This is a genomic window from Microbacterium sp. NPDC055599, assembly GCF_053618975.1.
Genome location: NZ_JBSHIM010000012.1, coordinates 55,635 through 158,072 on the forward strand (window position 1 = coordinate 55,635; position 102,438 = coordinate 158,072).

General features: G+C 70.0%; 100 protein-coding genes and 2 tRNA genes (1 of these 102 cut by a window edge). 76 read left to right on the forward strand and 26 right to left on the reverse strand.

Going from position 1 to position 102,438, the window contains the following annotated elements; translation table 11 throughout:
• From murD to ACWGQ1_RS12980, 20 genes are all read left to right on the forward strand, one after another.
• A protein-coding gene (gene murD, locus ACWGQ1_RS12885; protein ID WP_452313085.1) for a UDP-N-acetylmuramoyl-L-alanine--D-glutamate ligase crosses the window boundary here: on the forward strand, positions 1-665 show its final stretch. The gene continues 871 nt to the left of window position 1, outside the view; the window shows 665 of its 1,536 coding nt (coding positions 872-1,536); its start codon lies off the left edge, out of view; its stop codon occupies positions 663-665.
• Positions 634-1,839, forward strand: coding sequence for a putative lipid II flippase FtsW (gene ftsW, locus ACWGQ1_RS12890; RefSeq protein WP_136031320.1), 1,206 nt, complete (start codon positions 634-636; stop codon positions 1,837-1,839). The genes murD and ftsW overlap by 32 nt, the downstream gene beginning before the upstream one ends.
• A complete protein-coding gene (locus ACWGQ1_RS12895; protein ID WP_136037290.1) occupies positions 1,836-2,912 on the forward strand; it encodes a UDP-N-acetylglucosamine--N-acetylmuramyl-(pentapeptide) pyrophosphoryl-undecaprenol N-acetylglucosamine transferase in 1,077 nt (358 codons plus the stop codon). The genes ftsW and ACWGQ1_RS12895 overlap by 4 nt, the downstream gene beginning before the upstream one ends.
• Positions 2,913-2,954: 42 nt before the next feature.
• The gene (gene murC / locus ACWGQ1_RS12900; RefSeq protein WP_452313086.1) at positions 2,955-4,355 is read left to right on the forward strand and encodes a UDP-N-acetylmuramate--L-alanine ligase; all 1,401 of its coding nucleotides are present in this window, start codon (positions 2,955-2,957) and stop codon (positions 4,353-4,355) included.
• A 3-nt stretch (positions 4,356-4,358) separates the two neighbouring features.
• Entirely contained in the window at positions 4,359-5,276 is a 918-nt protein-coding gene (locus tag ACWGQ1_RS12905) for an FtsQ-type POTRA domain-containing protein (RefSeq protein WP_136031326.1), read from the forward strand.
• Between the two features lie 161 nt (positions 5,277-5,437).
• On the forward strand, positions 5,438-6,586 hold the full coding sequence (gene ftsZ, locus ACWGQ1_RS12910) for a cell division protein FtsZ (protein WP_136031329.1): 1,149 nt from the start codon (positions 5,438-5,440) through the stop codon (positions 6,584-6,586).
• A gap of 8 nt (positions 6,587-6,594) precedes the next feature.
• Positions 6,595-7,290 carry a YggS family pyridoxal phosphate-dependent enzyme gene (locus ACWGQ1_RS12915; protein WP_136045642.1) on the forward strand — a complete coding sequence of 232 codons (696 nt, stop codon included), beginning with the start codon at positions 6,595-6,597 and terminating at the stop codon, positions 7,288-7,290.
• Between the two features lie 43 nt (positions 7,291-7,333).
• Positions 7,334-7,807: a cell division protein SepF gene (locus ACWGQ1_RS12920; RefSeq protein WP_136031331.1), complete on the forward strand. Its 474-nt coding sequence runs from the start codon at positions 7,334-7,336 to the stop codon at positions 7,805-7,807.
• Between the two features lie 3 nt (positions 7,808-7,810).
• On the forward strand, positions 7,811-8,110 hold the full coding sequence (locus tag ACWGQ1_RS12925; RefSeq protein WP_136031333.1) for a YggT family protein: 300 nt from the start codon (positions 7,811-7,813) through the stop codon (positions 8,108-8,110).
• Positions 8,111-8,291: 181 nt separating this feature from the next.
• Entirely contained in the window at positions 8,292-8,885 is a 594-nt protein-coding gene (locus tag ACWGQ1_RS12930; protein ID WP_136031335.1) for a DivIVA domain-containing protein, read from the forward strand.
• Between the two features lie 96 nt (positions 8,886-8,981).
• On the forward strand, positions 8,982-9,542 hold the full coding sequence (gene lspA, locus ACWGQ1_RS12935) for a signal peptidase II (RefSeq protein WP_240744563.1): 561 nt from the start codon (positions 8,982-8,984) through the stop codon (positions 9,540-9,542).
• Between the two features lie 2 nt (positions 9,543-9,544).
• Positions 9,545-10,465: an RluA family pseudouridine synthase gene (locus tag ACWGQ1_RS12940; protein WP_136031337.1), complete on the forward strand. Its 921-nt coding sequence runs from the start codon at positions 9,545-9,547 to the stop codon at positions 10,463-10,465.
• Positions 10,466-10,521: 56 nt separating this feature from the next.
• Positions 10,522-11,094, forward strand: coding sequence for a GNAT family N-acetyltransferase (locus tag ACWGQ1_RS12945; protein WP_136031339.1), 573 nt, complete (start codon positions 10,522-10,524; stop codon positions 11,092-11,094).
• A 121-nt stretch (positions 11,095-11,215) separates the two neighbouring features.
• On the forward strand, positions 11,216-11,821 hold the full coding sequence (locus tag ACWGQ1_RS12950; RefSeq protein WP_136037292.1) for an RNA polymerase sigma factor: 606 nt from the start codon (positions 11,216-11,218) through the stop codon (positions 11,819-11,821).
• Positions 11,796-12,899: a hypothetical protein gene (locus ACWGQ1_RS12955; RefSeq protein ID WP_452313087.1), complete on the forward strand. Its 1,104-nt coding sequence runs from the start codon at positions 11,796-11,798 to the stop codon at positions 12,897-12,899. The genes ACWGQ1_RS12950 and ACWGQ1_RS12955 overlap by 26 nt, the downstream gene beginning before the upstream one ends.
• Positions 12,900-12,969: 70 nt before the next feature.
• The gene (dnaE, locus tag ACWGQ1_RS12960) at positions 12,970-16,488 is read left to right on the forward strand and encodes a DNA polymerase III subunit alpha (protein ID WP_136031345.1); all 3,519 of its coding nucleotides are present in this window, start codon (positions 12,970-12,972) and stop codon (positions 16,486-16,488) included.
• Positions 16,489-16,556: 68 nt separating this feature from the next.
• Positions 16,557-17,798, forward strand: a complete 1,242-nt coding sequence (locus tag ACWGQ1_RS12965) for a hypothetical protein (RefSeq protein ID WP_452313088.1) — start codon at positions 16,557-16,559, stop codon at positions 17,796-17,798.
• Between the two features lies 1 nt (position 17,799).
• On the forward strand, positions 17,800-19,104 hold the full coding sequence (hisD, locus tag ACWGQ1_RS12970) for a histidinol dehydrogenase (RefSeq protein WP_136031349.1): 1,305 nt from the start codon (positions 17,800-17,802) through the stop codon (positions 19,102-19,104).
• A gap of 10 nt (positions 19,105-19,114) precedes the next feature.
• Positions 19,115-19,585 (forward strand): transcriptional regulator NrdR, encoded by a 471-nt coding sequence (gene nrdR / locus ACWGQ1_RS12975; protein WP_136037296.1) that lies wholly within the window; start codon positions 19,115-19,117, stop codon positions 19,583-19,585.
• Positions 19,586-19,595: 10 nt separating this feature from the next.
• Positions 19,596-20,633: a quinone-dependent dihydroorotate dehydrogenase gene (locus tag ACWGQ1_RS12980; RefSeq protein WP_247981854.1), complete on the forward strand. Its 1,038-nt coding sequence runs from the start codon at positions 19,596-19,598 to the stop codon at positions 20,631-20,633.
• Here the strand turns inward: ACWGQ1_RS12980 and ACWGQ1_RS12985 are convergent.
• Positions 20,608-21,180, reverse strand: coding sequence for a DUF3043 domain-containing protein (locus ACWGQ1_RS12985; RefSeq protein WP_136031354.1), 573 nt, complete (start codon positions 21,178-21,180; stop codon positions 20,608-20,610). The genes ACWGQ1_RS12980 and ACWGQ1_RS12985 overlap by 26 nt on opposite strands.
• A 45-nt stretch (positions 21,181-21,225) precedes the next feature.
• On the opposite strand from ACWGQ1_RS12985, the gene ACWGQ1_RS12990 reads away from it, so the two are divergent.
• The 5 genes from ACWGQ1_RS12990 to ACWGQ1_RS13010 all read left to right on the forward strand — a co-directional run bounded on the left by ACWGQ1_RS12990 (position 21,226) and on the right by ACWGQ1_RS13010 (position 26,275).
• Positions 21,226-22,629 (forward strand): M20/M25/M40 family metallo-hydrolase, encoded by a 1,404-nt coding sequence (locus ACWGQ1_RS12990; RefSeq protein ID WP_452313089.1) that lies wholly within the window; start codon positions 21,226-21,228, stop codon positions 22,627-22,629.
• Positions 22,630-22,698: 69 nt separating this feature from the next.
• Positions 22,699-23,061 (forward strand): iron-sulfur cluster insertion protein ErpA, encoded by a 363-nt coding sequence (erpA, locus tag ACWGQ1_RS12995; protein WP_136031358.1) that lies wholly within the window; start codon positions 22,699-22,701, stop codon positions 23,059-23,061.
• Positions 23,062-23,203: 142 nt separating this feature from the next.
• A complete protein-coding gene (gene ctaC / locus ACWGQ1_RS13000) occupies positions 23,204-24,100 on the forward strand; it encodes an aa3-type cytochrome oxidase subunit II (RefSeq protein ID WP_136031360.1) in 897 nt (298 codons plus the stop codon).
• Between the two features lie 3 nt (positions 24,101-24,103).
• The gene (gene ctaD, locus ACWGQ1_RS13005) at positions 24,104-25,837 is read left to right on the forward strand and encodes an aa3-type cytochrome oxidase subunit I (protein WP_205812734.1); all 1,734 of its coding nucleotides are present in this window, start codon (positions 24,104-24,106) and stop codon (positions 25,835-25,837) included.
• Positions 25,838-25,840: 3 nt separating this feature from the next.
• Complete coding sequence (locus ACWGQ1_RS13010) at positions 25,841-26,275, forward strand: cytochrome c oxidase subunit 4 (protein WP_025105064.1); 435 nt, start codon at positions 25,841-25,843, stop codon at positions 26,273-26,275.
• Positions 26,276-26,343: 68 nt separating this feature from the next.
• Here the strand turns inward: ACWGQ1_RS13010 and ACWGQ1_RS13015 are convergent, their stop codons facing one another.
• From ACWGQ1_RS13015 to ctaE, 6 genes are all read right to left on the reverse strand, one after another.
• Positions 26,344-26,763 carry a rhodanese-like domain-containing protein gene (locus tag ACWGQ1_RS13015; protein WP_136045373.1) on the reverse strand — a complete coding sequence of 140 codons (420 nt, stop codon included), beginning with the start codon at positions 26,761-26,763 and terminating at the stop codon, positions 26,344-26,346.
• A gap of 99 nt (positions 26,764-26,862) precedes the next feature.
• Positions 26,863-27,399 carry a GNAT family N-acetyltransferase gene (locus ACWGQ1_RS13020; protein WP_247981852.1) on the reverse strand — a complete coding sequence of 179 codons (537 nt, stop codon included), beginning with the start codon at positions 27,397-27,399 and terminating at the stop codon, positions 26,863-26,865.
• A gap of 601 nt (positions 27,400-28,000) precedes the next feature.
• On the reverse strand, positions 28,001-29,815 hold the full coding sequence (gene qcrB, locus ACWGQ1_RS13025) for a cytochrome bc1 complex cytochrome b subunit (RefSeq protein WP_136045370.1): 1,815 nt from the start codon (positions 29,813-29,815) through the stop codon (positions 28,001-28,003).
• Positions 29,812-30,888, reverse strand: a complete 1,077-nt coding sequence (gene qcrA / locus ACWGQ1_RS13030; protein WP_136028787.1) for a cytochrome bc1 complex Rieske iron-sulfur subunit — start codon at positions 30,886-30,888, stop codon at positions 29,812-29,814. Before qcrA ends, qcrB begins: the two co-directional genes overlap by 4 nt.
• A gap of 36 nt (positions 30,889-30,924) precedes the next feature.
• Positions 30,925-31,725 carry a cytochrome bc1 complex diheme cytochrome c subunit gene (qcrC, locus tag ACWGQ1_RS13035; protein ID WP_136028788.1) on the reverse strand — a complete coding sequence of 267 codons (801 nt, stop codon included), beginning with the start codon at positions 31,723-31,725 and terminating at the stop codon, positions 30,925-30,927.
• A 20-nt stretch (positions 31,726-31,745) separates the two neighbouring features.
• Entirely contained in the window at positions 31,746-32,399 is a 654-nt protein-coding gene (gene ctaE / locus ACWGQ1_RS13040; protein ID WP_136028789.1) for an aa3-type cytochrome oxidase subunit III, read from the reverse strand.
• 192 nt (positions 32,400-32,591) lie between these two features.
• Between ctaE and trpD the strand changes: the two genes are divergently transcribed.
• The gene (gene trpD / locus ACWGQ1_RS13045; RefSeq protein WP_136036543.1) at positions 32,592-33,662 is read left to right on the forward strand and encodes an anthranilate phosphoribosyltransferase; all 1,071 of its coding nucleotides are present in this window, start codon (positions 32,592-32,594) and stop codon (positions 33,660-33,662) included.
• Positions 33,663-33,664: 2 nt separating this feature from the next.
• Complete coding sequence (locus tag ACWGQ1_RS13050; protein WP_205814370.1) at positions 33,665-34,651, forward strand: PHP domain-containing protein; 987 nt, start codon at positions 33,665-33,667, stop codon at positions 34,649-34,651.
• A 3-nt stretch (positions 34,652-34,654) separates the two neighbouring features.
• Here ACWGQ1_RS13050 and ACWGQ1_RS13055 read toward each other — a convergent pair whose 3' ends face one another.
• The 3 genes from ACWGQ1_RS13055 to ACWGQ1_RS13065 all read right to left on the reverse strand — a co-directional run bounded on the left by ACWGQ1_RS13055 (position 34,655) and on the right by ACWGQ1_RS13065 (position 37,000).
• Positions 34,655-35,605, reverse strand: a complete 951-nt coding sequence (locus ACWGQ1_RS13055; protein WP_452313090.1) for a 5'-3' exonuclease H3TH domain-containing protein — start codon at positions 35,603-35,605, stop codon at positions 34,655-34,657.
• Positions 35,606-35,636: 31 nt separating this feature from the next.
• On the reverse strand, positions 35,637-36,314 hold the full coding sequence (locus ACWGQ1_RS13060; RefSeq protein ID WP_452313091.1) for a hypothetical protein: 678 nt from the start codon (positions 36,312-36,314) through the stop codon (positions 35,637-35,639).
• Between the two features lie 137 nt (positions 36,315-36,451).
• On the reverse strand, positions 36,452-37,000 hold the full coding sequence (locus ACWGQ1_RS13065; RefSeq protein ID WP_452313092.1) for a hypothetical protein: 549 nt from the start codon (positions 36,998-37,000) through the stop codon (positions 36,452-36,454).
• A 234-nt stretch (positions 37,001-37,234) separates the two neighbouring features.
• Here ACWGQ1_RS13065 and rpsA point away from each other — a divergent pair, with 234 nt between their 5' ends.
• The 11 genes from rpsA (at position 37,235) to ACWGQ1_RS13120 (ending at position 49,232) form a co-directional block, all read left to right on the forward strand.
• Positions 37,235-38,689 carry a 30S ribosomal protein S1 gene (rpsA, locus tag ACWGQ1_RS13070; protein ID WP_136028795.1) on the forward strand — a complete coding sequence of 485 codons (1,455 nt, stop codon included), beginning with the start codon at positions 37,235-37,237 and terminating at the stop codon, positions 38,687-38,689.
• Between the two features lie 144 nt (positions 38,690-38,833).
• Positions 38,834-39,682 (forward strand): ATP-binding cassette domain-containing protein, encoded by an 849-nt coding sequence (locus tag ACWGQ1_RS13075; protein ID WP_452313093.1) that lies wholly within the window; start codon positions 38,834-38,836, stop codon positions 39,680-39,682.
• Positions 39,679-40,725, forward strand: coding sequence for an aliphatic sulfonate ABC transporter substrate-binding protein (locus tag ACWGQ1_RS13080; protein ID WP_206253326.1), 1,047 nt, complete (start codon positions 39,679-39,681; stop codon positions 40,723-40,725). Before ACWGQ1_RS13075 ends, ACWGQ1_RS13080 begins: the two co-directional genes overlap by 4 nt.
• Complete coding sequence (locus ACWGQ1_RS13085) at positions 40,722-41,579, forward strand: ABC transporter permease (protein ID WP_447653039.1); 858 nt, start codon at positions 40,722-40,724, stop codon at positions 41,577-41,579. The genes ACWGQ1_RS13080 and ACWGQ1_RS13085 overlap by 4 nt, the downstream gene beginning before the upstream one ends.
• Positions 41,570-43,579, forward strand: coding sequence for an acetate--CoA ligase (acs, locus tag ACWGQ1_RS13090; RefSeq protein ID WP_452313094.1), 2,010 nt, complete (start codon positions 41,570-41,572; stop codon positions 43,577-43,579). Before ACWGQ1_RS13085 ends, acs begins: the two co-directional genes overlap by 10 nt.
• Positions 43,576-44,880: an O-acetylhomoserine aminocarboxypropyltransferase/cysteine synthase family protein gene (locus ACWGQ1_RS13095; protein ID WP_136028801.1), complete on the forward strand. Its 1,305-nt coding sequence runs from the start codon at positions 43,576-43,578 to the stop codon at positions 44,878-44,880. Before acs ends, ACWGQ1_RS13095 begins: the two co-directional genes overlap by 4 nt.
• Positions 44,877-45,458, forward strand: coding sequence for a CoA-binding protein (locus ACWGQ1_RS13100; RefSeq protein WP_452313095.1), 582 nt, complete (start codon positions 44,877-44,879; stop codon positions 45,456-45,458). Before ACWGQ1_RS13095 ends, ACWGQ1_RS13100 begins: the two co-directional genes overlap by 4 nt.
• 30 nt (positions 45,459-45,488) lie before the next feature.
• Positions 45,489-46,088, forward strand: coding sequence for a dephospho-CoA kinase (gene coaE, locus ACWGQ1_RS13105; RefSeq protein ID WP_452313096.1), 600 nt, complete (start codon positions 45,489-45,491; stop codon positions 46,086-46,088).
• A gap of 127 nt (positions 46,089-46,215) precedes the next feature.
• A complete protein-coding gene (locus ACWGQ1_RS13110; protein WP_168442771.1) occupies positions 46,216-46,755 on the forward strand; it encodes a hypothetical protein in 540 nt (179 codons plus the stop codon).
• 39 nt (positions 46,756-46,794) lie between these two features.
• On the forward strand, positions 46,795-48,867 hold the full coding sequence (gene uvrB, locus ACWGQ1_RS13115; protein WP_136028809.1) for an excinuclease ABC subunit UvrB: 2,073 nt from the start codon (positions 46,795-46,797) through the stop codon (positions 48,865-48,867).
• An 11-nt stretch (positions 48,868-48,878) separates the two neighbouring features.
• On the forward strand, positions 48,879-49,232 hold the full coding sequence (locus ACWGQ1_RS13120; RefSeq protein WP_206253332.1) for a TfoX/Sxy family protein: 354 nt from the start codon (positions 48,879-48,881) through the stop codon (positions 49,230-49,232).
• On the opposite strand, the gene ACWGQ1_RS13125 is transcribed toward ACWGQ1_RS13120, so the two are convergent.
• A complete protein-coding gene (locus ACWGQ1_RS13125) occupies positions 49,229-49,471 on the reverse strand; it encodes a hypothetical protein (RefSeq protein WP_205812731.1) in 243 nt (80 codons plus the stop codon). The two genes, ACWGQ1_RS13120 and ACWGQ1_RS13125, sit on opposite strands and share 4 nt — an antisense overlap.
• Before the next feature lie 44 nt (positions 49,472-49,515).
• Between ACWGQ1_RS13125 and ACWGQ1_RS13130 the strand changes: the two genes are divergently transcribed.
• From ACWGQ1_RS13130 to ACWGQ1_RS13205, 16 genes are all read left to right on the forward strand, one after another.
• The gene (locus ACWGQ1_RS13130; protein WP_136036534.1) at positions 49,516-49,980 is read left to right on the forward strand and encodes a MarR family winged helix-turn-helix transcriptional regulator; all 465 of its coding nucleotides are present in this window, start codon (positions 49,516-49,518) and stop codon (positions 49,978-49,980) included.
• A 36-nt stretch (positions 49,981-50,016) separates the two neighbouring features.
• Entirely contained in the window at positions 50,017-50,769 is a 753-nt protein-coding gene (locus ACWGQ1_RS13135; RefSeq protein ID WP_452313097.1) for a DUF4129 domain-containing protein, read from the forward strand.
• The gene (locus ACWGQ1_RS13140) at positions 50,766-51,242 is read left to right on the forward strand and encodes a hypothetical protein (protein WP_240745375.1); all 477 of its coding nucleotides are present in this window, start codon (positions 50,766-50,768) and stop codon (positions 51,240-51,242) included. The genes ACWGQ1_RS13135 and ACWGQ1_RS13140 overlap by 4 nt, the downstream gene beginning before the upstream one ends.
• Positions 51,239-52,210, forward strand: a complete 972-nt coding sequence (locus ACWGQ1_RS13145) for an AAA family ATPase (protein WP_136036531.1) — start codon at positions 51,239-51,241, stop codon at positions 52,208-52,210. Before ACWGQ1_RS13140 ends, ACWGQ1_RS13145 begins: the two co-directional genes overlap by 4 nt.
• A complete protein-coding gene (locus ACWGQ1_RS13150; protein WP_247638929.1) occupies positions 52,207-53,514 on the forward strand; it encodes a DUF58 domain-containing protein in 1,308 nt (435 codons plus the stop codon). The genes ACWGQ1_RS13145 and ACWGQ1_RS13150 overlap by 4 nt, the downstream gene beginning before the upstream one ends.
• Complete coding sequence (locus ACWGQ1_RS13155) at positions 53,511-54,077, forward strand: hypothetical protein (RefSeq protein WP_452313098.1); 567 nt, start codon at positions 53,511-53,513, stop codon at positions 54,075-54,077. The genes ACWGQ1_RS13150 and ACWGQ1_RS13155 overlap by 4 nt, the downstream gene beginning before the upstream one ends.
• 37 nt (positions 54,078-54,114) lie before the next feature.
• Positions 54,115-57,003: an excinuclease ABC subunit UvrA gene (gene uvrA / locus ACWGQ1_RS13160; RefSeq protein WP_136028825.1), complete on the forward strand. Its 2,889-nt coding sequence runs from the start codon at positions 54,115-54,117 to the stop codon at positions 57,001-57,003.
• Positions 57,003-58,910 (forward strand): excinuclease ABC subunit UvrC, encoded by a 1,908-nt coding sequence (gene uvrC, locus ACWGQ1_RS13165; RefSeq protein WP_136036528.1) that lies wholly within the window; start codon positions 57,003-57,005, stop codon positions 58,908-58,910. The genes uvrA and uvrC overlap by 1 nt, the downstream gene beginning before the upstream one ends.
• A 35-nt stretch (positions 58,911-58,945) precedes the next feature.
• Entirely contained in the window at positions 58,946-59,818 is an 873-nt protein-coding gene (gene rapZ / locus ACWGQ1_RS13170; protein WP_136028829.1) for an RNase adapter RapZ, read from the forward strand.
• Between the two features lie 63 nt (positions 59,819-59,881).
• Positions 59,882-60,859 carry a DNA-binding protein WhiA gene (gene whiA, locus ACWGQ1_RS13175; protein ID WP_136028831.1) on the forward strand — a complete coding sequence of 326 codons (978 nt, stop codon included), beginning with the start codon at positions 59,882-59,884 and terminating at the stop codon, positions 60,857-60,859.
• 190 nt (positions 60,860-61,049) lie between these two features.
• A complete protein-coding gene (locus ACWGQ1_RS13180) occupies positions 61,050-61,676 on the forward strand; it encodes a superoxide dismutase (RefSeq protein WP_017202787.1) in 627 nt (208 codons plus the stop codon).
• 116 nt (positions 61,677-61,792) lie between these two features.
• Positions 61,793-62,803 carry a type I glyceraldehyde-3-phosphate dehydrogenase gene (gene gap, locus ACWGQ1_RS13185; RefSeq protein WP_452313099.1) on the forward strand — a complete coding sequence of 337 codons (1,011 nt, stop codon included), beginning with the start codon at positions 61,793-61,795 and terminating at the stop codon, positions 62,801-62,803.
• Between the two features lie 10 nt (positions 62,804-62,813).
• Positions 62,814-64,028: a phosphoglycerate kinase gene (locus tag ACWGQ1_RS13190; protein ID WP_452313100.1), complete on the forward strand. Its 1,215-nt coding sequence runs from the start codon at positions 62,814-62,816 to the stop codon at positions 64,026-64,028.
• Positions 64,019-64,810 carry a triose-phosphate isomerase gene (tpiA, locus tag ACWGQ1_RS13195; RefSeq protein ID WP_452313101.1) on the forward strand — a complete coding sequence of 264 codons (792 nt, stop codon included), beginning with the start codon at positions 64,019-64,021 and terminating at the stop codon, positions 64,808-64,810. The genes ACWGQ1_RS13190 and tpiA overlap by 10 nt, the downstream gene beginning before the upstream one ends.
• Before the next feature lie 81 nt (positions 64,811-64,891).
• Entirely contained in the window at positions 64,892-65,140 is a 249-nt protein-coding gene (secG, locus tag ACWGQ1_RS13200; protein WP_101845144.1) for a preprotein translocase subunit SecG, read from the forward strand.
• Positions 65,140-65,493: an RNA polymerase-binding protein RbpA gene (locus tag ACWGQ1_RS13205; protein ID WP_136028839.1), complete on the forward strand. Its 354-nt coding sequence runs from the start codon at positions 65,140-65,142 to the stop codon at positions 65,491-65,493. Before secG ends, ACWGQ1_RS13205 begins: the two co-directional genes overlap by 1 nt.
• A gap of 76 nt (positions 65,494-65,569) precedes the next feature.
• Here ACWGQ1_RS13205 and ACWGQ1_RS13210 read toward each other — a convergent pair whose 3' ends face one another.
• Positions 65,570-66,814 carry a hypothetical protein gene (locus ACWGQ1_RS13210; protein ID WP_452313102.1) on the reverse strand — a complete coding sequence of 415 codons (1,245 nt, stop codon included), beginning with the start codon at positions 66,812-66,814 and terminating at the stop codon, positions 65,570-65,572.
• A gap of 104 nt (positions 66,815-66,918) precedes the next feature.
• Here ACWGQ1_RS13210 and ACWGQ1_RS13215 point away from each other — a divergent pair, with 104 nt between their 5' ends.
• A complete protein-coding gene (locus tag ACWGQ1_RS13215; protein ID WP_452313103.1) occupies positions 66,919-67,395 on the forward strand; it encodes a GNAT family N-acetyltransferase in 477 nt (158 codons plus the stop codon).
• 23 nt (positions 67,396-67,418) lie between these two features.
• On the opposite strand, the gene ACWGQ1_RS13220 is transcribed toward ACWGQ1_RS13215, so the two are convergent.
• Positions 67,419-67,489, reverse strand: a tRNA-Gly gene (locus ACWGQ1_RS13220).
• A 94-nt stretch (positions 67,490-67,583) separates the two neighbouring features.
• Between ACWGQ1_RS13220 and ACWGQ1_RS13225 the strand changes: the two genes are divergently transcribed.
• The 10 genes from ACWGQ1_RS13225 to clpX all read left to right on the forward strand — a co-directional run bounded on the left by ACWGQ1_RS13225 (position 67,584) and on the right by clpX (position 76,901).
• Positions 67,584-67,657: transfer RNA gene (locus ACWGQ1_RS13225), tRNA-Pro, on the forward strand.
• Positions 67,658-67,716: 59 nt separating this feature from the next.
• A complete protein-coding gene (gene tig, locus ACWGQ1_RS13230) occupies positions 67,717-69,192 on the forward strand; it encodes a trigger factor (protein WP_452313104.1) in 1,476 nt (491 codons plus the stop codon).
• Positions 69,193-69,263: 71 nt separating this feature from the next.
• Positions 69,264-69,758 (forward strand): tetratricopeptide repeat protein, encoded by a 495-nt coding sequence (locus ACWGQ1_RS13235; RefSeq protein WP_247638934.1) that lies wholly within the window; start codon positions 69,264-69,266, stop codon positions 69,756-69,758.
• 81 nt (positions 69,759-69,839) lie between these two features.
• Positions 69,840-70,427: an ATP-dependent Clp protease proteolytic subunit gene (locus ACWGQ1_RS13240; protein WP_136030882.1), complete on the forward strand. Its 588-nt coding sequence runs from the start codon at positions 69,840-69,842 to the stop codon at positions 70,425-70,427.
• Between the two features lie 17 nt (positions 70,428-70,444).
• Positions 70,445-71,086, forward strand: coding sequence for an ATP-dependent Clp protease proteolytic subunit (locus tag ACWGQ1_RS13245; RefSeq protein ID WP_025105017.1), 642 nt, complete (start codon positions 70,445-70,447; stop codon positions 71,084-71,086).
• 151 nt (positions 71,087-71,237) lie between these two features.
• Complete coding sequence (locus tag ACWGQ1_RS13250; RefSeq protein WP_136030884.1) at positions 71,238-72,173, forward strand: sugar-binding transcriptional regulator; 936 nt, start codon at positions 71,238-71,240, stop codon at positions 72,171-72,173.
• 29 nt (positions 72,174-72,202) lie between these two features.
• Positions 72,203-73,171: a deoxyribose-phosphate aldolase gene (gene deoC, locus ACWGQ1_RS13255; RefSeq protein ID WP_372490611.1), complete on the forward strand. Its 969-nt coding sequence runs from the start codon at positions 72,203-72,205 to the stop codon at positions 73,169-73,171.
• A 13-nt stretch (positions 73,172-73,184) separates the two neighbouring features.
• The gene (locus tag ACWGQ1_RS13260) at positions 73,185-74,627 is read left to right on the forward strand and encodes an aldehyde dehydrogenase family protein (RefSeq protein ID WP_136035770.1); all 1,443 of its coding nucleotides are present in this window, start codon (positions 73,185-73,187) and stop codon (positions 74,625-74,627) included.
• On the forward strand, positions 74,624-75,475 hold the full coding sequence (locus ACWGQ1_RS13265) for an aldehyde dehydrogenase family protein (protein ID WP_136030887.1): 852 nt from the start codon (positions 74,624-74,626) through the stop codon (positions 75,473-75,475). Before ACWGQ1_RS13260 ends, ACWGQ1_RS13265 begins: the two co-directional genes overlap by 4 nt.
• A 157-nt stretch (positions 75,476-75,632) precedes the next feature.
• Entirely contained in the window at positions 75,633-76,901 is a 1,269-nt protein-coding gene (clpX, locus tag ACWGQ1_RS13270; RefSeq protein WP_136030889.1) for an ATP-dependent Clp protease ATP-binding subunit ClpX, read from the forward strand.
• Positions 76,902-76,925: 24 nt separating this feature from the next.
• Here clpX and ACWGQ1_RS13275 read toward each other — a convergent pair whose 3' ends face one another.
• The 3 genes from ACWGQ1_RS13275 to ACWGQ1_RS13285 are packed head-to-tail and all read right to left on the reverse strand — an operon-like array spanning position 76,926 to position 80,442.
• The gene (locus ACWGQ1_RS13275) at positions 76,926-77,423 is read right to left on the reverse strand and encodes a GyrI-like domain-containing protein (protein ID WP_136035768.1); all 498 of its coding nucleotides are present in this window, start codon (positions 77,421-77,423) and stop codon (positions 76,926-76,928) included.
• A 19-nt stretch (positions 77,424-77,442) separates the two neighbouring features.
• The gene (locus tag ACWGQ1_RS13280) at positions 77,443-79,494 is read right to left on the reverse strand and encodes a M3 family metallopeptidase (protein WP_452313105.1); all 2,052 of its coding nucleotides are present in this window, start codon (positions 79,492-79,494) and stop codon (positions 77,443-77,445) included.
• Between the two features lie 9 nt (positions 79,495-79,503).
• Positions 79,504-80,442 carry a LysR family transcriptional regulator gene (locus ACWGQ1_RS13285; protein ID WP_136030896.1) on the reverse strand — a complete coding sequence of 313 codons (939 nt, stop codon included), beginning with the start codon at positions 80,440-80,442 and terminating at the stop codon, positions 79,504-79,506.
• Positions 80,443-80,524: 82 nt separating this feature from the next.
• Here ACWGQ1_RS13285 and tdh point away from each other — a divergent pair, with 82 nt between their 5' ends.
• The 4 genes from tdh to ACWGQ1_RS13305 all read left to right on the forward strand — a co-directional run bounded on the left by tdh (position 80,525) and on the right by ACWGQ1_RS13305 (position 83,644).
• Positions 80,525-81,568, forward strand: a complete 1,044-nt coding sequence (tdh, locus tag ACWGQ1_RS13290) for an L-threonine 3-dehydrogenase (protein ID WP_136030898.1) — start codon at positions 80,525-80,527, stop codon at positions 81,566-81,568.
• On the forward strand, positions 81,568-82,746 hold the full coding sequence (locus tag ACWGQ1_RS13295) for a glycine C-acetyltransferase (RefSeq protein WP_452313106.1): 1,179 nt from the start codon (positions 81,568-81,570) through the stop codon (positions 82,744-82,746). Before tdh ends, ACWGQ1_RS13295 begins: the two co-directional genes overlap by 1 nt.
• A gap of 65 nt (positions 82,747-82,811) precedes the next feature.
• Positions 82,812-83,429 (forward strand): ArsR/SmtB family transcription factor, encoded by a 618-nt coding sequence (locus tag ACWGQ1_RS13300; RefSeq protein ID WP_366626618.1) that lies wholly within the window; start codon positions 82,812-82,814, stop codon positions 83,427-83,429.
• Positions 83,426-83,644 (forward strand): hypothetical protein, encoded by a 219-nt coding sequence (locus ACWGQ1_RS13305; protein ID WP_136030905.1) that lies wholly within the window; start codon positions 83,426-83,428, stop codon positions 83,642-83,644. Before ACWGQ1_RS13300 ends, ACWGQ1_RS13305 begins: the two co-directional genes overlap by 4 nt.
• A 70-nt stretch (positions 83,645-83,714) precedes the next feature.
• Here ACWGQ1_RS13305 and ACWGQ1_RS13310 read toward each other — a convergent pair whose 3' ends face one another.
• Both ACWGQ1_RS13310 and valS read right to left on the reverse strand, forming a co-directional pair.
• Positions 83,715-83,930: a hypothetical protein gene (locus ACWGQ1_RS13310; RefSeq protein ID WP_452313107.1), complete on the reverse strand. Its 216-nt coding sequence runs from the start codon at positions 83,928-83,930 to the stop codon at positions 83,715-83,717.
• Positions 83,930-86,524: a valine--tRNA ligase gene (gene valS / locus ACWGQ1_RS13315; protein WP_452313108.1), complete on the reverse strand. Its 2,595-nt coding sequence runs from the start codon at positions 86,522-86,524 to the stop codon at positions 83,930-83,932. The genes ACWGQ1_RS13310 and valS overlap by 1 nt, the downstream gene beginning before the upstream one ends.
• A gap of 156 nt (positions 86,525-86,680) precedes the next feature.
• Here valS and ACWGQ1_RS13320 point away from each other — a divergent pair, with 156 nt between their 5' ends.
• Positions 86,681-87,730, forward strand: coding sequence for a P1 family peptidase (locus ACWGQ1_RS13320; protein ID WP_452313109.1), 1,050 nt, complete (start codon positions 86,681-86,683; stop codon positions 87,728-87,730).
• A 97-nt stretch (positions 87,731-87,827) separates the two neighbouring features.
• On the opposite strand, the gene ACWGQ1_RS13325 is transcribed toward ACWGQ1_RS13320, so the two are convergent.
• The 8 genes from ACWGQ1_RS13325 to ACWGQ1_RS13360 form a co-directional block, all read right to left on the reverse strand.
• Positions 87,828-88,640, reverse strand: a complete 813-nt coding sequence (locus tag ACWGQ1_RS13325) for a serine hydrolase (protein WP_136035491.1) — start codon at positions 88,638-88,640, stop codon at positions 87,828-87,830.
• Positions 88,637-89,473, reverse strand: a complete 837-nt coding sequence (locus tag ACWGQ1_RS13330) for a serine hydrolase (RefSeq protein ID WP_136035492.1) — start codon at positions 89,471-89,473, stop codon at positions 88,637-88,639. Before ACWGQ1_RS13330 ends, ACWGQ1_RS13325 begins: the two co-directional genes overlap by 4 nt.
• Positions 89,470-90,447: a S66 peptidase family protein gene (locus ACWGQ1_RS13335; RefSeq protein WP_240744545.1), complete on the reverse strand. Its 978-nt coding sequence runs from the start codon at positions 90,445-90,447 to the stop codon at positions 89,470-89,472. Before ACWGQ1_RS13335 ends, ACWGQ1_RS13330 begins: the two co-directional genes overlap by 4 nt.
• Entirely contained in the window at positions 90,444-92,093 is a 1,650-nt protein-coding gene (locus ACWGQ1_RS13340; protein ID WP_136030917.1) for an ATP-binding cassette domain-containing protein, read from the reverse strand. Before ACWGQ1_RS13340 ends, ACWGQ1_RS13335 begins: the two co-directional genes overlap by 4 nt.
• A gap of 1 nt (position 92,094) precedes the next feature.
• Positions 92,095-93,009: an ABC transporter permease gene (locus tag ACWGQ1_RS13345; protein ID WP_136030919.1), complete on the reverse strand. Its 915-nt coding sequence runs from the start codon at positions 93,007-93,009 to the stop codon at positions 92,095-92,097.
• Entirely contained in the window at positions 93,006-94,049 is a 1,044-nt protein-coding gene (locus tag ACWGQ1_RS13350; protein WP_136035442.1) for an ABC transporter permease, read from the reverse strand. The genes ACWGQ1_RS13345 and ACWGQ1_RS13350 overlap by 4 nt, the downstream gene beginning before the upstream one ends.
• 72 nt (positions 94,050-94,121) lie before the next feature.
• Positions 94,122-95,927 (reverse strand): ABC transporter substrate-binding protein, encoded by a 1,806-nt coding sequence (locus ACWGQ1_RS13355; protein WP_240745286.1) that lies wholly within the window; start codon positions 95,925-95,927, stop codon positions 94,122-94,124.
• Positions 95,928-96,243: 316 nt separating this feature from the next.
• Complete coding sequence (locus ACWGQ1_RS13360; RefSeq protein WP_452313110.1) at positions 96,244-97,392, reverse strand: M20/M25/M40 family metallo-hydrolase; 1,149 nt, start codon at positions 97,390-97,392, stop codon at positions 96,244-96,246.
• Positions 97,393-97,484: 92 nt separating this feature from the next.
• On the opposite strand from ACWGQ1_RS13360, the gene ACWGQ1_RS13365 reads away from it, so the two are divergent.
• From ACWGQ1_RS13365 to ACWGQ1_RS13390, 6 genes are all read left to right on the forward strand, one after another.
• Positions 97,485-98,264: a hypothetical protein gene (locus ACWGQ1_RS13365; RefSeq protein ID WP_452313111.1), complete on the forward strand. Its 780-nt coding sequence runs from the start codon at positions 97,485-97,487 to the stop codon at positions 98,262-98,264.
• On the forward strand, positions 98,261-98,947 hold the full coding sequence (locus ACWGQ1_RS13370; RefSeq protein ID WP_136030929.1) for a MurR/RpiR family transcriptional regulator: 687 nt from the start codon (positions 98,261-98,263) through the stop codon (positions 98,945-98,947). The genes ACWGQ1_RS13365 and ACWGQ1_RS13370 overlap by 4 nt, the downstream gene beginning before the upstream one ends.
• On the forward strand, positions 98,944-100,092 hold the full coding sequence (gene menC / locus ACWGQ1_RS13375) for an o-succinylbenzoate synthase (RefSeq protein ID WP_452313112.1): 1,149 nt from the start codon (positions 98,944-98,946) through the stop codon (positions 100,090-100,092). The genes ACWGQ1_RS13370 and menC overlap by 4 nt, the downstream gene beginning before the upstream one ends.
• Before the next feature lie 30 nt (positions 100,093-100,122).
• Positions 100,123-101,013, forward strand: a complete 891-nt coding sequence (locus tag ACWGQ1_RS13380; protein ID WP_452313113.1) for an aminotransferase class IV — start codon at positions 100,123-100,125, stop codon at positions 101,011-101,013.
• A 1-nt stretch (position 101,014) separates the two neighbouring features.
• Positions 101,015-102,127, forward strand: a complete 1,113-nt coding sequence (locus tag ACWGQ1_RS13385; protein ID WP_452313114.1) for a membrane dipeptidase — start codon at positions 101,015-101,017, stop codon at positions 102,125-102,127.
• Positions 102,124-102,438: glutamine amidotransferase-related protein (locus tag ACWGQ1_RS13390; RefSeq protein WP_452313115.1), on the forward strand; the 315-nt coding region annotated here is incomplete at its 3' end. The genes ACWGQ1_RS13385 and ACWGQ1_RS13390, both read left to right, overlap by 4 nt.

A 102,438-nucleotide genomic window follows, 5' to 3' on the forward strand; every position in this document is an offset into this window, starting at 1 on the left:
CATTCCTCGACGACCGCGCCCGCAGCGCCCTCGAGCTCACCACCGTCGCCGAGCTCGAGTCCGCTGGACTCTCGGCGCCGCACATCGTGCAGAACATCCTCGCCGCCAGCGCACTCGCCCGGTCGCTCGGCGTCGAGCCGGAGGCGATCCACTCGGCCCTGCAGGGCTTCCACCTCGACGCTCACCGCATCCAGGTGGTCGCGCGCCACGCCGGCATCACCTGGGTCGACGACTCCAAGGCGACGAACCCGCACGCGGCAGCCTCCTCGCTGCGGGCGTACCCCGGAGCGGTGTGGGTCGTTGGCGGTGATCTGAAGGGTGTGGACATCTCCGAGCTCGTGGCCGATGCCGGGGCGTCCGCCCGCGCGGCGGTCGTGATCGGTGTGGAGCGCGGCGATGTCGTGGCGGCATTCGGGCGACACGCGCCGGCGGTGCCGGTGTTCGAGGTCGACGCTGGCGACACTGGACAGGTCATGAACCGCGTGGTGGAGATCGCCGCGGGGATCGTCGAAGACGGGGGCACCGTGCTGTTGGCCCCGGCCGCGGCGTCCTTCGACCAGTTCTCCGGCTATGCGGAACGTGGCCGCCGCTTCGCCGAGGCGGTACGTGAGTGGATCGAGCGGGGGAGCGCCGATGACGCAGGTGGCTCGCCCTCCGCGCTCTGAGTCGGGCGGCCTCGCGGCCCGGGTGTCTCTGGGGCGCCGGTTCACGCCGGTGTCGACCGAGTTCCTCCTGATCGCGTCGACCGCGCTGCTCCTCACGATCTTCGGCCTGGTGATGGTGCTGTCGGCCACCAGCGCGACCGCCGTCGCGAACGACCAGAACCCGATGGACGGCGTGCTGCGCCAGGGCGTCTTCGCCCTGCTGGGCATCCCGCTGATGTTCCTCATCAGCCGTCTGCCGATCGCCTTCCTGAAGCGCATGGCCTGGCCCGCGCTGTTCGGGGCGGTTGCCCTGCAGCTGCTGGTGTTCACGCCTCTGGGCATCGCGGACGGCGGCAACCGGAACTGGATCCAGATCGCCGGGTTCCAGATGCAGCCGTCCGAGTTCCTCAAGCTCGCGCTGGCCCTGTGGATCGCCGCGGTGCTACTGCGCAAGCAGACCATGCTGGGCACCTGGCACCACGTGTTCATCCCGGTCGTGCCGGTGGGCGCTCTCGCGATCGGGACCGTGCTGGCGGGCAAAGACCTGGGCACCGCGATGGTGATGGTCCTGATCCTGCTCGGCTGTCTGTTCTTCTCGGGCGTCAAGCTCCGGCTCTTCATCATCCCGATGATCCTCGGCGTGGTCGCGGTGCTCGCGTACGCACTGTCCAGCGAGGATCGGATGCGGCGCATCACCGCGACGTGCGACGACATGGCGCTCTACTACACCGACTGCTACCAGTCGATCCATGGCATCTGGGGCATGGCCTCTGGCGGCATCTTCGGGCTCGGCCTGGGCAACTCGCAGGAGAAGTACGGCTGGCTGCCCGCCGCGGGCAACGACTTCATCTTCGCGATCGTCGGCGAGGAGCTCGGCCTGATCGGCTGCATCGTGGTGCTGGCGCTGTTCACGTTCTTCACGGTCGGCGCGTTCCACATCATCCGCAAGACGCCGGACCCCTTCATCCGGGTCGCCGCGGGCGGCATCACGGTGTGGATCGTGGGCCAGGCGGTGCTGAACATCGGTGTGGTGATCGGTGTCTTCCCCGTGATGGGCGTGCCGCTGCCGTTCATGTCGCAGGGCGGGACGGCGCTGTTCGCGGTGCTCGTGGCCTGCGGTGTGCTGCTCGCCTTCGCCCGGACGATCCCCGTCTCTGAGAAGCAGTCAGGTGCGCGGGGTAGGGTCGCTCGGTGACCTCGTATCTTCTCGCCGGCGGTGGCACCGCCGGCCATGTCAACCCGCTGCTCGCGGTCGCCGATGCGTTGCGCGAGCGTGACCCCGAGGCCACGGTCCTGGTGCTCGGGACGGCCGAAGGCCTGGAGTCGCGGCTGGTGCCGGAGCGCGGGTACGAGCTGCTGATCGTCGACAAGGTGCCGTTCCCGCGGCGTCCGAACGCGCAGGCAGCGGCGTTTCCCGGTCGCTTCCGTCGTGCGATCGCTCAGGTGCGTCAGCACATCCGCCGTCACCGCATCGACGTGGTGGTCGGCTTCGGCGGGTATGCCTCGGCTCCCGCGTACGTGGCGGCGCGCCGCGAACGGGTGCCGTTCGTGGTGCACGAGGCGAACGCCAAGCCGGGTCTCGCGAATGTGCTCGGCGCCCGGGCTGCCGCAGGGGTGGGCGTCGCGTTCGAGGGCACACCGCTTCGCCGTGGCGAGGTCGTCGGCATGCCGCTGCGACGTGAGGTGATCGCGCTCGACCGTGCCGCGACGCGTGCCGAGGCGGCGGAGCACTTCGGCCTCGACCCCGCACGACCCGTCCTGCTCGTGTTCGGCGGTTCCCTCGGAGCCCAGCGGCTGAACGACGCGATCGCCGATTCCTGGCGCGACATCCTCGACGCCGGGTGGCAGCTGCTGCACGTGACGGGGGAGCGCAGCGACCTCGAGGATCCCCGCGTGCCTGGCTATACGATGCGCCGCTACGTGGACCGCATGGACCTCGCGTTCGCGCTGGCCGATCTGATCGTGTCGCGGTCGGGTTCGGCCACCGTGAGCGAGGTCAGTGCTCTGGGCATTCCCGCGCTCTACGTCCCGTACTCGGTGGGCAACGGCGAGCAGCGGCTCAACGCCGGCTCGGCGGTGGCAGCGGGAGCAGCCGAGCTGCTCGACGACGCCACCTTCGACGGCGACGCGGTGCGGCGGCTCGTCGTGCCCCTGCTCGGCGATCCCGAGCGTATCGCGCGCATGGCGGCGGCCGCGGAGAACGTCGGTACCAGGAACGGTACGGAGAACGTGATCCAGCTGATCGACCGTGCCCTCGGTGCGGCGTGACTCCGGCGTCCCGACCGGAACGAAAAGTAGACTGAAGCGGACATGATCAGACCCGACCTCTCCCTCCCCCTTCCCGAGACGATCACCTCCGCGCACTTCATCGGCATCGGCGGCTCCGGCATGAGCGGGCTCGCCAAGATGTTCCTCGACGCCGGCATCCGGGTGTCCGGAAGCGACCGCGCCGACAGTGACAACCTGCGTGCCCTGGCCGCCGCGGGCGCGACCGTGCACGTCGGTCACGACGCCGCGCACCTGGGCGACGCCGACACCGTGGTGCACACCGGTGCCATCTGGCCGGAGAACCCGGAGTTCGTGACGGCGAAGGAGCGCGGTCTCCACGTCATCCACCGCTCGCAGGCGCTGCACTGGCTGATCGGATCGCGACGTCTGGTGTCGGTCGCGGGGGCCCACGGCAAGACCACCTCGACCGGGATGATCGTGACCGCGCTGCGCGAGCTCGGGGCGGAACCGCACTTCGTCAACGGCGGCGTGATCGAGCAGCTCGGAGTGTCCAGCGCCACGGGAAGCGGTGACCTGTTCGTGATCGAGGCCGACGAGTCGGACGGCACGTTCCTGCTGTACGACACCGCGGTCGCGCTCATCACGAACGTCGACCCCGATCACCTGGACCACTACGGGTCGGACGAGGCCTTCCACGACGCGTTCGTGCGGTTCGCCGACGCGGCCTCGGAAGCCGTCGTGATCTCCAGCGACGACCCCGGTGCGCTGCGGGTCGGGGCGGGGCTGTCCCACCCCCACGTGCTCACGTTCGGTGAGGCGGAGGACGCGGATGTGCGCCTGACCGACATCGTCACGGACGGACCGGTCGCGGCGACTCTGGTGTACGCGGGGGAGCAGGTGCGCATGCAGCTCGCCGTCCCTGGGGCCCACAACGCGATCAATGCGACCGGTGCCGTCGCGGTGCTCGTCGCGCTCGGCTTTCCGTTCGCCGAGGCGGTGCACGCGATGGAGGGCTTCGCGGGGACCGTGCGTCGGCTCGAACGCCACGGGGAAGAGCGCGGCGTCACGGTGTACGACGACTACTCGCATCACCCGACCGAGGTCAGGGCGGCGCTGGAGGCGATGCGCACTCTCGCCGGCGACGGCCGACTGATCGCGATCCAGCAGCCGCACACGTACTCCCGCACGCAGCACATGTATCAGGAGTTCGCCGATGTGCTCGAGCGCCTGGCCGACCACACCGTGATGCTCGACGTCTACGGCGCCAGGGAGGATCCGGTTCCCGGTGTCACCGGTGAACTCGTGAGCGGTGCGTTCCACGACCCCTCGCGCGTGCACTTCGTGGCGGACTGGCAGCAGGCCGCCGACTACACGGCCTCGGTCGCGCGCGCGGGCGACGTGGTCGTCACGCTCGGCTGCGGCAACGTTTACCAGATCATCCCGCAGGTGCTGGAGTCGCTGCGTCGGACCGACGGGGCGTAGCGCATGCGCCGGCCCGCACCGCTTCCGAGCGCTCCGGATGCCCCGGAGCAGGCGCCCGCCGCGCCGGAACGGACTGCGCGTGCGCGTCGCCGTGATCCGGAGCCGCCGATCCCGCTCGTCGACGAGCCTGCGGGCGAGGCCGTGCAGGATGACGACGCGGAGCGTCCCACGTCGACGAGGGAGGTGTGGCGGGCGGCTCGCGCTCGTCGCAAGGCGCTGCGCGCGGAGATCCGCCGCTTCACGCAGCGGTCACGTCGGCGCCGGATCGTCTGGCTCAGCAGCCTGGGTGCCCTCGTGCTGCTGGTGGGCGGGAGCGTCGCGGCGGCGTACAGCCCGCTGTTCGCGGTCGAGCGGATCACGGTCGCGGGGGCGACGACGATCGATCCTGCCGTGATCGAGGCGGCGCTGAGCGACCAGGTCGGCACCCCCCTCGCGCTCGTGGACACGAGTGAGGTGAAGGCCGCTCTCCTGGCGTTCCCGCTGATCGAGACGTACTCCCTGGAGGCGCGCCCTCCGCACGACCTGACCGTGCGCATCGTCGAGCGGACGCCCATCGGGGTGATCTCGTCGTCGGCGGGCTACACGCTGGTGGATGCGGCGGGTGTGGCGCTGTCAACGACGGCGGAGCAGCCCGCGGGTCAGCCGCTCGTGGAGACCGAGGGCGGGGTGGATTCGGCCGCGTTCCGCAGCGCCGGCCTGGTGGTGCGTGCACTGCCGGAGGGGATCCGCACGGCGCTGACGGAGGTGAGGGCGTCGACCGCGGACGATGTGACGCTCACCCTCAGCACCGGCCTCACGGTCGTGTGGGGGAGTTCGGAGGAGTCGGGTTTGAAGGCGCTCGCGCTGTCGGCGGCGCTCACCGCGAACCCCGAGGCGTCGTCGATCGATGTGACCTCGCCGGACGTCGCGGTCGTCGGCTGACGGCTTTCGGCGGGAATGGGGCGACACGCCCGTGTCGCTGCGCGCGCGCGGCCGGGCGGCGCTTACCTTCGATCTGAGAGAACGCAATACCGGGAAATACTTTACACCTCTAGTTGAGGTTTAAGGTTCCCATCCAAGGCTCGACTAATCGGAGGCCGGCCATGAGCCAGAACCAGAACTACCTCGCCGTGATCAAGGTCGTCGGCGTCGGCGGTGGCGGCGTCAACGCCGTCAACCGCATGATCGAGCTCGGGCTCCGCGGAGTCGAGTTCATCGCCGTGAACACCGATGCGCAGGCGCTGCTCATGAGCGACGCCGACGTCAAGCTCGACGTCGGCCGCGAGCTCACGCGCGGTCTCGGGGCGGGTGCCGACCCGGAGGTCGGTCGCCGTGCTGCGGAAGACCACGCGGAGGAGATCGAGCAGGCGCTGACCGGCGCCGACATGGTGTTCGTCACCGCCGGAGAGGGCGGTGGCACCGGAACCGGTGGCGCGCCCGTCGTCGCCCGCATCGCCAAGTCGATCGGCGCCCTGACGATCGGTGTCGTCACCAAGCCGTTCTCGTTCGAGGGTCGCCGCCGCCAGAGCCAGGCGGAGGCCGGCGTCGCCAAGCTCAAGGAAGAGGTCGACACCCTCATCGTGGTGCCCAACGACCGCCTCCTGGAGATCAGCGACCGCGGCATCTCGATGATCGAGGCCTTCGCGACCGCCGACCAGGTGCTCCTCGCCGGTGTCCAGGGCATCACGGACCTCATCACCACCCCCGGTCTGATCAACCTCGACTTCGCCGACGTCAAGTCGGTCATGCAGGGTGCGGGATCCGCGCTCATGGGCATCGGGTCGGCGCGCGGCGCCGACCGGGCCATCAAGGCCGCCGAGCTCGCGGTCGAGTCTCCGCTGCTGGAAGCCTCGATCGAGGGTGCGCACGGCGTGCTCCTCTCGATCCAGGGTGGCTCGAACCTGGGCATCTTCGAGATCCATGACGCCGCGGACCTGGTGAAGGAGGCCGCGCACCCGGAGGCGAACATCATCTTCGGTACCGTCATCGACGACACGCTCGGCGACGAGGTGCGCGTCACGGTCATCGCCGCGGGCTTCGACGGCGGGGAGCCGTCGCTGCGCCTGGACCCGATGGTCGTCTCCCGGCCGTCCACCGCATCGCTGCCGGAGGTCGCCCTCTCGGACGAGGCCGAGAAGCCCGCGGAGACGCCCGCCACCGAGTCGGCCCCGGCACCGCAGCGCACGCCGGCCACCAGCATCGAGCCGGCATTCGCCGACGACGACATCGACATCCCCGAATTCCTGAAGTGACGGCTCCGATGGGTGCTCCGGCGCCATCGGAGCTCGCGGCGCGGCTGTCGGCGATCGACGAACGGATCGCCGACGCCGCGCGCGCGGCCGGTCGCGCACCGGAGGAGATCACCCGGATCGTCGTGACGAAGTTCCACCCGGCGGCTCTCGTGCGCGAGCTGCACGCCCTCGGCGTCTCGGCGGTGGGGGAGAACCGCCAGCAGGAGCTGACCGCGAAGGCCACGGAGCTCGCCGACCTCGACCTGCAGTGGCACTTCATCGGCCAGGGGCAGACCAACAAGGCGGGGGCCATCCGGCGCAGCGCCGACGTGGTGCACTCCGTCGACCGCGACCGCTTCGCCGACGCGTTGCATCGAGCGGCCGACGGCGACGATGTGCTCGACGTGCTCGTGCAGATCAATCTGACCGACGACCCGGGTCGCGGCGGTGTCGCACCCGACGCGGCGACCGCTCTGGCCGAGCACGTGCTGTCGCTGCCGTCGCTGCGGCTGCGCGGCGTCATGGCCGTCGCGCCGCTGGACGAGGAGCCCGCCTCCGCGTTCGCGCGGCTCCGGGGCATCGCCGACGGCATCCGCACGATCGAGCCGACGGCCACGTGGATCTCGGCCGGTATGACCGGCGACTTCGTCGAAGCCATCGCCGCCGGCGCGACACACCTGCGCATCGGTTCCGCAATCACGGGACCGCGCCCCGACCGGGGTTAACCTGTGACAAGACCAGCCCGAGACGTTCGAACCGGAGGACACGATGGGTAACCCGCTGAAGAAGACCATGGTGTATCTCGGCCTCGCCGACGAGGAAGAGGTCTACGAGGAGGAGACGCAGGCACCCGCCCGCGCCCACCGTGAGCGTGAGCGCGAGCGCGAGGAGCCGACCCCGGCCCCCGTCACGCCCCTCCGTCGTCCCGTCGCCGTCCGTCAGCCCGCAGCAGGAGCCGTGAACGAGATCCTCACCGTCCACCCGAAGCAGTACCGCGATGCGCAGCTCATCGCGGAGAACTTCCGCGAGGGCGTCCCGGTCATCATCAACCTCTCCCAGATGAGCGACGCCGACGCGCGTCGCCTCATCGACTTCGCGAGCGGTCTCTCCCTCGGCCTGTACGGCCGTATCGAGCGCGTCACCTCCAAGGTGTTCCTGCTCTCGCCGGAGAACATCGCGGTGTCCGGGCACGGGGGAATCGCGCACGCGGACGCCGAGTCCGCGGGCTTCGACCACTCCTAACCCGTGCAGCTGGTCTCGGTCCTCGCCAGCATCGTCCACCTGGTGCTGCTGCTGTACATCTTCGTGCTCTTCGCGCGGCTCATCCTGGACTACATCCCCCTGTTCAACCGGGAGTGGCGTCCGAAGGGATTCGGCCTCGTCGCCGCGGAGGCCGTCTACACGGTCACCGATCCGCCGATCCGGTTCTTCCGGCGGATCATCCCGCCGCTGCGCATCGGGCAGCTGTCGCTCGATTTCGGGTTCGCGCTCACCCTGCTGGTGGTGCTGATCCTGATGAACATCGTCCGGCTCTTCATCCGCTGACGCCGTGGCGTGTCGCGCCTCAGGGCGCCGGTGAGTTCGCCGAGCCTGGGTGTCGCGGCGTCGCGAGGCCAAGGCTCGGGGGCTATGCTGGCACCCAGGTGCGCGCCCCGGGTTCGCGCCACATCACGAACACGCCATACATCGGTACTGGCAATCGAACTCATCGAAAGAGGAGCCACCCATGGCACTTACCCCGGATGACGTCGTCACCAAGCAGTTCCAGCACGTCCGCTTCAAGGACGGCTTCGACCCGGACGAGGTCGACGACTTCCTCGACGAGATCGTCATCGAGTGGCGCAAGGCCCTCGAGGAGAATGCCGAGCTGAAGGCCAAGCTGGCCGCGTACGAGTCCGGTGCCGCGCCCGCCGCCGCCGAGACCCCCGCCCCGAAGCCGGTGGCCGCGCCCGCCGCCGAGGCCACGCCCGCCGAGCCCGCTCCGACCGGTTCTGCCACGGCGACCGCCGGGATCATCGAGCTCGCCCAGCGTCTGCACGACGAGCACGTCGCCGAGGGTGAGGCCAAGCGCAACGCGCTCATCGCGGAGGCGGAGACCGAGGTCGCTCGCATCCGCACCGAGGCCGAGGCCAAGCAGCGGGAGGAGTCGGCGCGTCTGGAGCGCGAGCGCAACACGCTCGAGGCCCGCATTACCGAGCTCCGCAACTTCGAGCGCGACTACCGTGCTCAGCTGCGCGGCTACATCGAGGGTCAGCTCCGCGACCTCGACGAGAAGTCGGCTTCCACGGACTCCACGCCCGTCTCCGCGATCGGCCTGTAAGGCGTCGCGTTGACAGGACGTCGTCCCCTTCGTCGGTCGGCGGCCGGCGCGCTCGTTGCGATTCTCGCAGCGGTCGTGCTGGCCGCCGATCAGTTTGTGAAGTACCTCACCATCGAGCACCTTCCGCTGCACGAGGTCGTCCCCGTGCTCGGGGAGTTCCTGCAGCTGTATTACATCCGCAACCCCGGAGCGGCGTTCTCGCTCGGGTCCGAGGTCACGTGGATCTTCACGATCGCCCTCGCGGTCGTCGCGGGAGTGATCGTCTGGAAGGCCTTCGGCCTGAGGTCCCGGTTGTGGGCCGTCGTCCTCGGCTGCCTGCTCGGCGGTGTGCTCGGCAACCTCAGCGACCGGCTGTTCCGCGAGCCCGGGTTCCCGGTCGGCCACGTGGTCGACATGATCTCCATGCCGTGGATGATGCCCGCGATCTTCAACGTCGCCGACATCTTCATCGTCACCGGCATGATCTCGGTGGCACTGCTGGTGGTGTTCGGCCTGCGCTTCGACGGCACCCGCGAGCGCGACCACGCGCCGGTGGAGACCGATGAGGACGCAGAGGCCGTCGCGGCCGAGCACGAGGCTGCGGTGAGTGAGAGCGACCGTGTCGTCGACGGACGCGCGTCGGCCGAGGCGGGGTCGTCGTCTCCCGAGGAGCGCTGAGCGTGGAGTCGCGCTCTCTCCCCGTCCCGGACGGGCTCGACGGCACGCGCGTCGACGCGGCCCTCGCGAAGCTGCTCGGCTTCTCGCGGACGTTCGCGGCGGAGGTCGCGGCGAGCGGCGGTGTGCGGCAGGACGGCGCGACGCTCGACAAGTCGGACCGTCTGCACGGCGGGGCCTGGCTCGAGGTGGAGTGGCAGCCCAGGGAGGCGCCGAGGATCGAGCCGATCGCGGTGCCCGAGCTGGGCATCGTGTATGACGACGACGACATCGTGGTGGTCGACAAGCCCACCGGGGTCGCCGCCCATCCCTCGCTGGGCTGGGAAGGGCCCACGGTCGTCGGGGCTCTGGCCGCCGCGGGTTTCCGGATCGCCACGAGCGGGGCTCCGGAACGGCAGGGCGTGGTGCATCGGCTCGATGTGGGCACGAGCGGGCTCATGGTCGTCGCCAAGAGCGAGAGCGCGTACACCGCGCTCAAGCGCGCGTTCAAGGAGCGGACGGTCGAGAAGATCTATCACGCGGTCGTCCAGGGACACCCCGACCCGCTCGTCGGCACGATCGACGCGCCCATCGGGCGCCACCCGAATCACTCGTGGAAGTTCGCGGTCGTGCCGGACGGCAAGCCATCGGTCACGCACTACGAGACGCTCGAGGCGTTTCCCGGAGCCTCGCTGCTGGAGATCCACCTGGAGACCGGGCGCACGCATCAGATCCGCGTGCACATGGCCGCGCATCGTCACCCCTGCGTCGGGGACCCGCTGTACGGCGCCGACCCCACGCTGTCCGCACGGCTCGGGTTGACGCGACAGTGGCTGCACGCCCACCAGCTCGCGTTCGCGCACCCGACCACCGGCGAGTGGGTGCAGTTCGAGTCGCCGTACCCGGCGGACTTCCGGCACGCGCTGGACGTGCTGCGCGGGGAGTAGCGGCTGTCCCGGGGTGCCGCGCGCGCGGTGTCGGTGGTGTGCGCCACACTGACCGCATGAGCATCGTGGTGCGCCCCGCGACCGTCTTCGACGACGTCGCGACACTGGTGGGTCCGAAGAAGCCGACGTCGAACGTCTGCTTCTGCCTCAGCTATCGGATCGGCAACAAGGAGAACGTGTCCCTGCGCGGGCAGGCTCGTGCGGATCGCGTGCGCGAGCTGTGCCACCAGGACCCGCCGCCGGGCGTCATCGCGTATCTCGACGATGAGCCCGTGGGGTGGGCGGCTCTGCATCCCCGGCGTGACACCAGCTTCGCGCGCAATCGCCTCATCCCGCACGTCGACGATCTGGACGTCTGGTCGCTGTGGTGTTTCCGCGTGCGCCCGGGATTCCGCAAGCAGGGTGTCTCGCACGCGCTGATCGACGGCGCGGTCGCGTACGCCAGGGAACGCGGGGCTCCAGCGATCGAGGGATATCCGGTCGACAACGCGGGGGAGAAGGTGAACCTCACGATGGCGTACGTGGGGACCCGGTCCCTGTTCGAGGGTGCCGGCTTCACGAAGGCTGCCGACACCGGGTCCGTGCTCGACGGGTTCCCCCGGGTGCTCATGCGTCTCGACCTGCGGTGACGGGCCGTCGTGGAGTGACCGACCGGGTGAGTGAGGACCGGGGAACGCGCGGCGGATCGGTCGTCGCCGGGGCGCCGCGACGAGTTTCGAACCGGATCGTGGTTCTGAGGCAATACATAGTGTGAGCACAGACAGCGAGATCATTCAGCGGTCGCTCGGGCAACCCCGGGCGTTCGCCGAACTGTTCGACAGACACGCCGGCGCGGTGGGTGGCTATGCCGCCCGCCGCCTCGGGATGGATGCCGGAGAGGACGTCCTCAGCGAGACGTTCCTCGTCGCCTTCGCGCGGCGGTCGTCGTTCGACACGTCCTGGGACTCCGCACTCCCGTGGTTGTACGGCATCGCGTCGCGGCTGATCAAGAAGCACAGGGCGCGCGAGGCGAAGCACCTGCGGTCGGCGGCGCAGTCGGCGGCCCGTGAGGAGCACATCGCTCACGGCGACCTCGACGGGACGATCGCCCGGCTCGACGCCGAGCTCTCGACCCGTCAGCTCGCCCCGCTGATCGCCGCGCTGTCGGCGAAAGACCGCGAGACTCTTCTGCTCTACGCCTGGGGCGACCTGAGCTACGAGGAGATCGCGCTCGCCCTCGGCGTTCCCGTGGGAACGGTGAGGTCCCGCATGAACCGGGTGCGGACACGGTTGGATCCGGCGCGCGCCCGCGGTCGGAACACGATGGTCACGGAGAAGAAGGGAGAAGTCGATGGACGTTTTCGAGCGCGTGCGTGAGGTCAACCGGGGGGCCGGCCTCAGCGAGGAGCACCTGACGTCGGCCAGGGCACGGCTTCTCACGGGGATCGACGCGGGGGTGGCGGCCGAGCGGGCACGGAGGGTGCGCCGGCCGCTGTTCCTCGTCGCCGGGGCGGTCGCGGGGGTCGCGGCTGCCACGGCCGGGGTCGTGATGCTGAGCCAGCTGACGGCACCGGAGCCGCGCGTGGAGGCCGTGCCGGTGCAGACGCTCGATCCGCGCCCGCACGGCGACCCGCTGCCGCGTCCGTCGGCGACGTCGGGGACGGGTGCGACCGAGCCGTTCCCCGGTACGACCCCGCAGGCGGGGCAGTATCTGCACGTCACCACGACGGTGGACTCTCTCCTGTATCGGGACGCGCGGGTGACGGTGTTCACCTGGCCCTGGCATCAGGACGGCCTCGCGCCGATCGGCGCGCTCCTGGTTCGGGACCACAGCGAGACGTTCGTCCCCGCTGATCGCTCGGGCGAGTGGAGGGGGAGCAACGGCCCGAACTCCCAGCGGCTGCAGTTCTTCCCCGAGGACCAGTGGCCTGCGGGGGAGCTGGCCTGGGACAACCTGTTCCCGGCGAACGACAGCGTGGGCCGATGGACGTTCACCGGGGGATTCGACACCGAGGTGGGGCCGCCCACCGGCTCGACAGAGTATTTCGCGCAGTTCCCCCGAGATCCGCAGGCGTTGCTGGAGTTCGCGAAGAGCTTCGAGCGCGGGTACGAGATGGTGCCGGAACAGGCGGACGAGGCAGCGGTCATCACGATCATGGACGCGCTCCGGTCTAATGTGGCCCCGGCCGATCTCCGCGAGGCACTGATCTCGGCCCTCGCCCTCTCCCCGCTCGTCGAGGCCACCCCGTCCGGTGGGACCGTGATCTACCGCGCACGGTTCCAGCACATCGATGCGCGGACCGACACCCTGACGGTCGATACGACGACCGGCTGGATGAGCGAGTACACGCTGCGCTACGACCGCACGGACGGTGCGGACGGCGACATGGTTCCGACCGACGTCCCCGACATCCGATACACCGCGACGGTGTCGATCGTCGACGCGATCCCCTGACAGCCACGGCGACCCGGAAACGGGCCCCGGCAACGATCTCGGTGTCGGGGCCCCGCCGTAGACTCGGAACATGGCATCCGATTCCTTCGTCCACCTGCATGTGCACAGCGAATACTCGATGCTGGACGGCGCGGCGAAGATCAATGCCATGACGCAGGCGGCGGCCGACTACGGCATGCCGGCCATCGCCGTGACCGACCACGGCAACACGTTCGCGGCGTTCGAGTTCTACCGGGCGGCTCAGGCCGCGGGCATCAAGCCGATCGTCGGGCTGGAGGCGTACGTCACCCCCGGCACGCACCGCAGCGACAAGACCCGCGTGCAGTGGGGCTCGCCCGATCAGAAGAGCGACGACGTCTCGGGGTCCGGCGCGTACACCCACATGACCATGTGGAGTCAGAGCACCGAGGGGATGCACAACCTCTTCCGGCTTAGCTCGCTGTCGAGCATGGAGGGCTACTACTTCAAGCCCCGTATGGACCGCGAGCTGCTGCAGACCTACGGCAAGGGCCTCATCGCGACGACCGGGTGCCCCTCGGGCGAGGTGCAGACGCGTCTTCGTCTCGGGCAGTACGACGCGGCGCGGGCGGCGGCGGCGGAGTTCCAGGACATCTTCGGCAAGGAGAACTACTTCGCCGAGATCATGGACCACGGCCTGTCGATCGAGCGCCGGGTGATGACCGACCTACTGCGGCTGGCCAAAGACCTGGGCATCCCGCTGGTGGCCACGAACGACTCGCACTACACGCACCAGCACGAGGCCGACGCGCACGAGGCGCTGTTGTGCGTGCAGTCGGGGTCAACGCTCGACGACCCGAACCGCTTCAAGTTCGACGGCGACGGGTACTACATCAAGACCGCGGCCGAGATGCGGCAGCTGTTCCGCGATCACCCGGAGGCGTGCGACAACACGCTGCTGATCGCCGAGCGCTGCGAGGTGGAGTTCAACACCTCCGCCAACTACATGCCCCGCTTCCCCGTGCCGGACGGCGAGACCGAAGACAGCTGGCTCATCAAGGAGGTCGAGAAGGGCCTCCACTACCGCTACCCGAGCGGTATCCCCGACCGGGTGCGCAAGCAGGCGGAGTACGAGACCGGCATCATCCTGCAGATGGGGTTCCCTGGCTACTTCCTCGTCGTCGCCGACTTCATCAACTGGGCCAAGGACAACGGCATCCGCGTCGGTCCCGGCCGAGGCTCCGGTGCCGGATCGATGGTGGCGTACGCGATGCGGATCACCGACCTCGACCCCCTGGAGCACGGTCTCATCTTCGAGCGCTTCCTCAACCCGGACCGCGTCTCGATGCCCGACTTCGACGTCGACTTCGACGACCGCCGCCGTGGCGAGGTCATCGAGTACGTGACGGAGAAGTACGGCTCCGAGCGCGTGGCGCAGATCGTGACCTACGGCACGATCAAGTCCAAGCAGGCGCTCAAGGATGCCGGTCGCGTGCTCGGGTTCCCGTTCAGCATGGGGGAGCGTCTGACCAAGGCCATGCCCCCCGCCGTCATGGGCAAGGACATGCCCCTCGACGGCATGTTCGACTCCGCGCACCCGCGCTACAAGGAGGCGAGCGAGTTCCGGGCGCTGATCGAGACCGACCCCGAGGCGAAGACGGTGTTCGATCGCGCGCTCGGGCTCGAGGGCCTCAAGCGCCAGTGGGGCGTGCACGCTGCCGGTGTGATCATGTCGTCGGAGCCGCTGCTCGACATCATCCCCATCATGCGCCGCGAGCAGGACGGGCAGATCGTCACGCAGTTCGACTACCCGTCGTGCGAGACGCTCGGCCTGATCAAGATGGACTTCCTGGGGTTGCGCAACCTCACGATCATCTCGGACGCGCTCGACAACATCCGCATGAACCGAGGCGAGGAGCTCGACCTCGAGCACCTCGGACTCGACGACCCTGCGGTGTACGAGCTCCTCGCGCGCGGCGACACGCTGGGCGTGTTCCAGCTCGACAGCCCTCCGCTGCGGTCGCTCATGCGCCTGATGAAGCCGGACAACTTCGGTGACATCTCGGCCCTCATCGCACTGTACCGCCCGGGCCCGATGGGCGCGAACTCGCACACGAACTACGCGCTGCGCAAGAACGGCCAGCAGCAGATCACGCCGATCCACCCGGAGCTCGAGGAACCCCTGGCCGAGATCCTGGAGGAGTCCTACGGCCTCATCATCTACCAGGAGCAGGTGATGGCCATCGCGCAGAAGGTCGCCGGGTTCAGCCTCGGTCAGGCCGACATCCTCCGTCGCGCGATGGGCAAGAAGAAGAAGTCCGAGCTGGACAAGCAGTACGAGGGCTTCGCCGGCGGTATGAAGGAGCGCGGCTTCGGCGAGGGCGCGATCAAGGCGCTGTGGGACATCCTCCTGCCCTTCTCCGACTACGCGTTCAACAAAGCGCACTCCGCCGCGTATGGTCTCGTGTCCTACTGGACCGCGTACCTGAAGGCGCACTACCCGGCCGAGTACATGGCGGCGCTGCTGACGAGCGTCGGCGACTCGAAGGACAAGATGGCGCTGTACCTAAACGAGTGCCGCCGCATGGGTATCCGGGTGCTGCCGCCCGACGTCTCGGAGTCGATCAACTTCTTCGCCGCCGTCGGCGACGACATCCGCTTCGGTCTGGGAGCGGTGCGCAACGTGGGCACCAACGTCGTCGACGGGATCGTGCAGGCCAGGAAGGATGAGCGCTTCACGTCGTTCCACCACTTCCTCGACAAGGTCCCGCTGCATGTCGCCAACAAGCGCACCGTGGAGTCGCTCATCAAGGCGGGCGCGTTCGACTCGATGGGCGACACGAGGCGTGCGCTGCTGGAGGTGCACGAGGACGCCGTGGAGGCCGCGGTCGACCGGAAGCGCAACGAGGCTCAGGGCGCGATCGGGTTCGACTTCGACAGCCTGTACGACGGGCTGGAGGAGGTCGCGCCGGCCAAGGTCCCCGCCCGACCCGAGTGGATCAAGAAGGACAAGCTGGCGTTCGAGCGGGAGATGCTCGGGCTGTACGTGTCCGACCATCCGCTCGCGGGCCTCGAGGTGCCTTTGGCGAAGCACGCGTCGATCTCGATCCATGACCTCAACAACTCGGAGGACCTGCAGGACGGCGACCAGGTGACGGTCGCGGGCCTGGTCACGAGCGTGCAGCACCGGGTGGCGAAGGCCAGCGGAAACCCGTACGGCATGATCACGGTCGAGGACTTCAACGGCGAGGTCACCGTGATGTTCATGGGCAAGACGTACACGGAGTTCCAGCACACCCTCCAGCAGGACGCGATCCTGGCCGTGCGGGGGAGGGTGTCGCGCCGCGACGACGGCCTCAACCTGCATGCCCAGTCGGCCTTCGCACCCGATGTGGGCTCGTTCGACGCCGCAGGCCCGCTGTCGCTCGTGCTCGCGGAGCAGCGCGCCACCGAGCGCGTGATGCACGAGCTTGCCGAGGTGCTGCGACGGCACAACGGCGAGACCGAGGTGCTGCTTCGGGTGCACCGCGGCGGGACGGCGAAGGTGTTCGAGGTCCCGATGCCGGTGAAGGTGTCGGCCGACCTCTTCGGCGACCTCAAGTCACTGCTCGGCCCGACCTGTCTGGGGTGAACGGGTAGGATCGGGAGCCGTCGACAGCACCGCCACGGCCAGAGTGCGCCGGTGATGAAAGGACCACTATGAGCACGGAACTTCCCGAGCCGGATGCCGGCGACGCGGTGTTCAGCGACGAGGACGGCGTCCTCTATGACGACGAAGTGACCCCGGAGTACGGCATCCTCGGCTTCACGCTGCGTGAGCTGTTGATCGTCGGCGTCTGGCTGGTGTCGTTCCTCGTCTCCTTCTTCCCCCTCAGCGGCGGCGTCTCGCTGTGGGGCATCGGCATCCAGTGGATCCTGCCGATCGGCGTCCCGACGGTGGCCGTGTTCCTGCTGGTGCTGCGCCGGTTCTCTCCCGACGGCATCCGCCGCGTGGGCTCGTTGGGCATCGATCAGTTCGCCTCCGTTGCCTTCGTCGTATCCGCGTGCGTGTGGGCGGGCAACCTCTGGCTGGCGGTGTCCGCCGCGATCGCCACGGGTCAGTGGGGTCTGCCGTGGAACGCGCTCGTGCAGGTCATCACGTCGGTGGCGCTGGTCGTCCTGACCGTTTTCGCACCGCTGATCCCGGGGCTGCGTGAAGACTTCCAGGGTCGGCTGGTGACTCTCGCGCACCGGAACGCGAATCCCGTCCGGCCGGTGATCGCCCGTCCGCGCCCGGAGTCGACGTCCGGAGAGACTCAGGACGAGGCGGCGGTGGGGTCGCCGGAGGAGTCCGACACGGACGCGGTCATCGACACCGGACCCCCCACCAGCCCGGACACCGCAACCGACGCCGTCACCGACGTGGTACCCGATGCGGTCGATGGCGATCGGCGTCACGCCGACACCGACTCGTACCCGGCCGACTACTCGGACCGGATCCCGCTCACTGCGCACGCGTCGGGCGGAGGCACGGGGACGATACCCGTGGCCGACGAGGAGGAGTACACGCCGAGCTACTCTCGGCGTTCCCGGGCCGAGCAGCCCGAGATCGTCTCCGACACCGGGAGCATCGAGTCGCTCCTCGGCACGACCGCTCGAGAGGAGACAGGAGCGGTCGATGTCCCCGACGATGCCACGGCCGTCAATCCGATCGTCGCGGACGAGCAGGACGACGACGTCGAGGCCACGATCCCCCGCCAGTACACGGAGGCGGCGCAACCGTTCTGGATCCTGGCGCCCACCGAGCGCGATGTGCACGACGAGCGCGGCGAGCCGATCTTCCGGGTGGGGCCGACCGCGTGGGCGCTGGTGATCGAGGATCGCGGAGGGGCCTACGTCGTTCGCCATGACGACGGCCGCATCGGATACCTCCACGACATCACCGACATCACGAAGGGCTGACATGCGCACGATCGATCTGCGGGGGCGCGAGCTCTCGCCCGCGGACATGCTCGCGGCCGTCCCCCGCGCCACGCAGGCGCGCGCGGAGGCGCTCGACACCGCAGCACGCCTCGTCGAGGAGGTGCGGGAGCGCGGTGAGGGTGCGCTGCGAGAGCAGGCGGAGCGGTTCGACCGGGTCGTCGGGCACGAGGTTCGCGTGCCTGAGGCGCACATGACGCAGGCCCTCGACTCGCTCGATCCGGCAGTGCGGGCGGCGCTCGACGAGGCGATCCAGCGCGTGCGCCTGGCCTCAGCCGCTCAGGTCCCGGCCTCGCAGGTCACGACCATCGGCGCGGGTGCCACGATCACTCAGCGGTGGCAGCCCGTGCACAGGGTCGGTGTCTACATCCCCGGCGGAAAGGCCGTCTACCCGTCGAGCGTCGTCATGAATGTCGTCCCCGCGCAGGTCGCCGGGGTGCAGCAGATCGCCCTGGCCTCGCCGCCGCAGGCGGATCAGGACGGTCGTGTCCACCCGACGATCCTGGCGGCCGCGGCTCTGCTCGGAGTGACCGAGGTGTACGCCATGGGAGGTGCGGGAGCGATCGGTGCCTTCGCGCACGGTGTCCCCGGTCTCGGCCTCGATCCCGTCGATGTGGTGTCGGGCCCCGGCAACAACTACGTCGCCTCGGCCAAGCGGGCCGTGGCGGGTGTCGTCGGAACGGACTCCGAGGCTGGAGCGACCGAGATCCTCGTGGTCGCGGATTCCACCGCCGATCCGCGTCTCGTCGCCGCCGACCTGGTCAGCCAGGCCGAGCACGACGAGCAGGCGTCGGCCGTGCTCGTCACCGATGCGGAGGGACTCGCGGACCGGGTCGTCGCCGAGGTCGAGCGGCTCACCGCGGCGACGCGCCACAGCGCACGTGTCGCTGCCGCGTTGGCTGGTCCGCAGTCCGCGGTCGTCCTGGTCGACGACCGCGCGATGGCGGTGGCGTTCAGCAACGCGTACGCGCCGGAGCACCTGGAACTGCACCTGTCCGACGCCGAGCAGGCAGCGGCGGCGTTCACCAGCGCCGGCGCGGTGTTCGTGGGCGACCACACCCCGGTGAGCCTCGGCGACTACATGGCGGGGAGCAACCACGTGCTGCCGACCGGCGGCCAGGCGCGCTACGCACCGGGCCTCGGCGCCTATACCTTCCTCCGTCCGCAGCAGGTCGTCTCCTACGATCGCGCCGCCCTGGCCGCGGTTCGCGAGGGGGTCGTCGCCCTGGCGAACAGCGAAGCGCTGCCCGCGCACGGTGAGGCGATCGAGGCGCGGTTCACCGCGTAGGATCGGTCAGATGCACTGCCCCTTCTGCCGTCACCCCGACTCCAGGGTCATCGATTCCCGCACCAGCGACGACGGACTCTCGATCCGCCGTCGCCGACAGTGTCCGGAGTGCGGAGGACGGTTCTCGACGACGGAGACGGCCAGCCTGAACGTGATCAAGCGCTCGGGCGTGATGGAGCCGTTCAGCCGGGAGAAAGTGATCTCCGGCGTGCGAAAGGCCTGTCAGGGGCGTCCGGTGACGGAGGCCGACCTGGCGATCCTCGCGCAGCGCGTGGAAGAGGCGGTGCGTCAGACCGGGGTGTCCCAGCTCGATACCAACGAGATCGGCCTGGCAATCCTGGGTCCGCTGCGTGAGCTCGATGAGGTCGCGTTCCTTCGATTCGCGAGCGTCTATCAGGCGTTCGACTCTCTGGAGGACTTCGAGGCGGCCATCGGCGATCTCCGCGCCGACCACGCGAAGGCGGAGGCGGGCGACCGGTAATCTGGCAGGGATGTATCCCCTCCTCTTCCGCGCCGTCCTGTCGCGCTTCGATCCCGAGTTCGCCCACCACGCCGGCATGGCCGTCATCCGTGCCGTCGGTGTCCCGCCGCTGTCCTGGGCGACCCGCGCGATGACCAGGCCGGATCCGTCACTGCGTGTGGAGGCGCTGGGTCTCACGTTCCCGTCGCCGTTCGGTATCGCCGCGGGCTTCGACAAGAACGCGGTCGGCGTACGAGGTCTCGCCGCGCTCGGCTTCGGACACGTCGAGGTGGGCACGATCACGGCGATCCCGCAGGACGGGAATCCGAAGCCGCGGCTCTTCCGCCTGATCGCCGACCGTGCCGTGATCAACCGGATGGGCTTCAACAACAGGGGAGCGGACGCCGCGGCCCGTCGTCTGGCCCGGCTCCGGCGGGGCGCGCCGGACACGGTCATCGGGGTCAACATCGGCAAGAGCCGCGTGGTCGATGTCGAGGACGCGACCGCCGACTACGTCGCGTCAGCCACCCGGCTCGCGCCTCTCGCCGACTACCTCGCGGTGAACGTCTCCTCTCCGAACACTCCCGGCCTTCGCGGGCTTCAGGCGGTGGAGACGCTGGCGCCACTGCTGCGCGCCGTCCGCGACGCTTCGGGCTCGACCCCGCTGCTGGTCAAGATCGCGCCCGACCTCGCCGACGATGAGATCACCGCGATCGCGCAGCTCGCCGTTTCGGAGGGACTAGCGGGGATCATTGCCCACAACACCACGATCAGCAGGGACGGGCTCGTCACCGATGCCGCGACGGTCGAGGCTGCGGGTGCCGGCGGGCTCTCCGGTGCTCCCCTCAAGCGGCGCTCTCTCGAGGTGTTGAGGGTCGTCCGTTCCGCGGTGCCCGAGGACTTCTGCGTGATCGCGGTTGGCGGAGTGGAGACAGCCGCCGACGTGCAGGAGCGTCTGGACGCTGGAGCGACCCTGGTGCAGGGGTATACGGCGTTCCTCTACCGCGGCCCGTTCTGGGGTCGCGAGATCAACCGCGGGCTGGTCAGTCGGGGTACTGCCCGCGCTTGACCTGCGGCTTCGGCAGGCGCATGAACCGCATCTGCAGTGCGCGCATGCCGGCGTACCATCCGAGGCCCTTCTCGACGCGGTCGGCGCCGAACTTCGCGGCCGCCTTGCGCTTGACCCGAAGGCCGAGCAGGATCATGCCGCCGATCGCGATGACGAGGTACGCCATCATGAACAGGTACGCGTAGAACGAGATCATGAGGTTCGTCGGCAGGAGTGACGCCAGGATCACCAGCACCATGACGCCCATGACGAACTCCGCCGGGTGCCAGCCCGCGTCGACGTAGTCGCGCACCCAGCGCCGCTGCGGGCCCTTGTCGCGCACCGGGAGGTACTTCTCCTCACCGGCGGCCATCCCCGCCTGGGCGCGTGCGCGCCGCTCGTTCAGCTCGGCCCGGGCGGCCGCCTTCGCCTCCTTGGTGTTGGCCACCAGCGGCCGACGTCGGGCGGCCTCCTGCTCGGCGCGGGTCGGCGTGGCGCGCCCCTTGCCGACGGCGGGCGTCTGCGGGGCGTCGTCGTTCGTCGAAGGGGAGACGGGGGTAGTGGCCACGGGTTTCCTCGGTTCGCTGAAGATGGTCACCTTAAGATTACTCGCATGACCTCACCTGCACTTCCCAGCGAGTCCGACGCCGCCGTCCTCGAGGCCGTGGCCACCGGCATCCCGTCCGCGCTGTCCGATCTGGGGCACCTGGTCCGCATCCCCGGCATGGCCTGGCCCGCGTTCGATCAGACGCAGCTGGAGCGCAGTGCGGACGCCGTCGCGACGCTGGCCAGGGACACGGGGGTGTTCGACGAGGTGCGTGTGCTGCGTGCCGCGATCCCGGGCACCGATGAGCACGGGCAGCCCGCGGTGCTCGCGACCCGCGCTGCTCGCAACGGCAAGCCGACGATCCTCCTCTACGCCCACCACGATGTGCAGCCCCCCGGCGACGACGCCCTCTGGGAGACCCCGCCGTTCGAGCCGACGGTGCGCGACGGCCGCCTCTACGGACGCGGGGCCGCCGACGACAAGGCGGGGATCATGGCCCACATCGGTGCGGTCCGCGCGGTGTCGTCGGTTCTCGGTGCCGACCTCGACCTCGGGATCGCGATGTTCATCGAGGGGGAGGAGGAGTACGGCTCCCGCTCGTTCGCCCAGTTCCTCGCCGACAACAAAGACGCCCTCCGCGCCGACGCCATCGTCGTGGCCGACTCCGGCAACTGGGATTCGGTGACGCCCGGGCTCACCGTGTCGCTCCGGGGGAACGCCCGGTTCACGATGAAGGTCCGCACGCTCGACCACGCGTCCCACTCGGGGATGTTCGGTGGCGCGGTGCCCGACGCGATGATGGCCACCGTCCGGCTGCTCTCGACGCTCTGGAACGCCGACGGATCGGTCGCCGTCGAGGGTATGACGAGCCGCGAGGCGGAGACGCCGGAGTACGCGGAGGCGACCCTGCGCGACGAAGCGGGTCTCCTTCCCGGCACGATGCCGATCGGCGACGGGACGATTCTGAGCCGCATCTGGAACAAGCCGTCGGTGACCGTCATCGGCATCGACGCGACGAGCGTTTCGGCCGCGTCGAACACGCTGCTGCCGGAGGTCACCGTCGTGATCAGCGCGCGGGTGGCACCCGGGCAGACGGGGCAGGAGGCATATGACGCTCTGGAGCGGCATCTGCGTGCCCACGCCCCGTTCGGTGCCGAACTGTCGTTCTCCGACGTCGACCTGGGCAACCCGTTCCTCGTCGACACCAGCGGCTGGGCGGTCTCGCTCACCCGCGACGCGATGCGCGACGGCTACGGCGTGGCGCCGGTCGACCTGGGAGTCGGCGGGTCCATCCCGTTCATCGCCGACCTCGTCCGCGAGTTCCCCGACGCGCAGATCCTCGTGACGGGAGTGGAAGACCCGCATTCCCGCGCGCACAGCCCGAACGAGTCGCTGCACCTGGACACCTTTCGTCATGCGGTCGCGACCGAGGCCCTGCTGCTGGCACGGATGAACGCCGTCGAGCTCTGAGCCCGTCGCGGGAAGCGGCGGTAGAATCGTCACAGAAGCCGTGTATCGCGGCCCGTCCCAAGGAGTGACATGACCGACACCACCCTGTCCGCAGAGACCACCCGCGCACACGGCGTCAGCCTGACGGACGCCGCGGCCACCAAGGTCAAGAACCTTCTGGAGCAGGAGGGCCGTGACGACCTGCGTCTGCGCGTGGCCGTTCAGCCCGGCGGGTGCTCCGGCCTGATCTACCAGCTCTACTTCGACGAGCGCTTCCTCGAGGGCGACGAGACGGTCGACTTCGACGGCGTCGAGGTCATCGTCGACAACATGAGCGTCCCGTACCTCGACGGCGCGTCGATCGACTTCAAGGACACGATCTCCGAGCAGGGCTTCACGATCGACAACCCGAACGCCGCGGGAAGCTGCGCCTGTGGAGACAGCTTCCACTGATCTGCGGATTTCCGGACCACGGCCGTCGTCACCTCGCGTGACGGCGGCCGTTTCGCGTGCGGAACCTGCGTGGATGGCATGAATCGGGTGTGAGGTTGCTCTAGACTTGAACGTGCCCTGTCCGCAATCTGAAAGGTGCATCGTGCCCTCGAAACGCCGCCTTCGTTGGGCCGCACTCCCTGTGGGAGTCGTGGCAGCTGTGGCTCTGGCGGGATGTACTCCCACCGAGCTGAACGGCTTTCTTCCGGGCTTCGTGGAGGGTGGCCCGGCAGCGACCAACCAGACGGAGCGCGTGTCGTCGCTCTGGGTGAACTCCTGGATCGTTCTTCTCGCCGTCGGCGTCATCACCTGGAGCCTCATGGCGTGGGCCGCGATCGCGTACCGCCGGCGCAAGGGGCAGACCGGTCTCCCGGTGCAGATGCGCTACAACATGCCGATCGAGATCTTCTACACGATCGTGCCGCTCATCCTCGTGCTGGGCATGTTCTTCTTCACGGCGCGCGACCAGACCGAGATCGAGACCAAGTGGGACAACCCCGACGTCGAGATCACCGCGATCGCCAAGCAGTGGGCGTGGGACTTCCAGTACAACGGCGACACCGAAGACGACACGGTCTGGACGATGGGCATCCAGGCCCAGCCCGATGCCGAGGGCAACATCGACAAGGCCGAGCTCCCGACGCTGGTGCTCCCCGTCGACAAGAAGGTCACGATCAACCTTCAGTCTCGCGATGTGATCCACTCCTTCTGGATCATCGACTTCCTGTACAAGAAGGACATGTTCATCGGCAAGGACAACTCCTGGTCCTTCATCCCGACGCGCGAGGGCGAGTACGCCGGCAAGTGCGCCGAGCTCTGCGGTGAGTACCACTCGATGATGCTGTTCAACGTGAAGGTCGTCTCCCAGGAGGAGTACGACGCCTACCTCGAGTCGCTCGAGGAGAAGGGCAACACGGGCGACATCACCGACGCGTACGACCGTCTCTCGAACCTCCCCGGCACCTCCGGGAAGACCGACACCGAGGAAGGAGAGGAGTAAGTCATGTCGACCACTGAAGCTCCTCGCACCGACGAGGCACCCCGCTCCCGTCCCACCACTCTGCCCGCACGTCAGGCGGCTCTCATGAGCTCCTCGCGTGTGGAGCAGAAGGGCAACATCGTCGTCAAGTGGATCACCTCCACCGACCACAAGACCATCGGGTACATGTACCTGATCGCGTCTGTGCTGTTCTTCCTCCTCGGCGGCGTGATGGCCCTGGTCATCCGCGCCGAGCTCTTCGCGCCGGGCATGCAGATCATCCCGACGAAGGAGCAGTACAACCAGCTGTTCACGATGCACGGCACGATCATGCTGCTGATGTTCGCGACGCCGCTGTTCGCCGGTTTCGCCAACGCGATCCTGCCGCTGCAGATCGGTGCGCCCGACGTCGCCTTCCCGCGTCTCAACGCCTTCGCGTTCTGGCTGTTCCTCTTCGGGTCGACGATCGCCGTCGCCGGCTTCCTCACCCCGCAGGGTGCCGCCTCCTTCGGCTGGTTCGCCTATCAGCCGCTGGCCAACGCCTCGTTCTCGCCGGGTGCCGGTGGAAACCTCTGGATGCTCGGTCTGGGCATCTCCGGCTTCGGAACGATTCTCGGTGCGGTGAACTTCATCACCACGATCATCACGATGCGTGCCCCGGGTATGACCATGTGGCGCATGCCGATCTTCTCGTGGAACACGCTGATCACCAGCCTGCTCATCCTGATGGCGTTCCCGGTGCTCGCGGCCGCGATCTTCGCCGCCGCCGCCGACCGCGTCCTCGGCGCTCACGTCTACGACCCGGCCAACGGCGGTGTGCTCCTGTGGCAGCACCTGTTCTGGTTCTTCGGCCACCCCGAGGTCTACATCATCGCGCTGCCGTTCTTCGGTATCGTCTCGGAGATCTTCCCGGTCTTCAGCCGGAAGCCGATCTTCGGCTACAAGACGCTGGTGTACGCGACGATCGCGATCGCCGCGCTATCGGTCGCGGTGTGGGCGCACCACATGTACGTCACCGGTTCTGTGCTGCTGCCGTTCTTCGCGCTGATGACGATGCTCATCGCCGTCCCGACCGGCGTGAAGATCTTCAACTGGATCGGCACGCTCTGGCGAGGGTCGGTCACGTTCGAGACGCCGATGGTCTTCGCGCTCGGCTTCCTGGTGTCGTTCGTCTTCGGTGGTCTGACCGGTGTCATCCTCGCGGCCCCGCCGCTGGACTTCCACCTCAGCGACTCGTACTTCGTGGTGGCGCACTTCCACTACGTGGTGTTCGGCACGGTCGTGTTCGCGATGTTCGCGGGCTTCTACTTCTGGTGGCCTAAGTGGACGGGACGCATGCTCAACGAGCGTCTGGGCTACGTGCACTTCTGGATGCTGTTCGTCGGCTTCCACATGACCTTCCTGATCCAGCACTGGCTGGGTGTGGACGGCATGGTGCGTCGCTACGCGGACTACTCGGCGGCCGATGGCTGGACCTGGCAGAACCAGGTCTCCACGATCGGCGCGATCATCCTCGGCGCCTCGATGCTGCCGTTCTTCCTGAACGTCTGGATCACCGCGCGCAAGGCGCCCAAGGTGACGGTGAACGACCCGTGGGGTTACGGCGCCTCGCTCGAGTGGGCGACCTCGTGCCCGCCGCCGCGGCACAACTTCACGTCGATCCCGCGTATCCGCAGCGAGCGTCCCGCGTTCGACCTGAACCACCCGGAGGCGGCCGAGTTCGCGACCACCGCACCCGGCGAGCGAGAGGGCCACTGAGTCATGCGCGATAACGTCATCATCTGGTGGGTCCTGACCGCGTTCTTCGCCCTTGTGGGCGTCGTCTACACGGGCTGGAACATCCTCGCCCACCCCGGCCTGCCGCTCGTGAATCAGATCGAGTGGGTCGGCACCGTGGCGCTGTTCTTCTCCGCCTTCATGGGAGCGATGGTCGCGTTCTACCTCGACCGCACCCACAAGGCGCAGAACGGTGAGCTGCCGGAAGACATCCTGACCTCCGACATCGACGACGGTGACCCCGAGCTCGGAGAGTTCAGCCCGTGGTCGTGGTGGCCGCTCGTGCTCGCCGCTTCGGCCGGTGTGTTCGTTGTCGGGCTCGCGGTGGGGCACTTCCTCCTGCCGATCGGTCTCGCGATCTTCGTGGTCGCGATCGTCGGCTGGGTCTACGAGTACTACCGCGGGAACTTCGCCCGCTGAGCGCTGTACCTGCGAAAGGCCCCCCGGATCGTTCCGGGGGGCCTTTCCCGTGTGTGTGAGTGCGGCGTTCAGGCGCGCGTGCGGATCCGTGGAATCCCGGTGAGGGGATCGACGGGGCGGTGGTGCACGCCATCGGCATCTTCGACCGGGTATCCCTCTCGCACCCAGTACTCGAATCCGCCGATCATCTCGCGGACCCGATACCCGAGGCTGGCGAACTCGGCCGCGCCCCGCGTACCGCCGTTGCAGCCGGGGCTCCAGCAGTACACGACGACCTCGGCGTCGGGGGAGATCTCCTGCGGCGCCCGGGCGGCGATCTCACTGTGGTGCATGTGAACCGCGCCCGTCACGCGCCCCTGGGTCCACGCCTCCGAGGACCGGACATCGATCACGACGAGCTGTTCGCCCGCGGTGCGCGCGGCGTGCACGTCGGCGGGATCCGTTTCATAGGCGAGCTTGGCGGCGAAGTAGTCGGAGCGCGAGATCATGTCTCCACGCTAGTTCCCGCTCTGGCCGCGTGGCGCAGTGAGACGGACGTCGGTCGTGCGGATTCTGCCGTTGGCCCCCGCTGTCAGTGGCCCCCGCCGTCAGTGGCGCCGCGTCATCTGCACGCGTGTCCCGTATGCGTCCAGCCCGAGGGCGTGCTCGATGCTCACGAGGGACTCGAGGAACGGCGTATCGGGAGTGCTCACGGCGAACCCGCACGTGGCGTAGAACGGGGCGTTCCAGGGAACCTCGGCGTAGGTGCGCAGGGTGATGCGCTGATTCCTCCGTCGAACGCTCTCGTCCAGCGCGGCATGCACCAGCTGCCGACCGATACCCCGGCGACCATGATCAGGGTGGACCGACAGTTGCTCAAGGTGCCCGTCTCCGTCGATCTGCAGGACGTGGGCGAAGCCGACGACGGTGAGCGCAGATCGGGCAGTCTGCGCGGCACGGCGCGAATCGACCGCCTCGGCGACCAGGACGTAGCCGTCATGCGCGGCGCGCTCGGCCGCCGTTGCCGGGGGCGGCCAGTCCTGCGCGCGGAAGCGTTCGACCAGGAGACGATCGGCCGCGAGCTCGATCTCCTCCAGAGCAGCGATGTCCTGCGGCTCCGCCGGCCGGATACGCACGCGTGTCATAGCGACGCCGCCGAGCCGATGACCGCGGGGGTGCTCCGTGTCGTTTCGTCCTGGGCCGCGTGCCCCATGTCCAGCGTGATCGGGAACATGTCGGTCGTGGCCGATGCAGGGGTCGATGGGTTCGGCATGGACCGCGTGCGAGACGCGAACCAGGGGTGCACGTCACGGGTTCCATGTCCAACGATATGGATGTCGGTACGGGCTTCGGCGATGGGCTCAGCAGCGCCGGCGTGAGTGCCGTCAGGGGGAGCGGCGGGGGCAAGGGGCCCGGCGGCGGCGGGGGGACCGGCGAGGGGTCCAGGAGCGACGACGTGGGTGCTGCCGGTGGGAGCTGCGGCTGTAGAGGCGGCGGTGACGGGTCCTCCGGCGTCGTTGAGATCGTCGAGGAATAGGGATCCAGCAGCGCCGTGGGGACCGGCGAGGGGGCCAGCAGCGCCGTGGGGGCCGGCGGCAGACTCAGCGGCGAGATGGAGCGCGCGTCGGGGCGAAAGCGCGCGCGAGCGAGCTGACCGAGCACTGGATGACATGAAGTGATCCTCTCATCGGTGAGACGACGAAGGCCCCGTCCGACGGGACGGGGCCTTCAGCGGGGGAGTGGCGACTACTCGTCGTCCTCCGACTTCTTCTTGCGCGGACGCTTCACGGGCTCGGTCGAGATCACCGTGCTGGGCGTGTTCGGCGTCTCGTCGACGTGAGTCTCGTCGACGGTGAGCGGGGCGTCGGGGAAGCCGGCGCGCTCGTGAGCGCCCTGGATCTCCGCGGCCTCGGCCGCCTCGTTGTCCGCCGTGACGTGGTGCTGATGTGCATCGGCGGCGTCAACCTCGGCCTGCGTGAGCGGAGCCAGACGGTCCTCGAAGAACCAGCGCGACATCGCCGAACGAAGGTTCTCCGTCCACGGGATGCGGCCCTTGGCGTTCGGGCGCACCACGAGGGGCTCGTAGCCGTCGATGTCGATGAGCTTCCAGCGGTCGTACTTGTCGACCGGCTGGTGCACCTCGATGTACTCGCCACCGGGGAGGCGGACGATGCGGCCCGACTCGAAGCCGTGCAGCACGATCTCGCGGTCCTTCTTCTGCAGCGCGATGCAGATGCGCTTGGTGACGAAGTAGCCGATGATCGGGCCGAGGAACAGCAGCACCTGGAGCGTGTGGATCACGCCCTCCATCGTGAGCATGAAGTGCGTGGCGATGAGGTCGGACGATGCCGCCGCCCACAGCACGGCGTAGAAGATGACGCCCGCGACACCGATCGCCGTGCGCGTGGCCGCGTTGCGGGGACGCTGGGCGATGTGGTGCTCGCGCTTGTCGCCCGTGACCCACGCCTCGATGAACGGGTAGATCGCCACGATCACGATGAACAGGCCGAGCACTGCGACCGGAGCCAGGATGCCGAACGACCACGTGTGGTTCAGGAACACGATGTCCCAGTTCGACGGGGCGAGGCGCAGCGCACCGTCCGCGAACCCGATGTACCAGTCGGGCTGCGTACCCGCCGAGACGGGGGACGGGTCGTACGGGCCGTAGTTCCAGATCGGGTTGATCTGGAAGAACGTCGCGATCAGCACGATGGTGCCGAAGACGATGAACAGGTAGCCGCCCATCTTGGACATGTACACCGGCATCATCGGGTAGCCCACGACGTTGTCGTTCGAGCGGCCGGGGCCGGCGAACTGCGTGTGCTTGTTGATGACCATGAGCATCAGGTGCAGGACGATGAAGGCGATCACCAGCATCGGGAGCAGCAGGATGTGCAGGGTGTAGAGACGGCCGACGATGTCGGTGCCGGGGAACTCGCCGCCGAAGAGGAGGAACGAGGTCCAGGTGCCGATCAGGGGCAGGCCCTTGATCATGCCGTCGATGATGCGCAGGCCGTTGCCCGAGAGCAGGTCGTCGGGGAGCGAGTAGCCGGTGAAGCCCTCGGCCATCGCCAGGATGAACAGCAGGAAGCCGATCACCCAGTTCAGCTCGCGCGGCTTGCGGAACGCGCCGGTGAAGAACACCCGCAGCATGTGCACGCCGATACCCGCGATGAAGACCAGCGCAGCCCAGTGGTGGATCTGGCGGACCAGGAGCCCACCGCGCAGGTCGAACGAGATGTGCAGCGTCGACTCGAGAGCCGAGGACATCGCGATTCCGCGCATGGGAGCGTATGCGCCCGTGTAGTGCGTCTCGACCATCGAGGCCTGGAAGAAGAACGTCAGGAAGGTTCCGGAGAGGAACACGACGACGAAGCTCCACAGGGCGATCTCACCGAGCATGAACGACCAGTGGTCGGGGAAGATCTTGCGACCGAGCTCCTTGACGAAGCCGGAGAGGCTGGTGCGCTCATCGATGTAGTTCGATGCGGCGCCGACGAAGCGGCCGCCGAGAGGCGCCTTGGTGTCCTTCTCGTCCTTGGACAGCGTTGCGGTGCTCAATGGCGCTCCCAGAAGCTCGGGCCGACGGGTTCGGTGAAGTCGCTGCGTGCGATGAGGTAGCCCTCGTCATCCACGGTGATGGGCAGCTGCGGAAGCGGACGGGCGGCCGGTCCGAAGATGACCTTCGCGTGGTCGGTGACGTCGAACTGCGACTGGTGGCACGGGCACAGCAGGTGGTGCGTCTGCTGCTCGTACAGAGCCACCGGGCAGCCGACGTGGGTGCAGACCTTGGAGTAGGCCACGATGCCGTCGTACGACCAGTCCTTGCGGTCCTCGGCCTCGATCAGCTGCTCGGGCCGCAGCCGCATCATCAGCACGATGGCCTTGGCCTTCTCCTCGAGGTAGCCCTCGTCGTGGCCGAGTTCGGCGAGGTCCTCGGGGATGACGTGGAAGGCAGAGCCGAGCGTGACGTCGGCGGCGCGGATCGGCGTACCGTCGGGGTCGCGCACCAGGCGCATCCCCTTGTCCCACATCGTGTGCTTCAGCAGCGCCACCGGGTCGCCCTTGGTCGGGTCGTCCGGCGTGGAATGCGGTGCGAGACCGCGGAACAGCGTGACTCCGGGGATGATCGACGCCACGATCGCCGCGAACAGCGAGTTGCGGATCATGGTGCGGCGGCCGAATCCGGACTCCTCGTTGGCGTCGGCGAACGCCTTGATGGCGGCCTCGCGCGTCGAGTCCTTGCCCCGCGTGGGGTGGCGCAGCTCGACGTGCTCCTTGTCGGACATGAGCGCCTTCGACCAGTGGATCGCGCCGATGCCGAGGGCGAGCAGCGCGAGAGCGATGCCCAGACCGATGAAGAGGTTGTTCTGCCGGATGTCGATGAGCGCGCCGCTCTCGATCGGGAACAGCATGTAGGCGGCGACCGCCCAGATGCTGCCGGCGAGCGACAGGTAGAACAGCGTGTAGACGGTACGGACCGCAGCCTTCTCAGCGCGCGGGTCCTTATCGGTCATCCGCTCGCGGTGCGGCGGCAGCCCGGGGTTCTGCACGGGATCGCTGACTGCGACACCCAGCCCCGGAGAGGGCTGGTAGGCCCTGTCAAGAGCCTGCGAGTCGTCGTCGTGTGCCATGGTGCTCCTCGTACGTTCCTCTTCGATGAATATGCGTCAGTTGGACTTCGCCGTGATCCACACGGTGATGGCGACCAGAGCGCCGATACCGAAGATCCACACGAACAGGCCCTCGGAAACCGGGCCGAGCGACCCCAGCGAGAAGCCACCGATCTGCACCGACTGCTGCTGGAAGAGCAGGGCCGAGATGATGTCGCGCTTGTCCTCGTCGGACAGGTTCATGTCGCCGAAGACCGGCATGTTCTGCGGGCCGGTGACCATGGCGGCATAGATGTGCAGCGCGCTGGTCTCGGTGATCGCGGGGGCGTACTTGCCCTCGGTCAGAGCACCACCGGCGGCCGCGACGTTGTGGCACATCGCGCAGTTGACGCGGAAGAGCTCGGCACCGTGCGCGACGTCTCCCTCGCCGTCCAGGATGCGGTCGGACGGGAACGTCGGACCGGGGGCCTCGGACTGCACGTAGGCCGACATCGCGAGGATCTGCTCCTCGGTGAACTGCGGCTCCTTCTGCGGTGCCTGCGGGCCCTGCATCTGCAGCGGCATGCGGCCGGTCGACACCTGGAACTCCACAGCCAGCTCGCCGACGCCGTAGAGGCTCGGTCCGTTGGGGGTGCCCTGCAGGTCGAGGCCGTGACAGGTGGCGCAGTTCGCCTGGAACAGCTTCTCGCCGTCTTCCACCGTCAACTGCGTCGCCGCGCTAGGGGCGTCGTTGGCCGCGAAGGCGGCGGACGCTCCTGCGTACACGGCGCCCGTGATCATCAGTCCAGCTCCGATGAGCGCGGCCGCCGCCAGTGGGCTGCGACGACCGCTCGAACGGCGCTTCTTCTCTCGTGCCATCTCGGGGATCAGCTCCGCTCTTATTTCAGGAAGTAGATAACGAAGAACAGCACGATCCAGACGACGTCGACGAAGTGCCAGTAGTAAGACACCACGATCGAGGACGTCGCCTCCTTGTGCCGGAAGTTCTTGACGGCGTACGCGCGGCCGATGACGAGGAGGAACGCGACGAGACCGCCGGTGACGTGCAGGGCGTGGAAGCCGGTCGTCAGGTAGAAGGCCGAGGCGTACGAGTCGGCCTGGATGGGCATGCCCTCCGCAACCAGCTGCGCGTACTCCCAGACCTGGCCGGAGACGAAGATCGCGCCGAGGGCGAAGGTGAGGAAGAACCACTCGACCATGCCCCAGCCGAACAGACGACGGCGACCGGCGCCGTTCTTCTGGCCCTTCGCGATGCGGTAGGGCTGGAGGTCCTCGGCTGCGAACACGCCCATCTGGCACGTGAACGACGAGAGCACGAGGATCGCCGTGTTGACGGCCGCGAACGGCACGTTCAGAAGCTCGGTACGGTCGGCCCAGAGCTCGGGTGAAGTGCTGCGGAGCGTGAAGTAGATCGCGAAGAGTCCCGCGAAGAACATCACCTCGCTGCCGAGCCACACAATGGTGCCGACAGCTACCGGGTTGGGCCGCTTGATCGTTCTCGCCGCCGGGGCATACGTCGCTGAGGTCGTCACCCCTCCATTATGGCCGATCCGCGGACGTGATTCTTGCACCCACGGCCGTCGAATCCCTCGTGGGTGACTTAGGGGACCCTAAGAGATCACTGCGAATCATCGGTGAATCCGCGGGAAACGGCGGTCGCGGTACCTCTGCGCGGAAGCGCGGATCGATCTGCACGTTTTCTCCGCGCCGATAGGATCGCACACATGGCTGAATCCCTGACCTGGTCCGATGTGCTCACCACCCTTCTGGAGCGTCGGGACCTCAGCGTCTGGGAATCCACCTGGGCGATGCGCCAGATCATGTCGGGCTCGGTCACCGAGGCGCAGCTCGCGGGGTTCCTCATCGCACTCAGGGCCAAGGGGGAGACCATCGACGAGATCGTCGGCTTCCGGGACGCGATCCTCGAGGCGGCCGTTCCTCTCCCGGTCTCGCCGGACGTTCTCGACATCGTCGGAACGGGCGGCGACCGCGTCGGGACCGTCAACGTGTCCACGACCGCGGCCATCATCATCGGCGCCACCGGAGTCCCTGTCGTCAAGCACGGCAATCGCGCTGCGAGCTCGGCATCCGGCTCCTCCGACGTGCTCGGCGCGCTCGGCCTGGAGCTCTCGCTGGACCCCGCTGCCGTGGCCTCGATCCTCGACCGGACCGGGATCACCTTCGCGTGGGCCGGGGCGTTCCATCCCGGTTTCAAGCACGCGGGAGCTGTGCGCGCGCAGCTCGGCGTTCCGACCGTGTTCAACATGCTCGGCCCGCTCTGCAACCCCGCACGAGCCGAAGCGAACGCGGTGGGGGTGGCGCAGATGGAGCGGGTCCCGCTCATCACCGGCGTCTTCCGCACCCGCGGCGCCACCGCCCTCGTGTTCCGCGGAGACGACGGGCTGGACGAGCTCACCACGACCGGTCACAGTCGCATCTGGGAGGTGACCAGAGGCGACATCCACGAGCACGACCTGGATCCGCGCGACCTCGGCATCCCGCTCGCCGACCTCGCCGACCTGATCGGCGGCTCGCCCGAGCACAACGCGGACGTGCTGCGACGCACGCTCGCGGGTGAGACCGGGCCCGTGCGTGACATCGTGCTGCTCAACGCCGCGGCCGGGATCGTCGCGTTCGAGCTCTCGCAGGACGCCACGCAGGTGCAGCGGCCGATCCTGGAGCGTCTGCGTGAGGGATACGCTCGCGCGTCCGCGGCGGTGGACGACGGGCGGGCCCTCGCGAAGCTCGACGCGTGGATCGGTGCGAGCCGCGAACTGGCCGCCGTCGAGGAGTGACCATGGAGCCCGTCGACGCCCTCCTCGAGATCGCCTCGCTGCTCGAGCGCGAGCGGGCATCGCGGTATCGGGCGAAGGCGTTCCGGCAGGCAGCCGCCACGTTCGAGGATCTCCCCGAGGACGTGCGGAACGACCCCACCCGGCTTCGCGCCGCACGGGGGATCGGGGAGTCGACGTTCGCCGTGATCCGCCAGGCCCAGGAGGGCCGCATCCCCGAGTACCTCGTGGAGCTGCGCGGCGAGGTCGAACCCGAGCGGGTCTCGGAGCTGCGGGGCCGACTGCGCGGCGACCTGCATGCCCACACCGACTGGTCGGACGGCACCACATCCATCGAGGTGATGGCCGCCGCCGCTCGAGCCCAGGGGCACGAGTACCAGGCGATCACCGATCACTCGCCGCGTCTGCGGGTGGCGCGTGGCCTCTCCGCCGAACGGCTGCGGGAGCAGATGCCGCTCGTGCGGGCGCAGTCCGGCGACGGTTTCACGCTGCTCGCGGGCATCGAGGTGGACATCCTCGAAGACGGGTCTCTCGACCAGGACGACGATCTCCTCCGGGAACTCGACATCGTGGTCGCCTCCGTGCACTCGAAGCTGCGCATGGACGCCAGGCCCATGACCGCGCGCATGATCGCCGCCGTCTCGCATCCACGCGTCAATGTGCTCGGCCACTGCACAGGCCGGCTCGTGCAGGGCGACCGGGGGACGCGCCCGCCGTCGGCCTTTGACGCTGCGGCGGTTTTCGCCGCCTGTGCCGAGAACGGCGTGGCCGTGGAGATCAACTCGCGACCGGAGCGACAGGATCCACCCGACGAGTTGATCGCGATCGCTTTGGAAGCCGGGTGTCTCTTCTCGATCGACTCCGACGCCCACGCGCCGGGACAGCTCTCACTGCTGGACTACGGCGCCGAACGCGCCGAGCGTGCGGGAGTGCCCGCGTCGCGCATCGTCACCACCTGGGGTCTGTCCCGCCTGCTCGCCTGGGCGGAGTGACGCTCACTCCTCGGTCGCTGCGCGTCCGGCCTCCGTCACCGCGGTGACCGCCCGCGTCATCGAGCCGCCGAGGTTCCACCTCTCCGCCAGTGCCGTCGCCGTCGTGACCTCGCTCTCCGACAGGGCACGGAGGGGGACGTCCGGTGTGGCGATCGGGAGATCCGTCGCCACGGCCACGACGGTCGGTGCGACATCGAGGTAGGTCGTCGCTGCGAGGATCTTGGCGCGCACCCCTGCGCTCATGCCCTCACCCGCCTCCGCCGCCTCCCGGATCCCCACCAGGTCGCCGTGCACCCCCAGCAGCGTGGCCGCCGTCTTCTCGCCCACCCCGGCGACGCCGGGGAGGCCGTCGGACGCATCCCCTCGCATCGTGGCGAAGTCGGCATACTGCGACGGGAGCACCCCGTACTTGGCGACGACGGTGGCGTCGGTGACCACCTCGAGGTTGCTCATGCCGCGCGCCGTATAGATGACCCGGACGTCGGCGGCGTCGTCGACGAGCTGGAAGAGGTCGCGATCGCCCGTCACGATGTCGACCGGCATGGATGCGTGCGTCGCCAGGGTGCCGATCACGTCGTCGGCCTCGTGCTCGGCCACACCGACGATCGGGATCCCGATGGCGGCGAGGGTCTCGCGGATGAGCGGGATCTGCGCCTCGAGGGGATCGGGCACCTCCTCGACGTCCGGCGCACCGGCCACGACCTCCACCACGCGGTGCGTCTTGTAGCTCGGGATCAGGTCGACGCGCCACTGCGGCCGCCAGTCGTCGTCCCAGCAGGCGACCACGTGCGTCGGCTGATACAGGGTGATGAGCTTCGCGACGATGTCGAGCAGTCCGCGCGCGGCGTTGATGGGGGAGCCGTCCGGGGCGGTCACCTTGTCGGGCACGCCGTAGAAGGCGCGGAAGTACAGACTGGCGGTGTCGAGCAGCATGAGGCGTTCGGCGCGGGGCATGGCTTCAGGGTAGAGCGTGCGTGCGCACGGGTCAGCAGCCGGGGGCGGTGGGTTGCTCGGTGCACGTGTGACGGACGAGCGCTGTGGTGGCCTCATAGATGCGGATGGCCTGGCCGGGCCCGGGGATGGTGAGCTCGCCGGGGAGGGGCACCCAGCCGCTGCCGGTGTCGAGCTCGGCGGTGTAGTGGACGGCGGTGGTGGCGGTGTAGGTGCCGCGGGCGCGGTACACGTGGCTGGTGGGGGTGGGGGTGAGCTGGGATTGACGGAGCGCGGCCCACGGGTGTCCCGGCGTCGTGGTGGATGCGGTCGTGCCGTCGCCGTAAACGAAGTCGTAGCGGACCGGGGTGAAGCGCACGGTGATGGGCGTGCCCAGGAGAGTGCCGGTGCGGGCCGGAGGGGCGGTGGGGGTGAGGAAGTTCGTGGGGAGTCCGGCGACGCCGATGTTGGACGGCTCGGCGCTGGTGGCGGCCGGGTCCGGCGCGAACTGGGCGACATCGGTGATCGTGAGCGCGGGACCCGGGGCAGCAGGCCGGGGTGCGGGAGGAGTCTGAGGCGCCGTGGCGCGGCATCGTTCGTCGGCTATTCCCGCGCACACGTCGGTCTGACGGTTCTGGTCCGGGCGGGGGTAGCGGCGGGGCGTGCCCGTGTGGCGTGCGTCGGGGGTGGCGTCGACGGGGGATGAGCGAGTTTCCGTCGCCGTGATGGACAAGTTCGAATCGTTCTGTTGCACCGCGCACTGGCCCGCGATGGCGAGAGTCTTTGCGCAGGGGGTCGCGTTGGCCAACGCTACGTCCGGCGCGCTGTACACAACTGAGAACGTCGCCAGGAGGCTGACGACGGCGACGCTCACTGTTCTGAACATTGATCTGCGGCGGCTTCCTCTTCGTGATCGATGAGCAGGTCGCCCACGTCTGCACTCATCTGGACGGTTTGAGCGAGAACGGGTGGACGCTCGGTGGACGTAACATCCGTTCCTTCCACGCTGACCAGCCTTGCGCGCGACACATCCAGACACACCAGTGCAGTGAGAAGCGTTCTGGCCGGTTTCACATCCGCGTCCAGCCCGATGAAGTCGGTCACGCTGACATCTCCGACCAACTGGAGACCCTTCGATCGCAGATAGTCCTCTGCTGCCAGCTCCGCTTCCAGCGCCTCTCCTCGAAGGAACCGCTGAGGCTTCGCCGAGAGGTCGCCGTTTCGACGGTCGTTTCCGGCGTCGTTGTAGGCGCGATACGTCGCTTCAGCGGCGGCGAATGCGTCGTCCTTGGAAGAAAAGGGGGGAGTAGGTGAGGGGGCGGCTTGCGGGGCAGATGTGCACGCAGCGAGCAGCAAGGAGGTGGCGGCAAGGAGGACAAGACACGGCGAGGCGGTGCGGATGGTGGATGACGGGATCACCCGGTCACGGTACGGGGAATGCGGGGTCGGGCGTCGCGGTTGTCCACAGGGGAGCGGCGAACTCTCCGCTCGCGGGCGGATCGCTTCTTCTGATAGCCTGAATCGTCACTCGTGGCGTGCATGCGCATGCCCAGGTGCCGAACAATCACAATCCAACCGCTGTGAAGCATGCTGTCGGCCGTGCGCGGCCGCGCTTCCAGCCCGAGTATCCATTCAACAAGGACAACCCACTACATGACTACCGCAACGACCGCCCCGGCCACCAAGCAGGTCGCCATCAACGACATCGGATCTGCTGAGGACTTCCTGGCCGCGGTCGAGAAGACCCTGAAGTTCTTCAACGACGGCGACATCATCGAGGGCACGATCGTCAAGATCGACCGCGATGAGGTCCTCCTCGATGTCGGCTACAAGACCGAGGGCGTCATCCCCTCGCGCGAGCTCTCGATCAAGCACGACGTCGACCCCAACGAGGTCGTCGCCGTCGGCGACCAGGTCGAGGCCCTCGTTCTCCAGAAGGAGGACAAGGAAGGCCGCCTGATCCTCTCCAAGAAGCGCGCCCAGTACGAGCGCGCCTGGGGAGACGTCGAGAAGATCAAGGAGAACGACGGCGTCGTCACCGGTACGGTCATCGAGGTCGTCAAGGGTGGACTCATCGTCGACATCGGCCTCCGTGGCTTCCTCCCGGCGTCGCTCATCGAGCTGCGCCGCGTGCGCGACCTCACGCCGTACCTCGGCCAGGAGATCGAGGCGAAGATCCTCGAGCTCGACAAGAACCGCAACAACGTCGTCCTCAGCCGCCGCGCGCTGCTCGAGCAGACGCAGTCGGAGTCGCGCACCACGTTCCTGAACAACCTGCACAAGGGTCAGGTCCGCAAGGGTGTCGTCTCGTCGATCGTCAACTTCGGTGCGTTCGTCGACCTGGGCGGCGTGGACGGTCTCGTGCACGTCTCCGAGCTGTCCTGGAAGCACATCGAGCACGCCTCCGAGGTCGTCGAGGTGGGCCAGGAGGTCACCGTCGAGATCCTCGAGGTCGACCTCGACCGCGAGCGCGTCTCCCTGTCGCTGAAGGCGACGCAGGAGGACCCGTGGCAGGTCTTCGCCCGCACCCACGCGATCGGTCAGGTCACGCCGGGTAAGGTCACCAAGCTCGTCCCGTTCGGTGCGTTCGTGCGCGTCGCAGACGGCATCGAGGGCCTCGTCCACATCTCCGAGCTCTCCAGCAAGCACGTCGAGCTGGCCGAGCAGGTCGTGTCGGTCGGCGAAGAGGTCTTCGTCAAGGTCATCGACATCGACCTCGAGCGTCGCCGCATCTCGCTGTCGCTGAAGCAGGCCAACGAGTCGGTCGACCCCAACGGTACCGAGTTCGACCCGGCCCTGTACGGCATGCTCGCCGAGTACGACGAGAACGGCGAGTACAAGTACCCGGAGGGCTTCGACGCCGAGACCGGTGCGTGGAAGGAAGGCTTCGACGCCCAGCGCGAGGCATGGGAGCAGGAGTACGCTGCGGCCCAGGCTCGCTGGGAGGCGCACAAGGCTCAGGTCGCCAAGGCGGCCGAGGCCGAGGCTGCGGCCGGCGACGACTTCGGTGGCCAGTCCTTCTCGAGCGAGTCGGCCGGTGCCGGCACGCTCGCCGATGACGAGGCTCTCGCCGCTCTGCGCGAGAAGCTCTCGGGCGGCAACTCCTAAGCAACATTCCGAGAAGGGCCGTCACCCCGCCTCACGGCGGGTGTGGCGGCCCTTTTCGCGTACCGGATTCGGTGGCGATCCGCTGCGTGACGGAACATTACGACCGCATTCGTAACACAAGAGCCGCTCCGCCAGCATGGGCCTATGACCGCCCTGCTGCCCGCGTCGCGCACCGCCGACGTCACGACGACCGCAGCGACGGCGCAGGACGTGCGACTCGACGCCGTCGAACGGTCCTTCCCGATCGCACGAGGCACCCGCCGGGTGCTGCGCGGCATCGACCTGGACATCCGCGCGGGGGAGATCGTCGCCGTCGTCGGACCCTCCGGGTGCGGCAAGTCGACTCTCCTGCGTCTCGTGGGCGGACTCGATGCGCCGAGCCGCGGCAGCATCCGCATCGGGGGCACCGCGGTCGCCGACGTGGACGAGCGCACCGCGGTCGCCTTCCAGGAGCCGCGGCTGCTGCCCTGGCGGACGATCGCACAGAACGTCGAGCTCGGCCTGCCGCGAGGCACCGGGCGTCGAGCGGGACGCGCGCGCGTGCAGGAGCTGCTGCACCTGGTGGGACTCGACCATGCCGCCGATCAGCGCCCGCGTGAGGTTTCCGGGGGCATGGCGCAGCGGGCGTCGCTCGCGCGAGCCCTCGCCCGCAACCCCTCCGTGCTGCTGCTCGACGAGCCCTTCGGCGCGCTCGACGCCCTCACGCGCCTGCGCATGCACGACCTGCTGCTGAAGATCCACGCAGCCGAGCCCACCACCGTGCTCCTCGTGACGCACGACGTGGAAGAGGCCCTCTACCTCGCCGACCGCGTGCTGCTGCTGCGCACCCTCGGCGACCACGACCACGACCACGCCTCCGTCGCCCGCACGATCGAGGTGCCGGGAGCCCGACCCCGCGACCGCGCCGACCGCGGCCTCGCCGACCTGCGCGCCGACCTCCTCGAGGGACTCGGCGTCGACACCCACCACCGCAGCACCGAGGAGACCCGATGAGCACCATCACCCGCCGAATCATCCCCGCGATCGCGATCGCCGGGACGATGATGCTCGTCGCGACCGGCTGCGTCGCGGGCGAGAATGCGACCGCCGACACCGACACGGACACCGCACCGGCGGCCGACGCCGAGTGGTCGTCCGACACCCTCTCCATCGACTTCGCCACCTACAACCCGCTCAGCCTCGTCGTGCGCGACCAGGGGATCCTGGAGGACATCCTGGGCGACGACGTGACGGTCGAGTGGGTGCAGTCCGCCGGCTCCAACAAGGCGAACGAGCTGCTCCGCTCCGGTTCTGTCGATGTCGGCTCGACCGCGGGATCCGCGGCGCTGCTCGCCCGCGCCAACGGCTCGCCCATCCAGGTAATCGACATCTTCTCGCAGCCGGAGTGGTCGGCGATCGTCGTCGGACCAGACAGCGACATCACCTCGGTCGAAGACCTGAAGGGCGCCTCGGTCGCGGCCACCAAGGGCACCGACCCCTACTTCTTCCTGCTGCAGGCGCTGGACGAGGCGGGCCTCTCCCTGTCCGACGTCGAGGTGCAGAACCTGCAGCACGCCGACGGTCGCGCCGCGCTCGACGGCGGCTCGGTGGACGCGTGGGCCGGGCTCGACCCCATCATGGCGGCCGCCGAGGTCGAGTCGGGGGACACGCTCGTCTACCGCAACGTCGACTTCAACACCTACGGCTTCCTCAACGCCACGGAGGACTTCCTCACCGAGCACCCCGACCTCGCCCAGGCCGTCGTCGACGCCTACGAGCAGGCGCGCGAGTGGGCTCTGCAGAACCCCGAGGAGACGGCGGCGCTGCTCGCGGAGGTCGCGGGCATCGACGTCGAGGTCGCCACCACCGTGATCCAGGAGCGCTCGAACCTCGACGTGAGCGGCATCCCCGGAGACGACCAGCTCGCGGTGCTCGAGAAGATCGCGCCCGTGCTCGCCGAGTCCGGAGACGTGCAGGGAGGCCAGGCGTCGGTCGACAAGGCGCTCTCGTCGATCGTGAACGACACGTTCGCGAAGAAGGCGGTCGGGGACGAGTGACCGATCTCGACCAGCGGGTGATCGTCCCGGCGGACTCGCGGGATGCGCTCGACGTCGCGAAGGGCGAGCACCGGCGTCCGGCCGGCGCGGGGCACGGGTGGAACCGCCCGGCCGTGCGGGTCATCGCCGGGCTCGTGCTGCCGCTGCTGATCCTCGGCGCCTGGCAGTACGTGACCGCGACCGGGATCGTGCCGCCCTACCGGCTGCCCGCACCCGCCTCGGTCGTGACGGCCGGTGTCGAACTCGCACAGCGCGGAGAACTGTGGACGCACATCGCGATCTCCGTGCAGCGCGTGCTGCTCGGCTTCGCGATCGGCTCGGTGATCGGTCTCGCGGTCGCCGGGATCGTCGGTCTCTCGCGCCTCGGCGACGTGCTGCTGAGTCCCACGCTCGCCGCGCTGCGGGCCGTGCCCTCGCTCGCCTGGGTGCCGCTGCTCATCCTGTGGATGCAGATCGGCGAGGAGTCGAAGGTCACCCTGATCGCGATCGGTGCCTTCTTCCCCGTGTACACCACCGTCGCCTCGGCCCTGCGACACGTCGATCCGCAGCTGGTCGAGGCCGGCCGCTCCTTCAGCCTTCGCGGATGGTCGCTGTTCCGGGTGGTGCAGCTGCCCGCCGTGATCCCCTCCGTCGTGTCCGGACTGCGGCTCGCCCTGGCTCAGGCGTGGCTGTTCCTCGTCGCCGCGGAGCTCATCGCGTCGTCGATGGGGCTCGGCTTCCTGCTGACCGACTCGCAGAACAGCGGACGCGTGGATCGGATCCTGCTGTCGATCGTGCTGCTGGCCCTGCTCGGCACCCTCACCAACGGGGTGCTCGCGCTGGTCGAGAAGTACCTGCTGCGGCGATGGACGTGACCGCGACCGAGGCCCGGCTGCACGAGACGCGCGTCTACCCGCCGTCACCGCTGTTCCCGGACGCCAACGTGACCGCCGAGGCCTATGCCAGGGCGGCCGCCGACCCCACCGCGTTCTGGGAGGAAGCCGCACGGCGGCTGGAGTGGTCTGCACCGTGGCACACCGCGCACGAGTGGGAGCCCCCGATCGACGGGCGCGTTCCCGCCGCGCGGTGGTTCGTCGGCGGACGGCTCAACGTGGCCGTGAACTGCCTCGACCGCCATGTCGCCGCGGGCCGCGGAGACCGGGTCGCACTGCACTTCGAGGGCGAGCCCGGCGACCGGGAGTCGGTGACGTACGCCGAGCTGCTGCGCCGGGTGTCCCGCGCCGCGAACGCCCTCACGGCGCTCGGCATCGGCGCGGGCGACCGGGTCGTGATCTACCTGCCGGTGCTCGTGGAGACGGTGGTGGTCACCCTGGCGTGTGCGCGCATCGGCGCCGTCCACTCGCTCGTGTTCGGCGGGTTCTCGGCGGAGGCCGTGCGCTTCCGGCTCGAGGACACCGGCGCGAAGCTCCTCGTCACCAGCGACGGGCAGTTCCGGCGCGGCGCCGCGACCGAGGTCAAATCCACCGCGGACCGCGCGGCAGCGGGCCTGGACACCCTGGAGCACGTCCTCGTGCTGCGCCGCACGGGCCAGGACGTGCCGTGGACCGAGGGCAGAGACGTGTGGTGGCACGACGTGGTCGACACGGCCTCGCCGGTCCACGACGCGGAGGCGTTCGACGCGGAGCATCCGCTCTTCGTGATCTACACCTCCGGCACGACCGGGAAGCCCAAGGGGCTGGTGCACACGTCCGGCGGCTACCTGACGCACGCGAGCTGGGCGCACTGGGCGCATTTCGACGCGAAGCCGGACGACGTGCACTGGTGCACGGCCGACCTGGCCTGGGTCACCGCGCACACGTACGAGATCTACGGACCGCTGTCGAACGGTCTGACGCAGGTGATCTACGAGGGCACGCCGGACGCCCCGCATCGAGAGCGGCACCTCGAGATCATCGAACGGTACGGCGTCACGGTGTACTACACGGCCCCGACGCTCATCCGCACGTTCATGACCTGGTTCGGCGCGGACCTCCCCGCGGGTCACGACCTGTCCTCGCTGCGTCTGCTGGGCACGGTCGGCGAGGCGATCAACCCGGAGGCCTGGGTGTGGTTCCGCCGCGCCTTCGGCCGCGATGAGCTGCCCGTGATCGACACGTGGTGGCAGTCGGAGACGGGGGCCGCGATGATCGCGCCGCTGCCGGGGGTGACGGCGCTCAAGCCGGGTTCCGCCTCGGTCCCGCTGCCCGGCATCGACGTGGCCGTGGTGGACGAGCACGGCGACGAGGTCGCCGCCGGTCAGTCCGGCACACTGGTGGTCCGGCGCCCGTGGCCCGGCATGGCGCGGACGGTGTGGGGCAACCCGCAGCGCTATCGCGACGCGTACTGGTCGGCGTACGCGGGCCGGGGCGAACACGGCGGCTACTACGTCGCGGGTGACGGAGCCACGAGGGATGCGGACGGGTACATCTGGATCCTCGGCCGGCTCGACGACGTCGTGAACGTGTCGGGTCACCGGCTCTCCACGATCGAGATCGAATCAGCCCTCGTGGCCCACGACACCGTCGGCGAGGCGGGCTCGGCCGGAGTGCCGGACGCCGTCACCGGACAGGCCGTCGTGGCGTACGTGACCCCGTCCGGCCGGGCAGAGGTCGAACCGGCCGCGCTGCGCGAGCAGGTCGCACGGGCGATCGGCCCGGTCGCGAAGCCCCGACACATCGTCGTCGTGCCTGATCTGCCGAAGACCCGCTCCGGCAAGATCATGCGCCGACTGCTGGCAGAGTTGTGGGAGGCCGAGCACGACCGTCGAGCCGGTCGAGTGCCCCGCCCCCTCGGGGACACCACCTCGCTGCAGAACCCGTGGGCCGTCGACGACATCGCCGACGTGCTCTCCGCCGCCGAACTGAGGACATCATGACGGAAGAACATCGCTTCGGGTTCCGCACCAGGGCCCTGCACGCCGGCGGCACGCCGGACGCATCGACGGGCGCACGGGCGGTTCCGATCTACCAGACCACGTCGTTCGTGTTCGACGACGCGGCGGACGCCGGAAACCTGTTCGCTCTGCAGAAGTACGGCAACATCTACTCGCGCATAGGCAACCCCACGGTCGCCGCGCTCGAGGAGCGCCTGGCCTCGCTGGAGGGCGGCATCGGGGCCGTCGCGACCGCCTCGGGCATGAGCGCGGAGTTCCTCACCTTCGCGGCCCTCGTCGGGGCCGGGGACCACGTCGTCGCCGCGGCACAGCTCTACGGCGGCACGGTGACGCAGCTCGACGTGACCCTGCGCCGCTTCGGCGTCGAGACCACGTTCGTCGCCTCGACCGACCCTGTCGACTTCGCCGCGGCGATCCGTCCGGAGACGAAGGTCGTGTACGTCGAGATGATCGGCAACCCCTCCGGCGAGATCGCCGATATCGAGGGTCTCGCCGCGGTCGCCCATGCGGCGGGCGTCCCGCTCGTCGTGGACGCGACGCTCGCCACGCCCTACCTGGCGCGTCCGCTCGAGCACGGTGCGGACATCGTGATCCACTCGGTCACCAAGTTCCTCGGCGGCCACGGCACCACCCTCGGCGGTGTCGTGATCGAGAAGGGCACCTTCGACTGGGGCAACGGGAAGTTCCCGCAGATGACGGAGCCCGTCGCGTCGTACGGCGGCATCCGGTGGTGGGACAACTTCGGCGAGTACGGCTTCCTCACCAAGCTCCGCTCCGAGCAGCTGCGCGACATCGGGCCGGCGCTGAGCCCGCAGTCGGCGTTCACCCTGCTGCAGGGCATCGAGACGCTGCCGCAGCGCATCGATGCGCATCTGGCCAACGCCCGGGTCGTCGCGGACTGGCTGGCATCCGACCCGCGGGTCGCCTACGTCACGTGGGCGGGTCTGGAGGATCATCCGCATCACGAGCGTGCGGCGAAGTACCTCCCGCTCGGTCCCGGCTCCGTGTTCGCGTTCGGGGTGGCCGCGGACGACGGGCGTGCCGCGGGGGAGAAGCTGATCGAGAACCTGCAGCTCGCGTCGCACCTGGCGAACATCGGCGACGCCAGGACCCTGGTGATCCACCCGGCCTCGACCACGCACCGCCAGCTCACCGAGGAGCAGCTCGTGGACGCCGGGGTGCGTCCCGATCTGATCCGCATCTCGGTCGGGCTGGAAGACGCGGACGACATCCTCTGGGACCTGGATCAGGCCCTCACCATCGCGACGGGAGTCACCCGATGAGCGCCACGACCTCGACCGGCGACGCCTGCGCTCTTCCGGCGGCGCCCGCGGACGGGCAGAGCTGCGCCCTTCCCGCGGCCGCGCCCGCCCCTGGTCGCACGTGGACGGGGCCCACGCAGCAGGAGCGATTCGCGCTGCTCCGCAGGGCGAGGACCATCGCGATCGTCGGAGCGTCGAACAACCCGGCACGGGCGTCGTTCTTCGTCGCGACCTACCTGCTGTCCAGCACGGCCTACGACGTGTACCTGGTGAACCCGCGCGAGACCGAGATCCTCGGACAGCCCGTCTACGCCTCCCTCGCGGACCTTCCCGTGCGGCCGGACATCGTGGACGTGTTCCGTCGCCACGACGACCTGCCGGGCGTGGCGCGGGAGGCGATCGACGCGGGGGCCTCGACCCTGTGGCTCCAGCTCGGGTCGTGGAACGAGGAGGCCGCCACGATCGCCGAGGCCGCGGGGCTCGCGGTGGTGATGGACCGGTGCATCAAGATCGAGCACGCACGCTTCCACGGCGGACTGCATCTCGCGGGATTCGACACCGGCGTGATCAGCTCGCGACGGCAGTTGCTCGCGCGCTGAGGCCCGTGGTGGGGAACCTAGACTGACGTCATGCCCCTCATCGCCCTCACCGGTGGCATCGCCTCCGGGAAGTCGACCATCGCCCGTCGTCTCGCGGAGCACGGAGCGATCATCGTGGATGCGGACGCGATCGTGCGCGACGTGCAGGCGCCCGGGTCGCCGGTGCTGGAGCGGATCGCCGAGGTGTTCGGCCCGGAGGTCATCGCGGAGGACGGCTCCCTGGATCGGCCGGCGCTGGGCGCGCGGGTGTTCGGCGACCCGGAGCAGCTGGCGCAGCTGAACTCGATCGTGCACCCCGCCGTGCGCGACGAGTCGCAGCGCCGCTTCACGGACGCGCTCGCCGCCGATCCGCACGCGGTGGTGGTGTACGACGTGCCGTTGCTGGTGGAGGCGAGGGTCGACGACCCGTGGGACCTGATCGTGGTCGCGCATGCCCCGGCGGAGGAGCGTCTGCGTCGGCTGGTCGAGCTGCGGGGCATGGACGAGGCTGCCGCCCGCGAGCGCATCGGCGCGCAGGTGTCCGACGAGAAGCGTCTGGCGATCGCCGACGTGGTGATCGAGACCGGCGGCGCTCTCGCCGAGACGGTCGCGCAGGCCGACGCGCTGTGGGAGCGCCTCCGCACCGGCTGACCGACCGGACGTTCAGCATTTCTCCAGGTGCGCAGAACGTCGCCGATATTCTGGAAGGGCGTGGGGACGCACCAGGGGATGGTCTGCTGGGGGAGAGCTTTTTTCCGCGCGCTGGGGAGTGGAAGAAGTGACTCAGTCGAGCCATGGCATCTCGCGTCGGACTCTAATCAAGGGAGCGGCCTGGTCGGCCCCCGTCATCGCGGTGGCCGTCGCTGCGCCGCTGGCGGCAGCCAGCGCGACCGTCGTCCCGAACAGCACGGCGAACTATTACTGGGACGCGGAGGCGCAGGGCGCGTTCACCAGCCTGGTCGCGGCGAGCGGTGGCCTGCGCGCCACCTTCAGCACCCAGATCAGCTATCGGGCGAACCCCTGGATGAGTCCGCCCGCCGGTGGCTCGCTCGTCGTGGTCGTCACGTTCTCCTCTCCCGTCACGCTCGACCCCGCGTCGTCGTTCGGGGCCTGGGTGCCGCAGCCCGTCGGCGGCTCCACCGCCACGAGCTTCACCTTCATCAGGACGCCGTCGAGCTTCGGCGACGCGCTGAGCTTCAACGTGATCGGCTCGGCGCCCGGCGAACTGCGCTCGACCGCGACCATGACGCTCCTCAACGGCGGGAGTGCGACCGCGACCACCGAGCCCTCGGCGGAGACGGCGGTCCTGGTCGCCTGACCCGGCCCCGATGTCGGAGGGGCGGCCTACGCTGGAAGCATGCAGCCCACGCGCAGTGTCCGTCCCTTCGAGGTCATCAGCGAGTACGCCCCGGCCGGTGATCAGCCGCAGGCCATCGCCGACCTCGCCTCGCGCATCAACGCGGGCGAGACCGACATCGTCCTCCTCGGCGCCACGGGTACCGGCAAGTCCGCGACGACGGCGTGGCTGATCGAGCAGGTGCAGCGTCCCACGCTGGTGCTCGCGCACAACAAGACCCTCGCCGCCCAGCTCGCCAACGAGTTCCGCGAGCTCATGCCGAACAACGCGGTGGAGTACTTCGTCTCGTACTACGACTACTACCAGCCAGAGGCGTATGTGCCGCAGACGGACACCTTCATCGAGAAGGACTCGTCGATCAATGCCGAGGTCGAGCGGCTCCGACACTCCACCACCAACTCGCTGCTGAGCCGGCGCGACGTGGTCGTGGTGTCGACGGTGTCGTGCATCTACGGCCTCGGCGCGCCCGAGGAGTACCTGCGAGCCATGGTGGCGCTGCAGGTGGGGGAGCGGTACGACCGCGACGCGCTCATCCGGCAGTTCATCGCGATGCAGTACAACCGCAACGACGTCGACTTCTCGCGGGGCAACTTCCGGGTGCGCGGCGACACGATCGAGATCATCCCCGTCTACGAGGAGCACGCGATCCGCATCGAGCTGTTCGGCGACGAGATCGAGGCGCTGTACTCGCTGCACCCGCTCACCGGCGAGGTGATCGAGAAGCTCGACGCCGTGCCGATCTTCCCCGCGTCGCACTACGTCGCGGGAACCGACGTGATCCAACGCTCCATCGGCACGATCGAGCACGAGCTGGAGGAGCGGCTGAAGGAGTTCGAGCGCCAGGGCAAGCTGCTCGAGGCGCAGCGTCTCCGCATGCGCACCACGTTCGACCTGGAGATGCTGCAGCAGCTCGGCTTCTGCTCGGGGATCGAGAACTACTCGCGGCACATGGACGGCCGCATGCCGGGCGAGCCCCCGCACACGCTGCTCGACTTCTTCCCCGACGATTTCCTGCTGGTGATCGACGAGTCGCACGTCACGGTGCCGCAGATCGGCGCGATGTACGAGGGCGACGCCTCCCGCAAGCGCACGCTGGTCGACCACGGCTTCCGGCTGCCCAGCGCGATGGACAACCGCCCGCTGCGGTGGGACGAGTTCAAGAACCGCATCGGGCAGACCGTGTACCTGTCGGCGACGCCGGGCAAGTACGAGATGGGCATCGCCGACGGCGTGGTGGAGCAGATCATCCGCCCGACGGGTCTGGTCGACCCGGAGATCATCGTGAAGCCGTCGAAGGGACAGATCGACGACCTGCTCGAAGAGATCCGGCTGCGGGTCGAGCGCGATGAGCGCGTACTCGTCACGACGCTGACGAAGAAGATGGCCGAGGAGCTCACCGACTTCCTCGGTGAACACGGCGTGCGGGTCCGCTACCTGCACTCCGACGTCGACACGCTCCGCCGAGTGGAACTGCTCAGTGAGCTGCGCGCCGGCGTGTACGACGTGCTCGTGGGCATCAACCTGCTGCGTGAGGGCCTCGACCTGCCCGAGGTGTCGCTGGTGGCGATCCTCGACGCCGACAAGGAGGGCTTCCTCCGCTCCGGCACCTCGCTCATCCAGACGATCGGCCGCGCGGCGCGAAACGTCTCGGGTGAGGTGCACATGTACGCCGACAACATGACCGACTCCATGGCGAAGGCCATCGAGGAGACCGACCGCCGTCGCGAGAAGCAGATCGCGTACAACAAGGAGAACGGCATCGACCCGCAGCCCCTGCGCAAGCGGATCGCCGACATCACCGAGGTGCTCGCCCGCGAGGGCGCCGACACCGCCGACCTGATGTCGGGCCGTGGCCGGGCCTCGGGCAAGGGCAAATCGCCGACGCCGAACCTCCGGCGCACGGGCATCGCGGCCGAGGGGGCGCAGCAGCTCGAGGCGACGATCCAGGATCTGACCGATCAGATGCTCGCGGCGGCCGCCGAGCTGAAGTTCGAGCTCGCCGGGCGCTTGCGCGATGAGGTGCAAGACCTCAAGAAGGAGCTCCGCTCGATGGAGCGGGCCGGGCACGCCTGAGTGGAGTGGCGATGGATGACGCAGGGAACGACCTCGCCGATCGGATCCGGGCGCTGCTGAGCGCGGATGACGCGATCGAGGAGCGCCGGATGTTCGGAACCAAGGCGTTCCTGGACGGCGGGCGCATCCTGGTGGGCGCGCGCACGGGCGGTGTGCTCCTCGTCCGCGTGGACGACGAGAACGGGGCGGCGATGCTCACGGAAGCGGGGGTCTCCCGCGCGGTGATGGGCTCGCGCACCATGAGTTCCGGGTGGCTCGACGTCGCGCCGTCGGCGATCGAGGACGATGCCGCGCTGATGCTGTGGCTCGATGTCGCGCGCGAGTCGACGGGCGCCGCGGTCGAGGCGGCTTCCGACGAGGGCTAGGGGCAGTGCACCAGGGTCTTCGGACCCGATCGGTCGATCTCGTGCTGTGTCATCGGCGCCCCGCACAGCGGGCAGGCCCGCTCGGCGCGCTCGGCAGCGCTAGGAGGCGGCGTCTTCTCGTACGGTCCGACGGACGCGGGACCGGCGAGACGGACCAGGTTGGTGTTGACCCAGGTGTAGAGGCCCCCGGCCTCGCGGATGCGGGTGCGAAGCGGGGGCCGAGTGGAGTCGTTCGACATGTTCATTAGTGTACTAATGATTCGTGCAGATGTATAGTCGATCCGTGACCGCCTCCGACGACCTGCTCCGCCTCGAGAACCAGTTGTGCTTCGCGATCGTCACGGCCGCTCGCAACATCGTGGCGATCTACCGCCCGATCCTGGAGCCGCTGGGACTGACGCATCCGCAGTACCTGGTCATGCTCGCGCTGTGGGAAAGGGCGCCGCGCACCCTCAACGACCTCGCCGCAGACCTCGCGCTGGAGCCGGCGACGGCCTCGCCCCTCGTCAAGCGCCTGGAGACGGACGGCCTCGTGGCACGACAGCGCAGCGCCGAGGACGAGCGTCGGCTCGAGATCACGCTCACGGAGGCGGGCCTGGCGCTGCGTGCTCGCGCTGTCGACGTGCCCGTGCAGGTCATGCGCGCCGTCGGCATGAGCATCCAGGAGGTCGGTGCGCTCCGCGACGGACTCGGCGCTTTCGCCGGGCGCCGGCTCGACAGCGGCTCCACGGCAGCGCCGTCCGCCTGACCACGCCCGCGCCGCGCCCGACCCTAGGGTGGACTCATGTCGCGCACCGAGGCCCCCACTCGCGGAGCCCTGCGCGCGAGCGGTCGCGGAACACTCCGTCGGATCCTGCTCCTCGGCGGGGTGGTCGGTCTCTTCGCTCTGCTGATGCTCGCCGCGGCGCTTCAGGGGCAGCCGCAGTTCGCGCCGTCGTCGCCGCCCCCGCCGGAACAGCAGCCCGACGCGGTCGTCGTCCCCGAGACGACGAGCTCGCCCCTCCCGGAGCTGGAGCCGCGGGAGGACTCGGTGCTGCAGAACATCCTCGGCGTCGTGTTCGGAGCGCTGCTCGCCGCCGTCGCGGTGCTGGTGCTCGTGGTCGTGGCACGGTGGGCCGCCCGCCGCCTCCGTGATCTGTGGCGCGATCGTCCCCTGCGGCGCACGGACGCGGCCGTCCCGGACGCCGCGTCCGGGGGGCCCGTGGTCGAGGCGGCGCCCGACGATGCGGTCATCCGCCGGGGAGTCGACGCAGCGCTCCGAACGATCGCGGAACGTCCGCGGGCCGCCGACGCCATCGTTTCCGCCTGGGTCGGACTGGAGGAGTCGGCGGCGGATGCCGGGGCCGGCCGCTCGGCGACGGAGACGCCGTCGGAGTTCACGGTGCGTATCGTCGGGCGCCGGGCGGGCATCCGCGACGACGTGATCACGCTGCTCCGTCTCTACGAGCAGGTGCGCTTCGGCGGCCGCGTCGCCGACGAGGCGGATCGCGCTGCCGCGGCCGCGAGCCTGCGCGGCATCAGGGAGGGGTGGCGATGAGGGCGCGGACCGTCGCGATCGCCGCGGGCTGTGTGCTGCTCGCGGTCGCCCTCGTGCTGGGGCTGCGCGCCGCAGGTGTCCCGCTGGCGTTCGCGGTGTCGTGGACGACGGTCGCCGCGGCGGTGTCCCTCGCTCTGCGCGGGGTCCTGGTCGACGATCCCGTCCTCTGGCCGCCCGAGCGTCCGCCGCGCGAGGCCAGGGGCTCCGAGGTGTCCCGGCTGGCATGGGCGATCAACACACGTTCGGGCGTTGCGGGGACCATCCTCGTGCGCCGCGTGCAGAACGTGCTCCGCCGGCGGCTCGCACACCGCGGCCTCGACCTCGACGATCCCGCCGACCACGCGGCCATCGACGCGCTGCTCGGCCAGGGCATCCGCGCGGGACTGTCCCGCCGCGAGGTGCGGCGCGACGACATCGAGAGAGCGTTGGACGCGCTCGAACGCATACCCACCGACACGGAGGAGACAGCATGACCACGGACGAGACCACCGAGATCGCGACCACGGGTCGCCGTGTGCTGGAGGGGGTGCGCAGCGTCGTCGTCGGTATGGACGAGACGCTCACACTCGCCCTCGCGGCGATCCTGGCCGGGGGTCACGTGCTGTTCGAGGACGTGCCGGGGCTCGGCAAGACGCTGGCCGCGCGGAGCCTGGCCCAGGCGCTGGGACTGGAGTTCCGACGGCTGCAGTGCACGCCGGATATGCTGCCCGGCGACGTGACGGGCTCGTACGTGTACGCCCCGACCGAGGGGGACTTCGTCTTCCGGCCCGGGCCGATCTTCACGGGTCTGCTCCTCGCCGACGAGGTGAACCGCACCACGCCCAAGACGCAGTCCGCGATGCTCGAGGCGATGGCCGAGCGGCAGGTCACGGTGGAGGGGAACCGTTTCCCACTGCCGCAGCCCTTCCACGTGATCGCGACCTCCAACCCCATCGAGTACGAAGGGACCTACGCCCTGCCGGAGGCGCAGCTCGACCGGTTCATGGTGCGCCTCACCGTGGGCTACCCCGCCCCGGACGACGAGACGCGCATCATCGTCGACAGGGTGCGGCGGCAGACGCCCGACGTCCGCGTGCCCGCCGTGGTCGACACGGAGGGGCTTCTCGCGCTCCAGGCGGCGGTCGAGCGCATCAACGTCGATCAGGACGTGGTGCGCTACGCCGTGGACCTGACGAGGGCGACCCGCGAGGCGGTGAACGTGTCGGTGGGTGCCTCGCCTCGCGGATCCCAGGCGCTCGTGCTGCTCGCCAGGGGCGTCGCGGCACTCGAGGGGCGGTCGTACGTGCGGCCCGACGACGTCAAACGCGTCGCCGTCCCTGTGCTGGCGCATCGGCTGACACTCACTCCGCAGGCCTGGGCGCAGGGGGTGGATCCGGGTGGAGTCGTGGCGGCGGCGGTCGAACGCACCCCGGTGCCGCCGACCGTCGCGGCCGCGCGATGACCGACGAGACCGCGACGACGGCATCCGCGGGGGTGACGTGGCATCGGACGCCCGTGATCGCGCTCGGCCTCGCCGGGGCGGCCGTGCTCGCGGGCCTCGGACTGGTGCTGTCGCGCCCCGACGTGATCGCGGTGGGTCTGCCGCTCGCCCTCGCGGCGGTGTGGGCGCTGCTGCGCCGTCCGCGCGACGGGGAGTTGCGGGTCGCCCTGCACGCTGCGCCCGACGCGGGGGAGGACGCCGTGGTGCGCGTCACCGCGGACGTCGACCTCGACGCCGAGCACGTGCAGCTCGCGGTCGAGGGGCGGGGGCGTCGCACCGCGCTCGCGGAGGTGCGGCCGGGCACGGCGGTGCTGTCCGCTCGGACGCGGCTGTCGCACTCGGGGCCGGTCGAGCTGATGGGGCTGATCGCCCGGGGCACCGCGATCGACGGCGCCTGGGTCTCCGACCGCGGACCGCGCACGGCGATCGGGTGGAACGCCGCACCGAAGACGAGGAGGATCGATCGGCTGCCGGTGGCTCCGCGCCTCGCGGGGCTGAACGGCTCGCACGAGGGGCGTCGCGCGGGTCAGGGCGGCGACTTCCACGACATCCACCCGTTCGTCCCCGGGGATGAGGTGCGGAGGGTGGATTGGCGCGCGACGGCTCGTGCCGCCCGACGCCCCGGCGACCTGCTGGTGCGGCGGGTGAACGCGCTGAGCGACTCCTCGGTGGTGATCGCGATGGACACGGCGGAGGACCTCGGATCGGTGGTGGCCGCGTGGGGGACCGACGACCCGGACCGCACGGGTGTCACCTCGCTCGACCTCGCGCGCGAGGCGGCCCTGTCCGTGGCGACCGCCGCGGTCGGAGCCGGGGATCGGGTCGCGTTCCACGCGCTCTCGCCGGGCGGACGCAGCGTGCCGATCGGCGGGGGAGCCCGGCACCTCGCGCGGCTGCGCGCCGCCGTCGCCGCCACGGGTCCGAGTGCCGACTCGTCCTACCGGCGCTCGCCTGTCGTACCGACGGGCTCGATCGTGTTCGTGCTCTCGACCTTCGCCGACGGGGTGGCTGCGCGACTCGCGACGCAGTGGCGGGCCGCCGGTCACGCCGTCGTCGCGATCGATGTGCTGCCGCAGCTCGACGGCGCACGGCTCACCAGGGAGCAGCGCATCGCCCTGCGCACGCTGCTGGCCGAGCGCGCCGACATCCTCGCCGAGCTCCGGCGCGCGGGGGTCGAGGTGGTGGCCTGGGCAGACGACGGCGTCGACGTGGCGTTGCGGGTGGCGGCGGTGCGCCAGCAGCGGAGCCGGAGGGTGGCGCGGTGACCGCTCGCACGCGAGGGTTCGACGTGGGCGCCTGGGTGCCCGGGGTGACGCTGCGCGTCCTGACCGTGGCTCTGGTGCTGCTCGGCGTGCTGGTGCTGCACCCCACGCCGTTCTGGCGGGGTGTGGCGGTGGTCGCGGCTCTCTTGGGGGCCGTGCTGCCGCGGTCACTTGCAACATGGGTGGGGGCGGCCTGCCTGCCGTTCGGGCTGCTGCTGTCCGAGCCGGCACCGGAACGGACGGCGGTCGCTCTCGCGCTCGTCCACGCGATCCACATCCTCGCCGCGCTCAGCCTCACGGTGCCCGCGGCCGCTCGCCTCACGCTGAGGTCGCTCCGGCCGACGGCGGTGCGGTTCGTCGTGATCCAGCTGGTGGCCCAGTCGATCGCGCTCGGCGTCTGGGCGGTGTCGCCGGGGCAGGTCGAGCGCGGGGCGGCATGGCTCGCGCCCGCGGCGGCGTCACTCCTCCTGGTCGTCGTGGTCGTCGGGTGGCTGGTCCTGCGGCGGGGGAACGGCCCCGTCCCGCGGGCCGTCGTGGCCCCGTCGACGGGAGGGGATCGCCTCTAGCGGAGCCGATGTCCGTGGCCCCTCGTAGACTTGTTCGGTGCCCATCGTCCCCGTTGCCTCCCCCGGAAAACTCAGTGTCCGCGGTGCCCGCGTCCACAACCTCCAGAACGTCGACATCGACATCCCGCGCGACTCCCTCGTCGTGTTCACCGGCCTGTCCGGGTCAGGGAAGTCGAGTCTGGCGTTCGACACGATCTTCGCCGAGGGGCAGCGCCGCTACGTCGAATCGCTGAGCGCCTATGCGCGGCAGTTCCTCGGCCAGGTGGATCGGCCGGACGTCGATTTCATCGAGGGCCTGAGCCCCGCGGTGTCGATCGACCAGAAGTCGACCAACCGCAACCCGCGGTCGACCGTGGGCACCATCACCGAGATCTACGACTACATGCGCCTGCTGTGGGCGCGTATCGGCGTGCCGCACTGTCCCGAGTGCGGCGAGAAGATCCAGCGTCAGACGGTGCAGCAGATCGCCGACCAGCTCATGGAGCTGCCCGAGCGCACCCGGTACCAGGTCGTCGCCCCCATCGTGTCGCAGAAGAAGGGCGAGTTCGTCGACCTCTTCCGCGAGCTCGGCGCCAAGGGCTACTCCCGCGCGATCGTCGACGGCGACCTCATCCAGCTGGCCGAGCCGCCCACGCTGAAGAAGAGCTACAAGCACGACATCGCGGTGGTCGTCGACCGCCTGGTGGCGTCGCCCGACATCCTGGGCCGGGTCACCGACTCGGTGGAGACGGCCCTGGGACTTGCGGGTGGCGTCGTGCAGATCAACTACGTCGACGGCGAGGGCGACGACGCCTGGCAGACCTTCTCCGAGAAGCTCGCCTGCCCGAACGGCCACGCCCTCACCCTCACCGAGATCGAGCCGCGCACGTTCTCCTTCAACGCACCGTTCGGCGCCTGCCCCGCGTGCTCCGGGCTGGGCACGCGCATGTCGGTGGACGTCGAGCTGATGCTCGGCGACGAAGATCTCTCGATCCGCGAGGGCGTCATAATTCCCTGGACCACGCAGGGCAAGGGTCTCTTCCAGTACTACGAGCGCCTGCTCGAGGGGCTGGCGCGCGACCTCGACTTCTCGCTCGACACGCCGTGGCGCGAGCTGCACTCCGACGTCAAGGAGGCCGTGCTCCGCGGCGAGAACTACAAGGTCACGGTCAAGTGGAAGAACCGCTACGGCCGGGAGATGCGGTACGCGTCCGGGTTCGAGGGCGTCGTGCCATACATCGAGCGGCAGTACCTCCAGGCCGAGTCCGACACGCAGCGCAACCGCTGGGGCGAGTACCTCCGTGAGGTGCCGTGCCCCGTGTGCAACGGCGACCGCCTCAAGCCCGAGGTGCTCGCGGTGCAGGTGCACGGCCACTCGATCGCCGAGGTGTCGCACCTGAGCCTCGCCGACGCGCGGGGCTTCATGGAGAAGCTGCACCTCACGGAGCGGGAGGCGAAGATCGCCGCCCAGGTGCTGCGCGAGATCCGCCTGCGCCTCGACTTCCTCCTCCAGGTGGGGCTGTCGTACCTCAACCTCAGCCGTTCGGCGGGGTCACTGTCTGGTGGCGAGGCGCAGCGCATCCGGCTCGCCACGCAGATCGGCTCCGGCCTGACGGGCGTGCTCTACGTGCTCGACGAGCCGTCGATCGGCCTGCACCAGCGCGACAACCGCCGGCTGATCGAGACCCTGCTCACGCTGCGCGACCTGGGCAACACGCTCATCGTGGTGGAGCACGACGAAGAGACCATCGAGGCGGCGGACTGGGTGGTCGACATCGGTCCCGGCGCCGGAGTGAACGGCGGTACCGTTGTGCACTCGGGGCCGTACAGCGCGCTCCTCGGCGACAGCGATTCGATGACCGGCGACTACCTGTCCGGGCGCCGGGCGATCCCGATGCCGTCGAAGCGTCGCAAGATCGACAAGAAGCGCATGCTGAGCGTGGTCGGCGCGCGGGCGAACAACCTGCGCAACGTCACGGCGGACTTCCCGCTGGGCGTGCTCACGGCCGTCACCGGCGTCAGCGGCTCGGGCAAGTCGTCCCTCGTGAACGACATCCTGTACCAGGTGCTCGCTTCGCGACTGAACGGTGCACGGACCGTTCCGGGCAAGCACACCAGGGTGACCGGCCTCGACAACCTCGACAAGGTCGTGCACGTCGACCAGGCGCCGATCGGCCGCACCCCGCGCTCGAACCCGGCCACGTACACCGGCGTGTTCGACCGCATCCGCACCCTGTTCAGCGAGACGCCGGAGGCGAAGGTGCGGGGCTATCAGCCCGGTCGCTTCAGCTTCAACGTCAAGGGCGGCCGCTGCGAGGCGTGCTCGGGCGACGGCACCATCAAGATCGAGATGAACTTCCTGCCCGACGTCTACGTCGACTGCGAGGTCTGCCACGGCAAGCGGTACAACCGCGACACGCTCGCGGTGCACTACAAGGGCAAGAACATCGCCGAGGTGCTGGAGATGCCGATCGAGGAGGCCGCGGAGTTCTTCGAGCCGATCCAGGCGATCCACCGCTACATGAAGACGCTCGTCGACGTCGGGCTCGGCTACGTGCGGCTGGGGCAGTCGGCCACGACGCTCTCGGGCGGCGAGGCGCAGCGCGTCAAGCTCGCCACGGAGCTCCAGCGTCGCAGCAACGGCCGCAGCATCTACGTGCTCGACGAGCCGACCACGGGTCTGCACTTCGAAGACGTCCGCAAGCTCCTCGAGGTGCTCAACGGCCTCGTCGACAAGGGCAACACCGTGATCGTGATCGAGCACAACCTCGACGTGATCAAGTCGGCGGACTGGGTGATCGACCTCGGACCGGAGGGTGGTTCGGGTGGCGGGCAGATCATCGCGACCGGTACGCCGGAGCAGATCGCCCGCGTCGAGGAGAGCCACACCGGGCAGTTCCTCGCCGAGATCCTGGGTGAGGGGCGCGCCGCGCGGAAGGCCAGCTGATGGCCGACGTGCTCCCGTACAAGCCGCGGACGGGGGAGATCCCGACCGACCCCGGCGTGTACCGGTTCCGCGACGCCAACGGACGGGTGCTCTACGTCGGCAAGGCGAAGAACCTGCGCCAGCGGCTGTCGAACTACTTCGCCCCGCTGCGCACGCTGCACGAGCGCACCCGGCGCATGGTCACGACCGCTGCGTCGGTGGAGTGGACGGTCGTTCCCACCGACGTCGACTCGCTGCAGCTCGAGTACATGTGGATCAAGGAGTTCGATCCGCCGTTCAACGTGCGCTACCGCGACGACAAGTCGTACCCCTTCATGGCGGTCACCCTCGCCGATGAGGCGCCCCGCGTGATCGTCACCCGGAACAGGAAGATCCCCGGGGCGCGGTACTTCGGTCCGTATCCCAAGGTGTGGGCGGTGCACGAGACCATCGACCTGATGATCAGGGCCTTCCCGATCCGCACCTGCAGCGATGCGAGCTACAAGAGGGCGATGCAGACCGGGCGCCCGTGCTTCCCCGGGCAGATCGGCAAGTGCGGCGGGCCGTGCTCGATGACGGTGTCCATCGAGGAGCACCGGGCGATGGTCGACGACTTCATCGCGTTCATGGCGGGCGGAGACGAGCGCTTCACCCGCGAGCTCACGAAGCGCATGCTCGCCGCGTCCGCCGCGATGGACTACGAAGCCGCCGCGAAGTACCGGGACAAGCTGTCCGCGATCGAGGCCGTGCTCGGCAAGAGCGCCCTGGTGCTGCCGGCCGATGAGGACGCCGACCTGTTCGGCATCGCGGAAGACGAGCTCGCCGCCGCCGTGCAGCACTTCGTGATCCGCGGCGGCCGCGTGCGCGGTGTCCGTGCCCTCACGATCGAGAAGGAGATCGACATCACGGGTGCCGAGCTCGTCGACCAGGTGCTCCAGCAGGCGTACGGCGACGCGCAGGATGTTCCGCGACGGATCCTCGTCCCGACGCTCCCCGACGACGCGACCGAGCTGGAGCAGTGGCTGCGCGAACGCCGTGGCAAGAAGGTCGAGATCGCGGTCGCACATCGGGGTCAGCGTGCCGACCTGATGCGCACCGCGACGCTGAACGCGCAGCAGGCGCTGATCCGGCACAAGACCCGCCGGACGAGCGACTACGTGGCGCGCACGCAGGCGCTGACCGATCTTCAGGAGGCGCTGGGCATGGAGGAGGCGCCGCTGCGCATCGAGTGCTTCGACATCTCGCACCTCGGCGGCACCAACGTGGTCGCCTCGATGGTCGTGTTCGAGGACGGCCTTCCGCGCAAGGACCAGTACCGGTCGTTCAACATCGCCGAGACGACAGACGACACCGACTCGATGTACCAGGTTCTGCGCCGCAGGCTCGCACACCTGGATCGGCCGGAGGAGGAGCAGGAGGTCCTCGACCCGACCACCGACGAGGTCGTGGGGGAGGACCTGGGCGAGGCGACCGCACGGCGCAAGCCGCGGTTCGCGTATCCGCCGCAGCTGCTCCTCGTCGACGGAGGGAAGCCGCAGGTGGAGGCCGCCGCGCGCGCGCTCCACGACGCGGGGCACACCGAGATCGCCGTGTGCGGCATCGCCAAGCGTCTCGAAGAGGTGTGGCTGCCGGGAGACGACTTCCCCGTGATCCTGCCCCGCACCAGCGAGGCCCTCTACCTTCTCCAGCGACTGCGAGACGAAGCCCACCGCTTCGCGATCACGCACCAGCGCAAGAGGCGCAAGAAAGACATCGGCAGCGTGCTCGCCGAGGTTCCGGGGCTCGGCGCCTCTCGCATCAAGGTGCTGCTCAAGCACTTCGGCTCGGTCACGGCCCTCCGCGCCGCCGACCCGTCGCAGATCCAGGAGGTACAGGGGATCGGTCCGGTGCTCGCTCAGACCATCCATTCGCACCTGTCCACTCGCTAGGCTGGGAGACCGAGGGGGAGAAGGAGCAGGGAGCGATGACTGACGGGGAGAAGGGCGAGTTCCTCATCGTCACTGGCATGTCCGGCGCAGGCCGGACGACGGCGGCGAACGCACTGGAGGATCTCGGCTGGTATGTCGTCGACAACCTGCCTCCGCAGATCCTCCGGCCGCTGCTCGACCTGACGGGCATGGGTGGCGATTCGCTGCCCAAGGTCGCCGCCGTGGTCGACGTGCGCGGCCGCAACCTCTTCGACGATTTCCCGGGTGTCGCCCGACTGCTGCGCACGCGCGGCGAGATCCGGGTGCTGTTCCTCGACGCCTCCGACGACGTCCTGGTGCGTCGCTTCGAGTCGGTGCGCCGCCCGCACCCCCTGCAGGGCGATGGCACTCTGCTCGACGGCATCCGCACGGAGCGGACGCGTCTGGCCCCCATCCGCGAGGCCGCCGACCTGGTGATCGACACCTCGGCGCTGAACATCCACCAGCTCGCCACGCAGGTCTCCGACATCTTCTCGGAGGAGGGGGAGGCGCGGCATCGGGTGACGCTGCTCAGCTTCGGCTTCAAGTACGGGCTGCCCACCGACGTCGACCTGGTCGCCGACATGCGCTTCCTCCCGAATCCGTACTGGAACGAGGAGCTGCGCGGCCTTACCGGGCAGGATGAGACGGTCCGCGAGTACGTGCTGTCCCGCGAGGGTGCGACCGACTTCCTCGATTCCTATGCGAAGGCGCTCGTGCCGGTGCTCGAGGGGTATCAGCGGGAGAACAAGAGCCACTCGACGATCGCGATCGGATGCACGGGCGGCAAGCACCGCTCGGTCGCGATGTCCGAGGAGCTGGCCCGCAGGATCGCCGCGATTCCGGGGGTCGCCGTGAACGTGCGGCACCGCGACCTCGGCAGGGAATAGCCCCCCGGGCGAGTAAGCTGGAGGTTTGCGTCGCGATCCGGCGCGTGAACGTGAAGGAGTGTCGTGGCACTAACCACCGACGTCAAGGCTGAGCTCGTCAGCATCCGCAATGCACCCCCGACGGTGCGCGTGGCGGAGGTGACAGCCATCCTCCGATTCGCCGGTGGACTGCACTCCATCGCGGGCCGTGTGGCCGTGGAGGCCGAGGTCGACGCAGAGACCCTCGCCCGCCGCGTCGCCAGGGATCTCGCCGAGATCTACGGCGTGCGCCCGGAGATCGCGCAGGTGCAGTCGAGCACCGCGAACGACGGCGCCCGCTGGGCCGTGCGCGTGATCGCGCAGGGGGAGACCCTCGCCCGCCAGACCGGCCTGCTCGACCCGCGTCGCCGTCCGGTCCGCGGCCTGCCGAACCGTCTCACCACGGGTTCGCGCGCCGAGATCGCCGGTCTGTGGCGTGGGGCCTTCCTGGCCGCCGGATCGCTCAGTGAGCCCGGCCGCTCGGCGATGCTCGAGGTCGCCTGCCCGTCGTCCGAGGCGGCGATGGCGCTCGTGGGCGCCGCACACCGTCTGGGCGTCGCCGCGAAGGCGCGCGAGGTCCGCGGCATGCCCCGCGTCGTGGTGCGCGAGGGCGAGGCGATCCGTACGATCCTCAGCGAGATGGGCGCGCACCGTACCGCGCTGGCGTGGGAGGAGCTGCGTCAGCGTCGCGAGGTGCGCGCGGGCGTGAACCGCCTGGTCAACTTCGACGACGCGAACCTGCGGCGTTCCGCGCAGGCGGCGGTGGCCGCGTGCGCCCGTGTGGAGCGCGCGCTGGAGATCCTCGCCGACGAGGTTCCCGATCACCTGCGGGTCGCCGGCGAGCTGCGCCTCGCGCACCGGGACGCCAGCCTCGACGAGCTCGGCCACCACGCCGACCCGCCCCTCACCAAGGACGCGGTCGCCGGTCGCATCCGTCGTCTTCTCGCCATGGCAGACAAGCGCGCCCAGCAGGAGGGCATCCCCGGCACGGAGGCCGCTGTCCCCGCCGGGCTCGACGTCTGATCCACCCGCCTCTGCTCCGACGGCCCGTCGCCCCTACCCGGGGTGGCGGGCCGTCGTCAACGGGAGGAAGGATCCGGTCCGACCCGGTGTTGTCCTCACTAGGATGAGAGACGTCCGCTCCACGCCGCACATCGGTGGCGCGGAGGATCGGCAAGCGCCGCGGGCGCGGCGCGGATTGGATGAAAGCGATATGGCGACCTACACCCTCCCCGACCTCCCGTACGACTTCGCAGCCCTCGAGCCGCACATCAGCGGCAAGATCATGGAGCTGCATCACGACAAGCACCACGCGACCTACGTCGCCGGCGCGAACACCGCGCTCGAGCAGCTGGCCGAGGCCCGCGAGAGCGGCAACCTGGCGAACGTGAACAAGCTCGAGAAGGACCTCGCGTTCAACCTCGGCGGTCACGTCAACCACTCGATCTTCTGGACCAACCTGTCGCCCAACGGCGGCGGTCAGCCGGAGGGCGAGCTGAAGGCCGCCATCGACGAGTACTTCGGCTCGTTCGAGAAGTTCCAGGCGCACTTCACGGCTGCCGCGACCGGCATCCAGGGGTCCGGCTGGGCCGTCCTCAGCTGGGACTCGATCGGTTCGCGCCTGATCATCCAGCAGCTGTTCGACCAGCAGTCGAACACGGCGCAGGGCACGATCCCGCTGTTCCAGCTCGACATGTGGGAGCACGCGTTCTACCTCGACTACCTGAACGTGAAGGCCGACTACGTCAAGGCCGCATGGAACATCGCGAACTGGGAGAACGTCGCCCAGCGCCTCGAGGTCGCCCGCAAGCAGACGAACGGCCTGCTGGTACTGTCGTAACCGGGTCGCGTCCCGGCGGGCCCACGGCTCGTCGGGGCGCCATCTCAGCCAAAAAACCCGCGCATGGCGCCCGCTTCGACAGCGGTCTCCGGCGCATGAGAAACAGGGAGACCTGAGTGTCTGTCAAGATCGGTATCAACGGCTTCGGCCGCATCGGACGCAACTACTTCCGCGCGGCGCTCGCGCAGGGAGCAGACCTTGAGATCGTCGCGGTCAACGACCTCACCGACAACAAGACCCTGGCGCACCTCCTGAAGTACGACTCGGTCGGCGGCGTCCTCGACGCGCAGATCAGCTACGACGAGGACAGCATCACCGTCGACGGCGAGGAGATCAAGGCGTTCGCTGAGCGCGACCCCGCCAACCTTCCGTGGGGCGAGCTGGGCGTCGACATCGTCATCGAGTCGACCGGTTTCTTCACCAACGCCGACGCGGCACGCAAGCACATCGAGGCCGGCGCGAAGAAGGTCCTCATCTCGGCTCCCGCCACGGGCGACGACCGCACCATCGTGATGGGCGTCAACGAGGAGACGTACAACCCGGAGACGGACCACATCATCTCCAACGCCTCGTGCACCACGAACTGCCTCGCGCCGCTGGCGAAGGTCTTCAACGACGCCTTCGGCATCGACCGCGGCTTCATGATGACCGCGCACGCCTACACGGCCGACCAGAACCTGCAGGACGGCCCGCACAAGGACCTGCGTCGTGCACGCGCCGCCGCGATCAACATCACTCCGGCGTCGACCGGTGCGGCCAAGGCGATCGGTCTCGTGCTGCCCGAGCTGAACGGCAAGCTCAGCGGCTCGTCGTACCGCGTTCCGGTCCCCACGGGCTCGATCGTCGACCTCACGCTGATCACCGACCGCGAGAACCTCACGGTCGAGGAGGTCAACGAGGCCTACAAGAAGGCTGCCGCCGACGGTCGTCTCGCAGGCTACCTGCAGTACAACGAGGACCAGATCGTGTCGAGCGACATCGTGCACAACCCGCACTCGTCGATCTTCGACGCCACGCTCACCAACGTCAGCGGCAACCTGATCAAGGTCTCGAGCTGGTACGACAACGAGTGGGGCTACTCCAACCGTCTCGTCGACCTGACCGAGTACGTGGCCGAGCGCCTCTAAGCTCAGACACATGACTCTGCGCACCCTGGACTCCCTGGGGTCGCTCGAGGGCAAGCGCGTCATCGTCCGTTGTGATCTCAATGTCCCCCTGCGGGACGGGGTCATCACGGACGATGGCCGCGTTCGGGCCTCGTTGCCGACCCTGAACACGCTGATCAACGCGGGCGCCCGCGTGATCGTCTGCTCGCACCTCGGCCGCCCCGACGGTGCCCCCGACCCGCAGTACAGCCTGGAGCCCGTGGCTCAGCGTCTGTCCGAGCTCCTCGGCGCTCCCGTCGCGTTCGCGCGCGACACCGTCGGGGAATCCGCGAAGGACGCGGTCGCCTCCCTGGAGGACGGCGGGGTCGTGGTGATCGAGAACCTCCGGTTCAACCCGGGGGAGACGTCGAAGGACGAGGCGGAGCGCGAGGCGTTCGCCGGTCAGCTCGCCGAGCTGGGAGACGTGCTGGTCTCGGACGGCTTCGGCGTGGTGCACCGCAAGCAGGCGAGCGTGTACGAGCTCGCGAAGCGTCTGCCCTCGGCGGCGGGCCTGCTGATCGCGGCTGAGCTCGACGTGCTCGACCGCCTCACCGAGAACCCGGAGCGGCCGTACGCGGTCGTGCTCGGCGGCTCCAAGGTGAGCGACAAGCTCGGCGTGATCTCGCACCTGCTGCCGCGTGTCGACCGCATCCTGGTCGGCGGCGGCATGCTGTTCACCTTCCTCAAGGCGCAGGGCCACCCGGTGGCGTCGAGCCTTCTCGAGGAGGATCAGCTCGACACGGTGCGCGGCTACATCGCGGAGGCGCAGGAGCGCGGCGTCGAACTGGTGCTCCCGACCGATGTGGTCGTGGCGGCGTCCTTCTCGGCAGACGCGGCGCACGAGGTGGCAGCCGCGGACGCGATCGAGGAGACCGCGTTCGGAGCGTCGGGCATCGGCCTGGACATCGGTCCGGAGACGGCGGCCCGTTTCGCCGAGGTGATCCGCGGATCCAAGACGGTGTTCTGGAACGGGCCGATGGGCGTGTTCGAGTTCCCGACTTTCGCGGCGGGCACCAAGGCCGTGGCGCAGGCGTTGACCGAGGTCGACGGCCTCAGCGTGGTCGGCGGCGGCGACTCGGCGGCTGCCGTGCGCCAGCTCGGCTTCGCCGACGACCGCTTCGGTCACATCTCGACCGGAGGCGGAGCGAGCCTCGAGTTCCTCGAGGGCAAGAAACTACCTGGGCTGGAGGTCCTCGGATGGGCGTGAGCTCCCGTACCCCGCTGATCGCGGGCAACTGGAAGATGAACCTCGACCACCTGCAGGCGGTCGCGTTCGTGCAGAAGCTGCACTGGACGTTGAAGGATGCGAAGCACGAGGACGGCTCGGTGGAGGTCGCGGTGTTCCCGCCCTTCACCGACATCCGCAGCGTGCAGACGCTGATCGACGCCGACAAGATCCCGTTCGCCTTCGGTGCGCAGGATGTGTCGGCGCACGACTCGGGCGCGTACACCGGCGAGATCTCCGGCGCGTTCCTGTCAAAGCTCGACGCGACCTACGTCATCATCGGTCACTCCGAGCGTCGCGAGTACCACGACGAGACCGACGAGGTCGTCGCCGCCAAGGTGAAGGCCTCGCTGAAGCACGGCCTGGTGCCGGTGATCTGCGTGGGCGAGACCGCGGAGGACCTGGAGAAGTTCGGGGCGAGCGCGGTTCCCGCCGGTCAGCTGGAGGTGGCGCTGCAGGGCGTCTCGCCGTCGGCGGACATCGTCGTCGCGTACGAGCCCGTGTGGGCGATCGGTTCCGGTCAGGCCGCGACCCCGCAGCAGGCGCAGGACGTGTGCGCCGCGCTGCGCGGGGTGATCGCGAAGGTCCTGGGCGACGAGGCGGCGGCGCGTACGCGCATCCTCTACGGCGGATCGGTGAAGGCAGCGAACATCGCCAGCTTCATGCGGGAGCCCGATGTGGACGGCGCCCTGGTCGGCGGGGCGAGCCTCGTCGTCGACGAGTTCGCCGCGATCATCCGTTTCGAGAAGCACGTCGGCGTGTGAGTGCGGCGGGGCTGCGGCCCCGCTGCACCGTATACTTGACCGTTACGGGGGCGCTCCGGCCCCAGCGAAAGGCTCTTTCTCGTGGCAATTCTCGAGTTCGTCCTGCAGGTCGTGCTGGGTATCACCAGCGTGCTGCTGACTCTCCTCATCCTCCTGCACAAGGGTCGCGGTGGCGGCCTGTCCGACATGTTCGGCGGAGGCATGACCACCGCGGTGGGTTCCTCCGGTCTCGCGGAGCGGAACCTCAACCGCTTCACCGTCGTCCTGGCGCTCACGTGGTTCGTCGCCATCGTCGCGCTGGGCCTCATCACGAAGTTCGAGGTGATCTGATGGCTACCGGTGGAAACGCGATCCGCGGTACCCGGGTGGGCTCCGGCCCGATGGGCGAGCAGGACCACGGCTACCACGCCGACCGCATCGCCGTCACGTACTGGGACGGCCTCGGCAATGAGACGGTCCGCTACTTCGCGGCCGGTCTGCCCGAGGAGGAGATCCCCGAGATCATCGACCACCCGCAGTCGGGCCTTCCCGCGGGGCGCGACAAGGAGAACCCTCCCGCCGTCGCCAAGACGGAGCCCTACAAGACGCACCTCGCGTATGTGAAGGAGCGTCGCACCGACGAGGAGGCCGTGCAGCTCCTCGAAGACGCGCTGACGCAGCTGCGTGAGCGCCGGGGGCAGTGACCTCCCGCTGAGTCGGACAGACGCCGAGTCGAACTGAGAACCGCCACGGATCATCCGTGGCGGTTCTCTGTTTCCGTCAGCGGCAGCCGGCGGCCGCGTCGATGTAGTTCTGCGGCGGGTAGCCGTAGGCCCAGACGCCGTTCGCGTCGTCGGTGAAGCCCATGCTGATCGCCCAGGCCGTCGCCCACTTCTCGATGCTGTCCTGCGTGGAGGAGTCGTACATGCCCTGGCACTTGACGCTGATGGCGTGTCCCACCTCGTGCGCGACGAGCGCCTTGCTCCGATCGGCGGGCCACTGCTGGGCGACCGAGTCCGACAGCTGGATGACGGCGCGACCCGGCTCGTCCCACCACCACGTGGTGTAGCCGCCCATGCTGCCGTTGGCGCCCGCGCCGTTGACGGTCGCGGCCCAGTCGAACTCCAGGAGCACTCCGGGGGCCAGCGACCGGGCGAACGCCTCGATCTCGAGGCGTGCGCCGCGGAGGGGGCCGTCCTTCTCGCTCAACTCCGCCGCCTCGGTGGCGACGACCTGGGCCGCCGCATCCTGCAGCGCGACGTAGGCCGCGACCGCGGTGTCGTCGATGGTCGTCACGGCGGTGACGTCGGCCGCGGCGTCGCGCAGGGCGATCACGGCATCGTTGCGAGCCGACACGTGCGCCGCCTCGAACGCGGTCGCCGCCTGCCCTGCCGTCGCGAGCACGGCCAGTCCGCTCTCGGCCACGGCGTCCCGTCCGCGCGAGGCGTCCGTCGACGCCCGCTCGAGGTTCGCGTCGAGCTCAACGAGCGCCCGCTCGTCGTCCTCCAACTGGGCGGTGGTGCCGAAGAGCTCCCAGAACCAGGCCGGTTTGTCGCGTGCGGGCGGTCGATCGGCCGCCACGGCGTCCTCCACAGCCGCTCCGATCCCCTCGCCGTCCGCGACCGCGGCGGTGAGGGCCGACCAGGATTCCTCCGGCACCAGGAGAGTCGGACTGCCGGTGTCGAGGATCACGTGACCGGCGTCCGTGGACTCCAGCAGAGCGGCGTACCGGTGATCGACCTCCGAACGCTGAGCGTCCACGGCGCGCGCGGCTGTTTCGACGCGCGCCGACGCGTCATCGAAACCGAGCGCTGCCGACACCTGGGTGATCGCGAGGGCCGCGACCACGGCGACCGCGCCGATCACGCCGGCGACGACGGGGCCCCGTGGCCGGCGTCGGCGGCGGCGGGTGAGCGGGGTGAGCAGGGGAGCGGAGGGCGCGCTCGCGAACCGCGGCGGAAGCCGATGGCCCGCTCCTCCCGGGGGGCCGGCGGGTGCGGCGCTCGGGGCGCCGGGGTCCGTCACGACGTGCCCATTCGCTGATGCCTTCCGGTCGGGCTGCGGAGATCTGCTGTCAGCGTATTGGACCGGCGCTGCGTCCCGCGACCGGCCGGTGACAGGATGAGTCGATGGCACAGGTGAGCGTCCGACGGATGACGACCGACGAGTTCGAGGAATGGATGGGGGCGATCGCCCGCGAGTATGCGGCGGAGCAGGTCGCTGCCGGCCGGTGGGAGAGGTCCGGCGCCGTCGATCGCGCGCGGGCGGAGAATGCGCGGATGCTTCCGAAGGGACCAGCGACGTCGCGCATGCTCGTGCTGCGAGGGCTCGACGAGGACGGACGTCCGATCGGTCGCGCCTGGGTGGGGCTCGACCACCCGCGAGGGGCGCCCGGCGTCGCGTTCCTCTATGACATCGAGGTCGTGCGGGATCGCCGAGGAGAGGGCCTGGGCAGAGCGTTGCTCGCCGCGGTGGAGAGCGCGGCGCGCGATGCCGGTGCCGCGGCGCTGGAGCTCAACGTGTTCGGCGGCAACGCGGCGGCGATCCGCATGTACGACGCGGCGGGTTACGCGGTCGTGACGCAGCAGATGCGGAAACGGCTCTGAGCGCTGACGCTCTGCCGTGGGAGAGGGGGTGACGGGAATCGAACCCGCGCAATCAGTTTGGAAGACTGAGACTCTACCATTGAGCTACACCCCCGGAACCGGAGTCCGGACTCCCACGATCATAGCGGACGGTCGGGCATGCTCCGGTCCGTTAGACTCGGTGGGGCTGAATCTGCGTGCGGATTCCCCGGGGCGTAGCTCAGCTTGGTAGAGCGCCCGCTTTGGGAGCGGGAGGTCGCAGGTTCAACTCCTGTCGCCCCGACTCAGATCCTCGACTTTTCAGCCGCGTCCGCGCGGAAACCACAAGGAGAACACACCAGCATGGCGAACAGCACCGTCGAGAAGCTGACCCCGACCCGGGTCAAGCTCAGCATCACGGTCACCCCGGAAGACCTCAAGCCCAGCATCGCTCACGCCTACGAGCACATCGCCCAGGACGTGCAGATCCCCGGCTTCCGCAAGGGCAAGGTCCCCGCGCCGATCATCGACCAGCGCATCGGCCGCGGCGCGGTCATCGAGCACGCCGTCAACGAGGGCCTCGACAAGTTCTTCCGCGAGGCGACGACCGAGCACAAGCTGCGCATCGTCGGCCGCCCGGCCGCCGAGATCACGCAGTGGCCGAACGAGAAGGACTTCTCGGGCGACCTGCTCGTCGACATCGAGGTCGATGTCCGTCCCGAGATCGAGCTCCCCGACTACGCGGGTGTCACGCTGACCGTCGACGCCGTCGAGGCCGACGAGGCCGCGCTCGACGCCGAGCTCGACAACATGCGCGCGCGCTTCGGCACGCTGATCCCCGTGGACCGTCCGGCCGCGAAGGGCGACTTCGTCGAGCTCGACCTGGTCGCGACGATCGACGGCGCCGAGATCGACCGCGCCGAGGGCGTCTCGTACGAGATCGGCTCCGGTGAGCTGCTGGAGGGCATCGACGACGCGGTGGAGTCGCTCACCGCCGGCGAGGACACCACGTTCCGCTCCGCCCTGGTCGGCGGAGACCACGCAGGCAAGGAGGCGGAGGTCTCCGTCACCGTCAAGGCCGTCAAGGAGCGCGAGCTGCCCGAGGCCGACGACGAGTTCGCGCAGATCGCCAGCGAGTTCGACACGATCGCCGAGCTCCGCGCGAGCCTGGCCGAGCGCGTCGCGCAGCAGGGCGTGTTCACGCAGGGTTCCGCCGCCCGCGACAAGCTCGTCGAGACGCTGCTCGAGCAGATCGACATCCCGGTTCCGCCGCAGCTCATCGAGGACGAGGTGCACAACCACCTCGAGGGCGAGGGTCGCCTGGAAGACGACGTGCACCGCGCCGAGGTCACCGAGGCGAGCGAGAAGCAGTTCCGCACGCAGGTGCTGCTCGACACGATCGCCGAGCAGGCCGACGTGCAGGTCTCGCAGGAGGAGCTCTCGCAGTACCTCATCCAGTCCGCCGCGCAGTACGGCATGGCTCCGCAGGAGTTCGTCGAGGCGCTGCAGTCGTCCAACCAGCTGCCCGCCCTCGTCGGTGAGGTCGCCCGCAACAAGGCGCTCGCGATCGCGCTGGGCAAGGTCAAGGTCGTCGACAGCAACGGCAAGCCCGTCGATCTGTCCGACTTCGTGGTGACCGACGACGAGGCCGCTCAGGACGAGGCCGCCGAGGAGACGCCCGCGGAAGAGAAGCCCGCCGCCAAGAAGGCTCCCGCCAAGAAGGCTCCGGCCAAGAAGGCTCCGGCCCAGAAGGACGCCGACGCGGAGGAGAAGCCCGCCGCCAAGAAGCCGGCCGCCAAGAAGGCTCCGGCCAAGAAGGCTGCCGACAAGGGCGAGTGATCGCACGAACGGTGAGGAGGGCGGATGCTGCGGCATCCGCCCTCTTTCTTTCGCATCGACGAGGAGGATGCATGAGCGCGTGGGACGACCGGGTCGAGCAGGTGTGGGCCGAGGCGACCGGTGACGAGGTCGGCGACGATACGATCGCACGGATCGACGCCCTGGCCGCCGAGCGCGGCCCGGACGACGCGCGGGCGGAGTTCGAGCGGGCGGGCGCCAGGGACTCCGCAGGGCGCCCGGCCGAGGCGGTCGAGCTGTATCGCCGGGCGCTGGCTCTCGGGCTCGATGAGGAGCATCGCCCGCAGTGCGTGATTCAGCTGGCGAGCTCGCTGCGCAACCTGGGGGAGTACGACGAGGCGCTGGCGGTGATCCGCGCCGAGGAGGAGGCCTCCGCCGACGGCCCGTACCGCGACGCGGTCGCCGTGGTGCATGCGCTGATCCTCGCGAGTGCCGGACGCCCGCATCAGGGGCTCTCGGTGGCGCTGCTGGCGCTGGTTCCGCACCTGCCGCGCTATCACCGTTCGATGACCGCGTACGCGCAGGAGATGGCCGAGCGCGACACCTGATATGCCGACGGCGAACACGACCTGAGTGCTGCGTTGACGCCGGTAGATTCGAATCACTGAAACACGGAAGCAGGAGCTGACATGGCTGAACCCCTCGTCGCGACAAGCGTCTTCGACAGGTTGCTGAAGGACCGCATCATCTGGCTCGGCTCGGAGGTGCGAGACGAGAACGCCAACGAGATCTGCGCGAAGATCCTCCTTCTCGCCGCCGAAGACTCCGAGAAGGACATCTACCTCTACATCAACTCGCCCGGCGGCTCGATCACCGCAGGCATGGCGATCTACGACACGATGCAGTTCGTGCCGAACGACATCGTCACGGTCGGCATCGGCATGGCCGCTTCGATGGGTCAGCTGCTGCTGACCAGCGGCACCAAGGGCAAGCGCTACATCACGCCCAACGCGCGTGTGCTGCTGCACCAGCCGCACGGCGGCTTCGGCGGCACGGCGAGCGACATCCAGACCCAGGCGCAGCTCATCCTGTCGATGAAGAAGCGTCTCGCGGAGATCACGGCGGGTCAGACCGGCAAGCCGGTCGAGCAGATCAACGCCGACGGAGACCGCGACCGCTGGTTCACGGCGGAGGAGGCCCTCGAGTACGGCTTCGTCGACCACATCCGCGAGCACGCCAGTGATGTCACCGGCGGCGGCGGCACGGGCGCCGAGTGAGGATGCGAGAGGACACCATGTACACACCCACGTTCCAGTCCGCCGGAAACCTGCCGTCCAGCCGCTACGTGCTCCCGCAGTTCGAGGAGCGCACGGCCTACGGCTTCAAGCGCCAGGACCCGTACAACAAGCTGTTCGAGGATCGCGTGATCTTCCTCGGCGTGCAGGTCGACGACGCGTCCGCCGACGACGTGATGGCGCAGCTGCTCGTTCTGGAGAGCCAGGACTCCGAGCGCGACATCACGATGTACATCAACTCGCCCGGTGGCTCGTTCACGGCCATGACCGCGATCTACGACACGATGCAGTACGTCGCGCCGCAGATCCAGACCGTGGTGCTGGGCCAGGCGGCGTCGGCCGCGTCGGTGCTGCTCGCCGCGGGTGCGCCGGGCAAGCGTCTGGCCCTGCCGAACGCCCGCGTGCTCATGCACCAGCCGGCGATGGGCGAGGCCGGTCACGGTCAGGCGTCGGACATCGAGATCCAGGCCGCCGAGATCCTCCGGATGCGCACGTGGCTCGAGGAGACCATGGCGCGTCACACCGGCAAGCCCGTGGAGCAGGTGAACCGCGACATCGATCGCGACAAGATCCTCTCCGCCAACGAGGCGCTGGAGTACGGCATCGTCGACCAGGTGCTCACGTCGCGCAAGCGCGCGTAAGCCCCGCTGTTCGAGAGGGCGTCCGTCGAGAGACGGGCGCCCTTTCGCGTGCCCGGCGGATGTGCGTCGGGACGGGGGTCGGGTGCGCATATGAGCAGATGCGTGCGCGAACGCTGAATCGGGCCTACCCTGGACAGGGAAGGAGGATGCCGTGGAAGAAGACCTGCTCATGGTGCGGGTGGCCGAGCTGTACTACGACGAGGACAAGACGCAGGACGAGATCGGTGGCCTCCTCAAGATCTCCCGCTGGAAGGTCGGACGGCTGCTCACCCAGGCCCGGGAGAGAGGGATCGTGCGCATCGAGATCGTGCATCCCCGCGCACGTCGCCTCGGGCTCGAGAGAGAGCTGGTCGAGCGCTTCGGGCTCAAGGACGCGGTGGTCGTGCCTGCTCCGGAGGGCGACGACGGCACGCTCGAGCGGGTGGCCCAGGCGGCCGCCGACTTTCTGACCGCGATGCGTCCGGTACCCCGCACGCTCGGCGTGAGCTGGGGCAAGACCCTCCGCGCCGTCGCCGAGGCGCTCCCCGACGGCTGGGCCAACGGCGTCACCGTCGTGCAGCTCAACGGCGGGGTCAGCCTCAACCGCCGCTCCGGAGGCGCGGCGGGGCTGGCTGTCACGATCGCGCAGCGCGCGTCCGGCCAGGTCTCACTGCTGCCGAGTCCCGCGATTTTGGAGCACGTCGAGACCAAGCGGGCCATCGAGGGCGACCGCACCGTCGCGGCCGTGCTCGAGGAGGCCGCGGAGGCGCAGGCGTTCCTGTTCACCGCCGGTCCCTGCGACGCGTCGTCGGCGCACGTCGAGAACGGCTACCTCCGCGCGGACGACGTGGAGGAGCTCGCACGCCGCGGAGCCGTCGGCGACGTGCTCGGCCGCTACGTCGACGCGGAGGGGAACATCGTCGACCCGCAGCTCGACGCCCGCACCGTGGGCGTCTCGCTCGACCGGCTGCGCGGCGCCGACCGCGCGGTCTTCGTGACCGCGGGACCCGCGAAGCACGACATCGCACGAACGGTGGTGACCAGCGGCCTGTGCAGCGTGCTGGTCACCGACGAGACCACAGCACGAGCATTGTTGGAGGAACAGTGACCACCACAGAACTCAGCCGCAGGGCGGCGGTGGACGTCCTCGGCGGAGAGCCGGACGACGCCACGCTGCGCCGCTTCCTGCACGGACTCCCGGGCGTCGACGCGGTCGGGCTGGAGCAGCGGGCGGCCGGTCTCGGCACCCGCTCGATCAAGACGACCTCGAAGGCCTGGGCGCTCGACACCATCATCCGTCTGATCGACCTCACGACGCTCGAAGGTGCCGACACCCCCGGCAAGGTGCGCTCGCTCGTCGCCAAGGCGAAGACCCCCGACGCCGCCGACCCCTCCACGCCGCGCGTGGCCGCGGTGTGCGTCTACGGCGACATGGTCGGCGGCGCGGTCGAGGCGCTGGGCTCCGTGCACGGCGACCCGGACGACGGCCTCATCTCGGTCGCCGCGGTCGCCACGGCGTTCCCCAGCGGCCGGTCGTCGCTCGCGATCAAGCTGGCCGACACCGCCGAGGCGGTCGCGGCGGGCGCCGACGAGATCGACATGGTGATCGACCGCGGTGCCTTCCTCTCCGGCCGGTACGGCCTGGTGTTCGACCAGATCGCCCAGGTCAAGGAGGCCTGCCGCCGCGAGGACGGCTCCTACGCCTCGCTCAAGGTGATCCTGGAGACCGGTGAGCTGAACACGTACGACAACATCAAGCGCGCGTCGTGGCTCGGGATCCTGGCGGGCGGCGACTTCATCAAGACGTCGACCGGCAAGGTGCAGCCCGCGGCCACGCTGCCCACCACGCTGCTCATGCTGGAGACCGTGCGCGACTGGTACCGCGGCACGGGCGAGCGGATCGGCGTGAAGCCGGCCGGTGGCATCCGCTCCTCGAAGGACGCGGTCAAGTACCTCGTCACCGTGGCGGAGACCGTGGGGGAGGAGTGGCTGCAGCCGCACCTGTTCCGCTTCGGCGCCTCCAGCCTCCTCAACGACGTGCTCCTGCAGCGACAGAAGCTCCGCTCCGGCCACTACTCGGGCCCCGACTACGTCACCATCGACTGACGGGAAGACGACCATGTCATTTCTGGAATACGCTCCGGCACCGGAGTCCACCGCGATCCTGAACCTCCGGGACAGCTACGGCCTGTTCATCGACGGCGAGTTCGTCGACGGCTCGGGCACCCCCTTCACGACCATCTCCCCGTCGAGCGAGAAGCGCATCGCTGAGATCGCGTCCGCGAGCGACGAGGACATCGACCGTGCGGTCGCCGCCGCCCGCCGCGCCTACGACAAGACGTGGTCGAGGATGAGCGGCCGCGACCGCGGCAAGTACCTGTTCCGCATCGCGCGCCTGGTGCAGGAGCGCGCGCGCGAGCTCGCGGTCGCCGAGAGCCTCGACAACGGCAAGCCCATCAAGGAGAGCCGCGACGTGGACGTTCCCCTCGTCGCCTCCTGGTTCTTCTACTACGCGGGCTGGGCGGACAAGCTCGACTACGCCGGGCTCGGCGCGAACCCGCGGTCGCTCGGCGTCGCCGGACAGGTCATCCCCTGGAACTTCCCGCTGCTCATGCTCGCGTGGAAGCTCGCGCCCGCTCTCGCCGCCGGCAACACGGTCGTGCTGAAGCCGGCCGAGACCACGCCGCTCACGGCCCTGCTGTTCGCGGAGATCCTGCAGCAGGCCGACCTTCCCGCGGGCGTCGTGAACATCGTCACGGGTGCCGGGCAGACCGGGGCCGCGCTCGTGCGCCACCCCGACGTGGACAAGGTCGCCTTCACGGGTTCCACCGGCGTGGGTCGCGACATCGCTCGCGCGGTCGCCGGGACGAACAAGAAGCTGACGCTGGAGCTGGGCGGCAAGGCGGCGAACATCGTGTTCGACGACGCCCCGATCGACCAGGCCGTCGAGGGCATCGTCAACGGCATCTTCTTCAACCAGGGCCACGTGTGCTGCGCCGGCAGCCGCCTGCTGGTGCAGGAGTCCATCCACGACGAGGTCGTCGACCGGCTCAAGGCCCGGCTGTCGACGCTGCGCCTCGGCGACCCGCTCGACAAGAACACCGACATCGGCGCGATCAACTCCGCCGCCCAGCTGGCGCGGATCCGCGAGCTGAGCGACATCGGCGAGGCGGAGGGTGCCGAGCGCTGGACCGCCGACTGCGCCATCCCCGACCAGGGCTTCTGGTTCGCGCCGACGATCTTCACCGGTGTCGAGGCCGCGCACCGCATCGCGCGCGACGAGGTGTTCGGGCCCGTGCTGTCCGTGCTGACCTTCCGGACGCCCGCCGAGGCGATCGCGAAGGCGAACAACACCCCGTACGGCCTCTCCGCGGGGATCTGGTCCGACAAGGGCTCGCGCATCCTCGCCGTCGCCGACCGGCTGCGCGCCGGTGTGGTGTGGGCCAACACGTTCAACCGTTTCGACCCGTCGAGCCCGTTCGGCGGCTACAAGGAGTCCGGATACGGCCGCGAGGGCGGCCGCCAGGGGCTCACCGCGTACCTCAAGGGAGCCGCAGCATGAGCAAGCGACTGAGCGTTCCGAAGACCTACAAGCTCGCGATCGGCGGGGCCTTCCCCCGCAGCGAGTCGGGTCGCACGTACGAGGTGGTGTCGCGCAAGGGCGGCTTCCTCGCGAACGCCGCCAAGGCCTCGCGCAAGGACGCCCGCGACGCGGTCACCGCGGCGCGCGCGGCCGTGAAGGGATGGTCGGGGGCGACCGCGTACAACCGCGGCCAGGTGCTGTACCGCGTCGCGGAGGTGCTGGAGGGGCGCCGCGCGCAGTTCATCGACGAGATCGTGGCGCAGGAGGGCGTGTCGTCCTCGGCGGCCACCGCGCAGGTGGACGAGGCGATCGACCTGTGGGTCTGGTACGCGGGCTGGTGCGACAAGTACGCCCAGGTGGCGGGCAACGCGAACCCCGTGTCCGGCCCGTACTTCAACATCTCCGTGCCGGAGCCGACCGGCGTGGTCGCGATCGTCGCGCCGCAGGACTCGGCGCTGCTCGGGCTGGTCTCGGTCGTGGCGCCCGCGCTGGTCGCGGGCAACACGGTCGTCGTGATCGCGAGCGAGCAGCACCCGCTGTCGGCGATCAGCCTCGCGGAGGTGCTGGCCACGAGCGACCTCCCCGGCGGCGTCGTGAACGTGCTGACGGGGTCGCCCGCGGAGATGGCGCCCTGGCTCGCCGCGCACCAGGACGTCAACGCGCTCGACCTGTCCGGCGCGGGAGCGCTCGACTGGGTCGACCTGCAGATCGCCGCCGCGGAGACCCTGAAGCGCGTGGTCGCTCCGGGCGAGGTCGTCGCCTCGCCCGAGCGGATCGCCGCGTTCACCGAGGTGAAGACCGTCTGGCACACCAAGAGCATGGTCTGAGCTCGGACCGCACGAGGGGCCCCGTCGCGCATCCCGCGGGCGGGGCCCTTCTCGATGCCGGGGCCGCGCGGAAGCGAGTCCGCGCCAATGCGGCCCGGTGTCGCATGCAGCGGTTAGGCTCGAAGGACGATCTCTGATCCCCCATAGGAGGACGCGCATGGCCCGCATCGGTGAAAGCGCTGACCTGTTCAAGTGTTCTTTCTGCGGAAAGAGCCAGAAGCAGGTGCAGCAGCTCATCGCGGGTCCCGGCGTGTACATCTGCGACGAGTGCGTCGAGCTGTGCAACGAGATCATCGAGGAGCGCATGGCGGAGTCGTCCGCCGAGGGCGTCGCCGAGTTCGAACTGCCCAAGCCGCGGGAGATCTTCTCGTTCCTCGAGGAGTACGTGGTCGGCCAGGAGCCCGCGAAGCGCGCCCTCGCCGTCGCCGTCTACAACCACTACAAGAGGGTCCGTGCGCACGGCACCCTGCAGCCGGCGGAGCAGAAGGCCGAAGAGGTCGAGATCGCCAAGAGCAACATCCTGCTCATCGGGCCGACCGGCTGCGGCAAGACCTACCTGGCACAGACGCTCGCCAAGCGCCTCAACGTGCCGTTCGCCGTCGCCGACGCCACCGCGCTCACCGAGGCGGGCTATGTGGGTGAAGACGTGGAGAACATCCTCCTCAAGCTCATCCAGGCCGCCGACTACGACGTGAAGCGCGCCGAGCAGGGCATCATCTACATCGACGAGGTCGACAAGATCGCCCGCAAGGCCGAGAACCCCTCGATCACCCGCGACGTGTCGGGCGAGGGCGTGCAGCAGGCGCTCCTGAAGATCATCGAGGGAACGGTCGCCTCGGTTCCGCCGCAGGGCGGCCGCAAGCACCCGCACCAGGAGTTCCTGCAGATCGACACGTCGAACGTGCTGTTCATCGTGGCCGGCGCCTTCGCCGGGCTGGAGGACATCGTGTCGGCGCGCGTCGGCAAGCACGGCGTCGGCTTCGGCGCCCCGCTGCACGACAAGGGCAAGGACCTCGACCTGTTCAGCGAGGTGCTGCCGGAAGACCTCCACAAGTTCGGCCTCATCCCCGAGTTCATCGGGCGTCTGCCGGTCGTGACCAACGTGTCGCCGCTCGACCAGGCCGCGCTGATCGACATCCTCACCGGCCCGCGCAACGCGCTCGTGAAGCAGTATCAGCGCATGTTCGAGCTCGACGGCGTGCAGCTGGAGTTCGAGGAGGAGGCGCTGCGGTCGATCGCCGACCTCGCGGTGGAGCGCAAGACCGGTGCCCGCGGGCTCCGCGCGATCCTCGAGGACGTGCTCGGCCCCGTCATGTTCGAGATCCCGTCCGCCGACGATGTCGCGAAGGTCATCATCACGCGCGCCGCGGTCGACGAGGGCGCCCCGCCCACCGTGGTGATGGAGCGCAAGCGCAAGAGCGCCTGACCCCGACCGACGCCGGCGGGGCGGTCAACCGACCGGCATGATGAGGTCGGTGCGCAGGTCCTCCGGCGCCGTGTCCGGGTCGGAGACGTACACCTCGATCCAGACGCCGCGCGGATGGAGGTCCGCCTCCGCCGCCCGTGCGACCAGAGCCGCCCATCCGGCCCCGAGACCGTCGTAGGAGCCGAGGACGGTGGTCGCCACCGCGGATCCGGACGGAAGCGTGGATGCGACGATGGCGGTGCCGTCACCGGTGGCGAGGGGGTCGGACGGCGAGGCCTGCACGGGGAACCCGAGCTCGAGATCGAACACACCCATCGGGTCGCCGTGGTAGATCGCCAGTGCCGGACCGGCGGGAAGCAGCGTGCCGGCGGCGAACGCGTCGCCGATGGCGCGATACCCGGAGTCGAAGGCGTCACGGAGATCGGCGAGACGGAGCGCCTCGTGGCGGATGACCGCGAGCGGGACGGGGTCGAGGTCGAGCCGGTCGGCAGGGCCGAACGGGGCGTCGGAGAAGGCGTTCATGTGCTCAGGGTGCCACGGGTCAGCCGTCGAGTCCACGGCGCTTCAGCAGCGGCGCGATCTCGGCGTCGCGGCCGCGGAAGTCGCGATACGCCTCCAGGGGGTCCTTCGACCCGCCGACCCCGAGCAGACGCTCCCGGAAGCGGTCGCCGTTCTCGCGGGCGAGGCCCCCGTTCTCCCGGAACCACTCGACCGTGTCGGCGTCGAGCACCTCGCTCCAGATGTATGAGTAGTACCCCGCGCTGTAACCGCCGGAGAACACGTGCGCGAAGTACGTCGACGAATACCGCGTCGGCACGGCGGGGTCGTCGAGCCCGATGTCTGCCAGCGCCGCGGCCTCGAACCCCGCGACGTCGTCCACGTCGTCGTCGACGGAGAGCCGATGCCAGGCCTGGTCGAGCCAGGCGGCGGCCAGATACTCGCTCGTCGCGTGTCCCTGATCGAACGTCTCGGTCGCCCGGAGGCGGTCGACGATCGCGGGGTCGAGCGGTTCTCCCGTCTCGTGGTGGCGGGCGTAGTTGTCCAGGACCTCGGGCCAGAGGATCCACATCTCGTTGACCTGACTCGGGAACTCGACGACGTCGCGGAACACGTTGGTGCCGGCGAAGTGGGGGTACGTCACCGTCGCGAACAGACCGTGCAGGGCGTGCCCGAACTCGTGGAACAGCGTCGTCACCTCATCGAGCGTCAACAGCGTGGGCTCTCCCTCTCCGGGCTGGGGGACGTTGAGGTTGTTGACCACGACGGGCGCGCTGCCGCGGAGTCGTGACTGGCTGACGATCGCGTTCATCCAGGCGCCGCCGCGCTTGGAGTCGCGGGTGTAGAGGTCGAGCACGTAGAGGCCGAGCGGGGAACCGTCGGCGTTGCGCACCTCGAACACCCGGGCTCCGGGGTGGTAGGCGACCAGGTCGTCGCGCTCGCGGAAGGTGACTCCGTACAGCCGGGTCGCCGCGAAGAACACGCCGTCCTGCAGCACGCGCTCCGCCTCGAACCAGGGGCGCAGCGCAGCCGTGTCGATGTCGTAGCGGGCGGTGCGCACCTTCTCGGCGTAGAACGCCCAGTCGTGCGCCTCGACCGGGAAGGGAGCGGGCTCCGACTCGTCGACCAGCGCCTGGAGCGCCGCGCGCTCGGCGCGCGCGTTGCGGGCCGACGGAGCAGCCAGCCGGCGCAGCATCCGCTCGACCGCCTCGGGAGAGCCCGCCGTCTCGTCGGCTGTGACGTATGCCGCGTGCGAGGGGTGCCCGAGAAGTGCGGCGCGCTCGGCCCGCAGGCGCACGATCTCGCGCAGGACCGGACGGTTGTCGTTCGCGTTGTCGCGCGAGCCCCGGGCGCGCGACGCGGCCAGGACGCGCCGCCGGGACTCCCGCACGCCGAGGCGGGCCAGGGCGGGATGGCCGGTGAACAGCGGCAGGGTGAGGAGGTACCGGCCGTCGAGCCCGCGGTCGGCGGCGGCGCGGGCGGCCGCGGAGAGCTCGCCCTGGCTGAGGCCGTCGAGCTCGGCCGCGGAGTCGAACACCACGGCGAGGTCGTTCGTGTCGCCCAGCAGGTTGCGCTCGAAGGTGTTGGTGAGCACGGAGAGCCGCTGGTTGAGGGCCGTGAGCTCGGCTTTGGCCGCGTCGTCGAGGCCCGCGCCCGCGTGCGTCATCTCGCGGTGGTACCGCTCCACCAGGTAGCGCTGCTCGGGGTCGAGGGGCAGAGCATGGCGCTGCTCGTGCACGCGTTCGACGCGCCAGAAGAGGGCCGCGTCGAGGGTGATCGCGTCCTGGTGCGCGGCCATGAGCGGCGCGAGCTGCTCGTCGATCTCCTGGATCTCCGGTGTCGCGTCGGCCGAGCTGACCGTGTAGAACGTGTGCGCCACGCGGTCGAGCAGCTCCCCGGACCGCTCGAGCGCCTCGATCGTGTTCTCGAACGTGGGCATCGATCGCACCCGCGTGATGTTCGCGACCTCGGCGAGCTGCGCCGCGAACCCGGCCTGGAACGCCGGGAGGTAGTGCTCGGCGCGGATCGCCCGGTAGTCCGGCAGTCCGAAGGGAAGGGACGACGGCTGGAGGAGCGGGTTCGTGGCGTCGGTCATTCCCCGAGCCTAACGACCCGTGCCGAGCGCATCGTCGGCCTCGGTGCGCAGCCCGACCATCACGGCGCGCAGCGCGTCGACGACCACGCGGACGGACCGCCGGCGCAGGTTCTCCGGCCGCGCCAGGACGTCGATCATGCGGTGCGTGCTCACGCCACGCAGCGGGATGCGCACGATGTCACGGTCGTCGACGCTGCGCGACGTGAAGCGCGGCAGCATGCCGAGCACCCCGCCCGCGGCGACGACGGCGGACACGGCGCCGTAGTCGTTGATGCGGTGGAGCACGTCGACCGGGCGCCCCGCGACGGCCGACACGGCGCGCAGCACGTCGTCGGGGGAGTAGCCGGTGCGGCTGGTCACCCAGCGCTCTGCCGCCACGTCGGCGGGCTTCAGGCTCGACCGCGTGGCGAGGGGATGATCGGCGGCGACCGCCACGTCGAGCGGCTCGCGCACGAGCGTGACACTGCGCACACCCGCCGTTGGCCACGGATCGGAGTGCTCCATGCGATGCGCGAGCACCAGGTCGTACCGGGAGGTGAGGGCGGGGAACTCGCTCTGGGCGACATCTTCGTCGGTGAGCTGCACGGTGGGCGCGGCATCCAGCGCGGACAGCTCACGCAGCAGCGGCCCGAACAGCGCCTGCCCGACGCTGTGGAAGCCGCTGAGGCTCACCACGCCCGTCGCCGCCTCCTCGAAGTCGTCGAGGGCGTGCCTCGCGGCGGCCATCGCGTCGATCGCCTCGGTGCCCGCCGCGGCCAGGACCTCTCCGGCCGCAGTGAGCACGAGCGAGCGTCCCTCGCGACGGGTGAGCGGTGTGGGGAACGCCCGCTGGAGGGCGGCGAGCTGCTGCGACACCGCGGACGGCGTGACGCGCAGGGCCTCGGCGACCGCGGTCACACTCCCGAGGGCGCCGAGCTCGCGGAGGATCTGCAACTGGTGGAGCTCCATCGCGATAGTTTAGCCAGAACTACAGGGACGATGCAGGATCTGCCGATTGTTCTACAGCGATGGATGCGCTGAGATCGAAGACATGAAGGCTTTGTTCAAGGAGGAGCCGGGCGCCGGACTCACCCTCGTCGACCGCCCCGAACCGACGGCCGGACCGGGAGACGTGGTCATCCGCGTGCTGCGGACGGGTATCTGCGGCACCGACCTGCACATCCACCGCTGGGACGACTGGGCGGCCTCCGCCATCTCGACCCCGCTCATCCCCGGACACGAGTTCTACGGGGAGGTCGTGGAGGTCGGGCCCCTGGTGCACGACATCGTCGTCGGGGACCGCGTCTCCGGAGAGGGGCACATCGTGTGCGGCACCTGCCGGAACTGTCGCGCGGGGCGCCGGCAGATGTGCATCCGCACGATCGGTCTCGGGCTGCAGCGCGACGGGGCGTTCGCGGAGTACCTGTCGCTGCCTGCCGCGAACGTCTGGGTGCACCACGCCGACGTGACCCCGGAACTCGGGGCCGTCTTCGACCCCCTCGGCAACGCCGTGCACACGGCCCTGACGTATCCGCTGGTCGGTGAGGACGTGTTGGTGACCGGGTGCGGCCCGATCGGCCTCATGGCGATCGCGGTGGCGCGGCACGCCGGTGCGCGTTTCATCGCCGCGACCGATGTGAGCGCACCGCGGTTGGAGATGGCGCGGCGCATGGGCGCGGACGAGGTGGTCGACGTGTCGCAGCGCGACGTGCGCGACGCCCAGCGCGTGCTCGGCATGCGCGAGGGCTTCGACATCGGCTTCGAGATGAGCGGCGCGGCGTCGGCCCTCCCGGCCATGATCGACAACATGAACCACGGCGGACGGATCGCGATGCTCGGGCTGCCGAGCGCCGGCTTCGAGATCGACTGGGGCAAGCTCGTCACGCACATGCTCACGATCAAGGGCATCTACGGCCGCGAGATGTTCGAGACGTGGAACGCCATGGGCGCGATGCTGCAGACCAGCGCCGCGCTGCGCGAGGCGATCGGCCGCGTGATCGCCGACGTCGTGCCGGCGCGCGAGTGGGAGCGCGGCTTCGCGGCCGCGGAATCGGCGGGAACGGGCAAGATCATCCTCGACTGGACGGAGCTGTGATGTACGGAGACTTCAAGACTCATGTGGCGGCGGAGCTCGCCGGGATCGAGGAGGCCGGGCTCACCAAGCGCGAGCGCGGCATCCGCGGACCGCAGAGCGCGGAGATCACGGCCGACGGGACGCCCGTGCTGAACTTCTGCGCCAACAACTACCTCGGCCTCGCGGACGACCCCCGGATCCTCGCGTCGGCCACCGCCGCGCTGCAGGAGTGGGGATACGGGCTCGCGAGCGTCCGCTTCATCTGCGGCACCCAGGAGCAGCATCTGGAGCTGGAGCGGCGCCTGGCGGACTTCCTCGGGACGGCCGACGCGATCCTCTACTCGTCGTGCTTCGACGCGAACGGCGGGGTGTTCGAGACGCTCTTCTCGGCGGAGGACGCGATCATCTCGGACGAGCTCAACCACGCGTCGATCATCGACGGGATCCGGCTCTCCAAGGCGCGGCGCCTGCGCTACCGCAACCGCGACATGGCCGACCTGGAGGAGCAGCTGCGGGCGGCGGCCGATGCCCGGTTCCGGGTGGTCGTGACCGACGGCGTGTTCTCGATGGACGGCTACATCGCGCCGCTGGCCGAGATCTGCGACCTCGCCGAGCGGTATGACGCGCTGGTGTTCGTGGACGATTCCCACGCCGTCGGGTTCGTGGGCGAGCACGGCCGCGGCACTCCGGAGCTGTGCGGGGTGTCGGACCGCGTCGACATCTACACCGGCACGTTCGGCAAGGCGCTCGGCGGCGCCTCGGGCGGGTACGTGGCCTCCCACGCCGACATCGTGGCGCTGCTGCGACAGCGGTCGCGCCCCTACCTGTTCTCGAACACGCTGGCCCCCGCGATCGTGGCGGGAACCCTGACGGCGCTCGACCTCGTCGAGGGATCCGCCGAGCTGCGGGCGCGACTGCGCGAGAACGCGGCGCTGTTCCGGCGCCGGATGACCGAGGAGGGGTTCGAGCTGCTGCCGGGGGAGCACCCGATCGTCCCGGTGATGTTCGGCGATGCGGCGAAGACGGCGCGGATCGCCCAGGCCATGCAGGAGCGGGGCATCTACGTGACCGCGTTCAGCTTCCCCGTCGTCCCGCGCGGGCTCGCGCGCATCCGCGTGCAGCTGTCCGCCGCGCACACGCCGGAGCAGGTGGAGGAGTGCGTCGCCGCGTTCGTGGCGGCGCGTGACGCGGTGGGCTGACGGGAGCGGATCCGGATGCAAAGAAACTCTTGCAAAGAATCGTTTGCAAGGGTATCTTTGCACTCATGACCGAACAGACCCAGGTGCGAACGCTCGACGCCGGAGCGCTGAAGGCCCTCGCCCACCCGCTTCGCGTGAAGATCTTCGACCTGCTCGCCTCGCGCGGCCCCCAGACCGCGAGTTCCCTCGCCGCGCTCGTGGGGGAGACCTCGGGTTCCACGAGCTATCACCTGCGCGCCCTCGCCGCGCACGACCTCATCCGCGAGGTCGAGGGCCGCGGCACCGCCAGGGAGCGCTGGTGGGAGCGGCCGAAGGGGCGCATCGACGTGCCGGGCCCGGACGACATGACCTCGCCCGCGAACCGCGCCGCCGCGCAGATCGTGACCTCCGAGTTCTTCCGGCTGCGGCACGAGACGCTGATGTCGTACCTGAACCGACCGGCGTCCGAGGTTCCCGACGGGTGGGGTGACGTGGGCATCACGCTCACCACGCACCTCGACGTGACCCCCGCCCAGGCTCTCGCCCTGCGCTCGGAGCTGGAGGCCGTCATCGAGTCGGCGATCGAGCGGTACCGCGGCCAGACCGGGCCGGACGTGCGGCGGGTGTCGGTGCGCGCCGAGCTGTTCGACCTGCCGACGCCGCCGTCCGCGGCGGGTGCGGCCGAGCCGGGGTCCGCATCATGACCGCCGCCACGCTGCACCTCTCCGCCCCCACGCGCACGGAGCGGGGGCTGCTGCGCCTCGCCGACCGCCTCACCGGACTCGTCGAGCATCGCGTGGCCGAGCGCGCGCGGCGCCGCCAGCTCGCCCTCGACCTGCTGGCGGAGCAGCAGGCTCGCCGCCACGACCCGCACGCCGTGGACCACCTGCTCGCCCAGCTCGGGGCGCCGCGCCGCTGACGGCCCCTGCCACGGACGCGAGAGCCCCGGATCCGCAGAGGATCCGGGGCTCTCGTCGCACGGAGGCTGCTCAGTCCTCGAACGGACGCGCCATCACCTCGCCGGACGCCGTCTGCACGACCTCCCAGCCCGCGTCGAGCTCGGCGAGCGCCCGGCCCTCCAGCCAGGTGAGCGTCCAGTGTCCGGTGAGCCCGCGGGCCTCGACCTCGGCGATCGCGGGGCGCAGCGCCTCCGGGACCGACGCGGGCGGCTGCGTGCCGGTGGCCCAGCGGGTGCCGAGCTGCATCACGACGCCTCGACCGGGGCGAGCTCGATCGCGGTCACCGCGAACTCCTCGGCCTCGGCGAACTCGAGCTCGGCGATGCGGCCGACCGCGCGGAGGTCGTCGGCGGCGGCGCGCAGCGCGTCGAGCTTCGCGGCAGGGGCAGCGATCGCCGCGCGCGCCACCGGGGTCTTCTGCGACGCCTTCGCCTCGGTCTTCGCACGACGGATGCCGATCAGGGCCTCGCTCGCGGCGGCGAGCACCGCGGCGTCGCCCTCGATGCCCAGCGGCTCCGGCCACGCGGCGGTGTGCACGGAACCCTGCTCAAACCACGACCACGCCTCCTCGGTCGCGAACGACAGCACGGGCGCGAGCAGACGCAGGAGCGTGGACAGCGCCAGGCGCAGCGCCAGTGCCGCCGACGCCTGTCCCACGTCGTTCTGGTTGTACGCCCGCTCCTTCACCAGCTCCAGGTAGTCGTCGCAGAACGTCCAGAAGAACGCCTCGGTGAGCTCGAGCGCGCGCGCGGCGTCGTAGCGGTCGAACGCCGCGGTCGCCTCCGCCACCACGGCGTCGAGGGCCGTGAGCATCGAGGCGTCCAGCGCGTGGGTGACCTGCGCGCCCTCCGGCACCGGGAACGACAGCACGAACTTCGCGGCGTTGAGCACCTTGATGGCCAGGCGCCGCCCGATCTTCACCTGGGTCGGATTCTGCGGGTCGAACGCGGCGTCCATGCCCAGTCGGCTGGAGGCCGCCCAGTACCGCACCGCGTCGGAGCCGTGCGCGTCGAGCACGTCGGCCGGGGTGACCACGTTGCCCTTCGACTTCGACATCTTCTTGCGGTCCGGGTCGACGATGAAGCCGGAGATCGCGGCGTTCTTCCACGGGGCCCTGCCGTCTTCCAGCGTGGAGCGCAGCATGGTGGAGAACAGCCAGGTGCGGATGATGTCCTGCCCCTGGGGACGCAGGTCGAACGGGGCCGTGAGCTGCCACAGCTCCTCGTCGCGCTGCCAGCCGCCGGCGAGCTGCGGCGTGAGCGACGACGTGGCCCACGTGTCGAGGATGTCGGCCTCGGCGTCGAACCCGCCCGGCACGCCGCGCTGGTCTTCCGTGTACCCGGCCGGCACGTCGGTGGTCGGGTCGATCGGCAGGCTCGCGGCGTCGGGGACGAGCACGCGGTCGTAGTCGCGGTCGCCGTTCTCGTCCAGCGCGTACCAGAGGGGGATCGGCACGCCGAAGAAGCGCTGCCGGGACACGAGCCAGTCGCCGGTGAGACCGCCGACCCAGTTCTCGTACCGCACGCGCATGAAGTCGGGGTGCCACGCGAGCTCCTGCCCGTGCGCGAGCAGCTGGTCGCGCAGCTCGCCGTCGCGGGCGCCGTTGCGGATGTACCACTGGCGCGTGGACACGATCTCGAGCGGACGGTCGCCCTTCTCGAAGAACTTCACGGCGTGCTGGAAGGGCTTGCCGACCGCGGTCAGGTCGCCCGTCTCCTGCAGCTTCTCGACGATCGCCTTGCGGGCGCTGAACACGGTCTTGCCGGCGACCTCGGCCGCGTACCAGGCGCGGGCGTCGGCGTCGGCCACGAGAGACGGAGCCTCCGGGAGGAACCGGCCGTCGAGGCCGATCGTGGTCATGTTCGGCAGGTCGCGACCATCGGTCGTGCGCAGCTCGCGCCACCAGACGATGTCGGTCACGTCGCCGAAGGTGCACACCATGGCGGCACCGGTGCCCTTGTCGGGCTGGGCGAGGTGGTGACCGTGGATCTCGATCTCGGCACCGAAGAACGGGGTGCGCACCTTCGTGCCGATCAGGTGCTTGTGCGGGCCCTCGGGGTGGGTCACGATCGCGATGCACGCGGGGAGGAGCTCCGGACGCGTGGTGTCGATCGCGATCGAGCCGGAGCCGTCCGCGAAGGGGAACTCGATCGTGTGATACGCGGCCTGCTGGTCGCGGTCCTCGAGCTCGGCCTGCGCGATGGCGGAGCGGAAGTCGATGTCCCACAGCGTCGGCGCGAGGGCCTGGTAAGCCTCGCCCCGGTCGATGTTGCGCAGGAACGCGAGCTGGCTCTGGCGGATCGTGTCGTCGGAGATCGTGCGGTAGGTCTGCGTCCAGTCCACGCTCAGGCCGAGCTGCCGGAACAGTGCCTCGAACTGCTTCTCATCCTCGATCGTGAGGCGCTCGCACAGCTCGATGAAGTTGCGCCGGCTGATGGGCTGCTGGTCGGCCGCACGGCTGGACTTGTTGTCTCCGCCCTCGAACGGCGGGGTGAAGTCGGGGTCGTAGGGGAGCGAGGGGTCGCAGCGCACGCCGTAGTAGTTCTGCACGCGGCGCTCGGTGGGCAGGCCGTTGTCGTCCCAGCCCATCGGGTAGAACACGGTCTTGCCGCGCATCCGCTCGTACCGCGCCTTGACGTCGGTGTGGGTGTACGAGAACACGTGCCCGATGTGCAGGCTGCCCGAGGCGGTGGGCGGAGGGGTGTCGATCGAGTACACGCCCTCACGGCCGAGTTCCGCGGCGCGCAGACGGTCGAACAGGTAGGTGCCCTGCTCCGCCCAGGCGGCGTCCCACTTCGCTTCGAGACCTTCGAGTGCGGGCTTGTCAGGGATGGCGGACATGGAGGTCTCCTCGAGCGATGTATGCGGCACTGTGTGAGCGTGCCTGAGTGTGGGTGGTGCCGCCCAGTCTACCGAGCGTGCGGGCGGGTCGCTCGACCGCGGCGGGCGCTCGGCGCGGCGCGGACCCGCACCCGCCGCGACTGGGAGGATCGGAGCATGACATCGCCGTGGTCCTCGTCCACCCGTCCCCGGCTCGCCGACCTCGGCGTCGCGGCCGGAGCCTTCGCGCGCGGTGCGGAGAACACGATCACCGACGTCCCCGGGGTGCGGGTCGGCCACGCCACGCTGCACGGCGACGGTCTGCACACGGGGGTCACGGCGATCGTGCCGGACGCGCTCACCGCGCGGCGCCGCAGCCTTCCCGCGAACCTCTCCGTGGGCAACGGCTACGGCAAGCTCGTCGGTGCCACGCAGCTGCGCGAGCTCGGCGCGCTGGAGACGCCGATCCTCCTCACGTCGACCCTGTCGGTGTTCCGCGTGGCCGACGCGCTGCTCGGGCACCTGCTGGCGACACCCGCGCACGCGCACACGACGACGCTGAACCCGGTGGTGGGGGAGACGAACGACGGGTTCCTCTCGGACATCCGTCGGCGGGCCGTGGGCGAGGAGCAGGTGGTCGCGGCACTGGAGGCGGCGGCGTCCGGTCCCGTCGCGGAGGGTTGTGTCGGTGCGGGTGCCGGGACGGTCGCCCTCGGCTACAAGGGCGGCATCGGCACGGCGTCGCGGGTGGTCGACGTGGCCGGCGCCCCGTGCACGCTCGGCGCGCTCGTGCAGACGAACTTCAGTGGCACGCTGCGCATCGCCGGGGTGCCCCTGCCTGCGGAGGAGCTGCTCGCGGACGACCCTGCGGAGCCGGTCGGGAACTCCTGCATGATCGTCGTCGCCACCGATGCGCCGGTCGACGGCCGCCAGCTCGGGCGCGTGGCCAACCGCGCCGTGTTCGCGATGCGGGGCGTCGGTGCCGACTACGCGCAGGGCAGCGGCGACTACGCCATCGCGTTCTCCGTGCACGACCCGGCGACGGGCGGGCTCGCGGCGGACGACGAGCTCTCGCCGCTGTTCGCCGCGACGATGGACGCGGTCGAGGAGGCGCTGATCAACTCCGCGCTGTCCGCAGAGACCACCGTGGGCCCCGAGGGGCGGACGGCGCACGCGGTGCCGATCGATCGGGTGCGCGAGCGCCTGGCGCGCGCCGGGGTCGTCTGACCGGCGTTCACGACCCGGGGGGAAACGTCGCCGTGGAGGACGGATGCGCGACGTGTCACGGCAACCGCGCCCGGATGTCGTGCGGTGCGAGCGGTGCTCAGTCGGCGAGCGCGGCGTGGATGCCCTCGCCGATCCGGCGCATGGCCGCGAGCACCGGGCCGCGGCCGTCCGCACCGCTGTTCCAGGTGGCCAGCACGGCGTAGGCGATGCGCCGGGTGGGCGACATGACGAGGCCCGTGTCGGCGCGGACCCGCGAGATTGTGCCGGTCTTGTTCAGCAGCCACACGCCGCGGTCGAAACCCCAGTGCGCGAGCGGGTCGAGCTCGAACGCCGAGGCGACCATCGACAGGTCCATGCCGGCACCGAGCCACCGCCGCAGCGTGTCGGCCGACGCGGGAGAGAGATCGGCGCCGTCGGCGAGCCGCGACATGAAGCGCACGAGCTCCGCGGCGTTCGCGTGCGACAGCGTCCGGGGAGCGCCGGGCGGGATCGGCCACCGCACGATGTCGTCGAGCGCGGAGGCGGTGTAGCCGAGCGCCCGGGTGTGCTCCTGCACCACGGGGATGCCGATCACGCGGCCCAGGGTGTTGGTGGCGGCGTTGTCGCTCACCGCGCCGATCAGCGCCGCCACGTCGTACAGCGACAGCTCGTCGGCCTGCAGCAGGTACCACAGCCCCGAGTCCTCGATGGCCTCCACGGGGCGCCGGGTCACGCGCTCCTCCAGCGTGCGGGTGCCCGCGTCGACCTCGGCGAGCAGCCGGTGCAGCAGGAAGATTTTGCCCACGCTCGCGGTGTCCTGCACGGCCTCGGGGTCGTGGCGCAGCAGCACCTCGCCGGTGTCGACGTCCTGCACGAGCACCGACCACACGGTGCCGTTCCCGCTCGGCAGCTCCACGTCGATCGCGCTCATGCGTCCCCTCCGTCGTCGCGCGGGCGTCCGGTCACGTGCGCCCGGATGAGCTCGCCGACCGCGCGCATGCCGTCGAGCACGGGCGCTCGCAGATCGGTGCCCGCGGTCTTCCAGTTCGCCGCGACGGCGTAGGCGACCGCGCCCTCCGGGCCGCGCAGCAGTCCGACGTCCACCCGCGCGAAGCCCACGCTGCCGGTCTTGTGACGCAGCACCAGGCCCTGGTACTCGGCCTCGACGTGCGCGAGGGGGTCGAGCAGGAACGCGTCGGCGGTCATCGACGTGTCGGTGTCGGCGGCCAGCCAGTCCAGCACGCGCGCACTCACGGCGGGGGAGAAGACCTCGCCGGCGCCGAGCCGCCGCATCACGTCGGACAGCTCGGCCGCGGTGCCGAACGACGGCGTCCACGGCAGGTCGGGCGTGCGCTCGTTGCGGATGTAGTCGTGCAGCGCGGTGTCGCGGTAGCCGAGCTCCGGGGCGACCGCGCGGACGGCGTCGAGTCCGCAGAGGTGGAGGAGCGCGTTCGTGGCGAGGTTGTCGCTCACGGCGCCGACGAGGAGTGCCGCGTCGTGCACGGTGACGCGCTGGTCGTGCATCCGGTACAGCAGCCCCGAGTCCTCGACACGGTGCTCGTCGGGGATGTCGATGCGCGCGTCCGCCGCGAGCGTCCCGTCCTCCAGCCGCCGGGCGACCTCGATGAGCAGGAAGATCTTGCCGATGCTCGCGGTCTCGCACTGCACGTCCGGGTCGTGCTCGGCCAGGGTCGCCCCGGTGTCCGCGTCGAGCAGCCGGACGGACCAGGTCGCCCGGGGGTCGAGCGGGGGGAGGGCGATCATGCCGGCAGCCCGACCGTGAGGCGCGGCTCGTCCCCGGTCGCGTCGAGCACCCCGTCCACGCCGAGCGGGATCGTGAGCGCGTGCGGGTCGTGGCCGAAGCCCTGCTCCCACAGCACCGGCACCCCGCGGTCTTGGAACTCGTCGCGCATCAGGGCGTGCACGAGCTCGAGGTCGCCGCACTCGTGCCAGGAGCCCAGCACGATGCCCGAGGCCTGGGCGAGCCGCCCGGCCCGGCGCAGCTGCGTCACGAAGCCGTCCAGCCGGTACGGCTCCTCCGTGATGTCCTCGAGGAACAGGATGCCCGGGGCGGCGACGGCGGCCTCCGGCGCCCCCAGTCCCGCCGCCAGGAGGCTGAGGTTGCCGCCGGTGAAGCGTCCCTCCGCCCGGCCCCGCGTCATGATCTCGGTCTTCGGGCCGATGAGCTCGCGTCCGCGCCAGGGCTCGAACAGCCAGCGCTGCACGTCGTCGCGCACGGTCGGCGAGTCGCGGAACACGTTGTTGCCCGCCATCGGACAGAACAGCGTGGCGACGCCGAGGTGCGCGCGCCAGGTCTCGTGCAGCGCGGTCACGTCGGACGAGCCGGTGAGCAGCTTCGGCCGTCCGTCGCGCCGGAGGGCTCCGCGCCGCATGGCCGCCCAGTCGATGCCGTCGAGCAGCCGCAGGGCGCCGTAGCCGCCGCGGGCCGTGACGACCGCGTCGACCTCGGGGTCCAGCCAGGCGGCCACGAGGTCGGCGCGGCGCAGGTCGTCGGGGCCGGCGAGGTAGGAGGCGCGCGGGTGCGGCGTGAGCACGTGCTCTCCCACCCTCACGTTCAGGCCCCACGACTCGTAGTAGTCGACGGCGCGCTGCGTGTTCTCCTCGTTGCCGGGGCCCGAGGGCGACACGATCGCCACGGTGTCGCCCGGTCGCAGCGGCGCGGAGTCCAGGTAGGGCGAGTCCGTGCCGATCGCGGTGCCCTCCATCGTGTCGGTCATGCGGTCCTCTCCTCGATGCGCGGTGCCGCAGAGAGCAGGTGCCGCGTGTACTCGTGCTGCGGGTTCAGCAGCACCTCCTCCGTGGGGCCGTGCTCCACGATCTGCCCGTGGTACATGACGGCGACCGTGTGGGCGATGTTCCACGCGAGCCCGAGGTCGTGCGTGATGACGAGTGCCGAGAGCCCGAGGCGGCGGCGCAGGTCGAGCAGCAGTCCCAGGATCTCGCCGCGCACCGAGGCGTCGAGCGAGGCTACGGGTTCGTCGGCGATCAGCATCTGCGGCTGCACGGCCAGGGCCCCGGCGATCACGACGCGCTGCCGCTGACCGCCGCTGAGCTCCTGCGGGATCGCGCCGAAGTACTGCTCGGGCGGCGTCAGCTCGGCGTCGGCGAGGCTCTGCGCCACGCGCTCGCGCTCGTCTCCGGGGTAGCGCTGCACGCGCAGGCCCTCGGCGACCGACTCGTACACGCTGTGCTTGGGGTTGAGCGCCGCCCACGGGTCCTGCAGCACCAGCTGCACCTGCGAGCGGAACTGCGCGAGCGCCCGGCCCTTCGCCGCGATCGGAGAGCCCTCGAACAGGATCTGCGACCCCGGGTCGGCGGGCTGCAGTCCCATGAGGGCGCGGGCGAGGGTCGACTTGCCCGAGCCGGACTGGCCGACCAGCGCCACGATCTCGCCGCGCCGCACCGCGAGGTCGACGTCGCGCACCGCGTGCACGGGGCGGCCGCCCGAGCGGTAGGTGACGTTGAGGCCCTTCGCCTCCAGCAGCACCTCGTCGCCGTGGACGATCTCCGGCACGTCGTCCGCGTCGCGTCCGTGCCGGGTCACCGGCGCCATGCGGGAGGCGGGGTCGCCGATGGTGGGGAACGCGTCGGCGAGCTGGCGCGTGTACGCCTGCTCGGGCGTCGTGCACACCGCGTAGCTCTCGCCGACCTCGACCAGCTCGCCGTTGCGCATGATCGCGATGCGGTCGCACGCGGTCGCGAGCACCGACAGGTCGTGGCTGATCATCAGCATCGAGATGCCGCGCTCGGCGACCAGCCGGGAGATCATGTCGAGGATCTGCTTCTGCACGATCACGTCGAGCGCGGTGGTGGGCTCGTCCGCGATGATCACCTCGGGGTCGCACGCGAGAGCCATCGCGATCATGACGCGCTGCCGCTGCCCGCCGGAGAGCTCGTGCGGATACGCCTCGCCCTTCTGCGGCGGAAGGTCGACGACGTCGAGCAGCTCGCGCACCCGTTCCTTCCGCGCCTTCTCGGTCTTCCAGCGATCGGAGGCGTGCAGCTCCAGCGCCTCGTTCAGCTGCCATGCGACCGTGCGCACCGGGTTCAGCGAGTGCATCGCGCCCTGGAACACGATGGAGGTCTGCGCCCACCGCACGGCGCGCAGCTGTCCGAACGACAGCGTCGCCACGTCCTGGTCGCCCAGCAGCACGCGTCCGCTGAGTCGGGCGTTGCGGGGGAGCAGGCGCAGCACGCTCATCGCGAGGGTGCTCTTGCCCGACCCCGACTCGCCGGCGATGCCGAGGGTCTGCCCGGCGGGGAGGGTGAGGGAGACGTTGCGCACCGCGGCGACCTCGTCGCGGCCGGAGCGGCCGGAGGTGCGGTAGGTGATGGAGACGTCGTCGAAGATCAGGTCGGGCATCTCAGCGGCTCCTCAGCGTCGGGTTGGTGATGTTCTCGACCGCGCGGCCCATCACGGTGAAGGCCAGCACCACGAGCACGATCGCGATACCGGGCACGAGCACGTACCACCAGTAGCCGCTGGTCGCGGCGGAGACGTCCATCGCGTTCTTCAGGATCGAGCCCCAGGACTGCAGGGTCGTGTCGCCGAGGCCGAGGAACGCCAGCGTCGACTCGGAGATGATCGCGGAGCCGACCGTGAGGGTCGTGTTCGCGAGCACGAGCGGCAGCACCCCGGGCAGCAGGTGCTTGAGGATGATGTGCCAGTGGCCGGCGCCGAGCGCCCGGGAGCGCTCGATGTAGTCGCGCGACTCGACCGACAGCGTCTGCGCGCGCACCACGCGGGCCGTGCCCGCCCAGGAGGTGAGGCCGATGGCGATGATGATCGTCCACACTCCGCGGCTCAGCACCGACGACAGCACGATCGCGAGGATCAGCGACGGCAGCACCAGGAAGAAGTCGATGATGCGCATCATGAGGCCGCCGAAGAAGCCGGTGAAGTGTCCGGCGGCGATGCCGACGAGCGTGCCGATGATCATCGACATCGCGGTGGCGGCGAGGCCGACGAGCAGCGACACCCTGGCGCCCCACACCATGCGCACCCAGATCTCGCGACCCTGGTGGTCGGTGCCCAGCGGGTGCTCCCACGAGGGCGGGGCGAACCGCTGCACGTCGACGAGCTTCGTCACGTCGAGCATGCTCGCGGGGGCGATGACGGGCGCGAAGATCGCGACGAGCGCCACGATGATGAGGAAGACGAGCCCCACCATGCCGGCGCGGTGGTGCGCGAACTCCCGGCAGAAGCCGGTGAAGGCGACGCCGCGGCGGTGCCATGCCAGGGCGCGGGGCGAACGGATGGTCGGGGATGCCGTGGTCATGCGCGCCTCACCCTCGGGTCGAGCTGACGGTAGATGAGGTCCGCGATGAGGTTCATCACGATGATGATCGTGGAGAACACCACGAAGGTGCCCTGCAGGAGCGGGAGGTCGGGGCCGGAGATCGCCTCGAACGTGAGCTTGCCGAGGCCGGGCCAGGAGAACACCGTCTCCACGGTCACGGCTCCCGCGATCAGGCCGCCGATGTGCATGAACACGAGGGTGACGGTGGGAAGCAGCGCGTTCGGCACGGCGTGGCGGCGGCGCACGAGGTCTTCGCGGAGGCCCTTGGCGCGTGCGGTGGTGAGGTAGTCGGCGCCCATCTCCTCCAGGAGCGAGCTGCGCATCACCATGAGGTACTGCGCGTACACCACGGCGACCATCGTGATCACCGGCAGCACCATGTGCGAGATCACGTCGAGCACGATGCCCACCGGGTCGGTCGGCGGGTTGGGAGACACCATGCCGCCGGTGGGGAACCAGTGCAGCGTGCCGCCGAAGATCATCAGCAGCAGCAGGGCCAGCCAGAACGTCGGCACCGACCAGAACACGAGCGAGGTGCCGGAGACGATGCGGTCGAAGGTGGAGCCGTGCTTCCACGCCGCCTTCTGGCCGAGCCACAGGCCGAGCGCGATCGCGATCACCGCCGCGGTCCCGGTGAGCAGGATCGTGTTCCAGAAGTACTGGCCGATCAGCTCGGACACCGACGTGCGGTACACGTAGCTCGTGCCGAAGTTGAGGGTGAAGACGTTGCCGAGGTAGTCGAAGAACTGCTGCCACAGCGGCTTGTTCAGGCCGAGCTGCTCACGCAGCTGGTCGGCCTGCTCGGCGCTCATGCCGCGTTCGCGGGCGATCGAGGCGACCGGGTCGCCGGGCAGGATCTTGAAGGCGAAGAATCCGAGGAGGATCACCATCGCGAGGCTGATGGCCGCGCCGCCGAGCTTGCCGAGGATGTACCGGAGGGCGCCGACGCCGGTCGGCTGCTCTTCGGCGGCCGCGCTCGTGGCGATGGCCGAGGTGGAGGGGGGTACCGCGTTGGACATGGGGGTCTCCTTGCTGCGGAGCCGGAGACGTCGCGGGGGCGGGCTATCGCCGCCCGCGACGTCTCGCGGGGCTCATTCGACGTCGGCGATGTTGCGGCGTCGGATCAGGAAGAAGACCAGGGCGCCCACGACGATCACTCCCACGACGACTCCGCCGATGATGAGGCCCGTGTTGGTGCCCGTGCCGCCGGCCGTCGCGCCCTCGACCGGCTCCACGGTCAGGTAGCCCCAGTAGCCGGCCTGGTTGGCGATGATGCCGCCGTCCTTGGGCTGCAGGGTGAACCCGGTGAAGCGGTCGGAGCGGTACGCCTCGAGCGAGTTGGCGTACCAGGTGGCCACCTGCGCGGTGTCGGTGTAGTTCAGCGCGAGCATGTCGTGCACGATCTCCTGCCGCTTCTCCTCGTCGATCTCGGAGCGCTGCTGGGCGTACATCTCGTCGAACTCGGGGTTGCAGTAGCCGTCCTGCGTGGTGCCGCCGGTGCCGTCGGTCGCGGTCGGCAGGTTCATGCAGGTGTTGATGCCGAGCTGGTAGTCGGGGTCGGGGTTGACCGACCAGCCGCTGAAGTACAGGTCGTAGTCGCCGGACGTGGCCTTCGCGCTGATGGTGTCGGAGTCGGTGGACTCGACCGTGATCTCGATGCCGATGTCCTTCATCCACGGCACGAAGAAGTCGGAGATGGACTGCTCGTTCGCGTCGTCGGCATCGATCAGCAGGCGCAGCGCGAGACGCTGCCCGTCCTTCTCGCGGATGCCGTCGGCCCCGGGCGTCCAGCCGGCCTCGTCGAGCTTCGCCTGCGCGGCCTCGGGGTCGAAGCCGACGATCACGTCGTCGTCCTCCGACAGGTGCCACTTCGGGAAGGACGCGGGGATGAAGCTCGTCGCCAGCGTGCCCTCGCCGTCGAGCACCTTGTCGAGCAGGGTCGCGGTGTCGGTGCCGAGGCGGATGGCCTGGCGCACCTCGAGCTCCTTGAGCGCGGCGTTGCCGGTGCCGTAGGGGACGTTGTCGCGGGTCTGCTGGCCCACGTTGATGCTGATCGAGTGGTAGCGGCGGCCCTCACCGGAGTGGGTGGTGACGCCGTCGACGCCGTCGAGCGCCTCGAACTGGGTGGGGGTGAGACCGGTGACGAGGTCGACGTCGCCCGCCTTGAGGGCCTGCACCTGCGCGTCGGAGTTCGTGTAGTACACGTACTGGATCGCGTCGATCTTGGGGGCGCCGCGCCAGAAGTTCTCGTTCGCCTTCAGGGTGATGGACTGGTTGGCGGAGTAGCTGTCCAGCACGAACGGGCCGGAGCCGACGACCTCGGAGTCGTTGGCGAACGTGGTCGGGTCGTCGACCTTCTCCCAGATGTGCTTCGGCACGATCGGGATCTCGGAGCCGGGGTTCGGGGCCTGCGGGGTCTTCAGGGTGATGACGACGGTCTTGTCGTCGGGCGTCTCGACCGTGTCGAAGTTCGACACCAGGTTGCCGTTGGCGGTGCCCAGCGCGGGCACCGTGAGCATCTGGTCGTACGTGTACTTCACGTCGGCGGAGGTGATCGGCTCGCCGTCGGACCACACCAGGTCGTCCTGCAGCGTGAAGGTCCAGGTCTGGCCCCCGTCGGTGGCCTCCCACGAGTCCGCCAGACCCTTGGTCGGGGAGCCGTCCTCAGCGTCGTTCTGCACGAGCGACTCGTACACGTACCGGATGATGTTGGTCGGCGTGAGGTAGATCGAGATGAACGGGTTGAACGTGTCGACGAACCCGGACGTCGCGATGCGCAGCGTGGTGTCCGATGCGGGGGATTCGGTGGCGGCGCTCGCGGTCTGCGCCTGGGCGGCACCGACCGGCGCGGCGACGAGAAGCGCGGTCGCGATCGCGGCGGCGGTCAGACTTCGCACTGATTTCGAGCGGGGGGCAAGACGCATGGAAGAAGTCCCTTCGGGCGCCGCCCGGATCCACGATGAAGCCGGGTCGGTGGAGACCATGCAAGCGGAAGTCGGGCCCGGGGTCAAGAGATTCGATGCGTATCGCGGAAGAAAAACTGCGGTCGTGGAGAAGACCCCCCGGCGCCGTTCGGGTGTAACACGGCGGAAACACGGGGCTGCCAGGATGCGCACGTGCGGGAACCGCCGAGACGGCGTCGCATCGTCACCGTGGAGATCCGGAACGTATCCTCGCCAGGGGTCCCGGGGCACGCGAACGGGAATCGTATCGTCAGTCCGCGGCGATCGTGAGCACGGCACGCAGGAGCGCGACCCGGTCGTGCAGGGAGGAGCGCAGGAAATGCTCGTCCACCGCGTGCGCGCCCCCGCCCCGTGGCCCGAAGCCGTCGACGGTCGGCAGCCCGAGCCCGCCCAGCAGGTTGGTGTCCCCGGCGCCCGCGGCCGGACGACCCTCGATGCGCTGACCGACACCGGCCGCCGCTTCGGAGATCTGCTCCAGCAGGGCGGCGTCCTGCGCGGAGGCCCGCCAGGCCGGCCGCGCGCTGAGCACCTCCGCCGTCACGGTCGCGCCCTCGCGCACCGGGTGCAGCGCGGCCAGGGCGTCGAGCACCCGGCGTTCGGTCTCGGGATCCGTGAAGCGCAGGCCGATCTCCGCCGCCGCCTCCGCCGGCACCACGTTCGTGCGGGCTCCTCCGGCGATCGTGCCGACGTTGCACAGCACCGGACCGGGCAGGGCGGGATCCGCGACGATGCGTCGCACCGCGAGCAGCTGGTCGACGAGTTCGTCCACGGCCGAGATCCCGTGCTCCGGATCGAGGGCGGCGTGGGCGGCGCGCCCGGTGACCGAGAGGCGCACCCGCGCGCTGCCGCGACGGCCGACCTTGAGGGCGCCGTCGGGGTGCGGCGACTCGAAGCCGATCGCCGCCGCGGTCCCGCGCGCGCGTGCGGCCAGCAGCGGCCCGGACACGGGGGAGCCGATCTCCTCGTCGCACACGAGCACCACCCGCACGGCCCGGCGCCGCTCGACCGCCAGCGGCTGGAGGGTGCGCAGAGCCTCGAGCATCACCGCGATCCCGGCCTTCATGTCGTAGGCGCCCGGTCCGCGGACGACGTCGCCGTCCTCCACCCAGGGCACCTCGCCGTCGAGGGCGCCGACGGGCCACACGGTGTCGGTGTGCCCGATGAACAGGAGCGGATCGCCCGTGCCCGGCACGTCGATCACCAGGTCGGTCCCGGCGCTCGTGGGCTCGCGGCGGACGGTGCCGCCGATGGCCTCGAAGCGGGCGCTCAGGACGTCGGCGATGCGGGCGCTGGCGGCGGTGTCGCGGCTCGGCGACTCGATCGACACGAGCTCGCGCACGAGTGCGATGATGTCGTCAGAAGAGTGGTCCGCGTGCTGCGCCGCCGGAGAAGTGGTCACAGTTACGAACCGTATCTGCCTCTTGATCCCCGTGCAAGCCGCCGATAACATCGCTCAGAGCAGCAGGACTCTTCAATCTTAGGAAACGTATCGTGCCTCATTTCTCCGTGGCCGCTGACGCGGGCATCGGCTACGGCTGTCGGGAGCTGACCCAGTACACCGAGTTCCGAGAGGCCGCGGCGCTGTACGCCAGGGTGTTCGCCTACACCGAGAGCGAGTACGCGCTGAACGCCAACCTGCTCACCGCGCTCGCCCGCAACGGCGGTTCGGCGATCGGGGCCTTCGCCGACGACGGCGCGCTCATCGGATTCGCCTACGGCTTCGCCGGGTGCGACACCGACGGCACGCTGTTCCACTACTCGCAGGCGGCCGCCGTCGAGGCCGCCCAGCAGGGCCGCGGCGTCGGTCAGGCCCTCAAGCTCGCGCAGCGCGCGGTCGCCCTCCGGTGGGGGCAGCGCACCATGCGCTGGACGTTCGACCCGCTGCTGTCGCGCAACGCGCACTTCAACCTCAGCTCGCTCGGCGCCGTCGGCATCGCGTTCGAGCGCGACTACTACGCGCGCCCCGACACCGACCGGCTCGTGGTCTCGTGGGACCTCACCGCCACCCCGTCTCCGCGTGCCACGCCGCCGTCCGCCCCGGCGCTCGGGCCGGACGACTGGGGTCGCGCGGTCGCCGCACCGGACGGCACCTGGATCGCGATCCCCGTGCACCCCGGCCGCCTGAGCCCGGCCGAGCGCGAGGCGCTGCGCCGCGACCTCGAGCGCAGCATGACCGGGGTGTTCCACCGCGGGGAGGTCCTGGTGGCGGCGATGCGCCTCGACGATCAGACGGCGGTCTACCGCGCGACACCAGGGGAGGGCCCGGCATGAGCGACCACCACCACGAGGACCGCGACCTCGTCTCACCGCGCGACCGCTTCGGCGAGCGCATCCGCACCAACCAGTCGGCCGAGAGCATCCAGGCGCGCATCATCGAGACCGAGCAGCGCACCCTCGCGCAGACGTTCGAGGAGCTCAGCCGCTCGGCGCAGGTGCCGCAGGCGGCCGCGCTCCTGCTCGGCGCCCGCCGTCGCTACGTCGCGGGCGAGGGCAAGGCCGCCGCGTACGCGCAGCTGCTCACCGCCGATCTCTCCGCCACGCTGTCCAACGTGTTCCTCGTGGACGGGCACGCGCTGCAGCCGCTCACCGTGCTGACCGATGTGCGCGCCTCCGACGTGCTGATCGCGTTCTCCCTGCGGCGCTACCGCGAGGAGACCGTGCGGCTCGGACGGCTGTTCCACGAGGCGGGCGGACAGCTCGTCGTGATCACCGACAGCGAGGACGCGCCGCTGGCACCGATCGCCACGTCGCTCATCCGCGTGCGCACCGGGTCGGCGTCGTACGCCGACTCGCCGACCCCGGTCGCGGCGGTCTGCCACCTGCTCAGCGCCCTGACCACGGCGAGCGCGAAGGGTGCGCGTCGCCGCCTGGCCGAGCGCGACCGGCTCGTGGCGCGCCTCGGCCTCTACGGCCCGGAGCAGCCGCGGCCGCGCAGCGAGGAGGGCGGCGCGTGAAGATCGACCGCATCCGCCTGTTCACGCTGCGCCAGCCGCTGCGGCACAGCTTCGAGACCAGCTCGCACCGCAAGTCCGGCATCGAGCACATCCTCGTCGAGGTCACCGACGCGGACGGGCGCACCGGCTGGGGGGAGATCGCGTCCCCGAGCGACCCCTACTTCGGCGCGGAGACCACGGTGACCGCGTGGGAGATCGCCACGCGGTACCTGGTCCCCGCCCTGCTCGGAGCGACCGGCGACGACCCGGCCGACCTGGAGTCGACGTGGTCGCGCGTGCGCGGACACGAGTTCGCGAAGGCGGGATTCTCCGGCGCGGTGTGGGACCTGTACGCCCGCACGCACGGCATCGCGCTCGCCGCGGCGCTCGGCGGCACCAGGGACGAGGTGGTCGCGGGGGTCTCGCTCGGCATCGAACCGTCGATCGACGAGCTCCTCGCGCAGGTCGAGCTGCAGCGCGCGGCCGGCTACCCGCGGGTCAAGCTCAAGATCGCGCCGGGGTGGGACGTGGAGCCCGTGCGGGCCGTGCGCGCCGCCCACCCCGACCTCGACCTCCACGTCGACGCCAACGGCGCCTACCCGGACGACGACGGGGCGGCCGCGGTGTTCGCGCGCCTCGACCGCGAGGGGCTCACCATGATCGAGCAGCCGTTCGGCCCCCGCGAACTGGTGGCCCACGCGGAACTGCAGGCGCGCCTCGACACGGACGTGTGCCTGGACGAGTCGGTCGTGGCGCTCGGCGACCTGCGCGCCATGATCCGTCTGGGCGCCGGGCGCATCCTCAACATCAAGGTCTCGCGGATGGGCGGGCTCGGGGTGGCACGCGCCGCGCACGACATCGCGCTCAACGCCGGCATCCCCGTGTGGTGCGGCGGCATGCACGAGTTCGGCGTCGGCAGGGCCGCGAACGTCGCGGTGTCGTCGTTGCCCGGCTTCCTGCTGCCCTCCGACGTGTCCGGATCGGACAAGTACTACGAGAGCGACATCATCGAGCCGCCCGTCACCGCTCAGGCGGGGCGTGTGCGGGTGCCGACCGGGCCCGGCCTCGGCCATGAGGTGCAGGTGGCGCGCATCGAGCGCGACGCCGCGCGGGTGTACGACTCCGCGGCGTCCGACGTGCGCGACACCGCCCTCACGCTCGGCTGACGGCCCCGGACCGCTGCGAGGAGTGGACCCATGCGCGCACTGCTGCTGTACCGGCTGGAGCTGTCCCCGGACACCGACCCCGCGGACGCCGTCGTCGAGGTGGACCCCGCGACCCCGATCATCCGCGCCACCGACCTGGGGGTGACCCGCGGGGACGGCGTGTTCGAGACCGCGGTCGTGCGCCACGGCGTGCCCCAGGCGCTGGAGGCGCACCTGCACCGGCTGGAACGGTCGGCTGCGCTGCTCGAGCTGCCGGCGCCGTCGCTCGACCGCTGGCGCACGGCCGTGCGCAGGGCGGCCGCCGCGGTGTCGCGACCCGGGGTGCTGCGCGACGGCGAGATCGCCTCGATCAAGTTCGCCATGACCCGCGGGGATGAGCTCGACCACGCGGGACCCACCGGCTGGGTGCTCGGCTTCGCGGGCGCCGACCCCTCGACCGTGCGCGCCGCGGGGGTCACCGCGGTGGTGCTCGACCGCGGGTACCGGCACGACGTGATGCACACGGCGCCCTGGCTACTGCAGGGCGCGAAGTCGCTCGCCTACGCGGTCAACCAGGCGGCGCTGCGGGAGGCGGCACGCCGCGGTGCGGACGACGTGGTGTTCGTCAGCGCAGACGGGTTCGTGCTGGAGGGGCCGCGGTCGACCCTGATCGCCCGCATCGACGACGCCCTGGTCACCCCGCCGCCGGAGTTCGGCGTGCTGCCGGGCACCACCCAGGGGGATGTGTTCGCGGGGCTCGCCGACCGCCGCACCGCGATCGTGCCCGTGACGCGGGAGGATCTGCGGCGGGCGGATGCCCTGTGGCTGTGCTCCAGCACGCGCGGTGCAGTGCCGGTGCGCGCCCTCGACGGCGCGGCCCTGGCGATCGACCATGAGCTCACCGCGCGGATGAACGCGGTGCTGGATGCACGGGAGGACTGACATGACCGGCGAGGGACGGACTCTGGACGGGGTGTTCGACGGGCACAACGACCTGGCCTGGGCGAGCAGGACGCTGCTCGGGTACCGGGTGGACGAGCTGGCCGGGCCGGTCGCGGCCACTCAGACCGACCTTCCGCGGCTGGACGCCGGGGGCGTGGCGGCCCAGTTCTGGTCGGTGTGGGTCGACCCGGTGCTGGAGGGTGCGGAGCAGGTGGTGGCGACGCTGGAGCAGATCGACTTCGTGCACCGGCTGGTGGACGCCCACCCCGATCGGCTCGCCTTCGCCCGGACCGCGGCGGACGTCAGGGCGGCGATGGCCGAGGGGCGCATCGCCTCGCTGATCGGCATCGAGGGCGGCGACCAGCTCGGCGGCTCGCTCGCGGTGCTGCGCCAGTTCGCGCGGCTCGGTGCGCGCTACCTGACTCTGACGTGGTCGCGCACGATCGCCTGGGCGGATTCCGCGACCGACGAGGCGCGCCACGGCGGACTGACGGAGTTCGGGCGGGAGGTCGTGCGCGAGCTGAACCGCATCGGCGTGCTGGTCGACCTGTCCCACGTGGCGCCGAGCACGATGCGCGACGCGCTCGCGATCACCACGCGGCCCGTGATCGTGAGCCACTCCGGAGCGCGCGCGCTGTGCGACCATCCGCGCAACGTGCCGGACGACGTGCTCGCGGCCATCGGTGCGCAGGGCGGCGTGGTGATGGTGCCGTTTGTGCCGACGTTCCTGTCGCAGGCCAGACGCGACTGGTGGGAGGCGGGCGGTGCGGGCGAGGCCCCGGCGGTCGGGGTGAGCGACGCGGCCGATCACCTCGACCACGTCCGGCGCGTCGCGGGTGCGCACGCGGTCGGTATCGGCGCCGACTACGACGGTTCCGATGCGATGCCCGACGGTCTCGGCGACGTCTCGTGCTACCCGGCTCTGTTCGCCGAGCTCCGGCGACGCGGCTGGTCGGAGGAGGACCTGGCCGCGGCCGCCCACGAGAACGTGCTGCGCGTGCTCGCCGCCTCCGACCCCGACCACGAGGCGTTCCTCGCCGGCCGCGCGGGGTCTCCGGCCCCCGCGGCGCTGGTGCCTGCGGTCGACACCACCGCGCGAGAGGGGGCGGAATGAGCGCCCGTGTGCTCGTGGTCGTGAACTCCGCCAGCTCGGGCCCGCGACGTCTGGGTGCGTGGCTCACGGAGCGCGGCCTCGACGTCCACCCGGTCGTGGGAGCGCAGGAGCCGCTGCCGACCTCGCTCGACGGCTACGCGGGGCTCGTGCTCCTCGGCGGGGGACTCATGCCCGACGACGACGACCGCGCGCCGTGGCTGGCGGCCGAGCGCGCGCTCGCCGCCGAGGCGATCGCCCGCGATTTTCCGACACTCGGCATCTGCCTCGGCGGTCAGCTGCTCGCGCACGTGGCGGGGGGTGAGGTGCGGGCC

Bases quoted from the DNA above. Each gene is read 5' to 3' on its own strand.
- ftsW (WP_136031320.1), top strand. From the start codon at position 634: ATGACGCAGGTGGCTCGCCCTCCGCGCTCTGAGTCGGGCGGCCTCGCG.
- murC (WP_452313086.1), top strand. From the start codon at position 2,955: ATGATCAGACCCGACCTCTCCCTCCCCCTTCCCGAGACGATCACCTCC.
- ACWGQ1_RS12905 (WP_136031326.1), top strand. From the start codon at position 4,359: ATGCGCCGGCCCGCACCGCTTCCGAGCGCTCCGGATGCCCCGGAGCAG.
- ftsZ (WP_136031329.1), top strand. From the start codon at position 5,438: ATGAGCCAGAACCAGAACTACCTCGCCGTGATCAAGGTCGTCGGCGTC.
- ACWGQ1_RS12915 (WP_136045642.1), top strand. From the start codon at position 6,595: ATGGGTGCTCCGGCGCCATCGGAGCTCGCGGCGCGGCTGTCGGCGATC.
- ACWGQ1_RS12920 (WP_136031331.1), top strand. From the start codon at position 7,334: ATGGGTAACCCGCTGAAGAAGACCATGGTGTATCTCGGCCTCGCCGAC.
- ACWGQ1_RS12930 (WP_136031335.1), top strand. From the start codon at position 8,292: ATGGCACTTACCCCGGATGACGTCGTCACCAAGCAGTTCCAGCACGTC.
- ACWGQ1_RS12945 (WP_136031339.1), top strand. From the start codon at position 10,522: ATGAGCATCGTGGTGCGCCCCGCGACCGTCTTCGACGACGTCGCGACA.
- ACWGQ1_RS12955 (WP_452313087.1), top strand. From the start codon at position 11,796: ATGGACGTTTTCGAGCGCGTGCGTGAGGTCAACCGGGGGGCCGGCCTC.
- dnaE (WP_136031345.1), top strand. From the start codon at position 12,970: ATGGCATCCGATTCCTTCGTCCACCTGCATGTGCACAGCGAATACTCG.
- ACWGQ1_RS12965 (WP_452313088.1), top strand. From the start codon at position 16,557: ATGAGCACGGAACTTCCCGAGCCGGATGCCGGCGACGCGGTGTTCAGC.
- hisD (WP_136031349.1), top strand. From the start codon at position 17,800: ATGCGCACGATCGATCTGCGGGGGCGCGAGCTCTCGCCCGCGGACATG.
- nrdR (WP_136037296.1), top strand. From the start codon at position 19,115: ATGCACTGCCCCTTCTGCCGTCACCCCGACTCCAGGGTCATCGATTCC.
- ACWGQ1_RS12980 (WP_247981854.1), top strand. From the start codon at position 19,596: ATGTATCCCCTCCTCTTCCGCGCCGTCCTGTCGCGCTTCGATCCCGAG.
- ACWGQ1_RS12990 (WP_452313089.1), top strand. From the start codon at position 21,226: ATGACCTCACCTGCACTTCCCAGCGAGTCCGACGCCGCCGTCCTCGAG.
- erpA (WP_136031358.1), top strand. From the start codon at position 22,699: ATGACCGACACCACCCTGTCCGCAGAGACCACCCGCGCACACGGCGTC.
- ctaD (WP_205812734.1), top strand. From the start codon at position 24,104: ATGTCGACCACTGAAGCTCCTCGCACCGACGAGGCACCCCGCTCCCGT.
- ACWGQ1_RS13010 (WP_025105064.1), top strand. From the start codon at position 25,841: ATGCGCGATAACGTCATCATCTGGTGGGTCCTGACCGCGTTCTTCGCC.
- ACWGQ1_RS13015 (WP_136045373.1), bottom strand. From the start codon at position 26,763: ATGATCTCGCGCTCCGACTACTTCGCCGCCAAGCTCGCCTATGAAACG.
- ACWGQ1_RS13020 (WP_247981852.1), bottom strand. From the start codon at position 27,399: ATGACACGCGTGCGTATCCGGCCGGCGGAGCCGCAGGACATCGCTGCT.
- qcrA (WP_136028787.1), bottom strand. From the start codon at position 30,888: ATGGCACACGACGACGACTCGCAGGCTCTTGACAGGGCCTACCAGCCC.
- qcrC (WP_136028788.1), bottom strand. From the start codon at position 31,725: ATGGCACGAGAGAAGAAGCGCCGTTCGAGCGGTCGTCGCAGCCCACTG.
- trpD (WP_136036543.1), top strand. From the start codon at position 32,592: ATGGCTGAATCCCTGACCTGGTCCGATGTGCTCACCACCCTTCTGGAG.
- ACWGQ1_RS13050 (WP_205814370.1), top strand. From the start codon at position 33,665: ATGGAGCCCGTCGACGCCCTCCTCGAGATCGCCTCGCTGCTCGAGCGC.
- ACWGQ1_RS13055 (WP_452313090.1), bottom strand. From the start codon at position 35,605: ATGCCCCGCGCCGAACGCCTCATGCTGCTCGACACCGCCAGTCTGTAC.
- rpsA (WP_136028795.1), top strand. From the start codon at position 37,235: ATGACTACCGCAACGACCGCCCCGGCCACCAAGCAGGTCGCCATCAAC.
- ACWGQ1_RS13075 (WP_452313093.1), top strand. From the start codon at position 38,834: ATGACCGCCCTGCTGCCCGCGTCGCGCACCGCCGACGTCACGACGACC.
- ACWGQ1_RS13080 (WP_206253326.1), top strand. From the start codon at position 39,679: ATGAGCACCATCACCCGCCGAATCATCCCCGCGATCGCGATCGCCGGG.
- acs (WP_452313094.1), top strand. From the start codon at position 41,570: ATGGACGTGACCGCGACCGAGGCCCGGCTGCACGAGACGCGCGTCTAC.
- ACWGQ1_RS13095 (WP_136028801.1), top strand. From the start codon at position 43,576: ATGACGGAAGAACATCGCTTCGGGTTCCGCACCAGGGCCCTGCACGCC.
- ACWGQ1_RS13100 (WP_452313095.1), top strand. From the start codon at position 44,877: ATGAGCGCCACGACCTCGACCGGCGACGCCTGCGCTCTTCCGGCGGCG.
- coaE (WP_452313096.1), top strand. From the start codon at position 45,489: ATGCCCCTCATCGCCCTCACCGGTGGCATCGCCTCCGGGAAGTCGACC.
- uvrB (WP_136028809.1), top strand. From the start codon at position 46,795: ATGCAGCCCACGCGCAGTGTCCGTCCCTTCGAGGTCATCAGCGAGTAC.
- ACWGQ1_RS13120 (WP_206253332.1), top strand. From the start codon at position 48,879: ATGGATGACGCAGGGAACGACCTCGCCGATCGGATCCGGGCGCTGCTG.
- ACWGQ1_RS13125 (WP_205812731.1), bottom strand. From the start codon at position 49,471: ATGTCGAACGACTCCACTCGGCCCCCGCTTCGCACCCGCATCCGCGAG.
- ACWGQ1_RS13135 (WP_452313097.1), top strand. From the start codon at position 50,017: ATGTCGCGCACCGAGGCCCCCACTCGCGGAGCCCTGCGCGCGAGCGGT.
- ACWGQ1_RS13140 (WP_240745375.1), top strand. From the start codon at position 50,766: ATGAGGGCGCGGACCGTCGCGATCGCCGCGGGCTGTGTGCTGCTCGCG.
- ACWGQ1_RS13145 (WP_136036531.1), top strand. From the start codon at position 51,239: ATGACCACGGACGAGACCACCGAGATCGCGACCACGGGTCGCCGTGTG.
- ACWGQ1_RS13150 (WP_247638929.1), top strand. From the start codon at position 52,207: ATGACCGACGAGACCGCGACGACGGCATCCGCGGGGGTGACGTGGCAT.
- uvrC (WP_136036528.1), top strand. From the start codon at position 57,003: ATGGCCGACGTGCTCCCGTACAAGCCGCGGACGGGGGAGATCCCGACC.
- rapZ (WP_136028829.1), top strand. From the start codon at position 58,946: ATGACTGACGGGGAGAAGGGCGAGTTCCTCATCGTCACTGGCATGTCC.
- ACWGQ1_RS13180 (WP_017202787.1), top strand. From the start codon at position 61,050: ATGGCGACCTACACCCTCCCCGACCTCCCGTACGACTTCGCAGCCCTC.
- ACWGQ1_RS13190 (WP_452313100.1), top strand. From the start codon at position 62,814: ATGACTCTGCGCACCCTGGACTCCCTGGGGTCGCTCGAGGGCAAGCGC.
- tpiA (WP_452313101.1), top strand. From the start codon at position 64,019: ATGGGCGTGAGCTCCCGTACCCCGCTGATCGCGGGCAACTGGAAGATG.
- ACWGQ1_RS13205 (WP_136028839.1), top strand. From the start codon at position 65,140: ATGGCTACCGGTGGAAACGCGATCCGCGGTACCCGGGTGGGCTCCGGC.
- ACWGQ1_RS13215 (WP_452313103.1), top strand. From the start codon at position 66,919: ATGGCACAGGTGAGCGTCCGACGGATGACGACCGACGAGTTCGAGGAA.
- tig (WP_452313104.1), top strand. From the start codon at position 67,717: ATGGCGAACAGCACCGTCGAGAAGCTGACCCCGACCCGGGTCAAGCTC.
- ACWGQ1_RS13235 (WP_247638934.1), top strand. From the start codon at position 69,264: ATGAGCGCGTGGGACGACCGGGTCGAGCAGGTGTGGGCCGAGGCGACC.
- ACWGQ1_RS13240 (WP_136030882.1), top strand. From the start codon at position 69,840: ATGGCTGAACCCCTCGTCGCGACAAGCGTCTTCGACAGGTTGCTGAAG.
- ACWGQ1_RS13245 (WP_025105017.1), top strand. From the start codon at position 70,445: ATGTACACACCCACGTTCCAGTCCGCCGGAAACCTGCCGTCCAGCCGC.
- ACWGQ1_RS13260 (WP_136035770.1), top strand. From the start codon at position 73,185: ATGTCATTTCTGGAATACGCTCCGGCACCGGAGTCCACCGCGATCCTG.
- ACWGQ1_RS13265 (WP_136030887.1), top strand. From the start codon at position 74,624: ATGAGCAAGCGACTGAGCGTTCCGAAGACCTACAAGCTCGCGATCGGC.
- clpX (WP_136030889.1), top strand. From the start codon at position 75,633: ATGGCCCGCATCGGTGAAAGCGCTGACCTGTTCAAGTGTTCTTTCTGC.
- ACWGQ1_RS13275 (WP_136035768.1), bottom strand. From the start codon at position 77,423: ATGAACGCCTTCTCCGACGCCCCGTTCGGCCCTGCCGACCGGCTCGAC.
- ACWGQ1_RS13280 (WP_452313105.1), bottom strand. From the start codon at position 79,494: ATGACCGACGCCACGAACCCGCTCCTCCAGCCGTCGTCCCTTCCCTTC.
- ACWGQ1_RS13285 (WP_136030896.1), bottom strand. From the start codon at position 80,442: ATGGAGCTCCACCAGTTGCAGATCCTCCGCGAGCTCGGCGCCCTCGGG.
- tdh (WP_136030898.1), top strand. From the start codon at position 80,525: ATGAAGGCTTTGTTCAAGGAGGAGCCGGGCGCCGGACTCACCCTCGTC.
- ACWGQ1_RS13295 (WP_452313106.1), top strand. From the start codon at position 81,568: ATGTACGGAGACTTCAAGACTCATGTGGCGGCGGAGCTCGCCGGGATC.
- ACWGQ1_RS13300 (WP_366626618.1), top strand. From the start codon at position 82,812: ATGACCGAACAGACCCAGGTGCGAACGCTCGACGCCGGAGCGCTGAAG.
- ACWGQ1_RS13305 (WP_136030905.1), top strand. From the start codon at position 83,426: ATGACCGCCGCCACGCTGCACCTCTCCGCCCCCACGCGCACGGAGCGG.
- ACWGQ1_RS13310 (WP_452313107.1), bottom strand. From the start codon at position 83,930: ATGCAGCTCGGCACCCGCTGGGCCACCGGCACGCAGCCGCCCGCGTCG.
- valS (WP_452313108.1), bottom strand. From the start codon at position 86,524: ATGTCCGCCATCCCTGACAAGCCCGCACTCGAAGGTCTCGAAGCGAAG.
- ACWGQ1_RS13320 (WP_452313109.1), top strand. From the start codon at position 86,681: ATGACATCGCCGTGGTCCTCGTCCACCCGTCCCCGGCTCGCCGACCTC.
- ACWGQ1_RS13325 (WP_136035491.1), bottom strand. From the start codon at position 88,640: ATGAGCGCGATCGACGTGGAGCTGCCGAGCGGGAACGGCACCGTGTGG.
- ACWGQ1_RS13330 (WP_136035492.1), bottom strand. From the start codon at position 89,473: ATGATCGCCCTCCCCCCGCTCGACCCCCGGGCGACCTGGTCCGTCCGG.
- ACWGQ1_RS13335 (WP_240744545.1), bottom strand. From the start codon at position 90,447: ATGACCGACACGATGGAGGGCACCGCGATCGGCACGGACTCGCCCTAC.
- ACWGQ1_RS13340 (WP_136030917.1), bottom strand. From the start codon at position 92,093: ATGCCCGACCTGATCTTCGACGACGTCTCCATCACCTACCGCACCTCC.
- ACWGQ1_RS13345 (WP_136030919.1), bottom strand. From the start codon at position 93,009: ATGACCACGGCATCCCCGACCATCCGTTCGCCCCGCGCCCTGGCATGG.
- ACWGQ1_RS13350 (WP_136035442.1), bottom strand. From the start codon at position 94,049: ATGTCCAACGCGGTACCCCCCTCCACCTCGGCCATCGCCACGAGCGCG.
- ACWGQ1_RS13370 (WP_136030929.1), top strand. From the start codon at position 98,261: ATGAGCGACCACCACCACGAGGACCGCGACCTCGTCTCACCGCGCGAC.
- ACWGQ1_RS13380 (WP_452313113.1), top strand. From the start codon at position 100,123: ATGCGCGCACTGCTGCTGTACCGGCTGGAGCTGTCCCCGGACACCGAC.
- ACWGQ1_RS13385 (WP_452313114.1), top strand. From the start codon at position 101,015: ATGACCGGCGAGGGACGGACTCTGGACGGGGTGTTCGACGGGCACAAC.